The organism is Halopiger djelfimassiliensis (genome assembly GCF_000455365.1).
GTDB lineage: Archaea > Halobacteriota > Halobacteria > Halobacteriales > Natrialbaceae > Halopiger_B > Halopiger_B djelfimassiliensis.
The window spans coordinates 313,132-414,185 of record NZ_HG315684.1 but is presented as its reverse complement, the minus strand read 5'-3'; the positions used below and the strand labels follow the sequence as shown (position 1 = coordinate 414,185).

General features: G+C 64.5%; 95 protein-coding genes, 2 tRNA genes and 3 pseudogenes (1 of these 100 running past the window's edge). 49 read left to right on the top strand and 51 right to left on the bottom strand.

The annotated features are described in order from the left end of the window. Positions 1-460 precede the first annotated feature (460 nt). Together TX80_RS02050 and TX80_RS02045 are read right to left on the bottom strand one after the other, a co-directional pair. On the bottom strand, positions 461-1,441 hold the full coding sequence (locus tag TX80_RS02050; protein ID WP_081661461.1) for an alanine--tRNA ligase-related protein: 981 nt from the start codon (positions 1,439-1,441) through the stop codon (positions 461-463). Between the two features lie 97 nt (positions 1,442-1,538). Continuing rightward, positions 1,539-2,072, bottom strand: coding sequence for a helix-turn-helix domain-containing protein (locus tag TX80_RS02045; RefSeq protein ID WP_049922157.1), 534 nt, complete (start codon positions 2,070-2,072; stop codon positions 1,539-1,541). A gap of 137 nt (positions 2,073-2,209) precedes the next feature. Here TX80_RS02045 and TX80_RS02040 point away from each other — a divergent pair. Beyond that, a tRNA-Leu gene (locus TX80_RS02040) sits at positions 2,210-2,294 on the top strand. A 206-nt stretch (positions 2,295-2,500) separates the two neighbouring features. Continuing rightward, on the top strand, positions 2,501-3,064 hold the full coding sequence (locus TX80_RS02035) for a DUF420 domain-containing protein (protein WP_049921208.1): 564 nt from the start codon (positions 2,501-2,503) through the stop codon (positions 3,062-3,064). A 29-nt stretch (positions 3,065-3,093) separates the two neighbouring features. Here the strand turns inward: TX80_RS02035 and TX80_RS19255 are convergent, their stop codons facing one another. The 3 genes from TX80_RS19255 to TX80_RS02025 form a co-directional block, all read right to left on the bottom strand. Beyond that, on the bottom strand, positions 3,094-3,237 hold the full coding sequence (locus TX80_RS19255; protein ID WP_195893014.1) for a hypothetical protein: 144 nt from the start codon (positions 3,235-3,237) through the stop codon (positions 3,094-3,096). A gap of 98 nt (positions 3,238-3,335) precedes the next feature. Then, positions 3,336-4,808 (bottom strand): amidophosphoribosyltransferase, encoded by a 1,473-nt coding sequence (gene purF, locus TX80_RS02030; protein WP_049921207.1) that lies wholly within the window; start codon positions 4,806-4,808, stop codon positions 3,336-3,338. A gap of 296 nt (positions 4,809-5,104) precedes the next feature. Continuing rightward, on the bottom strand, positions 5,105-5,695 hold the full coding sequence (locus TX80_RS02025) for a protoglobin domain-containing protein (RefSeq protein WP_049921206.1): 591 nt from the start codon (positions 5,693-5,695) through the stop codon (positions 5,105-5,107). 176 nt (positions 5,696-5,871) lie between these two features. Between TX80_RS02025 and TX80_RS02020 the strand changes: the two genes are divergently transcribed. Continuing rightward, positions 5,872-7,641 carry a MutS-related protein gene (locus TX80_RS02020; RefSeq protein WP_049921205.1) on the top strand — a complete coding sequence of 590 codons (1,770 nt, stop codon included), beginning with the start codon at positions 5,872-5,874 and terminating at the stop codon, positions 7,639-7,641. Positions 7,642-7,662: 21 nt separating this feature from the next. Here TX80_RS02020 and TX80_RS02015 read toward each other — a convergent pair whose 3' ends face one another. After that, a complete protein-coding gene (locus TX80_RS02015; protein ID WP_049921204.1) occupies positions 7,663-8,190 on the bottom strand; it encodes a DUF6735 family protein in 528 nt (175 codons plus the stop codon). A gap of 139 nt (positions 8,191-8,329) precedes the next feature. Between TX80_RS02015 and TX80_RS02010 the strand changes: the two genes are divergently transcribed. After that, positions 8,330-8,989, top strand: coding sequence for an HAD family hydrolase (locus TX80_RS02010; RefSeq protein WP_049921203.1), 660 nt, complete (start codon positions 8,330-8,332; stop codon positions 8,987-8,989). Here TX80_RS02010 and TX80_RS02005 read toward each other — a convergent pair. Further along, positions 8,947-9,423: an SRPBCC domain-containing protein gene (locus tag TX80_RS02005; RefSeq protein WP_049921202.1), complete on the bottom strand. Its 477-nt coding sequence runs from the start codon at positions 9,421-9,423 to the stop codon at positions 8,947-8,949. The genes TX80_RS02010 and TX80_RS02005 overlap by 43 nt on opposite strands. A gap of 113 nt (positions 9,424-9,536) precedes the next feature. Beyond that, positions 9,537-10,193, bottom strand: a complete 657-nt coding sequence (dps, locus tag TX80_RS02000) for a DNA protection during starvation protein (protein WP_049921201.1) — start codon at positions 10,191-10,193, stop codon at positions 9,537-9,539. A 153-nt stretch (positions 10,194-10,346) separates the two neighbouring features. Here dps and TX80_RS01995 point away from each other — a divergent pair, with 153 nt between their 5' ends. After that, complete coding sequence (locus TX80_RS01995; protein WP_049921200.1) at positions 10,347-11,615, top strand: DUF7405 family protein; 1,269 nt, start codon at positions 10,347-10,349, stop codon at positions 11,613-11,615. A 21-nt stretch (positions 11,616-11,636) separates the two neighbouring features. Here TX80_RS01995 and TX80_RS01990 read toward each other — a convergent pair whose 3' ends face one another. Both TX80_RS01990 and TX80_RS01985 read right to left on the bottom strand, forming a co-directional pair. Continuing rightward, positions 11,637-12,077 (bottom strand): hypothetical protein, encoded by a 441-nt coding sequence (locus TX80_RS01990; protein WP_049921199.1) that lies wholly within the window; start codon positions 12,075-12,077, stop codon positions 11,637-11,639. Positions 12,078-12,085: 8 nt separating this feature from the next. Further along, positions 12,086-12,460: a 2Fe-2S iron-sulfur cluster-binding protein gene (locus TX80_RS01985; protein ID WP_049921198.1), complete on the bottom strand. Its 375-nt coding sequence runs from the start codon at positions 12,458-12,460 to the stop codon at positions 12,086-12,088. Here TX80_RS01985 and TX80_RS01980 point away from each other — a divergent pair. Beyond that, the gene (locus TX80_RS01980; protein WP_081661388.1) at positions 12,385-13,287 is read left to right on the top strand and encodes an AAA domain-containing protein; all 903 of its coding nucleotides are present in this window, start codon (positions 12,385-12,387) and stop codon (positions 13,285-13,287) included. The two genes, TX80_RS01985 and TX80_RS01980, sit on opposite strands and share 76 nt — an antisense overlap. Positions 13,288-13,332: 45 nt before the next feature. Here TX80_RS01980 and TX80_RS01975 read toward each other — a convergent pair whose 3' ends face one another. Next, entirely contained in the window at positions 13,333-13,632 is a 300-nt protein-coding gene (locus tag TX80_RS01975; RefSeq protein ID WP_049921196.1) for a hypothetical protein, read from the bottom strand. A 124-nt stretch (positions 13,633-13,756) separates the two neighbouring features. Between TX80_RS01975 and TX80_RS01970 the strand changes: the two genes are divergently transcribed. The 3 genes from TX80_RS01970 to TX80_RS01960 all read left to right on the top strand — a co-directional run bounded on the left by TX80_RS01970 (position 13,757) and on the right by TX80_RS01960 (position 15,762). Then, positions 13,757-14,557: an NAD-dependent epimerase/dehydratase family protein gene (locus TX80_RS01970; protein WP_049921195.1), complete on the top strand. Its 801-nt coding sequence runs from the start codon at positions 13,757-13,759 to the stop codon at positions 14,555-14,557. A 59-nt stretch (positions 14,558-14,616) separates the two neighbouring features. Continuing rightward, the gene (locus tag TX80_RS01965) at positions 14,617-14,913 is read left to right on the top strand and encodes a DUF7535 family protein (RefSeq protein ID WP_049921194.1); all 297 of its coding nucleotides are present in this window, start codon (positions 14,617-14,619) and stop codon (positions 14,911-14,913) included. A 102-nt stretch (positions 14,914-15,015) separates the two neighbouring features. Next, complete coding sequence (locus TX80_RS01960; RefSeq protein WP_154658553.1) at positions 15,016-15,762, top strand: MBL fold metallo-hydrolase; 747 nt, start codon at positions 15,016-15,018, stop codon at positions 15,760-15,762. A gap of 11 nt (positions 15,763-15,773) precedes the next feature. On the opposite strand, the gene TX80_RS01955 is transcribed toward TX80_RS01960, so the two are convergent. Then, positions 15,774-16,781: a glutathione S-transferase family protein gene (locus TX80_RS01955; protein ID WP_049921192.1), complete on the bottom strand. Its 1,008-nt coding sequence runs from the start codon at positions 16,779-16,781 to the stop codon at positions 15,774-15,776. Positions 16,782-16,961: 180 nt separating this feature from the next. Between TX80_RS01955 and TX80_RS01950 the strand changes: the two genes are divergently transcribed. The 3 genes from TX80_RS01950 (at position 16,962) to TX80_RS01940 (ending at position 19,939) form a co-directional block, all read left to right on the top strand. Beyond that, the gene (locus TX80_RS01950) at positions 16,962-18,533 is read left to right on the top strand and encodes a Na+/H+ antiporter NhaC family protein (protein ID WP_049922156.1); all 1,572 of its coding nucleotides are present in this window, start codon (positions 16,962-16,964) and stop codon (positions 18,531-18,533) included. After that, a complete protein-coding gene (locus tag TX80_RS01945; RefSeq protein WP_049921191.1) occupies positions 18,530-18,805 on the top strand; it encodes a DUF7513 family protein in 276 nt (91 codons plus the stop codon). The genes TX80_RS01950 and TX80_RS01945 overlap by 4 nt, the downstream gene beginning before the upstream one ends. A gap of 108 nt (positions 18,806-18,913) precedes the next feature. After that, the gene (locus tag TX80_RS01940) at positions 18,914-19,939 is read left to right on the top strand and encodes a DNA methyltransferase (RefSeq protein ID WP_049921190.1); all 1,026 of its coding nucleotides are present in this window, start codon (positions 18,914-18,916) and stop codon (positions 19,937-19,939) included. A gap of 164 nt (positions 19,940-20,103) precedes the next feature. On the opposite strand, the gene TX80_RS01935 is transcribed toward TX80_RS01940, so the two are convergent. Continuing rightward, positions 20,104-20,766: a potassium channel family protein gene (locus tag TX80_RS01935; RefSeq protein ID WP_049921189.1), complete on the bottom strand. Its 663-nt coding sequence runs from the start codon at positions 20,764-20,766 to the stop codon at positions 20,104-20,106. A 162-nt stretch (positions 20,767-20,928) separates the two neighbouring features. Here TX80_RS01935 and TX80_RS01930 point away from each other — a divergent pair, with 162 nt between their 5' ends. Together TX80_RS01930 and TX80_RS01925 are read left to right on the top strand one after the other, a co-directional pair. Next, positions 20,929-22,392, top strand: coding sequence for an NCS2 family permease (locus TX80_RS01930; RefSeq protein WP_049921188.1), 1,464 nt, complete (start codon positions 20,929-20,931; stop codon positions 22,390-22,392). Between the two features lie 87 nt (positions 22,393-22,479). Then, positions 22,480-22,725, top strand: a complete 246-nt coding sequence (locus TX80_RS01925; RefSeq protein ID WP_049921187.1) for a glutaredoxin family protein — start codon at positions 22,480-22,482, stop codon at positions 22,723-22,725. Between the two features lie 63 nt (positions 22,726-22,788). Here TX80_RS01925 and TX80_RS01920 read toward each other — a convergent pair whose 3' ends face one another. Further along, positions 22,789-23,760 carry a transcriptional regulator gene (locus TX80_RS01920; protein WP_049921186.1) on the bottom strand — a complete coding sequence of 324 codons (972 nt, stop codon included), beginning with the start codon at positions 23,758-23,760 and terminating at the stop codon, positions 22,789-22,791. A 166-nt stretch (positions 23,761-23,926) separates the two neighbouring features. On the opposite strand from TX80_RS01920, the gene TX80_RS01915 reads away from it, so the two are divergent. Further along, positions 23,927-25,243 (top strand): tRNA(Ile)(2)-agmatinylcytidine synthase, encoded by a 1,317-nt coding sequence (locus tag TX80_RS01915; protein WP_049921185.1) that lies wholly within the window; start codon positions 23,927-23,929, stop codon positions 25,241-25,243. A gap of 42 nt (positions 25,244-25,285) precedes the next feature. Here TX80_RS01915 and TX80_RS01910 read toward each other — a convergent pair whose 3' ends face one another. Next, a complete protein-coding gene (locus tag TX80_RS01910) occupies positions 25,286-25,489 on the bottom strand; it encodes a VNG_1110C family protein (protein WP_049922155.1) in 204 nt (67 codons plus the stop codon). A 219-nt stretch (positions 25,490-25,708) separates the two neighbouring features. On the opposite strand from TX80_RS01910, the gene TX80_RS01905 reads away from it, so the two are divergent. The 3 genes from TX80_RS01905 (at position 25,709) to TX80_RS01895 (ending at position 29,489) form a co-directional block, all read left to right on the top strand. Beyond that, a complete protein-coding gene (locus TX80_RS01905) occupies positions 25,709-26,821 on the top strand; it encodes an OBG GTPase family GTP-binding protein (RefSeq protein ID WP_049921184.1) in 1,113 nt (370 codons plus the stop codon). A gap of 113 nt (positions 26,822-26,934) precedes the next feature. Beyond that, entirely contained in the window at positions 26,935-28,653 is a 1,719-nt protein-coding gene (locus TX80_RS01900) for a Na+/H+ antiporter NhaC family protein (protein ID WP_049921183.1), read from the top strand. Positions 28,654-28,700: 47 nt separating this feature from the next. Further along, the gene (locus tag TX80_RS01895; protein ID WP_049921182.1) at positions 28,701-29,489 is read left to right on the top strand and encodes a VOC family protein; all 789 of its coding nucleotides are present in this window, start codon (positions 28,701-28,703) and stop codon (positions 29,487-29,489) included. 75 nt (positions 29,490-29,564) lie between these two features. Here the strand turns inward: TX80_RS01895 and TX80_RS01890 are convergent, their stop codons facing one another. Further along, the gene (locus TX80_RS01890) at positions 29,565-32,174 is read right to left on the bottom strand and encodes an efflux RND transporter permease subunit (RefSeq protein ID WP_049921181.1); all 2,610 of its coding nucleotides are present in this window, start codon (positions 32,172-32,174) and stop codon (positions 29,565-29,567) included. A gap of 9 nt (positions 32,175-32,183) precedes the next feature. After that, a complete protein-coding gene (locus TX80_RS01885) occupies positions 32,184-33,773 on the bottom strand; it encodes a COG1361 S-layer family protein (protein ID WP_154658552.1) in 1,590 nt (529 codons plus the stop codon). A 303-nt stretch (positions 33,774-34,076) separates the two neighbouring features. On the opposite strand from TX80_RS01885, the gene TX80_RS01880 reads away from it, so the two are divergent. From TX80_RS01880 to TX80_RS01870, 3 genes are all read left to right on the top strand, one after another. Beyond that, a complete protein-coding gene (locus TX80_RS01880; protein ID WP_049921180.1) occupies positions 34,077-34,679 on the top strand; it encodes a TetR/AcrR family transcriptional regulator in 603 nt (200 codons plus the stop codon). 603 nt (positions 34,680-35,282) lie between these two features. Continuing rightward, positions 35,283-37,838, top strand: coding sequence for a BGTF surface domain-containing protein (locus TX80_RS01875; protein WP_195893041.1), 2,556 nt, complete (start codon positions 35,283-35,285; stop codon positions 37,836-37,838). Positions 37,839-38,407: 569 nt separating this feature from the next. Next, positions 38,408-40,813, top strand: a complete 2,406-nt coding sequence (locus tag TX80_RS01870) for a BGTF surface domain-containing protein (RefSeq protein WP_154658551.1) — start codon at positions 38,408-38,410, stop codon at positions 40,811-40,813. Between the two features lie 60 nt (positions 40,814-40,873). Here TX80_RS01870 and TX80_RS01865 read toward each other — a convergent pair whose 3' ends face one another. Further along, entirely contained in the window at positions 40,874-42,247 is a 1,374-nt protein-coding gene (locus tag TX80_RS01865) for an FAD-dependent oxidoreductase (RefSeq protein WP_049921177.1), read from the bottom strand. A gap of 146 nt (positions 42,248-42,393) precedes the next feature. On the opposite strand from TX80_RS01865, the gene TX80_RS01860 reads away from it, so the two are divergent. Beyond that, a complete protein-coding gene (locus TX80_RS01860) occupies positions 42,394-42,681 on the top strand; it encodes a DUF357 domain-containing protein (protein ID WP_049921176.1) in 288 nt (95 codons plus the stop codon). A 741-nt stretch (positions 42,682-43,422) separates the two neighbouring features. Here TX80_RS01860 and TX80_RS01855 read toward each other — a convergent pair. The 3 genes from TX80_RS01855 to TX80_RS01845 form a co-directional block, all read right to left on the bottom strand. Then, positions 43,423-43,710: an amphi-Trp domain-containing protein gene (locus TX80_RS01855; protein ID WP_049921175.1), complete on the bottom strand. Its 288-nt coding sequence runs from the start codon at positions 43,708-43,710 to the stop codon at positions 43,423-43,425. Positions 43,711-43,803: 93 nt separating this feature from the next. Next, a complete protein-coding gene (locus tag TX80_RS01850) occupies positions 43,804-44,541 on the bottom strand; it encodes a fumarylacetoacetate hydrolase family protein (RefSeq protein ID WP_049921174.1) in 738 nt (245 codons plus the stop codon). 71 nt (positions 44,542-44,612) lie between these two features. Beyond that, a complete protein-coding gene (locus tag TX80_RS01845) occupies positions 44,613-45,461 on the bottom strand; it encodes a sugar phosphate isomerase/epimerase family protein (protein WP_049921173.1) in 849 nt (282 codons plus the stop codon). A gap of 335 nt (positions 45,462-45,796) precedes the next feature. On the opposite strand from TX80_RS01845, the gene TX80_RS01840 reads away from it, so the two are divergent. After that, positions 45,797-47,971: a PQQ-dependent sugar dehydrogenase gene (locus TX80_RS01840; RefSeq protein ID WP_049921172.1), complete on the top strand. Its 2,175-nt coding sequence runs from the start codon at positions 45,797-45,799 to the stop codon at positions 47,969-47,971. Positions 47,972-48,007: 36 nt separating this feature from the next. Here TX80_RS01840 and TX80_RS01835 read toward each other — a convergent pair whose 3' ends face one another. From TX80_RS01835 to TX80_RS01825, 3 genes are read right to left on the bottom strand one after another with little or no spacing between them, the layout of a single operon-like run. After that, a complete protein-coding gene (locus tag TX80_RS01835; protein ID WP_230198660.1) occupies positions 48,008-48,994 on the bottom strand; it encodes a UbiA family prenyltransferase in 987 nt (328 codons plus the stop codon). A 1-nt stretch (position 48,995) separates the two neighbouring features. Next, complete coding sequence (locus TX80_RS01830) at positions 48,996-49,826, bottom strand: sugar phosphate isomerase/epimerase family protein (RefSeq protein WP_049921171.1); 831 nt, start codon at positions 49,824-49,826, stop codon at positions 48,996-48,998. A 3-nt stretch (positions 49,827-49,829) separates the two neighbouring features. Then, positions 49,830-50,630: a TatD family hydrolase gene (locus tag TX80_RS01825; RefSeq protein WP_049921170.1), complete on the bottom strand. Its 801-nt coding sequence runs from the start codon at positions 50,628-50,630 to the stop codon at positions 49,830-49,832. 286 nt (positions 50,631-50,916) lie between these two features. Between TX80_RS01825 and TX80_RS01820 the strand changes: the two genes are divergently transcribed. From TX80_RS01820 to TX80_RS01790, 7 genes and pseudogenes are all read left to right on the top strand, one after another. Next, positions 50,917-52,137, top strand: coding sequence for an inositol-3-phosphate synthase (locus TX80_RS01820; protein ID WP_049921169.1), 1,221 nt, complete (start codon positions 50,917-50,919; stop codon positions 52,135-52,137). Positions 52,138-52,156: 19 nt separating this feature from the next. Further along, positions 52,157-53,551 carry an alkaline phosphatase family protein gene (locus TX80_RS01815; RefSeq protein WP_049921168.1) on the top strand — a complete coding sequence of 465 codons (1,395 nt, stop codon included), beginning with the start codon at positions 52,157-52,159 and terminating at the stop codon, positions 53,549-53,551. A 132-nt stretch (positions 53,552-53,683) separates the two neighbouring features. Continuing rightward, positions 53,684-53,758 (top strand) — tRNA-Glu (locus TX80_RS01810). 234 nt (positions 53,759-53,992) lie between these two features. Next, positions 53,993-54,240, top strand: a pseudogene (locus TX80_RS01805) (ACR3 family arsenite efflux transporter); the annotation flags it as partial. 781 nt (positions 54,241-55,021) lie between these two features. Then, positions 55,022-56,278 carry an NRAMP family divalent metal transporter gene (locus TX80_RS01800; protein WP_049921166.1) on the top strand — a complete coding sequence of 419 codons (1,257 nt, stop codon included), beginning with the start codon at positions 55,022-55,024 and terminating at the stop codon, positions 56,276-56,278. A gap of 404 nt (positions 56,279-56,682) precedes the next feature. Next, positions 56,683-57,618 carry a hypothetical protein gene (locus tag TX80_RS01795; protein WP_049921165.1) on the top strand — a complete coding sequence of 312 codons (936 nt, stop codon included), beginning with the start codon at positions 56,683-56,685 and terminating at the stop codon, positions 57,616-57,618. Then, positions 57,618-59,573 (top strand): outer membrane protein assembly factor BamB family protein, encoded by a 1,956-nt coding sequence (locus TX80_RS01790; protein WP_049921164.1) that lies wholly within the window; start codon positions 57,618-57,620, stop codon positions 59,571-59,573. The genes TX80_RS01795 and TX80_RS01790 overlap by 1 nt, the downstream gene beginning before the upstream one ends. Positions 59,574-59,615: 42 nt before the next feature. On the opposite strand, the gene TX80_RS01785 is transcribed toward TX80_RS01790, so the two are convergent. Then, positions 59,616-61,487: a PQQ-dependent sugar dehydrogenase gene (locus TX80_RS01785; RefSeq protein WP_049921163.1), complete on the bottom strand. Its 1,872-nt coding sequence runs from the start codon at positions 61,485-61,487 to the stop codon at positions 59,616-59,618. A 257-nt stretch (positions 61,488-61,744) separates the two neighbouring features. After that, on the bottom strand, positions 61,745-62,062 hold the full coding sequence (locus TX80_RS01780) for a hypothetical protein (protein WP_049921162.1): 318 nt from the start codon (positions 62,060-62,062) through the stop codon (positions 61,745-61,747). Positions 62,063-62,218: 156 nt separating this feature from the next. On the opposite strand from TX80_RS01780, the gene TX80_RS01775 reads away from it, so the two are divergent. Both TX80_RS01775 and TX80_RS01770 read left to right on the top strand, forming a co-directional pair. Continuing rightward, a complete protein-coding gene (locus TX80_RS01775) occupies positions 62,219-62,446 on the top strand; it encodes a DUF5795 family protein (RefSeq protein ID WP_049921161.1) in 228 nt (75 codons plus the stop codon). 91 nt (positions 62,447-62,537) lie between these two features. Beyond that, complete coding sequence (locus TX80_RS01770) at positions 62,538-63,371, top strand: SDR family oxidoreductase (RefSeq protein ID WP_049921160.1); 834 nt, start codon at positions 62,538-62,540, stop codon at positions 63,369-63,371. Between the two features lie 55 nt (positions 63,372-63,426). On the opposite strand, the gene TX80_RS01765 is transcribed toward TX80_RS01770, so the two are convergent. Beyond that, complete coding sequence (locus TX80_RS01765) at positions 63,427-64,299, bottom strand: UbiA family prenyltransferase (protein WP_049921159.1); 873 nt, start codon at positions 64,297-64,299, stop codon at positions 63,427-63,429. A gap of 253 nt (positions 64,300-64,552) precedes the next feature. On the opposite strand from TX80_RS01765, the gene sucC reads away from it, so the two are divergent. Next, complete coding sequence (sucC, locus tag TX80_RS01760; protein WP_049921158.1) at positions 64,553-65,704, top strand: ADP-forming succinate--CoA ligase subunit beta; 1,152 nt, start codon at positions 64,553-64,555, stop codon at positions 65,702-65,704. Further along, the gene (sucD, locus tag TX80_RS01755) at positions 65,701-66,573 is read left to right on the top strand and encodes a succinate--CoA ligase subunit alpha (protein WP_049921157.1); all 873 of its coding nucleotides are present in this window, start codon (positions 65,701-65,703) and stop codon (positions 66,571-66,573) included. Before sucC ends, sucD begins: the two co-directional genes overlap by 4 nt. A gap of 89 nt (positions 66,574-66,662) precedes the next feature. Here sucD and TX80_RS01750 read toward each other — a convergent pair whose 3' ends face one another. After that, a complete protein-coding gene (locus tag TX80_RS01750) occupies positions 66,663-66,950 on the bottom strand; it encodes a hypothetical protein (protein ID WP_049921156.1) in 288 nt (95 codons plus the stop codon). Positions 66,951-67,106: 156 nt separating this feature from the next. On the opposite strand from TX80_RS01750, the gene TX80_RS19250 reads away from it, so the two are divergent. Then, a complete protein-coding gene (locus TX80_RS19250) occupies positions 67,107-67,262 on the top strand; it encodes a hypothetical protein (RefSeq protein ID WP_195893013.1) in 156 nt (51 codons plus the stop codon). 155 nt (positions 67,263-67,417) lie between these two features. Here the strand turns inward: TX80_RS19250 and TX80_RS20070 are convergent. The 3 genes and pseudogenes from TX80_RS20070 to TX80_RS01740 all read right to left on the bottom strand — a co-directional run. After that, a pseudogene (locus TX80_RS20070) lies at positions 67,418-67,630 on the bottom strand (thioredoxin family protein); the annotation flags it as partial. A gap of 37 nt (positions 67,631-67,667) precedes the next feature. Further along, positions 67,668-68,807 carry a hypothetical protein gene (locus TX80_RS01745; protein ID WP_049921155.1) on the bottom strand — a complete coding sequence of 380 codons (1,140 nt, stop codon included), beginning with the start codon at positions 68,805-68,807 and terminating at the stop codon, positions 67,668-67,670. Between the two features lie 206 nt (positions 68,808-69,013). Next, positions 69,014-69,913, bottom strand: coding sequence for a haloalkane dehalogenase (locus TX80_RS01740; protein WP_049921154.1), 900 nt, complete (start codon positions 69,911-69,913; stop codon positions 69,014-69,016). Between the two features lie 668 nt (positions 69,914-70,581). Between TX80_RS01740 and bioB the strand changes: the two genes are divergently transcribed. The 4 genes from bioB to bioD all read left to right on the top strand — a co-directional run bounded on the left by bioB (position 70,582) and on the right by bioD (position 74,878). Continuing rightward, positions 70,582-71,685 carry a biotin synthase BioB gene (bioB, locus tag TX80_RS01730; RefSeq protein ID WP_049921152.1) on the top strand — a complete coding sequence of 368 codons (1,104 nt, stop codon included), beginning with the start codon at positions 70,582-70,584 and terminating at the stop codon, positions 71,683-71,685. Positions 71,686-71,729: 44 nt separating this feature from the next. Then, the gene (locus TX80_RS01725; RefSeq protein WP_049921151.1) at positions 71,730-72,782 is read left to right on the top strand and encodes a hypothetical protein; all 1,053 of its coding nucleotides are present in this window, start codon (positions 71,730-71,732) and stop codon (positions 72,780-72,782) included. Positions 72,783-72,971: 189 nt separating this feature from the next. Next, entirely contained in the window at positions 72,972-74,186 is a 1,215-nt protein-coding gene (locus tag TX80_RS01720) for an aminotransferase class I/II-fold pyridoxal phosphate-dependent enzyme (RefSeq protein WP_049921150.1), read from the top strand. After that, the gene (gene bioD, locus TX80_RS01715) at positions 74,183-74,878 is read left to right on the top strand and encodes a dethiobiotin synthase (RefSeq protein WP_049921149.1); all 696 of its coding nucleotides are present in this window, start codon (positions 74,183-74,185) and stop codon (positions 74,876-74,878) included. Before TX80_RS01720 ends, bioD begins: the two co-directional genes overlap by 4 nt. Before the next feature lie 17 nt (positions 74,879-74,895). Here the strand turns inward: bioD and TX80_RS01710 are convergent, their stop codons facing one another. From TX80_RS01710 to TX80_RS18835, 5 genes are all read right to left on the bottom strand, one after another. After that, complete coding sequence (locus TX80_RS01710) at positions 74,896-75,108, bottom strand: hypothetical protein (protein ID WP_049921148.1); 213 nt, start codon at positions 75,106-75,108, stop codon at positions 74,896-74,898. Positions 75,109-75,236: 128 nt separating this feature from the next. Then, positions 75,237-76,727, bottom strand: a complete 1,491-nt coding sequence (locus TX80_RS01705; protein WP_049921147.1) for a replication factor C large subunit — start codon at positions 76,725-76,727, stop codon at positions 75,237-75,239. A 43-nt stretch (positions 76,728-76,770) separates the two neighbouring features. After that, positions 76,771-77,142, bottom strand: a complete 372-nt coding sequence (locus TX80_RS01700; RefSeq protein ID WP_049921146.1) for a PIN domain-containing protein — start codon at positions 77,140-77,142, stop codon at positions 76,771-76,773. Beyond that, complete coding sequence (locus TX80_RS01695; RefSeq protein ID WP_049921145.1) at positions 77,143-77,373, bottom strand: AbrB/MazE/SpoVT family DNA-binding domain-containing protein; 231 nt, start codon at positions 77,371-77,373, stop codon at positions 77,143-77,145. A 553-nt stretch (positions 77,374-77,926) separates the two neighbouring features. Continuing rightward, positions 77,927-78,292 carry a hypothetical protein gene (locus TX80_RS18835; protein ID WP_154658550.1) on the bottom strand — a complete coding sequence of 122 codons (366 nt, stop codon included), beginning with the start codon at positions 78,290-78,292 and terminating at the stop codon, positions 77,927-77,929. Positions 78,293-79,293: 1,001 nt separating this feature from the next. On the opposite strand from TX80_RS18835, the gene TX80_RS01690 reads away from it, so the two are divergent. After that, positions 79,294-80,703: a sodium:solute symporter family protein gene (locus TX80_RS01690; RefSeq protein WP_049921144.1), complete on the top strand. Its 1,410-nt coding sequence runs from the start codon at positions 79,294-79,296 to the stop codon at positions 80,701-80,703. Positions 80,704-80,767: 64 nt separating this feature from the next. On the opposite strand, the gene TX80_RS01685 is transcribed toward TX80_RS01690, so the two are convergent. Next, positions 80,768-82,129, bottom strand: coding sequence for a hemolysin family protein (locus TX80_RS01685; RefSeq protein WP_049921143.1), 1,362 nt, complete (start codon positions 82,127-82,129; stop codon positions 80,768-80,770). Between the two features lie 204 nt (positions 82,130-82,333). On the opposite strand from TX80_RS01685, the pseudogene TX80_RS19630 reads away from it, so the two are divergent. Next, positions 82,334-82,501: pseudogene (locus tag TX80_RS19630) on the top strand (zinc ribbon domain-containing protein); the annotation flags it as partial. A gap of 45 nt (positions 82,502-82,546) precedes the next feature. Here TX80_RS19630 and TX80_RS01680 read toward each other — a convergent pair. Next, positions 82,547-82,819 carry a DUF7521 family protein gene (locus TX80_RS01680; protein ID WP_049921142.1) on the bottom strand — a complete coding sequence of 91 codons (273 nt, stop codon included), beginning with the start codon at positions 82,817-82,819 and terminating at the stop codon, positions 82,547-82,549. Positions 82,820-82,892: 73 nt separating this feature from the next. After that, positions 82,893-83,243, bottom strand: coding sequence for an ArsR/SmtB family transcription factor (locus tag TX80_RS01675; protein ID WP_049921141.1), 351 nt, complete (start codon positions 83,241-83,243; stop codon positions 82,893-82,895). A gap of 244 nt (positions 83,244-83,487) precedes the next feature. On the opposite strand from TX80_RS01675, the gene TX80_RS18405 reads away from it, so the two are divergent. Then, the gene (locus TX80_RS18405; protein ID WP_081661382.1) at positions 83,488-83,688 is read left to right on the top strand and encodes a DUF7835 family putative zinc beta-ribbon protein; all 201 of its coding nucleotides are present in this window, start codon (positions 83,488-83,490) and stop codon (positions 83,686-83,688) included. Between the two features lie 51 nt (positions 83,689-83,739). Here the strand turns inward: TX80_RS18405 and TX80_RS01670 are convergent, their stop codons facing one another. Then, the gene (locus tag TX80_RS01670; protein ID WP_049921140.1) at positions 83,740-84,396 is read right to left on the bottom strand and encodes a metal-dependent hydrolase; all 657 of its coding nucleotides are present in this window, start codon (positions 84,394-84,396) and stop codon (positions 83,740-83,742) included. 116 nt (positions 84,397-84,512) lie between these two features. Here TX80_RS01670 and TX80_RS01665 point away from each other — a divergent pair, with 116 nt between their 5' ends. Next, complete coding sequence (locus TX80_RS01665) at positions 84,513-85,223, top strand: helix-turn-helix domain-containing protein (RefSeq protein WP_049921139.1); 711 nt, start codon at positions 84,513-84,515, stop codon at positions 85,221-85,223. A gap of 17 nt (positions 85,224-85,240) precedes the next feature. Beyond that, entirely contained in the window at positions 85,241-85,429 is a 189-nt protein-coding gene (locus TX80_RS01660) for a hypothetical protein (protein ID WP_049921138.1), read from the top strand. A 28-nt stretch (positions 85,430-85,457) separates the two neighbouring features. On the opposite strand, the gene gcvH is transcribed toward TX80_RS01660, so the two are convergent. From gcvH to TX80_RS01640, 4 genes are all read right to left on the bottom strand, one after another. After that, positions 85,458-85,841, bottom strand: coding sequence for a glycine cleavage system protein GcvH (gene gcvH / locus TX80_RS01655; protein ID WP_049921137.1), 384 nt, complete (start codon positions 85,839-85,841; stop codon positions 85,458-85,460). 2 nt (positions 85,842-85,843) lie between these two features. Then, complete coding sequence (gene gcvT / locus TX80_RS01650) at positions 85,844-86,941, bottom strand: glycine cleavage system aminomethyltransferase GcvT (protein WP_049921136.1); 1,098 nt, start codon at positions 86,939-86,941, stop codon at positions 85,844-85,846. 103 nt (positions 86,942-87,044) lie between these two features. After that, complete coding sequence (locus TX80_RS01645) at positions 87,045-88,646, bottom strand: S8 family peptidase (protein WP_049921135.1); 1,602 nt, start codon at positions 88,644-88,646, stop codon at positions 87,045-87,047. A gap of 402 nt (positions 88,647-89,048) precedes the next feature. Further along, a complete protein-coding gene (locus TX80_RS01640; RefSeq protein ID WP_049921134.1) occupies positions 89,049-91,022 on the bottom strand; it encodes a S8 family serine peptidase in 1,974 nt (657 codons plus the stop codon). 264 nt (positions 91,023-91,286) lie between these two features. Here TX80_RS01640 and TX80_RS01635 point away from each other — a divergent pair, with 264 nt between their 5' ends. Together TX80_RS01635 and TX80_RS01630 are read left to right on the top strand one after the other, a co-directional pair. Further along, positions 91,287-91,748: an NYN domain-containing protein gene (locus TX80_RS01635; protein WP_049921133.1), complete on the top strand. Its 462-nt coding sequence runs from the start codon at positions 91,287-91,289 to the stop codon at positions 91,746-91,748. Positions 91,749-91,805: 57 nt separating this feature from the next. Beyond that, complete coding sequence (locus TX80_RS01630) at positions 91,806-92,594, top strand: alpha/beta fold hydrolase (RefSeq protein WP_081661381.1); 789 nt, start codon at positions 91,806-91,808, stop codon at positions 92,592-92,594. Here the strand turns inward: TX80_RS01630 and panB are convergent. Further along, positions 92,588-93,400, bottom strand: coding sequence for a 3-methyl-2-oxobutanoate hydroxymethyltransferase (panB, locus tag TX80_RS01625; RefSeq protein ID WP_049921131.1), 813 nt, complete (start codon positions 93,398-93,400; stop codon positions 92,588-92,590). The genes TX80_RS01630 and panB overlap by 7 nt on opposite strands. A 101-nt stretch (positions 93,401-93,501) precedes the next feature. Here panB and TX80_RS01620 point away from each other — a divergent pair, with 101 nt between their 5' ends. Further along, a complete protein-coding gene (locus tag TX80_RS01620) occupies positions 93,502-93,735 on the top strand; it encodes a DUF5822 domain-containing protein (RefSeq protein WP_049921130.1) in 234 nt (77 codons plus the stop codon). A gap of 2 nt (positions 93,736-93,737) precedes the next feature. Here TX80_RS01620 and TX80_RS01615 read toward each other — a convergent pair whose 3' ends face one another. Continuing rightward, positions 93,738-94,277 carry an HAD family hydrolase gene (locus tag TX80_RS01615; protein WP_049921129.1) on the bottom strand — a complete coding sequence of 180 codons (540 nt, stop codon included), beginning with the start codon at positions 94,275-94,277 and terminating at the stop codon, positions 93,738-93,740. A 43-nt stretch (positions 94,278-94,320) separates the two neighbouring features. Then, complete coding sequence (locus TX80_RS01610; RefSeq protein ID WP_195893012.1) at positions 94,321-94,947, bottom strand: TetR/AcrR family transcriptional regulator; 627 nt, start codon at positions 94,945-94,947, stop codon at positions 94,321-94,323. A 174-nt stretch (positions 94,948-95,121) separates the two neighbouring features. Between TX80_RS01610 and nrfD the strand changes: the two genes are divergently transcribed. Continuing rightward, a complete protein-coding gene (gene nrfD / locus TX80_RS01605) occupies positions 95,122-96,441 on the top strand; it encodes an NrfD/PsrC family molybdoenzyme membrane anchor subunit (RefSeq protein ID WP_049921127.1) in 1,320 nt (439 codons plus the stop codon). Between the two features lie 191 nt (positions 96,442-96,632). Here nrfD and TX80_RS01600 read toward each other — a convergent pair whose 3' ends face one another. Both TX80_RS01600 and TX80_RS01595 read right to left on the bottom strand, forming a co-directional pair. Next, complete coding sequence (locus TX80_RS01600; protein WP_049921126.1) at positions 96,633-97,310, bottom strand: helix-turn-helix domain-containing protein; 678 nt, start codon at positions 97,308-97,310, stop codon at positions 96,633-96,635. Positions 97,311-97,636: 326 nt separating this feature from the next. Next, positions 97,637-98,905 carry an HAD family hydrolase gene (locus TX80_RS01595; protein WP_049921125.1) on the bottom strand — a complete coding sequence of 423 codons (1,269 nt, stop codon included), beginning with the start codon at positions 98,903-98,905 and terminating at the stop codon, positions 97,637-97,639. 208 nt (positions 98,906-99,113) lie between these two features. Between TX80_RS01595 and gfcR the strand changes: the two genes are divergently transcribed. After that, a complete protein-coding gene (gfcR, locus tag TX80_RS01590) occupies positions 99,114-99,767 on the top strand; it encodes a transcriptional regulator GfcR (RefSeq protein ID WP_049921124.1) in 654 nt (217 codons plus the stop codon). Positions 99,768-99,803: 36 nt separating this feature from the next. Here gfcR and TX80_RS01585 read toward each other — a convergent pair whose 3' ends face one another. Together TX80_RS01585 and TX80_RS01580 are read right to left on the bottom strand one after the other, a co-directional pair. Beyond that, on the bottom strand, positions 99,804-100,886 hold the full coding sequence (locus tag TX80_RS01585) for a glutamate--cysteine ligase (protein ID WP_049921123.1): 1,083 nt from the start codon (positions 100,884-100,886) through the stop codon (positions 99,804-99,806). A gap of 114 nt (positions 100,887-101,000) precedes the next feature. Then, positions 101,001-101,054: the 3' end of an outer membrane protein assembly factor BamB family protein gene (locus TX80_RS01580; protein WP_049921122.1), read on the bottom strand. It continues 1,158 nt past the right edge of the window; the window shows 54 of its 1,212 coding nt (coding positions 1,159-1,212); the start codon falls outside the window, past its right edge — the gene reads right to left on this strand; it ends in the stop codon at positions 101,001-101,003.

Sequence of the window (101,054 nt, the reverse complement as noted above, 5' to 3'; positions counted from 1 at the left end):
CGAAGCTTCGAGTAATCGACACCCATATCATCGCGTTCACGTACACGGGAGTAATAGGTTTCACCCGGAGAGGGCCGGCGACGCAAACGCCACAACGGCGTGTCGGGAAACGTACTGTGAGGTGCCGTCGATATCGATCGGGAATGGAGTGAAAAGATTAAGTAGTTTCCAACAGATATTACCGGATGCTGTCGGGGTCATGCCTACACCGTGCGTTTCCGCACGTCCGGTCGCGACAGCACTACGAGGCCGGTCCGCCTCACTCGAGTGGCCCACGAACGGCTTCGAGTGAGGCGTCGAATCCACCTCCCTGTGCCAGACGCTCCGAGCCACCGCCACCACCACCGAAACGCAGTCGTCAACTCGTCGGGCACGTCGGTCGCGGCGTGGGACCCGTCGGGTTGACAACTGCGTCCGTGGCATCCGCTTTTCCGACGACGTTTTCGCCTCGAGTCGCCGACTAGTCCCCGAGCGTCTCGCGGTCGCTACTGCAGCGATCGAGTGCACCGGGAACGTCCGAGACGGTCGTCTCGAGGGATCGTTTGGCCGCGAAGGCGGCCCGTTTTTCGGCGGTCCGGCGATCGATCGCGCGCGGGCCGACGGCGAACTCGATCCGCGTCACCCCTTCCCCGGGGTTCGACCGGCCGAGCACGGTTACTGGACCGATCTCTCGAGTGTTCCGGACGTGGGTCCCGCTGCAGGCGGCGACATCCCACGGGGTATCGGAATCGCCGGCGTTCGACCGCGTTCTCGAACCCGCGCTCGAGCCCGTTTTCGTCCCTTCGTTCGTGATTCTGGTGACTGTGCCGCCGGTGGTCGTGATCGGATCGTCGCTCACGCCGGTTGCGTCGTTTTCGCCACCGATTCTGACGACCCGAACCCGCCCGCTCCGAACCGCCCTGTCGCTCGTTGCCTCGTTGAACGCGATGTCGTCGCGCCCGCGCGCGTCCGACAGTTGCATCTCCTCCCACGAGACGGGGCGGGACTCCCAGACGACCCGGTTGATCCGTTTTTCGAGTTCGAACAGCGTCTCGTCGTCGATCTCCGTGCTCGTCTCGAGATCGATCCGGATTCGATCCTCGTCGATATCGAAGCCGGCGTACTCGAGATCCTCGAGCAACCGCCTTGCAGCCCCGTAGAGCGCGTGGCTCGCGGTGTGGGCTCGCATACAGTACATTCGAAACGACCAGTCGACCGAACACAGCACGCGGTGGCCGACGCCGAACGACGGCTCCTCGTCGAGGACGTGGACCGGTTGGCCGTCGACGAGCTGGACGTCGGCGACGTCGGCGTCACCGATCGTGCCCCGGTCGGCCGGCTGGCCGCCGCTTTCCCCGTAGAAGTAGCTGCGCTCGAGCCAGACACGACGGCCGTCGACGGCCGTCACTTCCGTCTCGAACCGCGTCGTGTACGGCTCCGCTGCTGCCCGTTGCCCGCTCATCGGTTCCACTGGGTCGCCCGGTACTAAAAGTCTGCTCGCCGATTTCGCGGACCGGACTCGCCTGCGGTCGAATCAGCGGAGCTGAGTTCTCGGGACGCTACTCCGAGAGCGTCACGTCGAGTCGCTCCTCGAGGGCCTCGATCAGGCCGCCGCCGACCCCCGCTTGCGTCGCCCGTCCCTGCTCGACCGCGAGGAGCGCTTTCTCCTGCGTGCCGAGTTCCTCGGCGAGTTCCTCCCGCTGGAGGCCCGCTTCCCGCCGGGCTTCGACCAGTTTGTCGCCGTAGTCCGAAACGAGGTACGGCAACGGATCGTCGTCGTAGTTCGTTCCCTCTTTCTCCCAGTGTTCGGAGTCGCCGTCCCAGACCGGGTTCGCTTTCGCGACGTTCTGGGCGGCCTTTTGCTTGCGGCTCGGTTCGTCGCTGGAGCCGGAGCCCGAACCGGAGTTGCCGCTCGAGTCTCGAGACCCGCCACCGCCGGATTTTCGGGTGTCGTCGTGGGGCGCACAGTCCGGACAGACCTCGAGTTCGGCTCCGGCGACCGAGGCGAGCCGGAGCGAGTCGCTTTCGGCACCACAGAGTTCACAGTTCGTTCCGCCGCCGCCGGCGGACGAACCCGTCGAGTACTTGGCCATGTTATACTTTGGCAACTGCTGCATTTCAACGCTCCGCTCCGGTTGGTTCCGTGTGACCCCAGCCCAGACGCAATCACAAAGGGAAGGGCTTTTATAACCACACTGGGTACGATTGAGTGCAGAGAAAGAGAACGCGAGCGTGGGTAGCCAAGCCAGGCCAACGGCGCAGCGTTGAGGGCGCTGTCCCGTAGGGGTCCGCCGGTTCGAATCCGGTCCCACGCATCGCACCGCGGACATCGTCCGCATTGAACGATGCAGGTGATTCCCTCGAAGGGACATCACCCACGCACAATCCTTCAGGAACCAACGTCGAACAGCGACGGCTGTTCGACAATCGGCTCCATACTAAGCACACGGCTCGAGTGCCGACCGTCGTCACGTAATCACGGACAGTAACCACTTTCCGCTCGTGGCCGAACGAACAGTATATGGAGTACGTTCCTCGAGACCGTGTTCGGTCTCTCACTGCCGTCCTGAGCGTCGTCTCGCTCGCGGTGGTCTTCGCCGCTGCGGGCGGGCGAATCCCCCAGTCGACGGTGCCGACCGCACCGCAGTGGTTCCTCGACGCGATTCCACACGTCAACGTCGCCATTAGTGCGGCGGCGATCGGAACGATCACGGTCGGCTGGCGGGCCATTCGGCGGGGAGCAGTCGACAGACACCGGGCCGCGATGCTCGCTTCCTTCGGGCTGTTCGCGACCTTTCTCGGGCTGTATCTCTATCGCCTCGTCGCAACCGGCGGCCCGCAGCCGTTTCCGGGTCCAGACGCGGTCTATCAGTTCGTGTATCTCCCGATCCTCGCGATCCATATCTTCCTCGCGATCGCCTGTATTCCGCTGCTCTACTACGCGCTCTTGCTCGCGTTCGCGTATCCGGTCGCGGACCTGCGTCGGACGAGCCACGCTCGCTTCGGTCGACTCGCCGCGACGCTGTGGCTGATCTCGTTTTCGCTCGGGATCGTCGTCTACGCGTTGTTGCACGTCGTCTACTGAGCGAGGAACCGGGAACCCAGCGAGACGGTTCAGACGACTAACTCCCGGAAGAAATCGCTGAACAGAACCAGCAAGAACGCCGCGAGAATAATGAGGAGCAGGAACGTAAAGAAGATGATCACCGCTTGTCGCCCGGTTAGCGATTCCCCCTCGAGCAGTTCGTCGAGTTCCATAGCTATGGATTTCTCGCCGGGGACGTAAAGACGTGCGCAATATTCCGGCGCGTGGGAAGTCCCAATTTACGGCCCTGCGGACTGTCGCCGAGCCCGGGTCAGTCGTCTGCGTGTAGCGGTCGATCGTCGAGGTCGGGACGGGCCACGTCGCGGTCGGTGTCCTCGCCGTCGATGTCGTAGGGGTACTCGCCCGTCACGCAGCCGAGACAGAGATCGATCCGGTCCTTGCCGAGAACCGCGGCGACGGCATCAGTCGAGAGGTACGCGAGGCTGTCGGCGTCGATGGCCTCGCGGATCTCCTCGACGGTTTTGTCCGCGGCGATCAACTCCTCGCGGGTGGCCATATCGATCCCCATGTAGCAGGGAGCGACGATTTCGGGCGCGCCGATGCGCATGTGGACCTCCTCGGCACCGCAGTCCTTGAGGAGTTGGACCAGCTGCGTGGAGGTCGTTCCGCGGACGATCGAGTCGTCGATGAGGGTGACGGTCTTGCCCTCGACGGTCGATTTGATCGGGTTGAGCTTCAGGCGAACCGCACGCTCGCGTTCGTCCTGTGTCGGCATGATGAACGTCCGACCGACGTACCGGTTTTTCATCAACCCCTCGGCGAACTCGACGCCGTCGTCGTTTTCGTCCCGGGACGTGCCGTCGGCCGTCGTCTCGCTTGCCGCGTCGGCATACCCCGACGCGAACGCTCGGCCGGAGTCCGGGACGGGCATCACGACGTCGGTCTCGACGCCGCTTTCCTCCCAGAGCTTTCGCCCCAGACTTCGGCGGGCCTCGTAGACGAGCGTGTCGTCGATGATACTGTCCGGACGGGCGAAGTACACGTGCTCGAAGAAACAGTGGGCCGTGTGCTCGTCGTCGACGAGCTGGTAGGAGTCGAACCCCTCGCCGTCGGCCTGCAGGACGACCAACTCGCCGGGTCGGACGTCCCGGACGAGGTCACCGTCCAGCGTGTCGATCGCCGCCGACTCCGAGGCCAGCATGTATCCGTCCTCGAGCGTTCCGATACAGAGCGGCCGATTCCCCTGCGGATCGCGGACCCCCAGAACGGTATCGTCGTGGCTGATCGTCAACGAGTACGACCCGTGGATGCGTTCCATCGTCCGTTTGACGGCGCGGACGAGGTCCTCCTCGAGCAGGTTGCGGGCGAGGTCGTGGGCGATAACCTCGGTGTCGCCGTCGCTTGTGAACGCGTGGCCGGCGGCCGCGAGTTCGTCGCGGATCTCGTCGGCGTTGACGAGGTTGCCGTTGTGGGACAGCCCCAGCGAGCCGCTTTTGAACGAGACGGAAAAGGGTTGGGCACAGCAGGAGTCGACCGACCCGGCCGTCGGATACCGGACGTGGCCGATCCCGGCCGCCCCGTTGAGCATGTCGAGGTCGTCCTCCTCGAAGACGTCTCCCACGAGCCCCATCTCGACGTGACTGTGCTGCTGGAATCCGTCGTGAGTAACGATACCCGCGGATTCCTGCCCGCGGTGTTGAAGCGCATACAGCGCGTAGTACAACGGCCGTGCCGCATCTCGACCGTCGAGTGAGACGCCGACGACGCCGCACTTTTCGGTCATCCCTGTTCGCCGGGGAGTCTCGCCCCGCCCATCAGTCATGGTCGTCCGTAGGGCACCGAGTCGATAAAAATCCCCGTGTTTGTGCTCCCTATTCAGTCTTCTATGGGACGAGTTATCCACAATTATGGATACATCTGCCTGCCCGGTTCGGACGTCGGCCGTCTTGCGACTCGAGCGACCGCCCGACGACACTCCAGCGACGAGCGGGGTGATTCGACCGTCGGTTCCTCCCGCGACGGCCCACGAACGTGTACATGCCGCCGCGACGATCGATTCCGCTACGTCGCTGCCGACGGTTACCAGTCGTCGCCGGCGTACGGAGAGGTCCAGATGGCGACCTGCAGGGTCACCGCCTTGAACCACGCGTGATACATGTTCTCAACCGTTTCGCGGTCGTGATCGCCGGTCTCGAGGAAGTCTCGGATCGTCGCCGTGATCGGATAGATGAAGGCGATCAGGTATCGCTGGTGGATGAGTTCGACCGAGTCGACGTCGTCCGTTTCGTTCTTTGCGCTCCGGTGGTGTCGGCGGCCGATCTCGAACTGGTAATTCAGCCACGCCTCGTCGTACGGCGTATCGCAGGTGTCCCTGATCCACTGGCCGAAGCGGGCGCGAACGCGGTCGAGGTACTCCTCGATCGGTTCGCCCGTCTCGGCGTCGGCGAAGTACTCGAGAAGGAAGTCGTGATCGCCGACGAACCCGTACCACAGGTCCAGAATCTCGTCGATCTGTGGCTCGAGCACGTCGCCGGCCTGCCGCAGGTACTCCTCGTCTTCGTCCGAAAACATGACCGAGCGTTTGAGTCGCTCGAACTCCGCCATCTCGATCGGCGCTTCCGGAACGTGCTCGTCACCCAGGGCATAGCCCGGAATCTGCTGGTCTGCCATAGCTGGTCCCGATCGATCCCACACCAATAGTGATGATAAATGGTGGTGGAACCGCTCGCGTTTCGAATGCGTTCGCCGTCGTCGAGCGGCCGGGACGGGCCGTTGTTTCGACCCGTACGCCGGGACCGCCGGCCTATGGCACAGTGTTCAAGAGTATCGACTCGAACCCCTTGGGTATGCGACTCGAGGAGTACTGGGGCGTCGGGCCGAAGACGCGGGAAACGCTGGTCGAAGAACTGGGTCGGGAACGGGCCGTAACGGCCATCGAGAGCGGCGACGTGCGCGCGCTCTCGGACGCCGGCCTCGCCCGCGGGCGGGCGACGCGGATCCTCCGTCGAGCGACCGGCGGCGACGGGATGGCGGTGTTGGCGACCGGTGACGCCCGATCGGCGTACAAGGACCTGCTCGATCTGGCGGTCGAGCACGCGGTGACACAGCGGGCGGCCGACCGGATCAGGGTGCTTACGCCGCTTTGCTCCCGCGAGGCGATGACCGACCGACTCGACGACGTCCTCGCGGCCAGAGACGCTTGGGCGGCGCTGCCGGCGGCCGATCGCGAGGCGGTTCTCGACGCCTACGAGCGCTACGACGAACGCGACGGCAGCGAACGCGCCGCGGTCGAAGCCGCACTCGCCTTGCTCGAGGCCGGCGTCGACACCGGCCCGTTCGCTGCGATCGCCGATCTCGATCGCGAGACGCTCGAGGCGGCCGCCGGAGCGCTCGCGGCCCTCGACGGCGGGCGCGTCGCCGCGGGGACCGACGAGGAACTCGATCGGCTTCGGGACGCCCTCGGTGCGATCGAGGACATGGACGCGAACGCCCTCGAGTTGATCGAGGAGTTGCGATCGGACGGCGTCCGCGACGTCGGACAGTTCCGGGACGCCTTCGAGGATCGCCTCCTGACCGAGACGAGCGTCACGATCGAGCAGGTTCGGGACGCGATGCCGACCGACGCGACCGACGCGACGGACTTCGTCGGTAGCACCCTGCGGACGCTCCGCAGCGATCTCACCGCCGCGATCGACGACCGCGAGGAAACCGTCGCGGCCGATCTCGAGGGGACCCTCGAAGCGGCCCGTGACTCCGTCGATCGGGCCGTCGAGGCGGTCGACGACATCGCGTTGCACCTCTCGCTGGCCCGGTTCGCGCTGGCGTACGACTGTACGCGTCCGACGTTTCTCGACGGTGACGACGCCGCCGTCGCCGTCGTCGGTGCCCGAAACCTCACGCTCGCCGCACGCGGCGACGAGTCCGTCCAGCCGGTCACCTACGCGCTCGGCGAGCACGCCCTCGAAGACGGCCCCGTCGGCGTCGATTCCGCCCCCGGTGAGGAGCGGATCGCGGTGCTCACCGGAGCGAACAGCGGCGGGAAGACGACCTTACTCGAGACGCTCTGTCAGGTCGTCCTGCTGGCGATGATGGGCCTTCCGGTCCCCGCCGAACGGGCAGCGGTGACGCCGGTCGATTCGCTCGTCTTCCACCGCCGGCACGCGAGTTTCAACGCCGGCGTCCTCGAGTCGACGCTACGTTCGATCGTCCCGCCGCTGTCCGCGGGCGGACGGACGCTGATGCTCGTCGACGAGTTCGAAGCGATCACGGAGCCGGGAAGCGCCGCGGACCTGTTGCACGGACTGGTGACCCTCTCGGTCGACCGGGACGCGCTGGGCGTGTTCGTCACCCATCTCGCGGACGACCTCGAACCGTTGCCGCCGGAAGCGCGCGTCGACGGCATCTTCGCTGAGGGGCTGAACCCGGACCTCGAGTTGCTCGTCGACTATCAGCCCCGGTTCGACACGGTCGGGCGCTCGACGCCGGAGTTCATCGTCTCGCGGCTGGTCGCTAACGCCGACGACCGGGGCGAGCGGGCGGGGTTCGAGACGCTCGCGGAGGCGGTCGGAAACGACGTCGTCCAGCGGACGCTCGCCGACGCGCGCTGGAGCGAATGACCCCGGGACGACCGGTGTGGGCTACGGTCCCGCGCCCGCCGAACCGACGCCGCCATCGGTAACCCCGCGGTAGGCGTAACAGTGGCCGTTCTGGTCCCGACAGAGCCGCGCTTCGAGGTACGACTGTGCCGCCCGCCGCGAGAGCGCGCCCATCTCGATGACGTCGGCAAGCGCCGTCTTGGTCGCGCGAAACCACGTTCGAACCCGTCGGTCGTCGGCGGCGTCCTCGACGGCGACGGTCGCCCCTCGAGCGCCGCCGCGGCCGTCGCCCCACTCCGGCCAACAGACCCGATACGCGTCGACGGCGTATCCCGCGCCGGGCGCGACGAGATACAGCGTCTCGTGGATGCGGGGATCGAGGTGTTCCGTGAGGATCCTGTCACGGGCGATCGAATCCGCGAGCAGGTCGGCTTCCACGGCTCCGTCAGCGAGTGGCGTCTCGGCCGTGATCGCGCCGACGAGCGCGAGGTTCCGGCCGCCCCAGTGACTGTACCGCAGGCCGTAGAGACGATCCGGTCGCCGGTAGGCGACGAGCGCTCTATGGCCCATCGTTTCCCTCGTTTCGAACGCTCGAGTCGCGATCGATGCCGGTGTCCGAACGCATCGCCGACTCTGGCCGCTTCCAGGTATTTGAATCTCCGGACATAACACCGAAAACCCCTCGCGCCCTAACCGTTACCGACGCCGAATGGGAACGGAATACGACGCAGTCCTCTTCGACAACGACGGCGTACTGACGACGCCAACGGATCGCGACGTGCTTGTCGAGGCCATCCACGAGGCCTTCGAGTCAGTCGGCGCAACCGATCCGACCGACGACCACGTCGAGACGCTTCTCGGTCCGGACGTCTCGTCGCTTCGCCGCGTGGCGCGCGAACACGACGTCGAACCCCGAGATCTGTGGGCTGCCCGGGAACGTGCCGCGGTCGAGGCCCAGCTCGCCGAGATCGAAGCCGGCCGGAAACGCTGTTACGAGGACGTGACCTGTCTCGAGGGACTCGAGCGGCCCGCAGGAATCGTCAGCAACAACCAACACGAGACCATCGAGAACATCGTCGACCACTTCGCGTTCGACTCGTTCGAGGTCTGGTACGGCCGCGAACCGACGATCGACGGCATCGACCGCAAGAAACCGCGGCCGTACTACCTCGAGCGGGCGATCGACGATCTGGGTGCGGATCGGCCGTTGTACGTCGGCGACAGCCGCGTCGACGTTCAGGCAGCCGACGCGCTCGGGATCGACGCGGCGTTTCTCAGGCGAGACCACCGGCGGGGATACGCCCTCTCCGGAACGGCCGAGCCGACCTACGAGATCGAATCGCTCGAGGCCCTCCCGGAACTCCTGTAGCTAGCCCGGCGCTCGGCCCGCTCTTTGACGGCGTCGTTCATCGCTTCGAACCCGCGTTCGATCCGGTCGTGATCGAGCAACAGCGGAACGAGCGCGCCGCGGAACGTCTCCCGGTGGAGTAACCGGGTCCGCTCGCCGCCGTCGATCGAATCGAGGTGGAGTTCGTGGTAGCCGTCGAACGCGAACGGAACGAGCAGACGGCCGACCCAGGCGATGCGGCGGTGCTCCTCGACGGCGACCAGTTCGGGAGCGAACGTCGTACTGCGATCGTCCGGCGGTTCGATCGTGACCTGGAGCCGCTCGCCTTTGATCGGAACCCCTTCGATCGCCCGGATGAAGGGGTTCCACTCCGGATAGCTGTCGAACTCGAGGAGGACGTCCCAGACGACCTCGGGCGGGGCGTCGATCTCTTCGAAGACCTCGACTAGTTCCATGTTATCTAGTGACGTTCCCGGAGCGTATGCCTGTACCGGTGGTCGGACTCGACGGCAAACGCTCGTCACGCCGGTTTCGAACCGCAGTAAGGACGGCTGGCAACTCGGTATCGCTACGCGCTGTCGTTGAACCGACGGTTCGTCGAGTACGGCGCGTCGCCGGGCTCGCCCCGGATGAAATGGCCGGCAGGATTGATCTCGCCGTCCCGTTCCATCGAGAGCAGTTCAACGAACCACGCTTCGTGTTCGATCTCCTCCTGCAGGATCCGCTGGGCCATATCGAAGGTTCGCGGATCGGCGTCGCGGGTCATGTCACAGATCTCCGACCAGGTCCGGATCGCACAGCGTTCGGCCTCGAGTAACACCTCGAGGATCGCTTCGGCGGAGAGTTCGTCGAGGTCGGGGCCTTCCGTCTCGTACGGGACCGGAAGTTCGGCGTCGGGACAGGACGCCCGATCGGCGAACTCGCGGATGTCGTTGGGCAGCGAACCGCCGAGTTCGTAGACGCGCGGGGCGACGAGTTCGAAGTGTGCGCGGTCCTCTAGGCGCGCGTCCTCGGTGATCTCCTTGTAATCCTCGTGGCCGGCGAGGTGCATTCGCAGGTTCGTGTAGTAGTAGTACGTGGTAAACTCCGCCCCGATCGCGTCGATCAGTTTCTCGCGGAGTTCTTCGGGTTCGATCCCGCGCTCGCGGAGTACCGCCATTCCGACGCGTTCGCTGGTGTCTCCGGGATCGACGTTCCCTGACGCGTGTGGTTTCTCGTCGGACATCGCACCCATGAACTGCCATAAGTCGCCACTTAGACGTTTGCCTGTTCACAAATACATGCATAAAGTGGTTTGAATGTACGGAAATACTGGTAGTGGGTTCGAGAAGTCGACGGGACCGCAATCCCCTTTGTCGCTCGTGCCCCAGCATCGAGTATGTCCGGACCGGATCGCGGCTATTCACGCCGAGCCTTCGTTCGCAGCGCCGTCGCCGTCGGCGGCGCGGCCGGACTCGCCGCCTGTCTCGGATACGGCAGCGAGGACCCCGCGGAGATTCCACAGGCCGACCGTGACCCCGCAGACCTCCCCGAACGCCAGCACGCCTGGAACGAATTCCTCGGTACCGACGACCACGGGAACGTCGTGCCGCCGGAACACCACGTCATGCTCGGCCTGAACTACGTCGGCGACGGTCCCCACGATGCCGACGACGAACGCGCTCAACTCGAGGACGCGTTCACGACGCTCGAGCGGGCCTTCCGCCGCGGGAACGAAGGCCTCGTGTTCACCGTCGGCTACAGTCCCGCGTACTTCGATCGGTTCGACGACGACCCCGACGGCCTCGAGTTGCCCGATCCCGAACCGCTCACGGCGATCGAAGATCCGGAGTTCGACGAGTACGACGCGCTCGTCCACCTCGCAAGCGACCACGGCCACGCCGTCTTGAGCGCAGAGCAGGCGCTTCTCGGCGAACAAGAGACGGTAAACGACCGCTCCGTCGAGGGGACGCTCGAGGGAATCTTCGAACTCGCGGATCGCCGCCCCGGCTTCATCGGCGACGGGCTTCCGGCGGACGAACAGGCGGGCGTCAGCGGCATTCCGGATTCCGAACCGGTCCCCGAGGACGCGCCGCTGTTTATGGGCTTTAAATCCGGCTTTCGGCACAATCAGGCCCCCGAAGATCGGGTGACGATCGACGACGGGCCGTTCGCCGGCGGGACGACGACCCACCTGTCGCGGCTTCGTCTGCACCTTCGACAGTGGTACGAACAGGACAGCCGCACACAGCGGGTCAGCAAGATGTTCAGCCCGGCCCACGCCGACGACGATCGAATCGAAGGGGCCGGCCACAACCTCGGGGACGCGAGCGGCGTCGAAACGGCCACCGATCCCGAATCCGACGCCAGATCGAGGGGAGTGGTCGGCCACGCCCAGAAGGCCGCCCGTGCACGCGAGGACGGAACGCCGGTCATCCTCCGTCGGGACTTCAACTCGACGAAGGACGACGAAGCGGCCCTCGAGTTCCTCTCCCACCAGCGGACGATCGCGGACTTCGTGCGGACTCGCGACGCGATGACCGGAACCGACCTCGACGTGCCCAGAGCAAACAGCGGCATCCTCCAGTATCTCACGGTCAGGCGGCGCGGAAACTACCTCGTTCCGCCGCGACGGCATCGGTCGCTCCCGACGCCGAGCCCCGAGTAAGCGGCGAATCGGGCCGTCCGACTACTCCATTGGCGGACGGGTCGTCTCCGCCCGTGAAGCCACCTCGTCGAACAGCGCGGCCGCGTCCTCGGTGAGCGGGTACGCGTCGTGATAAGGGTCGATCTCGCGCTCGAGCCCCGAAACCGATCGAATCGCGTCCGCGATCCGCTCGTAGTTCTCGTCGACGACGTCCTGTACGAGCACGGGCATCCCCGCCCGATCGCACAGTTCCCGTGCCGCCGCCCGTCCGGCCCAGATCGTCTCCGCGTCGCCGTCGACGAAAAAGAGCGCGAACGGGGTCGATCCGAACTGCGCCTCGAGAAACGCCTGTGCGGCCGGGTCGTCCCACGGAACGACGCCGACGGCCTCGAGTTGCCGAACCGCGGTCGAGGCGGCCGAGCAAAACTGGCAGTCGCCGTCGTAGAGCAGGAGTCCGGTGAACGTCCTGTCAGTATCACTCATGGTCGATATCACCCGAACTTCGACCGTCCCGGCGGCCTGTCGTGGTCGGCACGGTGGCGGAGCATCTCGTCGTACCGTTCGACCTCGAGCACCAGATCGGAACGGGGCTGGGCGACGCAGGTGAGGACGAACCCCTCGGCCTCGTCCTCGGGGTAGTACCGTTTCGCGTGACGCTGGTCGACCTCCCCCGCGAGGAGTTTCGCCGCGCAGGTGACACACCACCCCTGCTGGCAGTCCGCCGAGAGCCAGATCCCCGCCGACCGGGCGGCGGCGAGGACGAACTCGTCCTCTCGGACCTCGATGGTGTGTGACTCCCCCGCGGCCTCGAGGTCGGCGTCCTCGGGAACGCGAAGTTCGACGTTCCAGATCGTCGGGTCCGTCACACACGACGGTACCGTCGGCACGACCGAAAAAGCTCTGCGAGCAAGCGTCCCGTGCGGGGGACCACCGACAGCTGCCGCCGACAATCAGGAGCCGGGAGGCCGAACGCGAGGGACTCGACGAAACGCTGTTCGAGCGACTGGCACGCGGGGACGACGGTGACGATCCGATTCGGTCGCTGCTGACGACCCAGTTCCGGATGCACGAACGGATTCAGGAGTTCTCGAGCGAACGGTTCTACGACGGGATCCTCGAACCCCACCCGTCCGTTCGAGAGCACACGCTCGCGGGCCTGCTCGAGCACGGCGACGATGTCGCGGATGACCACCCTGCACTCGAGCCCGGCGACCCGCTCGTGTTCGTCGATACGAGCGACGCCAATGCGTCCGAACGCAGCCGCGAAGGGTCGCCGTCCACGGAGAACCCCTCCGAGGCCGACCGCGTGGCCGCGTACGCCGACCGGCTGCTCGAGGCGGGGATCGATCCCGCCGCCCTCGCGGTGATCTCGCCGTACGCCGATCAGGTCTCACGGATCGAGGCCGAACTCGCCGACCGCGGGATCGACGACGACGCCCTCGAGATCGACACCGTCGACGGCTTTCAGGGTCGCGAGAAGGCGGTCGTGATCGTCTCGCTGGTCCGGAGCAACGATCGCCGCGAGGTCGGCTTCCTCGACGATCCCCGGCGGTTCAACGTGGCGCTGACCCGCGCCCGCCGGAAGGCGATCGTCGTCGGCGATAGCGACACCGTGACCGCGGCCGATGTATTCGCCGACTTCCTCGCGTACGCTCGCGAGCGCGGTACCGTCGTCGACGCGACGGCAGGATAACGCTGCGAGTCGGCGGCGTCCCGCCGCGACCGCCACCGACGGACGCTACGGCTCGGCGGGGCCGGCCCGGCGGTTCGGCTGGACGACGTACTCGACGAGGAACGTCTCGTCGCCGTCGTATTCGATCTCCTCGACGGCGACGGCCGCGCTGTCGACGCCGTATTCGGTCAGTTCGTAGATCAGGTCTTCGAAGTAGTCGTAGTCACAGCACATCCGGCAGAACGGCCCTTCGAACCGCACGGCGAACGCGTCGGCCGTCGAATCGACCAGCTCTGCCGTCGCCATCGGGCTGTGATACTCGTTGTACGCCCCGATCGCGGCCTCGAGGACGGCCGGCGAAACCATACGCGTACGACGACGTAGGCACGGCACACGCAAAAGCCTGCGCCGGGGACGATATTCGGTTCTCGAGCGTCGCCCCGGAACCCGCCGGCCCGACCTATTTTTGATCGGTCGACGTCGATCCCCTATGTCCGACATCGCGATCACCGGCGCATCAGGGTCCGTCGGCAGGGAAGCGATCGAAGCGTTTCCGGACGACGATCTCACGCTCTTTTCACACAGCGAAACCGAGGATCTGGATACCACACCCCTCGAGATCGCCCGGTACGAGGAGTTCGCCGACGCCCTCGAGGGGCAGGACGTGTTGATCCACCTCGCGGCCAACCCCGATCCGCGGGCCGAGTGGGACGCGGTCCGCGAGCCGAACGTCGACGGCGTCTACAACGCCTTCGAGGCTGCCGCCGAGAACGACCTCGAGCGCGTCGTCTTCGCGAGTTCGAACCACGCGGTCAACATGGGCAACGTCGTCTCGGAGGTCCGCCCGGAGTCGACGATCGGTTCGCCGGACGTGGTTCGGCCGGACGAGCCGCCGAACCCGGACACCTATTACGGCGTCACGAAGGTCTTCGGCGAGGCGATGGGGTCGTACTACGCGAAACGCCACGGGTTCGACGTCGTCTCCCTGCGGATCGGCTGGCTGCTCACCCGCGACGAACTCCGCAACGAGTGTGCCGACCGCGACGCCGCGGGCGAGCGGTTCGCCCGCGCGATGTGGCTCAGCCCCGAGGACTGTCGGCGCGCCATCGAGGCCGCCGCGACGACTTCCCTCGAGTCCAATCCGACGGTCGCACACGCCATCTCGGATAACTCGGAGCGGTTTCTCTCGCTGTCGGAGACGATGCTCGAACTCGGTTACCGTCCGCAGGACGACGCCGCGGTCGTACTGGACGACGACTCGGCCGACCGCGACGGACTCGAGACGCCCTGACGGAAAACCGAGGCCACGGGATCGAAAGACCGAATATCCGATCGTTCGTAGCCATTCGTATGTCGACCAAGGTGTCCGAATCGACGGGCTACGTCCCGAACGTGCAGATGTCGCTGTTCGGGTACGTTATGGCGGCGATCCTCGTGATCATTATGCTGCCCGTCCTGCCGATTATCGTCGTGGCATGGGTGTTCTGGCGCGCGTTCGTGGCGGAGGAACCCCCCGAAGCCCGCTACGAAACGTGGCGCAACGAGATGAAACGGTCGCGGCCGATGACGACCGACGAACCGGACGCCGTCGACGAGTCCGAGTCGGACGCCGAACCGGCTGCCGAGGAATCCCCGTCCCCGAACTGAGCCGAGCGGCCTCTTCTCACCGTTTTCCGAGTCGTGTCGGCCGGACGCCACGGTGTCGGCGATGCAAACGCTTTTCTGCTGACCGAACGTTCGTTCGATACGATGAATGACACGACAGCAGGGACGGCAGTCGCGGACGGCGTGTATCGGTGCGGAAGCGACCGCGTGAACTGGTATCTGATCGATGCGGACGACGGACTCGTCGTCGTGGATACGGGGTTTCCGTCACACTGGAACCAGCTGCTCGAACTGCTCGAGTCCCTGGAGTACGACGTGACGGACGTCGATGCCTGCTTGCTGACACACGCACATCCGGACCACGCGGGCTTTGCCGACAGACTCCGCACGGAAGCCGATGTCCCGGTGTGGCTGCACGAAGCGGACGCCGAGCACGCGCGCGGCGAGGGGGACCTTGCGGTCGCGCAGGCGGTGGCTCGTCTCTGGCGGCCCGAACTGTTCCGGTACTTCCTCGAGTTCGCCCGCTCGGGCGGGTTCTCGGTGCCGCCGCTGACGACGTTTCGATCGATCGACGGCCGGGAGACGCTCGACGTTCCGGGGTCGCCGCGGGTGATTCACGTCCCCGGCCACACCGAGGGACACGTCGCGTTTTACTTCCCCGATCACGAGGTCCTCGTCTGTGGCGACGAGATCGTCACGGTCGATTTCGTGGCCGGACGCGGCCACCGCCCGCAACTCCTGGCGGCGTGGTTCAACGCGGACCACGAGCAAGCCGACGACTCGCTCGCGCGACTCGAGCCGATCGGCGAGGTTCTGTTGTTGCCGGGACACGGCGATCCGTGGCGCGGCCGAACCGAGACGGCCGTCGACCTCGCTCGACGCCGCGAGTGACGAACGGGCCGTTACCGCTCCGCGCCGGCCGAGACGAGATCCGACGGCGGCCCGCCGGGGAGGGCGTCCCGATCGTGGGGGGCATCGAACTCGAGATCCGGGCCGCGGGCGACGATCCGATGGGGGTTGACGTCCGGATGGGTCGTGTAGTAGTGTTCCTTGATGTGGTCCATGCGCACGGTATCTGCGACGCCGGGGGTCCGGTAGAGGTCGCGCAGGTACGGCCAGAGATTGTCGTACTCCCGGATGTACTGGACGTTACACATGAAGTGCGTGTGGTAGACGGTATCGAACCGAACCAGCGTGGTGAACATCGCGACATCGGCTTCGGTGAGCCGATCGCCGGCGAGGTACCGCCGGTCGGCGAGTACCTCGTCCCAGCGGTCGAGCGCCGAGAACAGGTCGTCGATCGCCTCGTCGTAGGGTTCCTGTTCCGTCGCGAAGCCCGCCCGGTAGACGCCGTTGTTGATCGGTTCGTAGATCCCGTCGATAATCCGGTCGACGTCCTCCCGATACCCCTCGGGGTAGAGGTCGACGTCCCGTCGGGCGTACTCGTCGAACTCGGTGTCGAGCATCCGCATGATCTCCGCGGACTCGTTGTTGACGATCGTGTCCGTCTCGGTATCCCAGAGCACCGGGACCGTCACGCGACAGGTGGCGTCCGGGTCCGCACGGACGTAGAGCTCCCGCAGGTAGTCGGCATCGTGGACGCGATCGCGCGTACAGCCGTCCTTTTCGGGTGAGAACTGCCAGCCGTCCTCGTCGCGGTACGGATCGACCACCGAGACCGTGATCGCGTCCTCGAGTCCCTTCAACGCCCGCATCACCAGCGTCCGATGTGCCCAGGGACAGGCGTACGAGACGTAGAGGTGGTACCGGCCGGCTTCCGGCTGGAACGCGGCATCGGGATCGTCGCGGATCCAGTCGCGAAAGGTGGTTTCCTGGCGTTCGAACGAGCCGTCGTCTCCGGCCGTCTCGTAGGCGTCGGTCCGCCAGTCGCCATCGACGAGTTGGTTCATACCCCGGCTACGAACTGGAGGGGCAAAGGATCCCGCTAACACTCGTGTCACTGCGCCACGAGCGGCTCGCTTGTGGTTGCCAATTCTACATTATTTATGTGGTATGATACCACTGTGCTCTCAGGATCGTCTCGGTAAGATTTATCGCCGGGCGTTGGAATAGTGGTGACGTGTATCAAGATGAATGATAACAGCGATGATTCTCCCGGTTCCGATCCGGCTGAATCATTTGCCCAGGGAACTGGTGATGACGGGCCACGAATAACGTTTTACGGGGGGCGGGGGATGAGTGCACTCCCGATCGCGTTTTTCATCTGTTGGGCGATCGTCCAGACCGCCCTCTGGCGGATCTCCGATACGGGGGGGTTGATCGTCGGCCTCCTGATCGGGCTGATCGTCGGGATGTTCTTCGTCCGCGGGAGCTGGAAAACGTACGCGAACACGATCTTCGAGGGGATGACCCAACCCGTCGCGGTGACGGCGATCGTCGCGTGGATCTGGGCCGGGATGTTCGCCGAACTGCTTCAGGACGGCGGCTTCGTCGACGGACTGGTCTGGTTCGCCGACATCGCGGGCATCGGGGCAACGCTGTTCCCGGCAGCCACGTTCGTCCTCGCGGCGCTGTTTACGACCGGCATCGGGACGGGATACGGCGCGACGATCGCGTTCGTTACCCTGTTTTTCCCGGCCGGGATACTGCTCGGTGCGAACCCGATTCTGCTGTTCGGCGCGATCCTCTCGGGTGCGATCTTCGGCGACAACCTCGCGCCCGTCAGCGACACGACGATCGTCAGCGCCGTCACGCAGGACTCCGACATCGGTGGCGTCGTCGCCTCGCGGTTCAAGTACGTGATCATCGCCGCGATCGTGGCACTGGCCGGCTACGTCGTCGCTGGGCAGTTCATGGGCGGTCTCGAGATCGGCGGGAACGCCCGGCAGCTCCTGGTCGCAGAGAGCGAACCCGTCGGACTCATCCACCTCGTCTCGATGGGCGTCGTGATCGGCGCGGCGGTCGCCGGCCGCCACATCGTCGAGGCGATCTCGTGGGGGATCGTCTTCGCGATCGTCTTCAACCTCTCGCTGGGACTGATGGACGTCGACGGCATCGTCTCGTTCAACGCGCCCGCGGACGCGCCGGTGGCCGAACCGCTCGAGTTTCTGCCGATTCTGACGATCGTGGAGGACGCCGATGCGGTCGGCGTCGGCGGGAGCCTGATAAACGGCGCGGCCGGCTTCTTCGAGCTGGCGATTCTCGTCTTGCTGATTATCGCCGCGGCCCAGATCATGATCCGCGGCGGGGCGTTCCAGGCGATCCTCGACTGGTCTATCAGTCACCTCGCGACGAACGTCCGCAACGCCGAGCTCACCATGGTCGGCTCCGCAGCGCTGATCAACGCCGTCATCACGATCAACACGGCTGCAGAGGTCGCGATCGGACCCTACATCTCCAAGATCGGCGAGCGGTTCAACCTGAACGGCTACCGTCGAGCGAACATCCTCGACGGACAGACCGCCGCGATGGGCTATATCTTCCCGTGGTCCGGCGGCGTCCTCGCCGGCTATACGGCGATGCAGGAGCTCCCCGGTGAGTACGAGTGGTTCGAGACGGGCATGCTCGTCACGCCGATCGACGTCGTCCCGTTCGTGTTCCAGGGCTGGCTGCTGGTGGCCGTCTTCGTCGTGGCGGCCCTGACCGGATTCGGCCGCGAGTACATTATCGACCGCGAAAGCGAGGAGGTGGCACGACTATGAGTTTCCTGCAAAAGTACCTCAAAGGATGGACGTTCCGGAGTTCCAGCCCGTCGCTCAACGTGGGCGACGAACTCGAGATCTTCATCGCCGAGTCCAACGGCAGCGACGTAGGATACGCCTACATCGGTGATACCGAACTGACCGTCGACGGTGCCGGACCGGGGACCGTCGAGAAACGGGTGCAGGTTCGGATCACCGAGTTCGACGAAACGACCGCGACCGGTCGTGGCGAGTTCGTCGAAGTCGTCGGAGAAAGCTCCTACACGGACTGACGCCGCTCGGCGTCTGCGGTCTTTCCTTCTCGGTCCCGCCCGACCGGCGGGTTCGACGGCTCGAGGAGCACGTATTTACGTCCGCCGCGAGAGCCACTCGAATAGAACATGGCTGACGGGGACAGGCACCGCCAGAGCCGGCTGTTCACGGACGAGGACGGCGAGTTCGACGCCGAGCGCGCGCGAGACGAATCGCTGCCGGTCGAGGACGGCTCCCTGATCGACACCGACGACCTCGCCGACCATCAGCGCTACGTCGAGGGCCGTGGCATCTACGACGAGCGCAACCGGGTCAACGACCTCACGGGCAAGGAGTGGAAGTACGCGACGAAGTCGGTGATCGCCGAGGGGTACCCGCCGGACCTCCAGCACGACCTGCGAAGCGAACACGGCGGGCAAAAGCCCCCGCGGCTCTGTGCCGAGCTTATCGACCGGTTCAGCAAGGCCGGCGACACCGTCCTCGATCCGTTCGCCGGCGTCGGCGGGACGCTGCTTGGCGCGAGCCTCTGTGAGCACGAGCGGACCGGGCTCCGCGAGGCGATCGGGTTCGAACGCAACGAACGGTGGGTCGACATCTACGAGACGGTCCTCGAACGGGAAAACGACGAGCGCCGGGACCGCGGCGAACCGCCCCTGAAACCACAGGACATGCGCCACGGCGACTGCGCCGACCTGATCGAGGCGGTACCCGACGACTCCGTCGACCTCCTGCTGACTGACGTCCCCTACTGGCACATGGACGAACTCGAGCAGACGCGAAACGAGCGCGCGACCCGGGAGAGCAAGCTCGGTTCGTTCGACGGTGCCGACCGGACCGACGGCGACGCCCCGGCGCTTTCGAAAGCCGAGTGGCTCGCGGACATGGCCGAGAAGTTCGACCGGTTCGCCGATGCGATCTCCCCGGCGGGCCACCTCGTCGTTTTCATCGGCGACATGTACCGTGACCAGTCCTACGAGTTCCTCTCGGCCGACCTCGCGCGAGCGATCGAATCGACCGCGCCGGTGACCCTCGCCGCGAACCTGATCTGGTACGATCCGACGAAGGATCTGCACGTGTACGGCTACCCGTTCTCGTTCGTTCCCTCGATGGTCCACCAGAACGTGCTCGTCTTCCGGCTCGAGACGGATCGCTGACCCCGTCTGACCATCGTCATCCGGTCGTCTGACGCGGTTTTATGGCCTCTCGGCGAGAGCTATCGATCGGGCGCGCACTGTACGGCAACCCATCCCCATTCACACTCCCTCCCATCCCAACTCACCGTCCGCGCGCCTCCGCTCCCAACTTCTTGTGCCGACCGTCAGGCAGTCGACGGCGACAGCAGCTTACGGACCATCGGCGTCGCGTCGGTCTCGGCGATGACCGCGACCTCGTCGCCGGCCTCGAGTTCCGTTCCGGGCAGCGGCAGCGTTAGTGATTCGCGGACGCGGCCGTGGGCGTAGATGCGAGCACTCTCGGGCAGGTCGAGTTCGCTTATTCGTTTGCCGACGGCCGGAGAGCCGTCCTGTACCTCGAGAACGGTCAGTTGCAGGTTCGACGCGATGTCGGCAACGACGTTGAAATCGCCCCCGAGCATGGCGGTCTTCGCGCCGGCGGCACCCAATCGTTCGGGATAGATGATCTCGTCGACGTCTTCGGCGTACTTCTCGTAGATGTCCTCGCGGTAGTCTTCGTCGATCCGAAGGACCGTTCGGCAGCCGTGGTGGTCGCCGACCATACAGGCCGCGAAGTTAGCGTTGAGGTTGGGCGTGAACGCACCGATCGCGTCTGCGGTCTCGATCCCTGCATCGACGAGGACCGCTTCGTCCGCTCCGTCGCCCTGTGTCGTTTCGAACCCCTGATCGCCGGCGCGCTGGATTCGGTCGGGGTCGTTATCGACGACGACGACCTCGTGGCCTTCTTCGGCGAGGATGCGCGCCGTTCGCGATCCAACCCGGCCGTATCCCACGATGACGAACATCATGGGGATTGTGTACACGCTCCGCGGTCAAATACGTTGGCTCGCGTTCGAGGGTCGTATTCATCGACGCTCATGGCGGAAGAATATTCACAAACATGTATAGATATTCGCCATCTCAGACGGGAACACTTAACTGAACGCTGTTGGTATGCTCGACCGTCCAACATGGGGGCGATCGAACGACTCGCGGCGTACTTCGAGTTCGACGAGCACGGGACGGATTTCACGACCGAACTGATCGCGGGAATTACGACGTTTCTGGCGATGTCGTACATCATCGTGGTCAATCCGACGGTTCTTCTGCCGGCGATCATGGGGTTCAACGAGGCCGGGGAGCAAAACCAACAGACGACGATCGACGGGACCGTCTACGACGCGGGCGAGGTGTTCCAGATGCTCGCGATCGCGACGATCCTCGCGTCGATCGTCGCGATTGCGGTGATGGCCCTGTACGCAAAGCGGCCGTTCGGACTGGCACCCGGGATGGGGCTGAACGCCTTCTTCGCGTTTACCGTCGTTCTCGGCATGGGGATTCCGTGGCAGACCGCGCTCGCGGCCGTCTTCGTCGAGGGCGTCGTGTTCATCGCGATTACGGTCGTGGGTGCCAGGGAGTACATCATCAGTCTGTTTCCCGAACCGGTCAAGTTCTCCGTCGGAGCCGGGATCGGCGTCTTCCTCCTGTTTATCGGACTCCAGGAGATGGAGGTCGTCGTCGCTGATCCCGAAACGATGGTCGCACTCGGGGACCTCGCACAGAACCCGGCCGCGATCCTCGGAGTGTGCGGACTGTTCCTGACGTTTGTCCTCTGGGCTCGAGACGTTCGCGGCGCGATCATCGCGGGTATCCTCGGCACCACCGTCGCCGGCTGGACGCTCCTGTACGCCGGCGTTGCGAGCGCGTCGCAACTGGCACCTGAGGCGTTGCTCGATCAGGAAACCGGGACGGTTACGTTCGCGACCGTCACCTCGCCGCAGTACGACATCTCGCCGCTGGTGGGCGCGTTCGTCGAGGGACTTCGCGACGTCGATCCGGCGACGTTTACCCTCGTGGTGTTTACGTTTTTCTTCGTCGACTTCTTCGATACCGCCGGAACGCTCATCGGCGTCTCCCAGTTCGGCGGCTTCCTCGACGAGGAGGGTGACCTCCCCGAGATGGAGAAACCGTTGCTGGCCGACGCGGTCGGGACGACCGTCGGCGCGATGATCGGGACCTCGACCGTGACGACCTACATCGAGTCCTCCACCGGAATCGAGGAAGGTGGCCGAACCGGGTTCACCGCGCTCGTCGTCGGGCTGTTGTTCGTCCTCTCGCTGGTCGCGGTGCCGATCGTCGCCGCGATTCCGGCCTACGCCTCGTTTATCGCCCTCGTGGTCGTCGGGATCATCATGCTCCAGGGCGTCCTCGATATCGACTGGCAGGACCCGGCCTGGGCGGTCTCGGGTGGGTTGACGATCACGATCATGCCCCTGACCTACTCGATCGCCAACGGGCTGGCGGCGGGTATCATCGCGTATCCGCTCATCAAAACCGCGATGGGCGAGTACGACGACGTCCACGCCGGCCAGTGGGGAATCGCCGTCGCCCTCGTGGCGTACTTCTACGTGGCCACGAGCGGCATGCTCGGCTAGCCGGCGGACGTCCCCGGTTCGTCCGCGATGTCGGCAATCCGGCGGTCGACCGGTGGTCTCTTAGGCATCAGCCGACTACCGCGGAGCATGGCTGCGATCACCATGTACGAACTCCCCGGCTGTCCCTACTGTGCGAAAGTTCGCTCGAAACTCGAGGAACTCGACCTCGAGTACGACGTGATCGAAGTACCCCGGTCACACGACGACCGGACCGAAGTCGAGAAGGTAAGCGGTCAGACCGGCGTCCCGGTCATCATCGACGAGGAACACGGCGTCGAAGGGATGCACGAAAGCGACGATATCGTCGACTACCTCGAAGAAACCTACGCCTGAGACGTCGTCAGGGGTTTCGCGACGACATCAGCGAACCCGATCAACCGCACGGGACGGCCGGTTTCAGGCGGCTTCCTCGTGTTCCGCGCGTTCGCGGATGACCTTGCGGAGTTCCGCCGCGTCTCGCAGTTCCTCGAGCTCCTCGCGTTCGACGAGGGCGGTTCCGTCGACCGACTCCCGTTTTGCCCGATCGACGACGTAGACCGAGCGCGTGTGGGTGACGTGTCCGATCGAACTCATGATCCGCGCGCGCTTTTCGGCGGCTTTCGTAAACTCGGAGTGGCCGGTCAGAACGACGTCGTCGTCGTCCTCGTCCGCGTCGCGGCTGACCGCCTTGAACGGCGACCGGAGCGTCGGATGCACCTGATAGCCGGCGCGCGTGAGGACGGCGACGACCTGTTCGTCGTCCGGATCGGCCTCGGGATCGTCCGGCGTCGAGTCGGTCTCGTGGACCTCGTCGGCTCCATCGAGCACGTCGACCGGGCTGGTCAACGGCGCATCGAAGAGATCCTCGAGCGCCATCGCGACCTCGACGGAGGCGTTCATCCCGTCCTCGTACTTCGAGACGGTACGGCGGGAGACGCCGAGTTCGCTCGCCAACTGGCCGAGACTCCAGTCGCGGTCCTCGCGTTCGTCGGCGAGCAAGTCGCCGTCGATGTTGACGTAGAGTCCGCCGGGTGCGGCGTAGATCAGCGGCGGGACATCCTCGATGAACAGGTTGTACGCGGTATCGGGACTGAGGACGGGGACGCCGTGTCGGAAGTAGACAACGTCCGGTTTGAGGTCCTCGTCGCGACTGCGCAGGCCGATCACGAGCGGTGTCGCCTGCAGGTAGGTCCCCAGCCGACGCATCTCGTGGCCGGTCGCCTCGTTGAACGCGTCGATGTTCCCGAGGATCTTGACGAGAATCAGATCATCGCCACGGCGGGCAGCGACGTCGAAACTCTTCGGGCGGATTGCACACCGGTCGCTTACCACGAATCCCGCGTCCTCTAACATCGCGGTTACATTACCGACCAGTGCGGAGCGGGACATACGGGGTTGTAAGCTATTCCTCATATATGAGTGTTTCCCCGAGATATCCGCATGCTGTGGCGCGATTCGCGGCTGTAGCAACAGTATACTTATATACTTGTTTCGGTCGTCCGTAATAACGGGCCGACCCGAAAGTGGTTACTCGCTCGCGGCGCAATCCCTGGCGATGACCGTCGTCGGGATCGACGATACGGACTCCCGGGAACGGGGGATGTGTACGACCTACGTCGCCACACGAGTCGCCGAGCAACTGCGCCGCCGTGGGGCCGCGGTCTCGCGTCTCCTTCTCGTCCGGCTCAATCCCGCCGTCGAGTACAAGACTCGCGGCAACGCCGCGCTCGCGATCCATACCGACTGCGATCCCGACCGCGCGTTCGCGCTCGCCCGCGAGTGTCTCGAGTCGTTTGCCGAAACCGCCGACGAGCGGACGAATCCGGGACTGGTCGTGGCCGATCACGACCTCGAGTCCGGTTCCGAACGGGGTGGCGACGCGATTCCTGAAGGGGTCGCTGCGTTCACCCGGACGGCGATCCGCGACCACCTCGAGCCCGGGGACGCCAAAACGCTGCTCGATCGTCACGAGTATCGGACGTGGCATGCCGGCAACGGCCGCGGACGGATCGGCGCGCTGGCCGCGGTCGGAAGCTGGCGAGCGCTCGCGGGGTGGACCTACGAGTTCATCTCCTACCGCGAGCCGGACCGGTGGGGGACGCCTCGCGAGATCGATCACGAGAGCGTCTTCGCCGCGGCGGATCGCGGCTATCCGGCGGTCTGGGACACGGTCGACCGCGGCGAAGGCGAGACCGTCTGCGTCCCCCACACGCCGGGACCGATCTTACACGGGATTCGCGGCGACGACCCGGAGGCTGTCCGGGCGGTCGCCGCTCGGATCGACGGCGAACCGGTCGCCGCAAGGCAACTGTTCGTGACCAATCAGGGGACGGACGTCCACCTCCGGGACGGTTCGATCGAGGCCGTTCGCGACGGCCGCGCGTATCGACTGACGGGACGAGTCGCCAGCGCTCCCGAAACCCGTCGGGGCGGACACGTGTTCTTCGATCTCGAGGCGGACCGCTCCGCCGACGGCGAGGACGATCCGCCGCGCCTCGAGTGTGCCGCCTTTGAACCGACGAAACGGTTTCGTGATCGCGTCAGAGCGCTTCGGGTCGGCGACCGCATCACTGCCTGCGGGGAGGTCGCCCGCGGAACGGTGAAACTCGAGAAGTTCGCCGTCCGGGACCTCGTCCGGACCGAACGGGTGACGCCGACCTGTCCGGAGTGTGGACGGACGATGGAAAGTGCCGGCCGAAATCAGGGGTATCGTTGCCGCGACTGCGAGACGAGCCGGGAGGCGAAAGTACAACGACCGCTGGAGCGGGACCTCGAGCCCGGCTGGTACGAGGTTCCGCCGTGTGCGCGTCGCCACATCGCGAAGCCGCTCGTCCGCGGCGGGTTCGACGCGCCGGTCCATCCCGAGCGGTAGCCCACGGTCGGCTCGGTATCGGTCGCGAACCTCCCTCCGCCGTCACTGCACGTGGACGCCGCGGCGTGCGAGGAACTCGCTCGCTTCCTTGATCTCGACGGGGCTGCCGATGATCCGGTAGTGGCTTTCGCCTTCCGGGAAGACGGTGACGGCGAACTCGTCGTCGAGCTGCGGCTCGAGGCCCTCGAGAACCTCCTGTGGGAGGACGATCTGCGTACTATCACGCAGCCGCGACGGATCTGGCATCGTCACTGGCTGGGTTCATCCGCTCGTCGTTTATGTGTGTCGAAGTTCCGTTGGTATTGGTAATGGTTCGTTCGCGGGGTGACCGGATTCGGTCTCCGTTCGCCCGGCGGTCGGCCGATCCACGCGGACGACCCGGCCGACGCGGCGGTTTCGGGGCGGTAACGGCGGGCAGTCCGCATGGAAAGTGTTTTTCCGGCACGACCGGTTTGATACAGACAAATGGGGCTCGAGGAGGAGATCGAGGAGATCGAAGAAGAAATCGCCAACACGCCCTACAACAAGTCGACGGAGGCCCACATCGGCCGGCTGAAGTCCAAGCTCGCGGAGAAAAAGGAGAAACTCGAGAAACAGCAGTCCGGCTCGGGCGGTGGCGGCGGCTACGCCGTCGAGAAACACGGCGACGCGACCGTCGCACTGGTGGGGTTTCCCAGCGTCGGGAAGTCCTCGCTGTTGAACTCGCTGACTAACGCCGAAAGCGAGACGGGATCCTACGAGTTCACGACGCTGGACGTCAACCCCGGCATGCTCCATCACCGCGGAGCGAACATCCAGATGCTCGACGTACCCGGGCTGATCGAGGGTGCGGCGGCCGGACGCGGTGACGGCCAGCAGGTGTTGGCGGTCGTTCGCAACGCCGACCTGATCGTGTTCGTGCTCTCGGTCTTCGAGATCGAGCAGTACGACCGGCTTCAGGAGGAGCTGTACGACATCAACATCCGCGTCGACCAGACTCCCCCGCGGGTTACCGTCCGCCCGAAGCACAAAGACGGGATCAAGATCACCTCGAGCACCGAGCAGGCCCTCGACGAGGAGACGATCAAGGACGTCCTCCGGGAGCACGGCTACGTCAACGCCGACCTGAATCTCCAGGAGACCGTGACGATCGATCGGCTGATCGACGGCCTGATGGAAAACCGCGAGTACATCCCCTCGATCACCTGCGTCAACAAGGCCGATCTCATCGAGCCGTCCTACAAGGAAACCGTCGACGAACAGCTGCGCGACCGCGACCTCGACCCCGAGGACGTCACGTTCATCAGCGCCGAGAAGGAGAAGGGACTCGAGGCGCTCAAGGACCGTATCTGGGAGAATCTGGGGCTGATCCGGGTCTACATGGACAAACCCGGTCGCGGCATCGACTGGGAGGAGCCGCTGGTCATCGAGGAGGGAACCACCGTCGGCGAAGCCATCGAAAAGCTCGGCGGCGAGATGGAAGAACGGTTCCGGTTCGCCCGCGTCAGCGGCCCCAGCGCGACCCACGACGAACAGCAGGTCGGCCGGGACCACGTGCTCGAGGACGAAGACGTTCTCAAGCTGATTCTCCGTCGATAGCGTCGCTTGCGCCCGCTATCTATAATTTTACACCATTGGAATAAGCTAGTAAAACAGTATACTTGTTGGACGGTAATAGTTAACACTATGCATATGACGCGTGAGTAGCCGATATGTCCGAGTTCGGGGCCCTTTCGCTCGTACCGCCACTGCTCGCGATAGCGCTCGCGATCGTGACGCGTCGGCCGATCCTGTCGCTGTTTATCGGAATCTGGTCGGGCGGTGTCATTGCGACCGGGAGCATCGGTATCGCGCGGACCTTCGAGTGGATCGCCGAATCGATCGCGGACGTGTTCCACGCACAGATCCTGATTTTCACCCTGTTGCTCGGATCGGGCGTCGCGCTGATCTGGCGACTCGGCGGGGCGACCGCCGTCCGAAACTGGGCGATCAACCGGCTCGAGACCCCGCGAAACACGGGTATCGCGACGTGGATGCTCGGCAACCTCATGTTCTTTGATGACTACGCGAACACGGCCATCGTCGGCAGTACGATGCGTGAGATTTCCGACCAGATGCGGATCTCCCGCGAGAAACTCTCCTACATCGTCGACTCGACGGCCGCGCCCGTGGCGACGATCGCCCTCTCGAGTTGGGTGGCGTTTCAGCTGTCGATGATCGAGGAGGGGTACGGCGCGCTCGAGGACGCGGACAACGGCGTCTCGGCGGCTGACACGCCGGGTGCGTTCGAGACGTTCGTCGGTTCGATTCCGTTCAACACGTATGCGTTGCTTGCGATCCTGATGGTGGGCATTATCGTCGTCAGCCAGCGGGACTACGGCGAGATGCTCGACGCCGAACACCGCGCCTGGCAAACGGGCAAGGTCAACCGCGACGAGGCGCAACCGCTGCAGGAAGTCGAGAAGGATCTGGGTGCGCCGATCGAGGATCGACCGATGCTGCGGACCTTTTTCCTCCCGATCGTCGTGTTGATCGCCGTGACGCTTGCCGGCGCGTTCTGGACCGGCTACCAGTCGTGGCTCTCGGATCAGGTCGAAGCGGGCGAACCGACCTCGCTTGGGGCAGCCGTCGGCGAGTCGGGCGTGGTTCAGGTGCTCGTCGACGTCGTCGGTGCCGGCGACTTCGCGGCGGCGCTTGTCTGGGGCTCGTTCGCGATGGTCCTGACCGCGATCGTCATCGGGTTGGCCTACGACCTCTTCGATCTCGGAGCCAGCGTCGAAACGGTGCTCGAGGGGTTCAACCTCATGCTGACCGCGGTGACGGTCCTCGTACTCGCCTGGTCGATCAGCGCGGTCGCCGACGACCTCGGGACCGGGGACTACGTGGCAGGTGCGGCGGAAGGAGTCGTCTCGCCCGCCGTGTTGCCCATCGTCGTCCTGCTGGTCGCCGCGTTCGTTGCGTTCACCATGGGATCGTCGTGGGCGACGATGGGGATCGTCACGCCGATCGCCATCCCCGTCGCCTACGACCTGACCGGCGGGTTCGAACTGATGCCGGTGATGGTCGGCGCGGTGTTTTCGGGTGCGATCTTCGGCGACCACACGTCGCCGATCTCCGACACGTCCGTGCTCTCCTCGACGTTTACCGGCGCTGACCTCATCGATCACATCCGGACGCAACTGTACTACGCCGGGACCGTCATGTTCGTCGTCATCGTCTGCTATGCCCTCTATGGCTTTCTGGGCGTCCCGCCGATCCTCTTTCTCCCGCTGGGGGTCGTCCTGTTGATCGGACTCGTCTACGGACTCTCCGAATTCGACGCCGCCAGGAAAGGCGTCGCTCCGAAGGCGTCCTCCGTCGAGGTCGACCTCGGCGATCGAGAGCCGGACACGGGACCGGATACCGGGCCTGCCCCGGAAGACGTCGACTGAATCGCGGCTTCGTCATCCTTTTGCTCGCCGCGACGGACCACTCGCCTATGGACGGAACGCTCGACCACACGATGATTCGCGTCGCCGATCTCGAGGAATCCCTCGACTGGTACCGGACCCACCTCGACTACGAGGAGAAAGACCGCCACGAGGGCGACGGGTTTACCATCGTCTATCTCGGCCCGGAGGAGATGCACGAGGACGGGGCGATGCTCGAGATCACCCATAACGAAGGCGAAACGCCCGAACTGGGTGACGCCTGGGGCCACATCGCGGTCCGCGTTCCAGAGGGCGAACTCGAGGACTACTACCAGCAACTGATGGACGAGGGCGTCGAGGACTACCGCGATCCCGAATCCTGTGGCGGCCGCTACGCGTTCGTCAAGGATCCCGACGGTCACGAGATCGAAATCGTCCAGCGGGAATCGGGCGCGCTGTGGTCGCTCGATCACACCATGATCCGGGTCGAGGACGCCGACGAGGCGCTTGGCTTCTGGACCCGCAAGTTCGAGTACGAACAGACCCGTCGCTGGGAAGCCGACACCTTCGCGAACTACTTCGTCGAACCCCGGGACGCTCCCGAGGAGGCGATGTCGGTCGAACTCACCTACAACTACGACGGCCGTACCTACGACATGGGCGACGCTTGGGGGCACCTCTGTGTCCGCGTCGACGACCTTCAGGAGGACTGGGACCGACTCATGGAGCGGGAAGCACCCGACTACCGCGACCCCAAGAGCAACGACAACATGTACGCGTTCACGGAAGACCAGGACGGCCACGAGATCGAACTGCTCGAGCGCGACCCCGACGCGGAGTCGCTGTTCCCCTTCTAGTATCGAGCGCCCGATCGGCATCTCGACCGCGTTTTCGGTGGAATCGACCGCTCGAACAGTCGGTCGAAGCGTCGATCAGTTCCAGGACAGTCCCTCGCCCGCACGGTCGAGGCGATCCCAGACGACGATCGTCGACGGCAACACGAGCAGGGACGTGAGCCAGGCGTAGAAGACGCCCAGTGCGAGCAGCAGTCCGAACTCCATGATCAGCGGAATCAGCGCGAGGTACAACACGCCCAGCCCACAGACCGTCGTGAGCATGCTGCCGGTCAACGCGCCGCCGGTACCGCGGACGGTCACGAGCAACGCCTCGTAGACGTCCTTGTCGCCCTCGTACTCGTCGACGAACCGGTGCATGAAATGCACCGTGTAGTCGACGCCGAGGCCGATCGAGACCGAGAGGATCGGCGCGTTGATCGGGCTGAGCGGGACGTCGAAGTACCGCATCGACGCCGCCAGCAACGCGACGGACAACAGCACCGGCACGAGGTTGAGAACGCCGTATATCGCCCGTCCCTCGAGCCACCAGTACGCGAAGACGAGAAAGATCGTGGTGAGGATGAAGGCGGCGAACAGGCTGGTGATCGCCGAGTCGCTGATCTCGTCGATCACGGACTGGAAGATGACGAGTTGGCCGGTCGCGGTCGCGTCCAACCGGAGGTCCGACGCGAGGGTTCTGGCGGCGGCGACGGCTTCGTCCTGTTCGGCGTCGACGTCGACCTCGACGTCGATGCGGGTCGCGGTCCGATCCGTCGTCATCCGCTCGGCGGCCTCGTCGCCGACCTCGGAGTCGAACAGGTCGTCGTAGACCGCCTCGACGTTCCGATCCGGGACGTCGTCGCCGTTTGAGTCGTACCGCTGGACGGTGCCGGCGAACTCGGGATCGGATTCGGCCCCCGACTCGATCACGTCAAGGATCGAATCGGCGTCGGCCTGCCGCCCGTCGGTCTTGAAGGCGTCCGGCGGATCCTCGAGCGATCGGTCGATCTCCTGGAGGGCATCGTCCGCCCGGAGGTCCCTGTCGTCGACGTAGACCGTCACCGTTCCCTGAAAGCCCTGATCGAAGTCCTCCTCCATGTAGTCGAGAAACTGCATGAACGTGTACTCACCCGGCTGGAACGGGCCGGGGAGGGCTTCGTACTGCTCGATCCGGTCCTCGTCGGGGAAGAACGCTTCGTCGTCGAACTCGGTGTCGACGCCGGTGCCGTACGCCGCCGTGCCGGCTCCGAGCACGAGCATCGAAACGAGAAAGATCACGGGGGCAACGCGTGCGATCCCGACGCCGATGGGGAGCACACGGCCCAGCATGGAGTCCTCGCTTCCGATCGGATCCGTCCCGAACTGCGGGAAGCGCGTCCCCTCTCGAAGCCGATCGAGGCCGACCTTCCCCGCGGGCAGAAAGACCCCGAAGATGAGGAACGTAAAGACGATGCCGGCGGAGGCGACGATCCCGAAGTCGCGGGTCAACTCGCTCAGGAGGTTCGCCGCGAAGCCGAAGACGGTCGTCCCGGTGACGATCAACAGGGCGGTCGTGAGCTGTCGGGACGTGATCCCCATCGCCTCGCCGATCGGGACCTCCTTGGCCCGTTCCTCGCGATAGCGGTTGATGATGTGAATGCCGAAGTCGATCCCGACGGCGAGCAACAGCGGGAAGACGGTGATCAACGAGTCCGAGAACGGAATGTTCGCGAATCCCATGAAGCCGAACGTCCAGATCATCGTCATCACGAGCGCGACGAGCCCGAGTCCGAGGTCGATCGGATCACGGTAGGCAACGAGCAGGAAAAACAGGATGAGAACCATCGCCGCCGGGAAGACGACGGTCGCCGTATCCCCCAGCAATTGGAGCTGCTGTTGCTGGACGAGCGCCTGACCGAAGATGATGACGTTGTCGTTCGCCTCGAAGCCCTCGACGTCGTCCGCGACGTCTTGGGTGTCGAGCTGAAGCTGTGCGAGGGCAGGATCGTCCATGTTCGGCGGGACGTCGTACGTGATGGCGATCTGGGCGACGTCCGCCGACGCCGACTCCCGGGTGAAGTCGGTACTCACCGGCAGTCCGGCCGCTTCGTCGGCGTCGGCGATGGCGGCTTCAAGCTGTCGCGGCGAGGCCCGTTCGACTGCCCGGTACTGTTCCTCGGCGGTTTCGGCCTCCGGATCGAGTTGCATCGCGATCAGCGACGCCGGACTCGTCGAGGAGTTGACCCGGAGTTCGTCGTTAGTCTCGATTCGATCCTGGAACTCGAGCATCCGCAGCAGGTTCTGCTTCGAGAGGACGTTGCGCTCGTCTTCGACGAACAGCTGAGCGACGTCGCTGCCGCTTTCGCGGCCGTTCGCCCGAAAGTCCTCCTGCATCTCTTCGAAGGCCTCCTGTGCCTCGGTTCCCTCGGTGAACTGGTCGGAGCCGGCCTCCTGTCCGCTGCCACCGAGCGCCGCGCCGCCCAGAAACACGGCCGTCAACAGGAGGAATACGACGACGACGGTCCACGGGCGATTCGTGATCAGCGGATTGACGCGGCGAGTAAACGGGTCGTCACCGTCATCGGCCCCGTCGCCGCCACCTCCCAGCAGACGGCCGATGCGACTGCGTTCGAACCGTCCGTCGCCGTCGTCTTCGCTCGAGCGATCGGTTCCGTCGCTCGAGTCCCCATCGCCGTCTCGCTCGTCGGTGTGGTCGAGGTCGGTCATCGGTCGTGATTACCGTCGTCGCCACCAGAGTCCGACACAGAGGCCGGCGATCGAGAGGACGGCCATCCCGCGGACGAGCAGTCCCACGAAGCCGATCCCACCCTCGTCCTCGACGGCTTCGACGTCGACCGGGAACTGGTAGTGGTCCGAGACGATCGTCTCCCCGCGGTCGGTCTCGTACTGGAAGTCGAGTTCGACCGGATGCGTCTTCGCGGGCGCGCTGCTCGCTGCGGCGACGCCGAACGAAATTTCGGCGGATTCGCCCGGCTCGAGTTCCGGGACGAACGCCTCGTCGTCGGTCGCACTGAGCGGGTCGTCGGTGTAGATCCGCACGTCGACGTTCGAGAGCGTCTCCGGTCGCTCGTTCGTGATCTCGATGACGAGATCGTTCGTCTCGCCCTGTCGAAGCGTCGTCTCGACGCCCTCGAGCGAGAACTCGTCTTCCTGGGGATCGACGACGACGCGTTCGGTGATCGGGCCGTCCTCGAGCGTCGAGCGGTCTCCGGCGGTGTACTCGACGGTAAATCGAAGCTGTCGCGGTCCCGGATCGGCCTGCCCGCTGACGTCCATCGGATAGCTAAACGACGTGGTTTCGCCCGGCTCGAGTTCCGGGAGCGCATAGCGGGTGTCCTCGACGAACAGCGAGTCGCTCATCGGTTCGACGATCAGGACGGCGTCGTCGACCGTCCGCGGCCCGTCGTTCGTGAGTTCGCCGGTCACCTCGCCGTCGTAGCCGACCGAGAGGGTGTCCTCGAGACCGGTAATCGAAAACGTTTGCTCGGCCGCGGGGGAGAGGCGTGCTGTCTCCGGACCCGCCTTGCGCTCGATGCCGGCGCTGTTCTGGTAGGTCACGGCGACCTCGATCGGTTTGTGTCCCTGGCTGACCGTCTCGGCGATGTCGACGTCGACGGTGACGTTCCGGGAGTCACGGGGTTCGAGATCGCCGAGGACCTCCTCTGCGGTCCCGCTGTCGACGGTCACTCCCCCGATGCCGGAAATCGTCGCGCGGGCCTGGCGCGCCGTCTCGGATCCGACGTTCGTTATCTCGAGCGTCGCCGGGCCGTCCGCTCCGGGCTCGACGTCGCTCGTCACGTCCGTGATATCGAACCGGGCCTCCTCGGGGACGACGACGGTGACGTCGTGGGTTTCGCTTTCGGTCAACCGCTGGGAGTGGCCGGACCGTTCGGAGTGGCTGTTGGTGTAGGCGTACCGGACACGGACGGTGACGTCGTACTCACCGGGGTCGATGTCCTCGGGCACTTCGATCCGCTGTGTCGCCGTGGTGATCTGGCCGTCGGCGATCTGTCCGAGCGCCTGCTCGCCGGATTTCGGCTCGAACGGGCCGGCGTCCTCGAGTTCGACGCTCACGCCCCGGGCCGTCCGCACCTCGTGACCGGCCCCGGACAGGAGTTCAGCGTCGTTTTGAAGCTGTAACTCGAGGGTCGCTTCGCTCCCGGCGGCCACCTCGTTTTCCGGGAGGTAGACGGTGATGTTCGGTTCGCCTCGATCGAGTGCGGCCACGCTTGCCGGCACTCCCGTTCCGGCGACCACGAGCAACAGGACGACGAGGCCGGCGGACAGTCGTCGACTCGAGATCACGGATCCCACCCCGCTGGTGCGAGACCGCTGGATTTGGGGCGTCTGCTATCCCCGAATCGAACGTTGGTACCGTCGAAAAACCGGGTTGCTCCGGTATCGTTCATTGCCCAGTAATTTCAGCATCGGAACATATACCTTTTGATTGATCGTTCAATCAAACGGCTTATGGAGGCGGGTCCCAACCGAGAAGGCAATGGCGCTTTCCCTGTACTGTCTCGACGACGTCGGTAAGCGAGTCCACCCGGCGACGTTTCGCGTCGACGAATCGGCGATCGATCGCGAACGGACGTCGGAGACCACCAGATGACAGTCCCCTACTTCGAGGACCCGGAAACCACGCGTGAGGAAATCCTGGCGGCAGCCTACCGGGCGCTTCGGACACACGGATACGCGGACCTCACGATCCAGAAGATCGGCGACGAACTCGAGAAGAGTCCCTCGCTCGTCTATCACCACTACGAGAACAAAGACGACCTGCTGGTCGCCTGTCTCGAGTTCATGCTCGAGCAGTTCGAGTCGGAGATGACGACCGACGGGATCGACGATCCGCGCCGATCGCTCGAAGCGTTTCTGGAAGGGGCCGTGCCGGTCGAAGAGGATCCCGACCGAACGGAGTTTGCACGCGCGTTGCTTGAGTTGCGCGTCCAGGCAGGCTTCGATCCGAGCTACCGGGAACACTTCGTCCGGAGCGATCAACTGTTTCAGGACCGGATCGCGGCGATTATTCGTGCTGGAATCGCGGAAGACGTCTTTCAGGAGTGTGATGCCGAGCAAGTCGCAGCGACGCTCTTTACGCTTCTTACCGGCGGGTTCGTCCGTCAGGCGACGACCGATCACGGGGAGTGGGCACTGGCAGTTCGCGCCGAGATCGACGAGTATCTCCAAGAACGGGTCTATCGCTCGTAGTACTGGTCGGTGTCGCTGGCGGGAGCGTCCCAAACGTGCCGGAGCAATCGGCTCCTTCCCGAGAGCGTCCCCGGCACGACACAGTGACACGCACGTGGGTTTTCACCCACAGCTACTGCTGACAGCCAGCAGCACTTTAATTGTTACCAACAGGATCGCAGCGTCGGGATCGAACGCAACCGACGGACGGAGAACCAACCCGTGGCGGGTCTCGAATTGGTACCGCTTTCGCTCGCAGCACTGGAGCATCATAGACATATTGCTATCCATACATCATATACATAAAAATATAGATCATTTCTTGAACTAGTATGTATTATATTAGAAACAAACTATTACATAGAGTCTAGAAAGTACTCTATTAGAGTATTTTAGCGGCAGTAATGGGGTATTGGAAACCAAGTTCCGACAGTAATATAATATTACTATACATATCTCAAGTCCTATATGTATTACAGAAAGCTTATTACGGGTCTGTTGAAAGAGGCTGACACCCCTTCCCGGGAGCTGAAATCCAGTGCCCTCCGTTCGGGGGTTCGGTACTGGAGACCCACCCCCGGTGAATCGCTCGCTACCAAGCGAAATACGAGCTTACAACAACACATGACACGCAATACTACACCCACTCTTCGCGACAAGGGACGTGCCCTGTTCCTGACCGTGATGATGGTCCTTTCCGTCGTCGCTATGTCCGCAGCCTTTGCGGGCGCGGCAACGGCGGAATCTAGTATCGAATACTCACCGAGTTTCGCCTACCAGGGCGAAACGGTCAACGCATCCCCTGGTGCTGAGATCACCGACGCCGACTCCGAGAACTACCAGGTCCGGATGGTGACCTCGACGTCCGACGGTAACGTTACCGACAGCACGCACGTCGAAGACCTCACCGCAGACGACCTGACCGACGATAACAACGGCTTCCTGATCTCCACCAGCGGCTTCGACGAAGGCGATTACTTCGTCCGCGGTGGCGACTTCGATTACAACCCGTCCGTCGAGGACACCTTCGAAGTCGGTGTGCAGACGCTCACCGCCGAGTTCGCCGAGGACTCGGTCAACAACGAAGGGAACACGGAAGTCGATCTCGAGGTCGACTCCAACCGCGGCACCTACACGCTGAACGTGAGTGCTGACGGCGACCTCGAGTACGACGAACTCTGGAGTATCTTCACCGACGAAGCGCTCCCCGAGGACCGGACGAACCTGAGCGACCAGCACGTGGTCGAAGCTGACAACCTCGGCGCTGCCGCCGACGGTGCTGGCGAGTTCAACGCCAAGCTCTACCACGCGGACGAGGACGACGCCGACACGAAGATCGTGCTCGTCGGCGTCACTGACATCGAGACGGCCCTCGACTTCGAGGACATCGACGAAGGCGAGTACACCCTCGACTTCGAAACGATTGACACGGACGCCGAAGCGACCGCGAACATCGAAGTCGCTGAACTCGACGTCAGCGGCTCCTTCTCCGAAGGCGTCTACACGCAGACCGCCGGTGACTACCTCGAGGTCAACCTCGAGATGGAGGACACGAGCGAGGCGTACATCCAGTTCGGTGACGAAGACTCCGGCTTCGTCGACGTGCTCCACGTCGAAGACGGCAACGACGACGACGAAGTGAACTTCTGGATCAACACCCGCACCCTCGGCGACCGCGACTACGCGAACAGCGCCGAGGACGTGTACCACTCCGACGAGGACGACGTCGCAAGCATCGTCCACAACTCGCTCAACGCGGACGCCGTCCGATTCGAAAACGAGGACGGCGAACTGCTCGCCGGTGCCGGGACCGACTTCGGGGACTACCTCGAAGAGCTCGGCCTGATCAACAACGCGGGCAACTGGCAGGACGGAACCAGCGACGAGGAGTTCCAGCTCGTCCGTCCGCTGCAGCCGACTGACTACACGATGACCGCCGACGCGGACGGGACGTTCGTCGTCAACGCCGACGGCGAATCCGAAGCCGCAAACGAGATCGACCAGGCGACGATCGATCTGGTCGAACCCGAACTCGGCGCCATCGAAACCCACGTCGCTCCGTCGGATCCTGCCGACGAAGACGACCTTGCAGAGCTCCTCGGTGACGAGGTTACGCTGACCGAGCGCACCGACATCGCCGAAGGCGACCGCCTGGTCATCGAGGCCGAGGCGAGCGGCTTCATCGGCGCACTCGGTGCCGCCTCCGGCGACGGCGTCGACATCCTCGAAGACGGTGTCAAAGCCAGCGCCCTCGATACGCTCGTGAACAGCAACTCGTGGGAAAGCGAAGGGATCAACTTCGAGGTCGCGGCCGACGACGCAGTCGGCAACCAGGACCCGACGACACTCGATCTGGCAGGCGCTGACGCGGGCGATGTCTACGTCTTCGTCGACAACGACGAGGGCGCACTCTACGTGGTCGTCGACACCAGCTCGACCAGTGCCTGGGACGGAAGCCTCGAAACCGGTACCGAGTTCACTGCCGACCTCGAATACGAAACCGACGACAGTGAACGCTACCACTTCGACAGTAGCGAAGGCGCTGACGGTGCGGCCTACCCGTACTTCGGCGCTGACTCGACCGAGTCCATCGCGACGGACTTCACCATCGTCGAACCCGAAGTGACGTTCGACAACCTCAACGAGAACGACGAACTCGTCGTCGTTGCCTCCGAAGAGGCCGAAGTCGCCGGGATGACTAACGTCGCACCCGGTACGGACAGCAGCGTCCGCATGGCCTCCGACAGCGGCGTCTCGCCGTCCTTCTTCGACACCCACGAGGACGTCGAGATCGAAAGCGACGGCTCCTGGTCGCTGACCGCAGACTACAGTGACCAGTCCGAAGGTGACACTGCTGAGACGACCTTCCGTGCTCTCAGTAGCGGCATCGACTCCATCGACACCGTCTTCACCGAAGAGGTCGCCGAGAACGGCGACGAGAACGGTGAGGAGAACGGCGTCGAGAACGGTGAGGAGAACGGTGCCGAGAACGGCGACGAGAACGGTGCCGAGAACGGCGACGAAAACGGCGACGAAAACGGCGACGAAAACGGTGCCGAGAACGGCGACGAAAACGGCGGCGAAGACGAAGGCGACGACGGAACGCCCGGCTTCGGCGTCGCTGTCGCGCTCGTTGCACTCCTCGCAGCTGCCATGCTGGCACTGCGCCGTCAGGAGTAACCGGTAACCGCTCGACCCGACCACTTCGATTTTCATTATTTGACGTACCCATCCAGCGACGCTATCAGTCGTTTTAGTAATCGCGGACGGCATCGCTCGTTGATCCCGAAGCGACACGGACGGCGTCCTGAACGAGCGATACTGGTTCGATCACCTGTCTGGGTCCGGGTTCTTTCGGATCTCGTCCAGCGAGTCCCCGAGACGAACGGACGGCCTCGCGATATTCACATTCCGGTGATAGTTGTCTCAGAAAGCTTATTACGGGCCTGTTGGAAAGGATCGATAACCCTCGCGGGGGGCAGGCCGACGGACGAGTCTCGATCAGGACTGGCGCTTGCTCCTTGCACTCGGAGCCGACCGATCCAGAATACGGGAATTACTATCGTATGAGACAGAACACTGCTGCCAAGAATCGCACGCGGGGACGACCATTGTTCCTGACTGCGATACTGCTACTCTCCCTCGTCGTCGTGTCCGTCCCGATCGTGGACACAGCGGCGGCGGCTGATCACGAGATAACGTACGACCCCGACTCGGTGGTCTATCGGGGGCAACCCGTTACCGCGACCTTGGACGATACCGATAGTACAGCGGGAGAGACGCTCGAACTCCGCGCTGTCGACTCCTACAGTGGCTCCGGTATCGAGTCCAGTACGTTCCTCGAGGAGGTCGTCGTCGAAACGGACGGGGACGACCTCGTCGCTACGTTCGCTACCGACGACCTCGAGCCGGGTAGCTACTTCCTTCGAGGGGACGGTATTCCGGAAACCCGACAGAACTCCTTCGAAGTGTCCGAACAGACCCTCGACGTCGAACTCGACAGGGAAGTGACCGTCGACGGGCCGCCGTCGACGACGGAACTCGATATCGAGTCGAACCGCGACGTCTACAGTTTGAACGTCACTGCCGGCGGCGACCTCGACGCCGAGACGCTGTTTGCGATCTTCGTCGATGTCGACGACGTCGACCCGGCCGTTATCGACGCCATCGCCGCCGACGACGCCTACCCCGATGCCAAAGCTATCGACTCCACGGACGTCTTCGAGTATCTCAGAGAGAACGGCCACGCCGTCGAAGACGGCCACCTCGACGCTGCAACGTCCCCGTGGGATACGCACGGCGCGTTCGACGTCGCGATTTACGACGACGAACAGACAGGAGCCGACGAGAAGATCGTTCTCGTCGACAGCATGGATCCTGCGGGCGAAATCGACTTCGCCGGAGTCGACGAGGACGAGTACGACATCGCCTTCGAATCGGTCGATTCGTCGGCGACGGCCTCGAAGACGGTGACTGCAAGCGAGTATGCCGTCGACGCGTCGTTCGACGCGGGAGTCTATACCGAATCCGCCGGCGACATCGTCGAAGTGACCGTCGAACTCGAGGAGACCGATCACGCGTACGTTCAGTTCGGTGACGAAGACGCCCCCTTCGTCGATGTCCTCTATATCGAGGACGACGACGGAAGCGGCGACGTCACCTTCATGATCAACACCCGACTCGCCGGCACCGGTCACGACGCGGCCTACGCCGCCACCGACGACGTCGTCGAGAGTATGACCAGCAGCTACGACGGGCCGACCGGCAACTTCCCCACGGAACTCCGGACGGTCCGATTCTCCGATGCGGACGCGTTCGTCAACGACGGCTGGGCCGGCTTCGACTGGTACGTCAGCGAACTCGGGATCACCGACGGCGATCCGCTCGGCCAACTCGATCGACCGCTGCAACCGACCGAGTATCCGATTGCGGTCACCAGTTCCCCCGAGTTCAGCGTCAGCGAGACCGACGAGTCGGAGCTCGAGGGCGAACTCGCAAGAGCAACGATCGCGCTTCACGAACCGGAACTCGATTCGATACGGACCTTCGTCGCCCCCGCCGGTGATGCCGACGCGGACGATCCCGAAGCGCTCCGGGAGGCCGGCTCTCTCTCCGAACGGACGGAGATCGCGATCGATGATCGACTGATTATCGACGCCGAGGCGACCGGGCTCCACGGGGCGCTCATGGCGGCGTCCGTCCGCGAGTCCGGCACGGGCTGGGACGGACTCGAGGACGGCTACGGGAGCGAGGACCTCCACGAACTTATCGACGGGATGACCGGGGAGGGGATCGACTTCGAGGTCGTCGCCGAGTCCGGCGTCGGCAATCAGGATCCCGTTACGCTGGACCTCGCAAACGCCGCCGATGAGGACGTCTTCGTCTTCCCCGATACCGACGACGGCGGGCTCTATATCGTCGTCGACACCGGCTCCAACAGCGCCTGGGACGGCACGCCAACCCCCGACGACGACTTCACCGTCGAACTGGCATACGAGACCCACGAGGACGAACGCTACTCCCTCGCTGCTGACGGCGCGAAAGGGTCCGGTGACCCCGCATACCCCTACTTCGGACCCGGATCGGACCGGGCGGTTACGACCGCTATGACGCTCGTCGAACCCGCAGTCGAATTCGATAACCGGGACGCCAGCGGAACCGTCCGTCTCGAGGCCGACGAGCAGGTAGCGATCACCGGTGAGACTACCGTCGCACCCGGCTCGGATGTCTCGATTCGGGTCACGAGCGTCGGTGAGGCCGCGAGTTTCCGGACGTCGCCAACCGTCGAAATCGATGCCTCCGGGCGGTTCTCCACGTCGGAGCCGGTCGATTTCAGCGCCCTGCAGGCCGGGGATCACGCGGACCTCGAGTACCGCGTCGATGGGCACACGATAACCACGGTGACCGGAACGTTCGTCGAAGCCGTCGACGCCGATGACGACGCAAGCGACCGTGGTGGTGACGCCACAAACAACAGCACGCCGGAACACGCCGACGACGGTACTGATGCGGACGAACTGGAGAACAGCACTAAACCCGACGAAACGGACGAAACCGACGGGTCACCCAGCTCGGACGACGGGACGCCCGGGTTCGGGATCGGTATTGCGTTGGGTTCGCTGCTGGCCGTCGCGTTGCTTGCACGCCGGCGATAACTCGACTGCGCTTCTCGTCCTCGAGTCGACCGTTAGCAACCGGGGAGTACCGGATGCCGTTCAGTCGTCGGCCGCGGCTGCTTCCGCTTCGCCGGCCGACTGTGCGCGCTCGAGGTCTTCGAGGTATTCGTCGGCGTCGAGTGCGGCTTTCGAACCCATGCCCGCCGCGGTAACCGCTTGCTGGTAGTGGTAGTCGACGACGTCACCGGCTCCGAAGATGCCGGGAACATCGGTTTCGGTCTGCCCGCCGCCAGCACCGCCCATGGTTCGGAGGTAGCCCTCGTCGTCCATCTTCACGCCGGTTCCCTCGAGATACTCGGTGTTGGGCGTGTGGCCGATGGCGAGGAAGACGGCACCGACGTCGAAGTCGAACTCCTCGGTTTCGGGGTCGTCGAGCCGGTCCGTTGGGTGGCCCTTCTCGTTACGCACGAGAGTGACGTGATCGACACCCGCCTCCTGAGAGCCGTGGACCTCGACGAGTTCCGTGTTTTTCATGATCTCGATGTCGCCGTCTTCGACCTTCTCTTCGACGCGGTCGATCCAGTAGTCCTCGGCGCGGAACTCCTCGCGCCGGTGGGCGATGTAGACGGTATCTGCGAACTTCGTGAGGAACGTGGCCTCCTCCATGGCGGCGTCGCCGCCGCCGACGACGAGCATGTCCTCGCCGCGGAAGAACGCGCCGTCGCAGGTCGCACAGGTCGAGAGGCCGTATCCCATGAGTTCGTCTTCCCCGGGGATGCCGAGCGTCCGGGCGCTGGCACCCGAGGCGGCGATGAGCGCATCGGCCGTGTAGACGTCGCCGTTTGTCAGTTCGACGCGGAACGGCCGGGTGTCGTCAGTACCGGCCCCCGGCCCGTTTTCGAGCAGCGGTGACCCCTGTTCGAGGCGTTCGACGGAGTCGATGATGCCGTTTTTCAGGTCGGCCCCGAACTGCTTGGCCTGTTCTTTCATGTTGTTTACCAGCTCCGGCCCGCCGATTCCCTCCGGGAAGCCCGGATAGTTCGCCACGTCGGTCGTCAAGGTTAGCTGGCCGCCGGGTTCGTCGCCCTCGATGACCAGCGGATCGTTGTTCGCACGGCCCGCGTAGATGGCAGCCGTGAGTCCGGCGATGCCGGTCCCCGCGATGATCAGTTTGCGGTGTTCGACGACTTCGTCCTCCGTGTCGTCCGCGATACCGAGTTTTGCATCGAGTTCGCCGGTTTCCTCGAGCGCGCTAGTGTCGTCCCAGCCGCCGATGAGTTCGTCGTCGATGAACACCTCGGGGGCGGTCTTGCGGCCGTCGGCGCGTTCGATCATCTCCTCGAACCGCTCCTCGTCGCCGGTAACGTTGTACTCCACGTAGTCGATGTCCTTGCTGTCGAAGAGGTCTTTGGCCTTCTCACAGTAGGGACAGTCCGCCTTCGTATAAATCTCGACGCGTGGCTGGTCGCTCATGTCCCCGTATAGGGAAACGGCGTGTATACGACTTGCGTTCCCTGCAGAATCGTATTTGGTCACCGAGAGGTGGTGCCGTCGCTCGTCGGCTCGACAGTCCCATCGGTGTCGACGGGTTTACGGCCGCAAGTCTCGACAGCACCGGTATGGCCGCCGATCTCGAGGAGAAAACGGACCGCTACGGGGAACTGCTCGCGGAAGCGCTCGAGGCGGCGACGGTCGCGCCGCCGGCGGGGACGCCGATGGCCGACGCCGCCGCGGAGTGTTACGAGATGGCCGCGTCGTATCTCGAGGACGGGAGACACTTCCGCGAGAACGACGATCCGGTCAACGCACTGGCGTCGTTTTCCTACGGCCACGCATGGCTCGACGCGGGCGCGCGCGTAGGATTGTTCGACGTGCCGACGGAAGGACATCTCTTCACCGTCGAGTGACTCGCTTCGCTGCCGGCGGTCCCGGGCCCACACGGTACAGTTCGTCTCGGCTCATCGGAACTCCGATCGCTGGACGAGCAATCGGCCGGCTGTCGGATGCTGGCTGCAGCCGTTCGGACGCTATCGCAAGCGGAACCGTGATCGGTATCCGTCCGAACAGCCGAATATCGGGATCCCACCACCGTTCACGGATAATTAGTATGGGATTGAATCACAATAGATTAGTCTCGAGGAACCGATCGACCAGCCACAGTGATCGGAGCCACGTTTTCGGCCTGCTTGACGGACATCTGTCGAGGGAGGAACAGTCGGTAGAGAGAACGGCTAACTGACGGGATACCCATCCGCCGACGTTCACGGAAACGGAACGTTCGTGTCGCCAATCAGCAAGCGATGGTTTTCACGGGCGATAGAGTCATCGCGGGTCCGGTCGATGAAATCGGTCTCGAGCGACGGCAACCGGTTCCGGATCCACGCCGCCATCGGGATGGAGGTGCCGCCAGCTATCGAGCGGTTCAGCTTTCGTAGCCTGTTTGTCGTGCCTGCGTTCGACTCATCGAGAACACGATCGTTCCGAGGTTGTGTGCCTCGCCGATGGCTACGGCTCTCTGACCACCGGATAGCGTCGTCCTCTCGGTCGACTCCACGGTGGTTCGGGACGTTCACTGAACCCCTCTGCATAGCCGTTGAGAGCGGGCGGGGAGAATCGTGAGATAACCGTCCAGCGGGCGCGTTATTTGCTCACTCGATTTCTAGCCGGCCGCTCCCGCCGTCTCCCGTACCGTCGTCCTCGTCCCACTCGAGTTCGAACTCGATACTCAATTCGCCGGCCCCGTCCACCGGCCCCTCGCGTTCGGCTTTGACCTCGAACGTCGGGCGGGCAGGGGGCTCCATCGTCACGGACTCGGAACCGGATTTGAGCGTGACCGCATCTCCGCGTTCGAGCTTCTCGGCGACAGTGCGAAGGTACGATGCGATTTCTTCTCGAGTCTGGTCGCTCTCCGATTCGAACAGGACTTCTTCGGGCATACGGAGACGATACGCCGCCTGCACCGATAAGTGCATCCTCGCAACGTCCCTATTGAAAAAGCTACCACTGGACGAGGAGCTCAACGGGACCTCTTATGGCATTCGAACGGTGTGCTCGAGCGTGCCGACCCCTTCGACCTCGATCTCGACTCGATCGCCGTCCGAGAGCGGCCCGACGCCCTCGGGCGTTCCGGTGGCGATGACGTCGCCGGGCTCGAGCGTGAGATAGGTGGTGATCTCGGCGATCAGTTCGGGGATCGAGAAAATGAGCTGGTTCCGGGAGCCGTCCTGTCTGCGATCGCCGTTGACCCGCGAGCGGACCGACGCGTCGGCGGGGACCTCCGCGGGCGTGGCGAGAACGGGACCGATGGGCGCGGCACCGTCGAAGGCTTTCCCGCGGACCCAGTTCTGTTCCTGTCGCTGGTCGTCGCGGTTGGACAGGTCGTTGACGCAGGTGAACCCTTCGACGACGTCCATCGCCTCGGCTTCGGGGACGTGGCGACACTGCGTCCCGATGACGACGCCGAGTTCGGCCTCGTAGTCGATCCGCTCTTTGCCGGCAGGGGCGGTGACGGTGTCGCCGTGGGCCGCGACGGCGTTTGGCGGCTTCAGAAACAGCAACGGCCGGTCCGGAACGTCCGAATCCATCTCGTCGGCGTGATCGGCGTAGTTGCGCCCGATACAGACGATCTTCGAGGGCTCGCACGGCGGGAGGACGTCGATCGCCTCGTCCTCGAGGCTGTAACTCTCGTTCCCGAAGCGGACGTCTCCGTTCTCGAACTCGCCGCGGCGAACCGCACCGGCCGGATCGCGGAAGCGAACGTATTTCATGGGAGAGGGGTCGTCTCCGGAGGGGAAAAACGTTGAGATGGCGGCGGCGTTCGTTGGCTCCGAACCCTCGTTCAGACGTACGCCGCGAGTTCGTCGTAGGCCGTCCGCGCTGCCCGATCCGGTTCGTCCGGATAGGTGTACAACTCGAGGGTCGCGAACCCGTCGTAGCCGATGTCGTCGAGCGCGTCGAAGATCGCCCTGAAATCGAGGTCGCCCTCGCCGGGGATCCGGTGGTAGTGTTTCCCGCGGCGACCGCCGACGATGTCCTCGAGGTGGACGCCGGTGATCGAACCGGCGCTGCAACGGATGCTCGTCGCCACGTCCTCGCCGTAGACGGCCGCGTGGCCGACGTCGAGGTTTACGCCGAGCGCGTCCCGATCGATCTCGTCGATCACCGCGAGAACCTCGTCGGTGTTTTCGACCAGCAGTTCGGGCTCGAACTCGATCCCGACGTCGATCCCGCGGGGTGTGGCGTAGTCGAGAATTTCGTGGAGTGAGTCGTGGAGATACCGGCGGGCGTCACCGGGCGGCGTTCCCGGAAGCGGTCGGCCGCTGGCGAGACAGACCGCCGGCGCGTCGACGGTCTCGGCGAGATCGATCGCCGACTTCGTGTACTCGATCCGCCACTCGCGGGCGTCGTCGTCGGCCCGGATGACGCTCGGCTCGAAAAACGCCGACGGCGGCGCGTCGTCGTAGTACCCCATCGCCGTGTTGGCGTTGATATTCGACACCTCGAGGCCGGTCTCTTCGAGGGTCTCACAAAGCGCGGCCCGATCCGCATCGTCGAACTCGGGGAAGTACGCGTGGGGGCTGTCACCCAGCAGTTCGACGCCGGCGTAACCGTGATCCCCGATTCGGGACACCGCCTCCGGAAGCGAGTGGCGCGTGTACGCGTTCGTCGAGAAGGCGAGGTCGACCATGGCGTGCGTACACCGACCCGCCACTAAGCGGTTTGCCACGGTCGCGGTCGTCCTCGTCAGTGGGACGGTCGGACGCCGTCCTCGACTCGAGATGGGGTCTCGGTGACGCCACGTCCCTAACCAAGCGTTGGCGGCTGAAACGGACGACAAGGGATCGATTCCTCTCGGAACGGTTCTTTCGATTTAATACCGCGATGGATGGAACCGGGATAGGGCGAGTCACGCGGACGCGCCGTGGATCCGGGCTGGCCGATGAGAGCGCGAGCGTCTCGAAAGATCCGAGCGGTCCCGCGACCGGACGGCGTGTTCGCTCGAGCATCGTCCGAGCGATATCAATGAATCCGACCAACGAACCCGAACTCGACGCGGCGACGTCCCGTATCGGAGCACGATCACGACGGGCGATCCTGCAGGCACTCGCGACATCGGGGGTTGTGGCCGCGCTCGGCGGCGTAAGCGCACAGGAGGACGAAACGGCCGAGAACGGGGACGGTATCCCCGTCGCCGGCGACTTTCCCGAAGGCGAGACGGTCGGCCTGCAGCGGGTCGCGGCGAACCTTCCCGCACCGACCGACCTCGAGTTCGTCGAACTCGACGGCGAGGTACGTCACTTCCTCGCCACGCAGACCGGCCAGATATACGTCACGAACCTCGCTGACGGGGCGGCCGACGGCGAGACCGACGCCTCTACGGACCCGGCGGAAGACGCCGACGAAGAAACACCCTCCGACCGAGACGACGGTCCCTCCGAGTTCGTCTTCAACGGGGTCGTTCCCGGCTGGCTCGGGCTGGAACCGGACGAGATCGACGGGCGGGAGAACCCGACGCTCGAGTTGACCGCGGGCGAAACCTATCGGTTCACCTGGGAGAACGGCGACGGACAGCCACACAACGTCGTCATCCTCGACGAGACGGATTCCATTGTCGAGCGAACGGAGATCGTCCGGGAACTGGGCGAAACCCAGACCCTCGAGTTCGAAGCGACCGAGGAGATGGACCGATACGTCTGCGAGGTTCATCCGGGCACCATGTCGGGTCGAATTCAGGTCACGGACCCCGACGACGAGCCGGCGCAACCGGACGACGAGGTCGACGAGGATGTCCTGACGCCCGACGGAATGGAGCTGTTTCTCGATATCGAGGATCGGCTCGTCAGCCTCGGGATCGGCGAACTCGGCGGCTACGACGAACGCGGCCTGCTCGGGCTTGCGTTCCACCCCGACTTCGCGGAAAACGGCCGGTTTTTCGTCCGGTACAGCGCCCCGGAACGGGAAGGGCTCGGGTACGATCACACCGACGTCCTCGCGGAGTTTCGGGTCGACGACGACCTGACCGCCGACCCCGACTCCGAGCGGACCGTCATGGAAGTACAGCAACCACAGGACAACCACAACGGCGGTCGGATCGCCTTCGGTCCGGACGGCTACCTCTACACGTCACTCGGGGACGGCGGCAACGTCCACGACATCGGGATCGGTCACGGTGACGACTGGTACGACGACAACGAAGGTGGCAACGGACAGAACACGAGTGATACCCTGTTGGGCGGGATTCACCGCATCGACGTCGACAGCGAGGACGACGCGGCGTTCGGCGAGTACGGAATCCCCGACGACAATCCGCTCGTCGACTCGGCGGCCGATCTCGACGAATACTACGCGTGGGGCTTTCGCAACCCGTGGGGTATGTCCATCGACGACGACGGGCAACTGTTCGTCGCCGACGCCGGCCAGCATCGCGTCGAGTCCGTCTACGCCGTCGAGGAAGGGGGCAACTACAGCTGGAACGTCAAGGAGGGGTCGTTCTGTTTCAGCCCCGCTTCCCCGCTCGAGCCGCCGGAAACGTGTCCCGATCAGGTCGGCGAAGGAGCCGGCGAGGCAAGAGCCGGCGAACCGCTCCGGGACCCGATCGCCGAGTACCAACACACGCGGATCTCCGAGGCGTTCATCGACAGCTCGGTCGTCACCGGCGGTCACCGTTACGCGGGAGACGCGATACCCGAACTCGAGGGCGCGTTCGTGTTCGGTAACTGGAGCAGTCAGGGCGTCGCCGAGGCCGACGGCGAGGTGCTCACGGCCGTCGAACCCGAGACCGGCGATGCGGGCGGGAACGACGACCTCGTCGGTGTCGACGAGCGCTGGTCGCTCGCGGAACTGCAGTTCGAGGGGGCCGCCGGCGAATCGCTCAACCGGTACGTCTACTCGGTCGAGCGCGACGAAGCGGGCGAACTGTACGTTCTCGCGAACACCGACTTCCGGCCCGAACCCGAAACGGGAGAGGTCTACAGGATCGTCCCCGCCGAGGACGGCGAGGAGATCCCCGAACCCGAGGCCCCACACGTCATCGGCGACGGGGACCGTGGCGAAGCGCCGGACGAAGAGTCCCCAGAGGAGGAACGACCGGACGATCGCGACGATGACGACGAGGCGTTTCCTCAGGACGAGGACAACGGAAACGCCACAACGGACGGCGGCGACGGCGAGAACGCGACCGATCCCGTCGACGGCTGAGTTCGAACCGCGTTCGAGCGCGGCGGCCCCGTCCCACTATGTCACGTCGGCGACTCGCGAGAGGGCAACCGCCGGCCCGAGGAAGACGCCTGCGGCGATCCCCCAGCCGACCCCGGCCGCCGCGGCGAAGGCCGCATCGAGCAGGACGAGTCCGAGGACGCAGGCTCCGACCGCCGGGCCGATGGTGTCCGGCGTCGGATCGGCGTACGCATCCCGGAGCGGACGGCCGATCCACCAGCAGAACGCGCCCGCAAACCCGACGGCTACCGCGGTCTCGAAGCCGGACGGACCGACGACGGCGAGATACCAGCCGAAGCCGAGCACCGCCGTGGCCGCGCCCGCGGCGGCGACGGCGACGGCGGTTCGGGTGCCGCCCGCCGTCTCTCGATCGGCCATGAACGTGACGGCAGCGACGTAGCCGACGACGAGGGCCGGAACGGCAAGCGCCACTGGCTGTGACTCGAGGACGGCGACGGCGCTGTCGCCGACGGCAGTCGTTCCCAACACGACGTTCAGTCCCCGGGTCGCCCCCATCGCGAGGAAGCCGGCCGCGGTCCCCTTGAGGAGGCCGTCGTATGCGACGATAGCGACCGCAAGCAGGCCGGCGACGACGCCGCCCGGACGGCCGACACCGCCGAACGCGGCGACGACGGCCACGAGCAACAGGCCGAACCCGAGCCCGAACGCGGTTCGTCTGGGAACCCGGCCCGACGGAACGGGGCGGTCGGGGCGTTCGCGGGCATCGACGGGTGCATCGAACGCGTCGTTGAGCGTCGTTCCGCCGGCGTACAGCAGAACCGAGACGACCGCGAGACCGCCGATAGAAGCGATCGACGGCCGGCCGCCGGCGGCCGCGACCAGCGCCGCCCCGAGGATCACGTCCGGCGGGGCGGTAACGAGGTTCGGAAGGCGGACCAGTTCCGCGTACGCGAGGAGCCGCCGCTTGCGGCCGTCCGTCGCGATCCCGTTCGAACCGATCCCGGTGCCGCGGTCGGCGTCCTCGTTTCCGCGACCGTCGGCCACCCTACGCCCACCCGTGCTCCTCGAGATACGCCATCGCCTCGCGGGCCGTCTCGACGGGCGTTTCCTCGTAGGGATAAAGCTCGACCGTGACGAACCCGTCGTAGCCGCGGTCCTCGAGCGCGCCGAGGAAGGCGTCGACGTCCATTGCACCCTCGCCGAGCTGAGTGTGTTCGTGGGACCGATCCGCGGGGATGTCTTCGAGGTGGTAGTGGTTCGTATACTCCCACAGCTGGTCGACGAGTTCGGCCGGCTCCTCGCCGACGCAGTAGAAGTGCCCTGCGTCGAAGTTACATCCCACGCGCACCGCATCGATCCGCTCGAGCAGGTCGCGGAACTCGTCGCTGGTCTCGATCAACAGGTCCGGTTCGGGTTCGACGAGCACGTCGACGCCGACGATGGCGGCCCGCTCGGCGACCTCCTCGAGTCCCTCGACGAACGTCTCCATCGCCCACTCGCGGGACTTCTCGTCGGGCACCGGTCCGCCCGGTTCGATCGAAATATGCGGGATATCGAGGTCGGCCGCCGTCTCGAGCGCCGCGAGCGTGTAATCGATCCGACGGCGGCGATAATCCGCGTCCGGTTCGATAAACGACGGGTGATGGAAGTCCTCGATCGCCGTGAGCATGAACGCGTTGCCGTTGCTGACGGCGACGTCGTGGGTATCGAGGGCGTCCGCAACGCGATCGACCGCCGCGGCGGTCGCGGTCGGCGGGTACAGGTGGGGGTCATCGAGCAGGAGCTCGACGCCGTCGTAGCCCGCGTTCGCGATCGATTCGATCGCGTCCTCGAGCCGATACTCCCGGAAGGCGTTGGTGGAGAACCCGAACTGCATGCCTCAGGGCTCGTAATCGAAGTTCGGCGACTGGTCGAAGAACTCGTAGGGGTTCTCGAAGACGACCGTGCGGACGTCCTCGCGATCCCAGCCGCGATCGAGCATCATGTCGCGGGCTTTCGGGACCGCAAGCGGGTCCGACGGATCCCAGTCGGCGGCGCTGTTGAAGATCATCCTGTCGGTCCCGTACTCCTCGAGCAACTCGATCGCGGATTGGGCCTCGATCTTGCCGGGGTAGAGCGTAAAGCCGATCCAGCAGTCCGTCCGCGTCGAGATGTCGATCGTGTTCTCGGTGTTGTGGTCGATGACGATCCGTTCCTGTGTGACGCCCATCTCCTCGATGATGTCGACGATCAGTTCGGTCCCCTCGGGTTTGTCCGTGTGTGGCGTATGGACGATCACGGGCACCTCCCGATCCTCAGCGATCTCGAGCTGTTCGCGAAACGCCCATTCCTCGTCGTCGGTCATCCCGTCGAAGCCGATCTCGCCGACGCCGACGACGGGGTCGCGATCGAGGTACTCGGGAACGCGGTCGACGACCGTCTCGGCCATCTCGCGGTAGTTTGCCTCCTTCGGTTCGAGGCCGATCGTGACGTAGTGGTCCATTCCGGCCGCACGCTCGGCGCGATCGGTCTCGTGGTCGATGATCTGCTCGAAGTAATCGAAGAACGATCCCGCGTGGCGTTTGTCCTGGCCGCTCCAGAACGCGGGTTCGATACAACACTCGATGCCCGCCCGCCGCGCCCGCTCGTAGTCGTCGGCGGAGCGCGAGACCATATGCATGTGCGGATCGATGATTCGCATAACCGCTGTACAACGGGTGGCTGACTTGGGGATGCCGTTCGTTCGATCGGAAACCCCCGATTGTGAGCCGACGGCGACCCGACACCGGACGCAGAACCCGTGATTACCCGCTCACAACCGGGCTTTACCCTCGCTACGGCGGTCATAACAAAACCCGTCCGGTCCCGAGTGGACTCGGAATGAAAGGTCTCGAGCGACCGTCGGCGGCATCGCGTTCGAGTTCGTCTCCCCTCGAGCCGAGCGGTATCGAGGGGGCACGTTCGTCGACACGGGAACGGAAGCGACAATGAGCACGGAGACACCAACGGGCGCGGCTACCGACGACCGAACGGGCGTCTGGCTGATCGGCGCGCGCGGAAACGTCGCAACCCTCTCGATCGTCGGCGCTCGCGCCATCGCCGACGGACAGGCGGGAACCGCCGGGATGGTCACGGAACGCGACCCCGTCTCGCAGCTCGCATTGCCGCCCGTCGAGGGATTCGTCTTCGGCGGCCACGACATCACGACGGAGTCGCTCGTCGATCGGGCCGAGCGCCAGCACGAACGGAACGGCGTCCCGGACGGAGAGACGCTCGCGGCCGTCCGCGACGACCTCGCGGCGATCGACGAGCGGATCGAGGTCGGCACGGCGATCAACTGCGGTGCCGCCGTCGGCGACGAGAGCGATCAGTTGGATCCCTCCCTGTCGATCCGGGACGTCGTCGGTCAGATCCGCGACGACTACGGGACGTTCCGCGAGCGACACGACCTCGACCGGCTCGTGGTCGTCAACGTCGCCTCGACGGAACCGGAACTCGAGACGCCCGAGGCCTACGCGACACGCGACACGCTCGAGGACGCCATCGACGGGAACGACCGGGAGCTGCCGGCGAGCGTCTGTTATGCGTACGCAGCGCTCGTCGACGGCCATCCCTACATCAATTTCACCCCGAGCGCGGGCAACGCCCCCGGCGGCCTGCGGGAACTGGCCGCCGAGAACGGCGTTCCACACATGGGGCGGGACGCAAAGACCGGAGAGACGCTCGTCAAATCGGCGCTCGCGCCGATGTTCGCCGGTCGCAACCTGGGTGTGTTAAGCTGGGAGGGCCACAACATCCTCGGCAATCAGGACGGACTCGTGCTCGAGGACGAGGCGAACGCGGCGGGGAAGCTCTCGAGCAAGGGGGACGTCCTCGAGGCGATCCTGCCGGACATCGGCCACAACCGGGTTCGGATCGACTACACGCCGTCGCTTGCGGACTGGAAGACGGCGTGGGATTACATCCACTTCGAGGGGTTTCTCGGAACGGAAATGACGATGCAGTTCACCTGGGAGGGGTCGGACTCGGCGCTCGCCGCCCCGCTGGTGTTGGATCTGGTTCGGTTGATCGCCCACGCGGACGACCACGGCGAAGGCGGGCTTCAGCCCCACCTCGCGTCGTTTTTCAAGGCCCCGCTCGGTGTCGACGAACACGATTTCTCCCGGCAACTGCATCGGCTATACGAGTACGCCACCCGCCACAGCTAACCGCCTATCGACGATTCACATGACAGCGTTTACCGCCCCGGAGACGGCCCGCATCGAAACTGCTGACCGCGTGATCGTCCTCGACGTCGTCGGCTTGCAGCGGGATCATCTGGATACCGATCGGACGCCGAGACTTCGCTCGCTCGTCGGCGACGAACGCGTGACCGACCTCCGGCCGCCGTTTCCCGCGGTGACGGTGCCCGTCCAGACGACGCTGGCGAGCGGTCGGGAACCGAGCGAACACGGCGACGTCTCGAGCGGCGAGTACGACCGCGAGCAGGACAGTGCCGCGTTCTGGGAGCGCGACCGCGGGAACCGCACCCGTCTCTGGGAAGCGGCCAGCGAGGACGCCGGACTCACGACCGGTGCCCTGTTCTTCCAGCACCTGATCGGCACGAGCGCCGACGTCGCGGTTACGCCCTCGCCGATCGAGGACGAGCACAACGAGATCCTCGAGATGAACTGCTGGACGAACCCCGACGGGTTCTACGACGACCTCCGGAAGACCCACGGCCACTTTCCGTTGCACAGCTACTGGGGACCCGGCGCGAGCGCGGAGAGTTCCGAGTGGATTCTCACGGCCGCGCGCGAGACGGTCGAGCGGTTCGACCCCGACCTGCTGTGGGTGTACGTTCCGCATCTGGACTACGTCGGCCAGAGCGACGGCCCGAGTTCGGACGCGTTCGACGCGGAACTCGAGGCCGTCGACGACCTGCTCGGTGACTTTCTCTCGTTCCTGTCGACGACCGACCGCTGGGACGGAACCGCCGTCGCCCTCCTCAGCGAGTACGGCTTTCACGACGTGGATCGGCCGGTGTTTCCCAACCGCGCGCTCCGCGAGGCCGGCCTGCTCGAGACGGACGCCGACGGCGACGTCGACCTGCCGCGATCGGACGCGTTCGCCATGGTGGATCATCAGATCGCCCACGTCTACGCCGACGAGGGCGCGCTCGCGGAGGCCCGCGCCGCCATCGACGGGCTCGGGGGCATCGACGCGGTGCTCGAGGGGGCGGACGCGGCCGCGCGCGGGGTCGATCACCCGAACGCGGGCGACCTCGTCCTCGTCGCGGATCGGAACGCGTGGTTCCAGTACTACTGGTGGTCGGATCGCGCGGACGCGCCGCCGTACGCGACGGCGATGGACATTCACGCAAAACCCGGGTTCGACCCCTGTGAGCTGTTTTTCGGCGACGATGGACTGGTGTCGCTCGACCCGACGAACGTCAGTGGCTCCCACGGTCGCGTCGACGAGTCGGCCGACGGCTGTTTCGGGCTCGGCGGTCCGGCGGCACCCGACGTCGAGTTGGCCAAGCCGCTCGATGCGACGGCCGTCACGCCGGCGCTCGTGACGTTGCTCGGCCTCGAGGACGACCTCTCGCTCCCGCTTTCGGCGGCGGCCGAACGGAGCGAGTGAATCCGTCGGCGGCGTCTCGAGTCCCGACGAAGCCGGGAGGACGTGACGCTGAGCTGAGTACGTGACCACATGGCACTACGGACTCGGAACGGAACGCTTTTTACTAGGCCTCGGCAAGCAATGAGTGCGCACGCTCCGTTGGTGTAGTCCGGCCAATCATTTCGGCCTTTCGAGCCGATGACCTGGGTTCAAATCCCAGACGGAGCACTACAGCGAACGCAGTGAGCGAAGCGCGCACGGATGGGATTTGAAACACGGAAATCCGAGCGAAGCGAGAATTTGCATCGGGTTCAAATCCCAGACGGAGCATTCTTCTGAACGAGTTTTACGAGTGAGCGAAGCGTACACGGATGGGATTTGGATCGGAGAACCGCGAGCGAAGCGGGCGTTTCGCGTGGTTCGACTCCTGTCGGGGCAGTTTTCGGTGACCGATGTTCGCGAGCAGAACCCACGGTCTCGGCGGCGCTCGGGTTCACGGCGGCCTCGAATACCTTCGGGCTGGCGATCGCCGTCTCGGTTGCGGTGTTCGGCGTCGCGTTCGCGATCGTGGTCGGCCCGCTCATCGAATCCCGGTCTCGCTCGCACTCGTCTACGTCGTGCTGTACTTCCAGCGTGCGTTCGATCGGGACGTGCCCGAGACGGGACGGATCGGCGATCCGACCGGAACAACCGTCTCGGAAGCCGGTTGACCGACGCGACACTGGTACATGAGCGACACACCTACGCGGATCGCGTTACAGCCCTGTTCGACGAACTGTCGGTTACCGGTGTACGTTGATCGAAGGGGTGTGCCGGCCGAGACCGAGACGTTTCACCGCGGTTCCTTCTCGAGCCGTCGAGAAATCGGCTTCGACGGCGATCCCCTCGTTTGAGTCGCCTCCCGATCACGATCACCGAAGCGTAACGGAACCGGGCCTTTCGGGCCGATGAGCGACGTTCGAATCCCGGACGGAGCAGCCGGACAGCGCCATCGCTACACGGGGTTCACGATTTTTCGAAACGGACCGACGTCCCGTCAACGGTAACAGAAGTGCAGATCACATCATATTTTTGATGGGTGTTGTAAGTGGGTCTCCGTCGGTACGGGCCCAGATGAGTCCGATGAGGTGTTGAAACACTATCAGTGAAGTATGTAATGTTCCTGCATGGATTCTGTTGCCGGAAATTGATAGACTGCTTTCACACTCCGGCCTCGGACTCTCCCCGTTACGGACGCCAAAATGCGTGAGGCGAATCAGTCACCGACCGAAGCGGGCGGTATCCCCGTCGAGAATGATAGCGTTCGTCTCGGGGGTTCGTACACATGAAACGTAACAGCGTATCCGGTCATCCGAACACGACAGTATCGAGGACTCTCCCCTTTCGTTCACGGCAGGTCGATCCGTCGATCGATCGAGGGTCCACCGTATTCGAGTGGGGGGGACTCACCATCGAGAGCAGTGTCGGACTCACTCTGCGGGGTGATCGCGGATGAGCGAAAAACCAGCATCGGCTTCGGAACTGGTCAAAACGGTTCCCGGCGGTGAGACGATCCACGGTGCGCTTTACAGATACGGGTTGGGTATCCTGTTCGCCGCGAACGTCTTCGGCGCGGGATCAGTGTATATCCTCGCCGACACGGGGGCGAACTTCGCGTTCTCGCTCCTGTGGGTCCTCCCGCTCGCGTTCCTCATCGATATCGCGCTCCACGACATGAGCGCCCGCCTCGCGGTCGCTGACGAGCCACTCGCGGAGTATCTCGTCGATACGCTCCCGATCGGTGGCACGACGCTCGTCGTGTCGATTTCACTGCTGTCGGCGCTGTGGGCCGTCTCGAACTACGCGGTCGCGGGAGCGGCGCTGGCGTGGCTCCTGCCGGGACTCGACAACGTGGTCGTCGGCATCGTTCTCGCCGGCGGCGGCGGCGTCGCGATCGTTCAGCTCAAAGTCTACGATCGCGTCGAAGCGGCGATCGCAGCCGCCGTGTTCGCCGTGTTCGGCTCGTACGGGTTGCTCCTCGTCGGGCTAGACGTGCCGTGGCAATCGGTCGCCGCCGGACTGCAACCGGCGATCCAAAACGAGATCGGCTATCTCACCGCGGTCATCGCCCTGCTGGGGACGACCGTCTACTGGCCGAACTTCTTCATCCAGTCGAGCATCAAGCCGACCAAGGAGTGGACCGACATCTGGCGGTACAGGCGGGACAACGCCTTCGGTATCGCCACGACGCTCACTATCGGTAGTTTCGTGATGATCGTCTCCGCCGTTACCCTCTCGGAAGGCGAGATGACGCTGACAGGTCCCGGAGAACCGCTTGCGGCGATTCTCGGCGAATACGCACTGATCGTGTTCGTCCTCGCGGCGTTTCTGGCGAGCATTACGTCGGCGACCGGGACGCTGTTCGGGGCCGGGTTCATGATTCCACAGTCGATCGGCCAGCCGACGGTCTTCGGCGATCGCGGGTTCAGACGGACGGTCATCGCCCTTATCGTCCTCTCGGCGATCGTTGCCCTTCCGTTGCTCGTCTCTACGGGCTTCGGTCCCGTCGAGATGGCGATCATCATGCCGGCCGTCAACGGTGCGATCGGACTGCCCGTGACCGTCTTCGCGCTCATCGGTGCCGTCAACACCTACGACGATGTCGAGTGGTACGAGAACGTGGGATTTCTCGCCGCCGGGTTCGTCCTGCTTGTCGGGAGCCTCCTTACGGTTCAGTCGCTCTACGAGACGATCGTGACCATCCTCTAACCGAGGACCGCCTCGAGAACGCCCCCTCGTTTCGAGGCCGACGACAAGCCGGGTTCGGTCCCGTTCGAACGACCGGCGGACACGGCTCGCCGGTGGGTATGAGGTTTTTCGGGTATTCTTGGATTCTTTTGAACACCCACCGACATAATTGGTGATGAACTATAGTAATTAGCTGTTTTTGGCGGAAACGCCCGCTCCCCGGCCCCTTTCGTGGGTCGGCACTGAACCGAGCGTCGGCCACGGCGTTTCGGATCGGCTCCGACCAATGCGTCGTTGTCGATTCCTAAATCATTTCCGCCCAATACTGAACAAGTATTTTGATATCCAGCTACGAATAAACAGATGACAACCGGCGAAACCGTGACAACGACTAATGAACGAGATATTGTCTGTTGTTATGTGCCATGGCATACGGTACCAATCCAGAGCGCAGGTATAGCTACGGTGAAGTAAGCGACCAGGATCGACGGGAGTTTCTGAAGGCACTCGGGATCATCGTGGGTGGCGGCGTTGCCGGTGCGACGCTCCGTGACCTCCGAAGCGAAGTCTCGAGCGGTGCCGCGGGCGGACTGGCGGAGATGGGGAAAGCGGTGCAGGACGGGCTTACAGGCACGCTCGACGCCACGCTGTTGAGCGAAGAGCTTACGGCACTGACCGAATCCTTCGACCGCTTGCCCGAGATCGCCGCGATGGGCGTCCCGGACGCGGGGGCCAGCGCGTACCAATCGCTGACCGGCCCCGCCTGGACGATCAACGACCACCTGTCCGAGGTCGGCTTCTTCGCGAGCGCGGAGGAGAACCTGCCGGCGTTTACGCCGGAACACATCGAGGAGACGACGCGACAGCTCCTGCACATCGACTCGCTTCCGGCGACGCTCTCGGAGGTCGGCTTTGCGGAACAGGAGCAGACGGCGCTCGTCGTCAACATCGTCAACGTACGCGAGCAACTGTCGTGGTGGATGGCGACGCCGGACTATCCGCCGGCGGACGCCGTCGACGACGGCGTCGTCCACGAGTACGTCGCGCCGTTGCACCAGCGCGCGGCGGAGGGGGCGCTCCTGTGGATCGACGGGCTCGATCACTTCCTCTGGCAAAACGACGTGTTGCTCACCGAGGAGATGATCGATAACGGACTCTGGGACGTCAAGTCGATGCTCGGCGGCTACTACCTGCTGGGCTCGGCCGCACACGATCTCGCGACCAGTGAGATCACCGACGAGCACCTCTCGGCGCTGACGAGCGGCAGCACCGCGATCATGATCATCGGACAGGAGTTCCTCCGCAACGACGTGATCCAAATTACCGACGACATGCGCGCTCCCCTGGAGGTGAGCCGCTAATGACCTACGAAACCCCCGAAACGGAGCACATCGCTCTCCCGGACGACGCACCGTGGCACGAAAAACCGGGCGAATCCCACGTCGCACAGGGCAATACCGACGCGATTCCGGAAGTCGACGTCACGGAGGAGGACCTCCGGCAGACGAAAGAGGAGGAGACCAACTGGCTGCTTTTCGGCGGTGCCTACGAGAACCAGCGCTACACCACGGCCGAACACATCACACCCGAGACCCTCGAGGAGATCGAACTCGAGTGGCGGATCGATCTGGCTCCGCCGCAGGTCCTCGAGGAGAACCCGAGCCACGAGTTTCAGGGGTCGCCACTGGTCGTCCACGGCGATCCGCCGATCATGTACACGACGGTCGGTGCCGACCAGCTCTACGCGCTGAACGCACGGACCGGCGAGAAGCTCTGGGAACACTTCTACGAACCGGCCGTCGGCTACTCGGAGGACGCGCCGCCGGCCGAGCGTGGTCCGGCCGTCCTCGGCGATACCGTCTACAAGAGCACGCTCGATCTGGGCGTCATCGCGATCGATCGCTACACCGGCGAGGAGGAGTGGTACTTCAACGGGGCCGCGGCCTATCGCGGCGAAGTCGCCGACGACCTCATGCACGAGGAACTCCAGTGGGAACGCGAGCGGGGGTCGACCTCCTCGTTCCCGCCGCTGATCTACGACGGAACGCTGATGAAAGGCAGCTTCGGCGGCGAGTTCGGCGTCAGTGGCTTCTTCGACGCGATCGATCTCGAGGGCAACCCCCAGTGGCGGTTCAACATGACGCCCACCCACGAGTGGGTCGGCGAATCCTGGCGACACGGCGGCGGCACCGCGTGGCCGTCGGGCGCGATCGAACCCGAGGAGGGAACGGTCGTCGTCCCGTGTGCCAACCCCGGCCCGTGGTACGGCACCGTTCGCCCCGGGTTCAACCCCTTCACGTGCGGTAAGGTCGGGATCGACATCGAGACGGGCGAGTACGAGTGGCACTATCAGGACATCCCCCACGACTGGTGGGATTACGACTCCTCGCCGCCGCCGCTGGTCTTCGAAGAGGAACACGACGGCGAGCCGACGAAGTTCGCCGCGTGGCCCTCCAAGACCGGCTGGGTCTTTACGGTCAACATGGAGACCGGACAGCTCCACCAGCGCAGCGAGGAGTACGTCCAGCACGTGAACACGTTCACGCTGCCGCCGTACGAGGACCTCGAGAACGCCCCGTGGATGATGCCACACCTCTCCGGCGGAACCAATCCACAACCCAGTTCGTACGACCCCAACACGCGGACGATGGTCGTGAAAGGGACCAACACGCCGATGGCGCTGTCGTGGTACGAAACCGAATACGAGGCCGGCGAACGGTACATGGGGATGGACATCGCCACCGCCGAACCGCCCGAGGAGGCCGAGGAGCCGGACGATCCGACCCTCGACGCCGAGGAGGTCGCCGAGGAGGAAGACCCCCACCTCGAGGCGGAGGTCGACGAGGGAGAAGAACCGGAGGGCGAAGACGTCGAGGAGGCACGGGACGGAGACACGGAGGGCGCGGCGGACGAAGACGAGGACGAGGGACCCGTCGTCGGCGAGGGACGACCCAACTACCCCCGGGAGTGGAACGGCGCGACCGGCGTGATCGCCGGCATCGATCCCTACTCCGGCGACGTGAAGTGGCAGGAGTGGTACGACTGGACCAACTACGCTCCCCGTGGCGGGTCGTTCACGACGCCGACCGGACTCGTCTTTGCGGGGACGCCAAACGGCCTGATGGTCGCCTACGACGTCGAGACGGGCGACCGACTCGCCGAGTACGAGGTGGCCGACCACGGGGTCGACGGCGCGCCGATTACCTGGGTCGATCCCCACGAAGAGAAACAGTACATCGCGATGCCGGCCGGCGGCGGCCACCACACCGACGTCGAACTGGGAACCACGCTCGCCGTCTACTCGCTCGAGATCTGACGGCGTTCCCCGTTTTTCGAAGCGTCGGTCGCCCCGGGGCGATCAGTGTTCGTACCGCTCCTGCGGGACGATCCGGTGGACGGATCCGTCGCCGTCGGTGACGGACGGCGTCGTCGAGGTGAGAACGTAGAGTTCGCCGTCGGCGTCCCGGCCGAATCCGTATACGAGCCGGTTGAGGTCGCCGTCCCGGACGATGTCGTCGGTGTCGTCGTCCTCGCCGACGGCTTCGACGGTCAGTTCCTCGATCGGCCACAGCCCGTCGTCGGGCTGCGGAGCTTCGTCGTCTTCCTCCGGCGGGTCGATGAAGAAGTCGTCTTCCTCCGCGTCGTCCTCGGCTTCGATCGCAGCGTTCTCGTCCATCCACTCCGTCGGCGGGCGCGCGAGGAGCAACCGTCCGGGCCCGTCGCCGTTCCGGCTCCAGTCCCCGAAGACGTACGTTCCCGTGAGGTCGCCGATCTCGTCGCTCTCGTACACGTAGCCCCCGACCACGGCCGTCCCGAACGGCTCGCGATCGATCTCCTGCGGATACTCGATCACCGGGTCCAACAGCGGTTCGCCGCCGCGAACCGAGTCGGGGGTCTCCTGCGGACACTCCTCTGGCGGCTCCGTCGGGGAGTCCGTGCTGAAACAGTGGGTCCCTTCCTTGACGTTCCAGGCGTAGTTTCCGCCCTGTTCGACGTGGTTGACGCTCTCGAACAGTTCCTGTCCGACATCGGACGCCAGAAGCGCGCCCGCTTCGGTGAAGCTCATCCCCCACGGGTTGCGCATCCCCCACGCGTAGTATTCGTCGAGGTGATCCTCCTCGTCGACGAGGGGGTTATCGTCCGGAACGCCGTAGGCGCGGTCGTCCGACTCGGTATCGACGTCGAGCCGGAGCATGCCGCCCAGCAGGTTCTCCTCGGTATCCTGTCCGTTCCCGCCCTCGTTTTCGTCGTACCAGTCCTCGACGTGGCCGTCGCCCACGTCGTTTGCGCCGCCGCCGTCGCCGGTGGCGACGTAGAGGTAGCCGTCCGGCCCGAACGCGATCGGCCCGGCATTGTGGTTGAACTGTGGCTCCGGAACCTCGAGGATCGTCCGCTCGGAGTCCGGGTCGGCGGCCTCGCCGTCGTCCGTCGCCTGGAATTCCGCGAGGACGAACGTGTGATCGTACTCCTCTGGCGTTCCCTCCCGCGGCGGCGCGCTGTAGCGGACGAAGAACCGCCCGTTCTCCGCGAAGTCGGGATGGAACGCGAGGCCGAGCAATCCACGTTCGTCGAACTCCTCCCGAAGGTCGACGAGGCGGTCCGAGACGTCGAGAAACGGTTCCTCCTCGAGGCCGTCTTCGCCGTGGACGTATATCCCGCCCGTCTGATCGACGATAAAGCGCCGGTCGCGCTCCTCGTCGGCGATCTTGAACTCGACGGGCGCGGTCAATCCTTCGGCGACGGTCTCGAGGCCGACGGTCGGTCCCTCGCCGACGAGGTCTGTCTGTGTCTCGTCCCCGTCGCCCTCGGCGACGAGTTCGATCTCGCCGTTCATCGAGGAGCGATGCGGCCCACAGAAGTATTCGACCATTCCCTCCTCGGCGGTGAACTCGACGGTCTGTGTCTCCCCCGAGGTGGAGACGATCTCGCTCTCGACGAATCGCTCGTCGTTCTCGTCGACGATGACGAAGTTGTGTGGTGCCCCGTCCAGATTCTCCCAGACGAGCGTGTACTCCTCGCCCGCGACCAACTCGAGGGTCGGGTTCCGTTCGTCCGCGATCTCGTCGGGCGCGACCCCGACCCAGTTGCTCACCCGTCCGCCGAGCTCGATATCCGCGTCCGGTTCGTCCTCCTGTGCCGTCGCAGTCGCGCCCAGCCCCGCGATGGACGTCGCCGCAGCCGATTGCAAAACGATGCGTCTCGATACCGGAATACGTTCACTGTCGCGCATTGTGTACCCCTACTGACAGCGGTCGGAACGCCACGTCTCGGCGTCTCCCCGTCCGGTCATAAACCGCCGCCATCGTTGCTCCGCTAACCTCGACTTGTCCGATCGGCGATGGAACAAGGCGGATTTGTCGGTCGGTAATACGTTCTTTCCCGCCGATTCGGCCGCGTCGTTCGAGCGGGAGGCTCGAACCGGTATCGGCCCACCGACGGATCGTCGACGACGTCCGTGATCTCCAGTGGACCGGCGGAGGCGTCGTATCAGTGATCGATCCCCGGCCGCTGGAAGGTGGTCTCGTCGGTCGTTGGATCCGCAAGCGCCGCCTCGATCTCGGCGGCCGCCAGAATTTCGTTTCGGTCCGGTTCGTCGTCCCGCCTGAAGTAGTAGGTGTCCGCACAGCCCGCGACCATCTCGGAGAGCGGTCGCTCGTCCTCGTGAACGACGGAGACGAGGTCGCCCGTCACCGCAATCAGGACCGCGTCCGACGGTTTGTGGAGGGCGTCTCGAAGCCGTTCGACGGTGCAGTCTTCGGGCAGTTGCAGGTGCACACCGTCGACGGTCACCCATCGTGTCTCCATACACCGGCGTTGGCGCGTCGTCCCCTATACCGTTGTGCCCGCAGCTACAGGCCGCTTACTCCTGAACCGGTTCCCCGGAGTCGGAGCCGGCCGTCACGGCCAGCTCACCGAGGGAGCACTGAAAACGCTTAGGGGGTCGCGCCCGGTAGCTCGAGTGTGAGCGAGAATCGCGTCGTTCAGGGGCGAATGGTTACGGCCGAAGCGCTCGCGGAACTGATCGAGGGCGAATCGGTGATGGAAGCCGAATCGATCGAGGAAGCCGACAGGGAGTGTCCCGACTGCGGGGGCAACGTTCTTGAAGTCGGCTACATGCCGTCGGTCACCGAGTTCGTGACGGGCCGGAAGTGCCAGGACTGTGACTGGAGCGAGACCGACCGGGACTGATCGGGAACGGTCGCGTTTCGGCACCCGGAGCCGCTCGAGTGCCGACAGTTGCGCGTCGAAGGATTATCCAGTTGACGCGTGAACTGTGGCTATGCGTTCGCCGACGGTCCTGATCACGGGCTGTGCTTCGGGTATCGGAACCGAAACCGCCCGCGCGTTCGACGAGCGCGGTTGGACGGTGTACGCAACCGACCCGGATCGCGACGATCTCGAGGCACTCGCCGAACTGGGCTGTGAAACCGCCACGCTCGACGTCACCGACGCCGAGCAGGTCGACACTGTCGTCGAGCGAATCGACGACGAGACCGGGCGGCTCGACTGTCTGGTCAACAACGCCGGGTACGGACAGATCGGCCCCGTAGAGGAGGTTCCGACTGAGGCCGTCGAACGGCAGTTCGACGTCAACACCTTCGGCCAACACCGACTCATCAGGGCGGCGTTGCCGATCATGCGCCGCCAGGGACACGGCCGGATCGTCAACATCTCGAGCGTCTACGGCCGGACGTTCTTTCCCGGACAGGGCGCGTACACGGCGTCGAAGTGGGCCATCGAGGGGCTGAGCGACGCGTTGCGCGTGGAGGTGTCGGACCACGGCATCGACGTCGTCCTGATCGAACCCGGTCCCGTCGAGACGAACTTCGGGAACCGGGCACTCGCCGAGACGGACCGACTCGAGGAGACGGGTGCCTACGACTGGTTCTACCGGCTCTTCGACGAGGACCGGTACGATCGACGGTTCCTCGACAAGGCGGTCGGCTACATCCAGCCCGAGCGGGTCGCGGACGTCATCGTCGACGCAGTTCACGCGAAAAACCCTGACGCGCGCTATGTCGTCGGGCCGTGGAAGTACCAGCTGTGGCTTGGCAGCCTCGTCCCGACGGCTGTTCGGGACCGGCTTTTCGAGACCGTCAAACGATTGCCCTAACCTGCCGGCGGCGGCCGGCTTCCGTGGGCCGTCCGCGGGGCCGATCGCCGCTCGGTTACCAGACCGCGACCTCGAGTGCGACCACGAGCGCGGCGAGAAAGACGTGTTCCCCGTCGACGATGAACCCGTAGAACAGCGGGCCGCGGTCGGGTGTCGCGAAGGGGATGTAAGCGCCGACGTATCCGTTCATCGCGAGCACGACGAGGAAGTCGACAGAGACGACGCCGGTCCGGACGAGCGCGACGACGGCCGCGGCGACGACGACGTTCGCCGCCTGCGAGAGGAGCCGCGTCCACCGCAGACCGAGCGTGTTCGGGACCGTAGCGATTCCTTCCTCCCGGTCGCCTTCGATATCCTTGACGTCGAAGATCACCGCGGCGATGGTGATCATGGCGGTGACGTAGCCGGCCAGAAACAGCACCTCTATCGTCCAAAGCTGCTGGTAGTAGTAGCCGACGCCAAGCGGAAGCAGCCCCCACGCGGCCCCGACGACGAGGTTTTTCACGAGAAAGACGCGCTTGAGACCGCCCGTCGAGTACAGAAGGGCGACGACCAGCGGCAGTACCAGATACCCGGCTCCCGGGACGCCGAGTGCGACCGCGAGCGCGATCGAACCGAGATACAGGACGACGCCGGCCGCCAGCCAGAGTCGGCCGTACCGCCGCGTAAACGCCGCCCGCCGTGGAACGTTTCGCTCGTCCTCCTCGATGTCGGTAAACCGGTTGACGGTGTAGACGAACATCGTGACCGCGAAGACGATGAAAAACGGCAGCGGATCGAGTGGCAGTCCCGCCAGGACGACCGTCGTGACGACGACGCTCACCGTCGCCAGCGAGATAAAGAGGTTGCTATGGACGAGAAACCTGAGCGCGCCGGTGACAGACGACAGCCACCGTCGTGGCCGGTGTGTCGCGGTCGGGTTCGTCACGTCGATTCGGCAACCCCCCTAGAAAGGGATTGGCCGGGAGACGTTTCAATGCTGGGTCGCGGGGACGAATGCCGCCGTTTTCGACACGAGGGCGGCGATGTCGAACCGGTAGCCGGGATCTCACGCGAAAGCGGACGGGAGCGAAACGATGGCCGACTTCGGATTCTCTGGAGTCGATAGTCGTCGATGGATTCCCGCCGCGAGTGGAATCTAACAGGATTTAAGCAAGGTCGGGACGCCCGTTCGAATGGGCATGAAACTGCACGAGTACCAGGCGAAGCAGGTCTTCGCCGACGCCGGCATTCCGACGCCGGAATCGACACTCGCCTCCGACGTCGACGGTGTCGTCACCGCGGCCGAGGAGATCGGGTATCCAGTCGCAGTCAAAGCACAGGTACAGGTCGGCGGCCGGGGAAAAGCCGGCGGGATCGAACTCGTCGAAAACGAGGACGAGGCCCGCGAGGCCGCGGACTCGATCCTCGGGATGGACCTCAAAGGCTACCACGTCGACCGCGTCCTCGTCGAGGAGGCGGTCGATTTCACGAACGAACTCTACGTCGGGATCACGATGGACCGCGGCGAGGGCAAACCCGTCGCCATGGTCTCGACCAAAGGCGGCGTCAACATCGAGGAGGTCGCCGCGGAGGACCCCGACGCGATCGCCCGCGAACACGTCGATCCGTCCTTCGGAATGCATCCCTATCAGGCCCGCAAAGCCGTCTACGACGCCGGCGTCGATCAGGCCGTCGCGCGTGACGTCTCGAACGTTCTCATGACGCTGTACGATCTCTGGGAGAGCCGCGACGGCTCCGACGCCGAGATCAACCCGCTGATGGTCACAAGCGACGACGAGGTCATCGCGGCCGACGCCGTGATGAACATCGACGAGGACGCGCTGTTTCGCCAGCCCGAACTCGCCGAGATGGAAGACGAGGCGGCCGGCGGCGACGAACTCGAGCAAAAGGCCGACGAGTACGACTTCGACTACGTCCGGCTGTCCGGCAACGTCGGGATCATCGGCAACGGTGCCGGCCTCGTCATGACGACGCTCGATCTGGTCGACCACTACGGCGGCCAGCCCGCCAACTTCCTCGACGTCGGCGGCGGTGCCAAGGCCCAGCGCATCGCGAACGCGCTCGATATGGTCTTCTCGGACGACAACGTCGACAGCGTCGTCTTCAACATCTTCGGCGGGATCACCCGCGGCGACGAGGTCGCCCGGGGGATCAACGAAGCGCTCGAGCAGTTCGACGAAATCCCCAAGCCGGTCGTCGTCCGACTGGCCGGGACGAACTGGGAGGAAGGCATGGAGATTCTCAACGAGGACCTCGTGACGGTCGAACAGACCTTAGAGGACGCGGTCCAGCGTGCCGTCGAGTACGCTGGGGAGGTGAACGAACAATGAGCGTACTAGTCGACGACGACACGCGCGTCGTGGTACAGGGCATCACCGGCGGGGAAGGGAAGTTCCACGCCAAGCAGATGATGGAGTACGGCACCAACGTCGTTGCCGGCGCGGTCCCCGGCAAGGGCGGTCAGGAAGTCGAGGGCGTCCCCGTCTACGATACGGTCCACGAAGCGGTCGACGAAGAGAACGCCGACACCTCGGTCATCTTCGTCCCGCCGGCCTTTGCCGGCGACGCGATCTTCGAATCGCTCGACTCGGATCTCGACCTCGCGGTCGCGATCACGGAGGGCATCCCGACGCAGGACATGGCCCGGGTCAACAAGCGCCTCTCGGAGACCGACACGCGACTCATCGGGCCGAACTGTCCCGGCCTCATCACGCCGGGAGAGGCCAAACTCGGCATTCTCCCCGGCAACATCTTCGCCGAGGGGAACGTCGGTCTCGTCTCGCGATCCGGTACCCTGACCTACCAGGTCGTCGACAGCCTGACCAACCGCGGCATCGGCCAGACCACCGCCATCGGCATCGGCGGCGACCCGATCATCGGCACCGACTTCGTCGACGCGCTCGAGCTGTTCGAGAACGACCCCGAGACCGACGCGATCGTCATGTGCGGTGAGATCGGCGGCGAAGACGAAGAGGAAGCCGCCGCATACATCGACGAGCACGTCGACACGCCCGTCGCCGGCTTCATCGCCGGCCGTACGGCCCCGCCGGGAAAACGCATGGGCCACGCCGGCGCGATCGTCTCCGGCTCGGGCACCGGCACCGCAGAGAGCAAGATTTCGGCGCTCAACGACGCCGGCGTCCCCGTCGGCGATACGCCCGAAGAGGTCGCGGACCACATCGAGGAGTTCCTCGCCTGAGACCCGGGACGACTGCGGTCCCGTTCCCTGCTCGCCACCCGAGGGGCGATCGATTCCGGCGCTTCGATGTCGTTACCTGTGGGAGGACGTCAATCGGCTCGTTCCCACCGTCCGATCGTCAGGACGACGACGAACGCGAGCGCGATGACGCCGAGCAGTAACCAGTCGATGAGCGTCGTGCTTCCGTACGGCGACGACGGCGTCAACACTCGGGTAAGTTGAATCAACGCGACGACGAACAGCGCGAGCCCGAACACCGAGGAGATTGCGATCCACGCTCCGTTTCGAAGCGCCTCAGCCGTTTCCCGGGCGTCCGCGTCGCTTTGCTCCGTCGGTTCTTCCGGCGGGTCCGGCTCGGTTCGATAGGTGTGCCCCATGTTCGCATGGCCTCGTCGCAGTGACAAAGCTATGACTGGTGATAACCCTAGAACTCAACCGTTCGCAGTTACGCCCCTGACTCGCCACGGTCGTGCTCGGGCGGCCGTCGATACCCGGCACAACAACCATGGGTGAGCTGCCCGTGATCGTTCCCCGTGCCGGTACACATCGAGTGTGACGCCTGTGGCGACGCACACACGATCCCCGACCGTGCGAGCGATCCCGAAGCCGCCGGAACCGTCTGCCCGAACTGCGGTGCGCGGCCCTTCACCGTCGCCCGCAACGGCCTCGAGTGGCACCCCGAGCCGTAACCGGTCGTGCTCGGGCCGACGGACGGTGGGACGTCGATCCCGCGCGGCGGTCGATCGCCTGCCGGAGAGTCGGTTCGTCTTACAACCCGTCCGTCGTCCTGCTGTGTGAGCCCCGACTGGGCGGCGGTGTCGGTTTTTCCCGATCGCTGACGAAACTCGCCAGCGAGGTCGTCGAGAAGCGGTGCGAGCATCCGACACGGGCCACACCAGTCGGCTGAGAAGCGATCAGCACGAGGTGATGAGCCGCGGGACGATCGGCGTGAATCGGGTCGTCGGGCGTGTCCACACCGGCACTGTCCTGCTCCGCGGCGTTTTCGTTCGTGGATTCGCTCGAGTTCCGACTCGATGTCGGAACCCGTCTCGGGCACGGTTTCGTCCGTATCGGACGGCGTCGGCGAACCGTCCCTAGAAGAGCCCCGTGAGCTTCGATCGAAGGCGACCGACGACTCCGTCCGGGTCGTCGCTGTCGTCGATCGGGCCGTCGTTGTCGGGGGTAGCCGCCGTGTCGATCGTCTCCGGGGCTCGGCCGTCCGTCCGACCGTCGTCCGCGCTGCTCTCCTCGTCGGCGGGACCGTCGGCTCGGCTCTTGTCGGCGGAGTCGGCCGCTATCGCTTCGAACACGTCGGCGTCGGCAGCGCCGCCGATCGGGCCTGTTTCCCCGGACAGCGGTACGCCGGCGGAACTGTCCGCTCGTTCCGCCGCGGATTCGGCGTCGCCGTCGGGGCCGCTGTCGGTTTCGCTCGAGGCAGGGTCGTCGGACCGTGGGGACGAACCGTCGCTCGCGTTCGAAGCTCCGGACTCGACGTCGGCGGCGTCGGGTTCGACTCCCGGCGTCCCTCCGAGGGAATCGGGGTCCGCCTCGTCCTCGATCTGCGGCTCGGCCCCGGTCTCTTCCCCGTCGTCGGTCTCTGTCGTGTCTGCGACGAGTTTGACCTGTGGCTCGTCGTCTTCGGGTTCCGTCTCGTCCTCGAGTTCGACGGTCGCCCGGTCGTCCGTCTCCGTGCCGGCGGGCTCGTCCCGCTCGGTTTCGGTGGCCGCCTGCTCGCGGTCGCTCCCGGCGGTGTCGCGTTCGAAACTCTCGGATTCCGCTTCGCCGTCGGAATCGGTTGCCGTCGAGTCGTCGGGATCGATCCAGAGGAACTCCTGTTCCTTTCGCCGGCCGGTAAGCAGGAGTTCCTCGAGTTCGTCCTCGTCGACGAGCAGATCGTCGTCGACCGGCGATTCGTGCTCCGGGTCCGGTTCGTCCGCGCTCGCGATGATGTCCTCGGGACTGTCCTCCGAGAGGAGCTCGTCAGTTGCGGTGTCGTCGACGTCGTCTTTGAGTTGGCCGAAGACGGCTGCCGCCGTCTGATCCTCGATATCGTCCGCATCCGACGGCGTCTCGCTGGACTCGGTCCGGCCGTCGTCCCGTTCGCATTGTGCTTCCCGGTCGATCGCCTCCCCCCGGGGCGATTCCTCCGCCAGCTCATCGAACAGTTCGTCGACACTCGAACCGACATCGACCCCGCCCTCACCCGATTCGCTCCCGATCGTACTATCGGTCATGCATTCACGATACTCAATTAGCTAATAATACGTAATCAACGTTCGGAATTTTTCCATCAGCGACTGATGAGAGAAGTGATATATTAGTGTAATGGCCGACGATCGGCTTCGGGTGACCGATCGGTCAGTGTTCGCTCGCCGTGAGACGACGGCGTTCGAGAAGTAGGACGCGGAAACACTGCGAGAGGCGTTTCCGGCGCGCCGAGTCAGGTGCGATCGACGAAGTCGACGATGTGCTCGGCGATCTCCTCGCCGGCGTCTTCCTGAAGGAAGTGTGCAGCCTCGTCGATCCAGACGTCCGGCTGTTCGCTCGCGGTCGGAATGTGGTTACGGAGGGGATCTCGAGTATCGGCCGTAATCGGGTCGTGCTTTGCGAAGAGGACGAACGCAGGGTTTTCCCACTCGGCGAGGCGCTCCCGCGCGTCGGCGAACAGTTCCGCGCCGGGGTCGTCGGGCGACTGCGGGACGAGGTCGGGAAACGTTCGGACACCGGCCATGTACCGCTCGTCGGGAAACGGTGCGCGGTAGGCGTCGACCACGTCCGCCGGGAGATCGCGGTAACAGCCGTTTTGGACGATCTCGCCGATATCGAGGTCCTCGGCGGTTGCGATCACGTCCGCGAACGCGTGCCAGGTCTCGGCCATCTCCTGTGTGCCGTCCGGAAGCCCGGTGTTCATCGGAACCAGTCGGGCGAACCGCTCGGGCTGGCTGGCCGCCAGCGGGAGTCCCAACAGTCCGCCCCAGTCCTGGCACACGAGCGTGATGTTCGTCAACTCGAGGGCCTCGACGAACGTTCGCACGGCGTCGTAGTGCATCTCAACGGTGTACTCGTCTCGGTCCTCGTATCGGTCGGAACGGCCACAGCCGATCAGATCGGGGACGACGACGCGGCCGCGTTCGGCCAGGATAGGCATCATTTTTCGATAGAGGAACGACCACGAGGGCTCGCCGTGTAGACAGAGAAACGTCTCCTCGTCTCCGCTTTCGTCCGCACTGCCGCCGGTTTCGACGTACGCCATCTCCAGTCCGCCGACGTCGACGTACTGGGGTTCGTAGTCGAAGTTCGGGACGTCCTCGAATCGCTCCGCCGGGGGACTGATGACCATGAACGTTGACACCACACACCTCTATTCAAGCGTTACGGAACGGGAATAAACGTCCCGATCGTTGCCGCTGTCGGAGGGAACCACACCGCGGCCGATGGATGTTCTGGCGGCGGCCCCGAAAACTCATGGAGACGCCGCGATATCTAGGCACAGTCGCGATCACGACAAGATACTTACCAGTTCGGCGAACAGGTGATCGTCTGCCCCGCCCGACCCGTCGCGTTCTCCTCGCTACCGTCGGTGGGATCGCGACCGCCGGGTGTCTCGATTCGACGTCCGATCCGTCGACGGACGACACCGACGATACGGCCGACTCGACGAGACTCGAGACCTACGAACTCGGTAGAACGGACGACGATGTCGACGCCACACCGGTGATCACCGAAACGCTTCTGCGGACCGATCACCGCCGGGCCTCATCGCACTCGCGCGCGAGCACGACGCCGATCGGGTTCGATTGGAGGAGTACGGCCCCACGTACTTGGATCTCGGCGATCGCACGGACCGCCACTACGTGTACGACGGCGACACCGACGCGATTTCGAGGCCTGACCCCGGGGACGATACTGACTCCTGACCACCTCGATCCCGTACCCGCCGACACCGCCGCGTCGCAACCGTCGTGACGATCCACAATCATTATAGTCTCGTTAACCGATGTCGAAACTGTGGTTTACGAGATAGGAAACGAGACGGTCGACGACGCACTCGAGCGGGTGCTTGCCGGCGAGCGACTCGATCGGACCGACGGGCTGGCGTTGATGGCCCAGCCGGTCGAGTCGCTCGCGGAAGCCGGCGCGGCCGTTCGGGATCACTTCGGCGATGGGACGGTCGACGCCTGCTCGATCGTCAACGCGAAGGCGGGCAACTGCGCCGAGGACTGTGGGTTCTGTGCGCAGTCGGTACACTTCGATACCGGCATCGATACCTACGGCTTTCTCGGCCCCGAGAAGGTCCTCGAAGCCGCGAAGCGCGCCGAACGCGACGGCGCACAGCGGTTCGGCATCGTCGTCGCGGAGAAGGGCGTCTCGAAGGAACACCGCCCCGAGGAGTGGGCGGAGGTCATCGAGGCGATCCGCCTCGTCCGCGACGAGTGCGATCTCGAGATCGACGCCTCGCTGGGCATTCTGACCGAAGCGGAAGCCGAAATCCTCGCGGCGGAGGGGATCAACCACTACAATCACAACATCGAGACGTCCCCGCGGTACTTCCCCGAAGTCGTCGACACGCACGACTTCGAGGATCGGGTTCGGACCCTCGAGGTGGCCAAGGCGGCCGGGATGGACCTCTGTGCGGGCGTCATCCTCGGGATGGGCGAGACTCCAACCGACCGGGTCGAGGCCGCAATCGCGTTGCAAGAGATCGGCATCTCCTCGCTGCCGGTGAACGTGTTGAACCCGGTACCGGGGACGCCGATGGCCGAGCGAGGCGTCGACATCACGACCGAGGAGATCGTCAAGACGGTCGCGGTGTACAAACTGCTCCATCCCCGTTCGCGGGTTCGACTCACCGGCGGCCGCGAGGCGAACCTCGCGCCCGAGGAACAACACCTTCCCCTCGAGGCCGGTGCCGACGGCCTGCTCACGGGCGATTACCTCACCACGGAGGGGCAGTCGCCCGGTGACGACATCGAGATCATCGAACGCGCGGGCCTCGAGCCGAACCGGGAGACCAACGACTTCGATCCGGAGGCGGTCAAGGCTCGCCACGGCGCGTCGACGGGATCGACCACCGAGACGGCAAAGACCGGCACCGAACCGGGCGACGATTGACGTATCGATTGCGAACCGACGACGACAACCGACGATCACCAGACATGGACGACGTTACGTTTGCAGTACTCGGAACCGGAGGTATCGGCCGACGAGCGCTCGAGGTCAGCCAGCACAAGGACGCGCTTACGCCCGTCGCGGCGTGTGACCGCCACGGCGTCGCCGTCGACTTCGACGGCCTCGACGTCGAGGAACTGCTGGCCGCGACGGAGGGGAACATCGACAACGAAGTGGCCACGGACGGCGGCGCGACGGCTGCCGGCGGCGGCGTCAAACAGCACGGCGAGAACCGAGGCGTCGTCGCCTCCGAGCAGGCGCGAACGAGCGAGGACCCCATTCAGGAGATCATCGACCGCGGTGACGGGATCGACGCCGTCCTGCTCGCGTTGCCGAACTACGAACACGACTTCATCCCGCGGACCGCCGACCGCTTCGTCGAGGGCGGCTACTCGGGAGTGATGATCGACGTACTCAAACGCTCGCGCGTGATCGACATGCTCGACGAACGCGCCGATGCGTTCGACGACGCCGGCATCACCTTCATCTGTGGCGCGGGCGCAACGCCGGGGCTGCTCACCGGCGCAGCGGCGCTGGCCGCCCAGTCGTTCGTCGAGATCGAGGCCGTCGACATCTGGTGGGGCGTCGGTCTCAAGTCCGGCTACGAGGACAACCGCGGCACCGTCCGCGAGGACATCGCCCACCTGCCCGACTACGACATCGAAACCGCACGCGAGCTTTCGGACGAAGAGATCGAGGCGATCATCGACGACCACGACGGCGTCATCGAGTTCGAGGACATGGAACACGCCGACGACGTCCTGTTAGAGCGCGCCGGGATCTGCGACGCCGAGGACGTCGAGGTCGGCGGAATCCTCGACGTGCGCAGCGACGAGAAGCCCACGACGACCACGGTGCGGGTCACGGGTCGGACCTTCGACGGCGAGACAGCGACGAACACGTTCCAACTCGGCGACGAGACGAGTATGGAGGCAAACGTCAACGGCCCGGCGCTTGGCTACCTGAAAGCCGGCGTCCGGCGGAACCGTGCCGGCGAATACGGCGTTTTCGGGCCGGCGGAACTGATGCCCGGTTTCTGAGAGCGACGCCACCGCGGCTCGAGGCGGTTTCGGGCCCGGGCGATCGGACGACGTGCAGGACGATACTGGCCCCGTCCGGACACGAGACGACCACGGACGGCAGCGGCTGCTGTGGCCGTCCACCGGCGGCTGATCCGTCCTGATCGGAACCGTGAAAGTGAAACCACGGCAACGACACCCTTTACTTCAATGGAAGACCGCGGGTTCGACCTCGGGGCCCGGCTCGGGACGCTCGAGGAGAACGAACTGAAACGATCGCTCTCGCCCGTCGACCGGGTCGCGGAGCGAGGATATTTTGCGGCTCCCTCGGGCGGTGACCTCCCGGTGCTCGAATCCGACGAGGTGCTGGTGTTTGCCTCGAACAACTACCTGGGGTTGACCGCCGATCAGCGCGTCCAGAACGCGGCCCGACAGGCCGCCGCGACCGTCGGAACGGGCGCGGGTGCGAGCCGGCTGGTCACCGGGGACACGCTGGCCCATCGGGACCTCGAGCGACTGCTGGCCGAGACCAAAGGGACCGAGCGAGCCCTGACGTTTTCTTCGGGCTACGCCGCGAACGTCGGGACGATCGCTGCGCTCGAGCCGGACGTCGTCTTCTCGGACGAACTGAACCACGCGAGCATCGTCGACGGCTGTCGGCTCTCGGGTGCCGAAATCGTCGTATACGATCACTGCGACGCGGCGAGCCTGCGGTCGAAGCTGGAAACGCGAGCCGCCCGGTCGGATTCGACCGACGAGGACGAGTCGTGGCTGCTCGTCACGGACTCGGTGTTCAGCATGGACGGGACGGTCGCGCCCCTCGGCGCTATCTGCGATGCCGCCGAGGAGTTCGGCGCGTGGGTGATGGTCGACGAAGCCCACGCGACTGGCCTCTACGCTACCGGCGGCGGCGTCGTTCAGGCGGAGGGACTCGAGGATCGGATCCACGTCCAGATGGGGACGCTCTCGAAGGCGCTTGCGAGTCAGGGCGGCTACGTCGCCGGTAGCGCCGCGTTGGTCGAGTGTCTGGTCAACGACGCGCGGTCGTTCGTCTTCTCGACGGGGCTGACGCCGCCGGCGGCCGCGGCCGCCAGCGAAGCGCTGCATCTCGCCCGGCACAGCGATGCCCGCGAACGGCTCTGGGAGAACGTCGCCCACCTCCGGGACGGACTCGAATCGCTTGGATTCGAAATCGCCGGGGAGTCACAGATCCTCCCCGTCCTCGTCGGGGACCGACGTGATGCCCTCGCACTCGCCGACGGGCTTCGGGACCGAGGCGTCATCGCGCCGGCGATCAGACCGCCGACGGTACCGGAGGGAACCAGTCGAATCCGGGTCGCCCCGATGGCGACCCACGAACAGGACGACATCGTCGCCTGTCTCGAGGCGTTTCAGGCCGCGGGCGAGGAGGTCGGACTCCTATGACCGCCGAAACGCGACCGATCGCCGTCGTCGGGACCGGAACCGGCGTCGGCAAGACCGTCGTCACGGCCGGGCTTACCCGTTGGCTCCGCTCGGCGGGACACGACGCGCGAGCGATCAAACCCGCCCAGACCGGCTGGCCGCCGGACGACGACGCTGGATTCGTCGCCGAAGCCTGTGCCGATCCCGACGCCGCGGTCTGTCCAAGATACCTCGAGCCCGCACTCGCGCCACGCGTTGCCGCCGAGGAGGCCGACGAGAAGCTCACCTACGAGTCGATCCTGACGGCCTGCAAGCGCGAACTCGAGCGAACCACCGTTCCGCTGGTCGAGGGGATCGGCGGGCTTCGGGTCCCGCTGGCCGGCGACCGCGAGGTGATCGACCTCGTCGCCGATCTCGAGGCGACGGCGGTCGTGGTCACGCTCTCGGGGCTGGGAACGCTCAACCACACCGCGCTGTCGATCGACGCGCTCGAGCGCCGCGGCGTCGACGTCCTCGGCGTCGTCTGTAACGAGTACGAGGGGAAGACGGTCGCCGAACGGACGAACCCGGCCGAACTCGAACGGATGACCGGCTATCCCATCGAGACAGTGCCGCGGCTCGAGGGCGAAGCGCCGCCTGAACTCGCCGACGGAGTGGCGGACGCTCTCTCCGCGGCGTTTCTGGAGCAGTTGCCGGTCGGAACCGAGCGCTGACCGGACCGCTTCGAGAATCAGTCCGCGGACGGCGTCGGTGGGCCTCCGTTGACGGCCGCAGCATCGCCGTCTACGGACGGCTCGGGGACGTCCTCCAGCGTCTCGACGAAGGAGGCGACGATCTCCGACTTCCGGTGTTCGACCTCGAGGTGGACCCGGAGGTCGATCCGTTCGTCGTATGTGTCCGTACAGAGCGGACAGTCGTGGTGGTCGGTCGGTGGCCCGTTCATCGGTGTCCACTGTCGACGTTCACCGACGTAATACTGTCGATCGTTCTACAACTAGATATGTTCGTGTTGAGAGGCGTATTCGGGCCGGGCGCGGGTCGGGACGCCACGCGGGAGCGAGCCGAAAACACCTACAGGAAGTCGTTGAGTCCGGACTGGTCGTCGTCCGGCTGTTGGGTCTCGGCGCTCGAGTCCGATTCCGTCGTTTCCGCGTTCGATTCGTCGCTCGAGGCCGTGAGCGTCTGCTGGTCACGGTCGTCGGAATCGGCGGATTCCCCCTCGTCGGCGGCCGTTTCCGAACCCGCGTCGTCGGGGGCGAAAAACGCTGTCCCCGAGTGCTCGACGGTTTCCTCGGTCCGCAGGTCCTCGGCGTCCTCGACGATCGACTGGACCTTGTTCGTGGTTTTGCCGCTGCCGGTGACGAACGAGACGTCGGCCTCGTCGAGTTCGTAGGCGGCGGCCATGCTGACGGTAAGCTCCCGGTTCTTGCAGTGGTGGGTCATCGCCGAGAGGTACGGGAGGATTTCCCGGCGTGCGGTTGCGACGCTCGTCCCTTCGCGTTCGGCGATGCGTTCCGCGATCCCGTCCCGGGTGTTTCGCGTCCCTTTCGTGCGGCCGAGCTTCGACCAGTAACTCGGGGGACCGTAGCGGGTCCAGCCGCCCTTGTCTTCGCGGCGGGAGGCGGCGACGCCGGCGGTCATGTTGTCCGTCGCGTACCGCCAGTAGGAGTAGTTCTGGGTCGAGCGCACCCGCCCGAGCCACCGGTCGGCGTTCGAGAGGAACTCGTAGGCGTCGGCCAGTTCCGCCCCCTCGTAATCCTTCGGGACGTTGTCCTCGATCCAGTTGAGCAGGTCGTCCGGGTTCTCGTCGACGTCGTAGGACGCCCGCAGCGCCCCTTCGGCGTCCGTCTCCTTGATGAGCGTATCGAGGTAGTCGAAGATCCCTTCGGTGGTGTCGCGCTCGCTCGTGACCACGTCCTCGACGGTCAGGCGCTCGGTTTCCTCGGCGACGGCCTGCAGGTCGTTGACCGCCGACCGCAGGTCGCCGCTCGTCGCCTCCGCGATCTTCTCGAGGGCTTCCTCCTCGAACTCGATGTCCTCACGGCGGCAGATGTCCCGCAGGACGGGGACGATCGAGCGCTTCGAGACGTCGCGGAACTCGATGGTCTCGCAGGCGTTGCGCAGCGACTGGCTCATGTCGTAGAACTCGTTTGCCACGAGGACGATCGGCTGGTTGGCGTCCTTGACGACGCGGGTGACCTCTCGGGAACCGCCGTAGTCGGCGTTGCCGTGGAAGTTGTCCGCCTCGTCCATGATGACGAGCCGACGGCCCGCTTCGCCGCCGGTGAGCGTGCCGCTTTTCGAGGCCTCGCCGGCGATGCGTTCGATGACGTCGGCCCCGCGGTTGTCGCTTGCGTTGAGTTCCATCACTGGCCAGCCCATGTCGTTGGCAAGCGCGTGGGCGGCGGAGGTCTTCCCGATGCCGGGGCTGCCGTGGACGATCACCGCGTCCCGGTGGTCGTCCCACGTCTCCGCCCACTCCTGCAACTGGTCGCGGGCCTTGTTGTTTCCGCGTACCTCCGACAGCGTCGTCGGGCGGTACTTCTCGGTCCAGTCGCTCATTGGGACGTGATTGGTGCGAGCCGCGTTTAGTGGTTGCGGAGCGTCACTCGTCGACCGTTTTCAGGTCGAGACGGGAGGCTACTCCATCGTACGTATCGTCGCTCGAGACGATGGTATCGCCGTTAGATTCGACGAGGTGAAGTGCGTCGAACGGGGTGAATCCGCGGTCTTCCACGTACGTCGCCGCCGTCACGACCGTCTCCACGTCACCGCGTACCTCGACGAGGTTGGCGGCGTTCGAAACGACGCGTTCGGTATCACGTTCCTCCCGGTAGGCGACCATCAGGAGTTCGATGAGCGTGAACTGGGACGTCCACAACTCGTCACGGTGTTCCCGGTATACCGTTTCAGCAGCATCCCCAAGCCAGTCCTCGTCCTTGATGAGCGCGAGGAGAAAATCCGTCTCCGCATACATCTATCGTCCGGCCTCGTCGATGGCGTCGTCACGGGCCTTCTCGCGAAGTTCGTCGGCCGACTTATCGACGTCCGCGAATTCGTCCCTGAGTGCCTCGAGCGGGTTGTCGGCGACCGGAACCAGTTTGACCCCGTCGGGAAGCTGAACGACGTGATATCGGTCCCCGTATCGCTCTCGGACCTCCTTCGGGAGCGTGAGACGACCGCGGTCGTCGAGCGCTACGTCTGACATACCTCGGTGTACGGTGGGCAAAGGTAAAAACGTTCCCCGATATATGGAAGCTACCCATTCCGTGTTCACTTGTCGGAGTTCGTCTCTGCATTCACGAACGACCAACGACGCATATTCGACGTTCTCAGTACATCGAAGCTACATCGTATTTTCCCGACTTCTCGGTCCAGTCGCTCATTGGGACGTGGTTGGAGTGAGTCGCGCTTAGTGGATGCGGAGCGTCACTCGTGGTCGAGGGTCTTCAGGCTGAGACGGATGGACCATCCACGTCCGACCCGTCGCTCGAGACGACCGTCCCGCCAATGATGGCGGTACCGTAGCGACACCGATGACTCCGTCACTATGTCCATCGACCAGAGTGGGCGTTCGTGGCGACTCGTTCAAGATCACCACCGATCGGGAGGTAGCTACCGGAGTACGTTGAACGGAACCGAGACGTACGTCCTCGTTTCGAATTGCCGATGATTGAACGAAGCAACCCCGTCGCCGAGGGGCCGCCCTCGACGTTCGAGTGTCCCCGTGACTGGTCTTGAAGCTAAATCTCGGGAATCCTTCAGTCTTTGTGCTTCTTCCGACTGGATGTCTTGCCTTTCGGTTTCAGTCTATCGCCAATCGTTCTACTCTTTGCCGCTCCCTGTTGGGCGTTCTTATTGGATTGATCGAGCTCTGAGGAAATCCGAGAATCGATTTTCATCTCGCCGTCTCCCTTTCCAACCTCGGGTCCGGTAACGGGGCCGTCTCCAGGTTCCGTAACAGGCTCTCCTTCGGGTGGTCCGGGCTCTTCTGGTTCCGTAACAGGCTCTCCTTCGGGTTCTTCTGGTTCTTCGGGTTCTTCGGGTTCTTCGGGTTCTTCTGGTTCTTCGGGTTCTTCGGGTTCTTCGGGTTCTTCTGGTTCTTCTGGTTCTTCTGGTTCAGTCACCATTTCCCTTACACAAAAGACGATGTGACTGATTGCAGGCTGTGGTGAACCGGGTATCGGTTCGCTGAACGTTCCGGTGAGCGGAGCGGGGCTGGTGTCCGTAGCGGTTTGTCCACCACCGAACACACAGATGCTTATCACCTCCCAAGACCCTCTGACGGCGTAATCGACTTCGATCGGCTCACACTCTTCACCGGGTTTATTCCGATAGTCGAGAATTTCGACGACGTTTTGCCCCTGATCCGGTGTCGGATCGAAGGAACAGGGTTCGTCGTCGGGCCTGAATTCGTATTTGCCGAACGCGTCTGCCTCGTCGGGACAGGTACACGGCGTTCCCGGTAACTCCTGTTGAGCCGCTACGGTCTCCGTTCCGAGAGCCCCAATGAATCCTGCGGTTCCGATACCCCGTAACAGCGTTCTTCGGTTGAGGATCGGTTCTTCGGTTGAGGATCGGTTCTTCGGTTGAGGATCGGTTCTTCGGTTGAGGATCGGTTCTTCGGTTGAGGATCGGTTCTTCAGTTGAGGATCGGTTCTTCGGCTGAATCGTGCGATTCGGTATGTCGTCGCTCATAGCTATGGTACTGGGTGTCGTGGATGTCGGCCGCTACGGTCGATTTCTCGAGGCGGATTCGTGAAGCGGCCAGTGAGAGCGTATTCCTTCGACCGGATAAATTCCAAGTAACATTCGGTAGATATTTCCGAAGTTACGATCGGTTATGGCTCTCCAGAATTCTCTAAGTAGGATATTCAATCGCAATTGTCGGCGGGACACCTGAAGACTGATTACAGTACCGAACGAAACGTCTCCCTACACCGACTCAAACCGCTGTTTCACCGTTTGGTATCCTCGTTCGGTGGCGTTTCCGGTGGATGTTTCCCATGACGTCCAGCCACAGCGTCACGGATGGCTGTAGTTCCACGGCCCGAAATTCGATCGGCCGTTCGTTACCGACGCGGCGTATTCTGCAGGAATTAAATAGGAGGTTTGGTATGCACGCAGTATGGCAGTCGAATCGGATATTACACTCCTGTATATCGTCGCCGGCTATCTCGTCGTCATGCTCGGCGTCGGCGTGTGGGCGTACGGAAAAACGAACACCGCCGAGGACTTCATGGTCGCCGGCCGAAGCCTCGGAACGGTCGTCATCGCCGGCACGTTGCTGGCGACCTGGATGGGATCGGGATCGGTTACGGGCGGAAGCAACTCGATCGCGTACGACCACGGCCTGTGGCCCGCGATGCTCCTCGGCACCGGGTCGCTGATCGGGATCGGGATCCTGAAGGCGCTTGCCCCCCGGATCAGACGGTTCGAGAAGCTGACCATTCCAGAGATGATCGAGGCCGAACTCGGCAAGGAGGGACGGATCATCAGCTTGCTCGTGATCGCGTTCGCGTACATCGGCATCGTTTCCTACCAGTTTACCGGATTCGGCTTCATCCTCAACGTCACGACGGGGGTTTCGGTCACCCAGGGAACGGTCATCGGCACCGTGCTCATCATCGCCCTCGCGGCGACGGGCGGGCTCATGTCCGTCGCCTACACCGACGCGATCAGCGCGTTCCTGATGCTTTTCGGCCTGCTCCTCGCGCTCCCGTTCGTCATCTCCGGTGCCGGCGGGTGGGAAAGCGTCACGGCGAACGTGCCCGCGACGCACTTCGACGCGCTCGGGGACCTCTCGTTCCTCGAGTTTTTCGCCCTCTGGGCACCGCCGCTGCTGTTGATCCTTGCGGACCAGAACATGTACCAGCGCATCATCGCCGGCGAGACCGACGAAGGGACCAATCGGGGGCTGATCGCCTGGTTCGTCGGCGTCATCGCGACGACGACGCTCATTCCCCTGATCGCCCTCGCCTCGCGCTCGATGTTCCCCGACCTCGAGCCGGGGATGGCGCTGATCGCGACGACGACCTACGTTCCGACCTGGGTCGGCGGAATTCTGCTCGCCGCCGCGTCGGCGTTTATCATTACGACGGGGAGTTCGTACCTCCTGTCGGCCTGTACCAACATCTCACAGGATCTCTATAAGGGATTCATCAATCCCGAGGCGTCCGATACGCAGGTGTTCTTGCTCACGCGGATCTGCGTGGTCGTCTTCGGGGCGTTCGCGTTCGTGCTCGGCCAGTACTTCCCGACGATCCTCGAAGTGCAGATGTACTCGTACACGGCCTACGGAGCCGCGATCACCCCCGCACTGTTGGCGATTTTCCTGATGCGCGGCCGGCTCACCAAGGCCGGTGGCCTCGCCGGAATGATCGTCGGCGCGATTCTCGCGATCACGTGGGACACCGCGCTCAACAGCCCCTACGGACTCGATGCGGTGATCGTCGCCGCGCCGGTCGCGGCGCTGCTTATCCTCGTCGTCAGCGCACTGACGACCGGCGATTCGGAGCCGTCCCCGGCGCGAGCCTGACCGTCGGTGACCGGATCGGCACTGTCCGGCGGCCGACGAGAACCGGGCCGGTTCGACACCGGGATCACTCGAGCGATTCGTCGGTCGCCGGTGTATGCTTCTCGACGATCACGCTCGAGATTCGTGTTCCTTCCACCTCCTCGACGGTTACCTCGTAGCCGTCGGTCGCGATCGTATCGCCGACCTCGGGGGCGCGACCGAGGCGGCTCAACACCAGTCCGCCGACGGTATCGAACGCGTCGCTTTCGAACGCGGTATCGAGGACCTCGTTGGCGTCCGCGAGCGAGACGCCGCCGTCCATGGCATAGCGGCCGTCGGGGAGTTCGTCGATCGAGGGTTCCATCGCGGCGACATCGAACTCGTCGCGGATCTCGCCGACGACCACCTCGATGACGTCCTCGATCGTCAAGATTCCCTCGAAAGCCCCCCACTCGTCGATGACGACGGCCAGTTGGACGTTCCGACGGCGGAACTCCGCGAGGATCTCGTCGATGCGGCGGGTTTCGGGGACGACGAGGGCCGCTCGAGCGAGGTCGCGGGCGGTCGGCTCCGCGGTCGCTGGGCCGGCGGCCCCGTCGTCGGTCGTCGATTCGATGGCCTGAAGCACGTCTTTCGCGTGGACGAACCCGACGACGGGCTCGTCGGCGTCCTCGTCGACGACGGGAAATCGGGTGTAGCTCCCGCCTGCGGCGACCTCTCGCAGTTCCGAGAGCGGCATGTCGGCGTCGACGGTGACGATGTCCGGTCGGGGCACCATTACCTCGCGGGCGACGGTGTCCCCGAGGTCGAACACCGCTTCGATCATCTCGACTTCGTCCGCGTCGACGACGCCCTGTTCGCCGGACTGCGAGACGATGCGCAGGATCTCCTCCTCGCTGTGGCTCTCGTCGCGTTCCGACGCGGGCGAGACCCCGACGAGTCGGGTAAAGAAGTTCGCCGTCCCGTTGAACACGACGATACCGGGGATAAAGAGATAGTAGAAGAACTTCATCGGCGGCGCGACGAGCAGGGAAATCCGTTCGGCCTCCGCGATGGCCAGCGTTTTCGGCGCGAGTTCCCCGAACACGACGTGCAAGAACGTGATGACGCTGAACCCGATCGCGATGGCGACGATGTGGATCGACCCGGCCGGCAACACCGATCCCAACAGGGGTTCGATGAGCGAGGCGATGGCCGGTTCGCCGACCCAGCCAAGCCCCAGCGAGGAAATCGTGATGCCGAGCTGGGTGACGGCGAGGTAATCGTCGAGGTTGTCGGCGACCTCCTTGACGAGTCCGGCCCTCGATCGGCCTTCCTCGACGAGCGTTTCGATCCGGCTCGAGCGAATCCGAACGAACGCAAACTCGGCCGCGACGAAGAACCCGTTCAGAAAGACCAGCAGGAGAGCAAAGAGGAGTCGCCCGAGCGAGAACGCGACGTCTACCATCGGTACCCTCGCGGTGGGCTCGGCTGTCGTCCGTTCATCCGCGACGCCGCGATACCGTCGCCGGACGCGACGGCGGCTCGATCGCGGCGTGCTATCGTCCCGTCGGGGTTCCAGTCCCTGTCATCTAGGACGGCGTGTCCCGGCCGGTTCCACGAATCACCGAACATACGTGACGTTGGACGATGAGTCACAAAACCGTGGCGCAACGCCGACGTGAACGGTGATGAGAACATCCGACAGACGGTACTCCCGAATCTCGCCTGTGATGGGGGAGAGAGGGATAACGGCTGGATGGCACAGCCAGCGGTGTGCCTGTTCGACAAATCCACGGGCAGAGTACGCCCACAAGAACAGGTGTCCCGCGAACCATAATATCCCAACGCTTGGGAAACCGCGCCGTGAACGGCGCGGAGGGTGTCATCTGTAAAGCGAGGCGTAGAGCATTCCGAACCCGATGATAAACGGAATCGTTTCGACGATGTAGAACTCGGTCGATACCCCCTGAATCTGGGAGTTGATCGTCGTGAGCCCGATCCCCATACTGAGAAACGCGAACCCGATAAAGGCAGATTCGAGCCGTTTCGACTGTCGTTTCTGATAGGACTGGAAGCTGATAAGCGTCAGCCCGAGTGCGAGCGCGAAGACGATCATCCGCATCATCATCAACACGACGTCCGCGACGACGCTCATCTGTCACCACTCCCGGCTGGTAGAACGCACATCGTTTCGTGAGTAGCGTCTTCTCGGGCCATAAATCCGCGGATTACTCCACACCGAGTTCGTCCCAGAGTCGAGAGAAGCGGTCCGGAAGGTTCTCTTCCCGGAAGATACGGATGTCGTACTCGTCGTCCTCGAGCGAGATAACGGTGCTGTTGAAGTTGCAGGTATATTCCTTGTAGTGGTTGCCGTCGTCGGCGACGAGGGTTCGATGCTTGATGAGGTCGTTCTCCTCGAGAACGTCGAGACGGCGATAGATCGTCGGCTGAGAGAGGTCCAGACGCTCGGCCAACTCCTTCGCCGAGCCGGGTTCGCGGCTGATCGAAGCGAGGACGGTCCGCGCGTGCTCGTCCCCGATCGTATTGAGGATCTCTTCGATGGAGGACTCGTTATCCATGTGTAATTGCTACAGAGACTCACAGCAAAAGGTTTTCCGGGTTTTCGAGAATACATTTACTTCTTACATTTTCGGCGGGTCGGCGTTTTTGGATCCGGAAGGATGCGAGGAGCAAACACGTATCAAACGGCAATAACGTATATAACACCGGCGTTTTCACGCAGCGAGAACGCCTATATATACCTCTTCTCGGTCCTCGAAGCCACTGTCGATAATATATCATGTATTGGTGTGATGGAGTGGTATGGCAACCACAGATGGTGTATCAAACGGGATGACCGAACCGTGTGACGTGTGCGGAACCGACACGCTGCACGAAGTGTCAGTGCAGCTTATAACCGAAGGCGGCGACGGAGAGACCGCCCGATACTCGCGGGAGCCCTACCGAGTACGGGAGTGTCAACGGTGTGGGAACCGTGAGAGCAAGCGGATGAACAACGCCTGAACCGGCAGCCGCCTCGTCCGGCTTCTCTCTGGGTGGTGGTAGCGCTGCGATCTACGCCGTTTTCTCGGACCGTCTCGTTTCGACCAGTCGAAAGAGGACCGTCGCGAATCCGACGACGGTGAGGACGAACCGTTCCCCGGTCGCCGCGATCGGGAAGATCCGCTCGACGTCCGTCGGCGGGTCGTCCCGGGTCGGGTCGAACCCCGTGGAGTAGTGGGTATTCTCGGTGGTTCCGCGCGCCGTCGACTCGGCGACGCCCGTGCCCGAGTCGAACTCGACGAACGTCTGGACGAGGCCCCGCTGGTCGGTGACCAGAAGCCGCCCCGAGAGGTCGTAAAACCGGTCGTGGAGCGGCCAGAAAAGGTTGACGCCGTTGAAGAACGCATCAAGCAGGATGTGCGCGAACAACACGGCGACGAGGGACACCCACGCAACCCGATAGCCGTACCGTCCCCATCGATCGAGAACGACCGACTCCTCACGAACGGCGACGTCCCACACCAGCAGTGCCCCGGGAACGAGCACGATCCAGACGTTGTGCAGCGCCGCGCGATGGGTTCCGGGTACGTAGATGCCGATCAACGTATCGAGATCGATCAACGCGGTCGTCACGAGGACGACGAGGATCGCGTGTGCATCGAACCGATCGCCGAGCAGGGCAACGCCCAGCAGGCCGGCGAAGGCGACGTGAACGACTGTCGAAGGCATCGTTCGTCGTCTCGAACCGGGAGCGCTTCATCGTTGTCCTCGCCTGCCACCCGGGCGTCGCTTCGGCCGCCGGTCGTCTCCGGTAGCTACTTGAGTCGACCGGGCAACCGACGCATATGGGCGGACGCGGGCCGAAACGCGAACTCGCGGAGAAGATCGCCGGGGAGATCACGCTGAGTGACGACCCCGGTGCCACGTTGCGCAAGTGGCGAACCGACTTCGACATCTCACAGACCGATCTCGCGGCCGAACTCGACGTTTCCTCGTCGGTTATCTCCGACTACGAGAGCGGTCGCCGGGAAAGCCCCGGTATCGGCGTCGTCAGCCGACTCGTCGAGGGGCTGATCGGGATCGACGAACGCCGCGGCGGCGATCGAATCCGTCAGTACGGCCGCGTGCTCTCGGCGGGGTTCGACAGCGACGTCGTCTACGACCTTCGCGAGTACGCGTCCTCGATCCCGCTCTCGCAGTTGTACGCGGAGATCGATGCGACCGAAATCGCACCGGGCAGTACCGACCGGATCAGCGGGCACACCGTCATCGACAGCATCGAGGCGATCACTCGCCTCTCCAGCGAGGAGTTCTTTCGGCTCTACGGTCGGAGTACGAACCGCGTGCTGGTGTTTACGGGAGTCACGCGCGGAGAGTCGCCGCTTGTCGCCCTGCGTGTCGTGAATCCGACGCCGAACGCCGTCATCCTTCACGGGATCAACGAGGACGAGCTGTGGGACCACGCCGGCGATCTAGCCCGTATCGACGGCTACTCGCTTGCAGTGACGGACGCGCCGCTTGAGGAGATGTTAGATCTCCTCGTGAGCCTCGAGTAACCGCTTCGACGGGGACGATGGATCGGACCGAACGCGGAACGGTCGGACTGGTCGTCGGCTACGCCGCGACGCTGTCGCTGGTCGCCGTCGTCGACGAGTCGGCGCTCTGGCTGGCGTGGGCGGTCACGATGACCGTCCTCGCCGGGGCGGCGCTGGTACGATTCAACCGATCGAAAACGAGGAAAAGCGACCGACCCGGCGAGTGATCGACTCCCCGGGAGACGGACGCCCCTCTCAGACGACCTGCGATTCGTACTCGTCGGCGGTAAGCAGATCCTCGAGTTCGTCGGGGTCGTCGGGGTCGATCTCGAGCATCCAGCCGTCGCCGAAGGGGTCGTCGTTGACGAGTTCGGGTGCATCGAACAGGGCTTCGTTGACCGCGACGACGTCACCGCTGACCGGCGCGTAGAGATCGGAGACGGCCTTGATCGATTCGATAACGCCGAACTCCTCCTCCTTGGTGACGTCGTCGCCCTCGTCGGGAAGTTCGACGAAGACCACGTCGCCGAGTTCGTCCTGTGCGAAGTCGGAGATGCCGACGCGGACGACGCCGTCGGTCTCGAGTGCCCACTCGTGTGATTCCATGTACTGCCTGTCGTCGGGAATGTCGAAGCTCATGATTATACAGTGTCGATGAACGGTGTGGTTTCAACTCTTGCCTTTTTCGACTGGCCGCGAACGACGACCTGCAGCGTCGTCCCGGGTTCGGCGTACTCGATCGGGACGTAGCCGAGGCCGATCGGCTGTTCGACGGTCGGACTCATCGTTCCGCTCGTAACGGTGCCGACGACCCGACCGTCAGTGTTCGTGATGTCGTAGCCGTGACGGGGAACGCCCCGGTCGATCAGCCGGAAGCCGACGAGCTTCTCCTCGACGCCGGCCTCGTTGACGCGTGCCAGCGCGTCCCGCCCGACGAAGTCGGTATCCAGCGCGACCGTAAATCCGATCCCGGCCTCGTATGGAGTACGGGGGTTGGATTCGGCGTCGAAGTCCTGCCCGGACAGCAGGAGGCCGGCCTCGATCCGGAGGGTATCTCGAGCCCCGAGTCCACACGGCTGGCAGTCGAAGCAAGACCAGATCTCCGCAGCCTCGCTCCAGGGGACGATCAGTTCGAATCCGTCCTCGCCGGTGTACCCCGTCCGGGCGGTCCAGCACTCGACGCCCTCGATCGTCGCGTACGTCGCCTCGAATCGGTTCAGTTCCGCGACCGACTCGGTCGTGACGTCGTCGACGAGCTCGGTCGCGTTCGGTCCTTGAACGGCGAACATCGCGTACTCGTCGGTCCGGTTGTCGACGGTCGCCTCGAGCTCCCACTCGTTGCGGTGCGTGAGCCACCGCTCGTGGGTCGCCTCGTCCGTGCCGGCGTTTGGCACGAAGAGGTAGGTCGGATCGCCGTCCTCGTCGGGCAGCCGATAGATCACGGTATCGTCGATGATGATCCCGTCCTCGTCGGTGATCGTGGCGTACTGGGAGTCGCCGACCTCGAGTCGAGTCACGTCGTTCGAGGTGAGTCGCTGCATCAACGTCGTCGCGTCCGGCCCGGTGACGTGAATCTCGCCCATGTGGGAGACGTCGAAGATGCCGACGTCCTCCCGAACGGCCTCGTGTTCCGTCCGGATCGAATCGAACTCGACCGGCATGTCCCAGCCGCCAAACTCCGTAAACTTCGCTCCGCGATCGTCGTGAAGCCCACGCAACGGCGGCGTTTGAAGCGGCATACTCGAGGTGACACTCCGGGGATAGTAATGTCTTTTCGTCGGCTAATTGCTAGGGGCCTGAAAAAATCGTCGGTGTGTCGGGAATCTCCGGAGCGACCGGTCGTTACTTGCCGAGTTCCTCGATGGTCAGCTCGTAGGAACCGCTGCCGTTGTACTGGTTGACGAGGATGCCCAGTTCCTCGTCGCCCGAGAGGTCGACGGTAACCTCCTCGTTCGAGCCGGCCTCGTAGGAGCCTTCGTCGTAGTCCGACGTGGTCGGCGTCCGCCCGTCGAGGGTCAGATAGAGGTCGAAGTCGGCGTCGGACGGCCCGTCCAGCGTCACGGTCGCGCTACACGGATTCGTCGTCGTAAGTCGATAGTTGTACGTGTCGCTTGGGTTGCCCCACCAGCCGCCGCTCAGTTCGCCAGAAGCGGTTTCGGTGTTGGTCTCGTCACCGCAGTCCCCATTTCCCGGGTCGTCCCCGCCACCTTCGCCGGGGTCTGTGTTGACGGCCTGGCCGGCGTCGACGCGGCCGTAGCCCTGTTTGTCCTCCGAGAGCCCGATGTCGACGGCGGTCTCCTGGAGGTGTTGACGGAGTTCGTCGTTCGAGAGGTTCGAATGGGCCGAGAGCGTAAGCCCTGCGACGCCGGCGACGACCGGCGACGCCATCGACGTTCCGTCGAAGCTGTCGTAGTCGTCCCACGGGATCGACGAGAGCACGTCGCCACCGGGAGCGGCGAGTTCGATCTCCGGCCCGTAGTTCGAGAAGTTCGAGAGCGTTTCGCCCTCGTCGAGCGAGGAGACAGCCACGACGGTGTCGTAAGCTGCGGGATAGGAGACGCTACTTCCGTAGTCGTTCCCGGCTGCCGCAACCAGCAGCGAGCCCTGGTTGTACGCGTACTCACAGGCGCTGGCCATCGTCTCAGTGTAGCCGCCCCCGCCGAGGGACATGTTGATAATGTCGGCTCCCTGATCGGCCGACCACTGGATCGCGTCGGCGATGTCCGACAGCGAGCCACCGCCGCCGTCGCCCAGCGCGCGGGCGGACAGCAGCGAACAGTTGCTGATACCGGCGTGTCCCGTTCCGTTGTCCGTCGCACCCGCTGCGATGCCGGCGACGTGTGTCCCGTGGTTTTCGTTCTGGCTTGCCGGATACGGATCGCCGTCGTTGTCGACGAAGTCGTACCCCCCGTTGGAGACGCTGCCGTCCATGTTCGCCTGCAGGTTCTCGTGGTCGTACTGGACGCCCTGGTCGACGATCGAAATCGTCACGTCGGAATCACCAAACGTCGTCTCCCAGGCTTCCGGCGCGTTCACCTGCTGTGGGGCGTACTGCTGGTCGAATCCCGGATCGTTCGGGACGGCCAGCGCTTCGAAGGTGACGTTGTCTTCGGCGTATTCGATGTCGTCCTCCTGAAGGACGTTCTGCTTGAAGTTCTTCTTCGACTGGATCGACGCCCGTTCGGGGAACTCAACCGCGACGTAGCCGAGTTTCTCGTTCCGGTGGACGATCTCCGCGTCGCTGGGAAGCTTCGACTGGACCGTCGCTTCGCTGGTCGATACGGTGTCGGACGACGTACCGATCAGGATTTCGTTCTTCTTCGGGCCGGGCTCTCGGCCCGGAGTCGCGCTCGTGACGCCACCGAGCCCGAGAAGGGCACCGAAGGCACCCACTGATTTCAGAACTGATCGACGGCCGATGTCCGGATTGACATCTCGTGCCATGATACGGATCAAAAATGATGTAGACAGATTAAAAAAGTTATTAAACGTCGTAAAATTTAACGTCTGTAACTCATTATAGCGAGATACAAACGATAGAAACCTTGTGAGTCATAGTCATTGGAAATTATTTATGACTAATTATTCTTTATACCTAATATAAACACCCATATAATTTATCCAATAATATCGGGGCCCGTCTTCGATATACTCGAATGAGGGCTATCTTCGGGATAAAGCGAGTAATACGGATGTTTTCGACCGCCGGCCTCATTGCGGACGGTGATAGCCGTTTCGAACCGGGATTCCTCAAACTTCGGCTCGAGTTAGAACGGTCTCCGAGACCGACGGCGATCGATTACCCGCAGTCACGGAGTCCGTCCCAGTGTTCGATCCCGACGCGATTCACGCGCCGCGTTCTTCGATCGTCAGGGTGTAACTGCCGCTGCCGTCGGTTGCGTACACGAGTATCCGGACCGTCTCGTCGCCCGAGAGCGACACCGTAACCGATTCGTCGCTGCCGTTCCCCGCCGAGGAGGCGTCGAAGTTCTGCCGCGTGGGCCGACTCCCGTCGAGGGTCACGTAGAGATCGAAGTCGGCGTTTGACGGTCCGTCCAACGTGACGGTCGTACTACACGGATCCGCCGTCCGCAGCGAGTAGCGCCACCTGTCGGTTCCGCTCCACCAGCGACTGCGAAGGGAACTCTCGACCTCTGCGGACTTGGTTTCCGCGCCACAGCCGTGGTCGTCGTCCTCGTCCTCGTCGGCGTTCCCGCCGGTCGCCTCGATGACCGCTGCGGGGGACATCTCCTCGCCGTCGAGCTCGACCCACGTCACGTCGGGTTTGTCGATTTCGATCGACGTGACGGCTCCGTCGACGCGGTACGCATCGCCGTGGCCGACACCGGTCACGCCGCTTGCGTGCCACGTCCCGTCGTTTTCCTCGATCGAGTCCCCGTGGTAGGTCCCGCCTTTGATCTCGTTTCCGGAGGGGCTGTCGTAGGGCGCATCCGTAAACTCGACCGGACCGTCGGCGGTAAACTCGTAGCTCGCCCAGCTGGCCTCGGGTTCGGTCACGAACGCGAGGAGATGACCCTCAGTGTCGTCGGTTCCCTGCTCGTCGTCCGGCTCCTCGTCGGTCTCGTCGCCTCGATCGTAGCCGTCCGGGACGGTATTCACCGCGGCGTCGGCGTCGACGCGACCGTGGCCCTGTGCGTACGACGAGAGCCCGACGTCCGTCGCCGTCTGCTGCAGATGGTCGCGCAACTCCTCGGGCGAAAGCTCGGGATAGGCCGACAACACCAGTCCGGCGACGCCGGAGACGACCGGCGATGCGATCGAGGTTCCCGACGCCCGCGAATACCCGTCGTTCAACGTCGTCGTAACGACTCGACTCCCGGGCGCTGCGAGGTCGATCTCCGGACCCCGGTTCGAGAACGACGCGAGGCTGTCGCTCGAGGTAAGCGCCGAGACCGCGACGACGGGGTCGTAGGCGGCGGGGTAGGAGACGCTACCCCCGTCGTTCCCCGCGGCCCCGACGACCAGACATCCCTGATCGACGGCGTACTGGCAGGCGTTGGCCAGCGTTTGCCAGTGGCTCGAACTGCCAAGCGAGAGGTTGATGACGTCGACGCCCTGATCGGCCGACCACTGGACCGCGTCGGCGACGTCCGACAGCGACCCGCTGCCGCTTTCGTCTAACGCACGCGCGCTCACGAACGAACAGTTACTGATGCCGGCGTGTCCCGTCCCGTTGTCGGTCCCGCCGACGGCGACGCCGGCGACCTGTGTCCCGTGAGTTTCGTTGCTGTCGACCGGATACGGATCGCTTCCGCCGCCGACGAATACCTCTCCGACGCGCCTGTCGAGGTTCTCCTCGAGGTTCTCGTGGTCGTACTGGATGCCCTGGTCGACGATCGAGATCGTTACGTCGGAATCGCCGAGGGTCGTCCCCCAGGCCCCCTCGCAGTTGACCTGCTGTGGGGCGTGTTGGTACTGGTAGTATGGGTCGTTCGGCGTCGCGAACGACTCGATCGTCGCGTTTTCCTCGACGTATTCGATCGCGTCCACGTTCTCGAGCGCCTTTTTGACCTGTTCTCTCGCCTCGTCCGGCGTCTGTGCGGGGAACTCGATGGCGACGTATCGGATGGTTTCGTTCGAGTGAACGATCTCCGCGTTTCCGGAGAGTGCCGACCGAACCGTCCGTTCCGCGTCGGGAACCGTGGGCGAGACGCCGACGAGGAGTTCCGATTTCTTCGGACCCGGATCGCGGCCGGGCGTTGCGCTTGTGATACCGGTCGAACCGACGAGTGCGCCGAACGCGCCGGTCGCCTTGAGCACTGATCGCCGATTCCGCTTCGGGGAGCCATTTGGTGGCATACGGTGACAGTCACGTTATCCTGAAATTATTAAAATCTTCGCCAACTTTGAGTTATTTATTTGGACATATTTTCGAATTTCTAGTGTAATTCACAACACTATTCGAATATAAACCGCGAACAAGTGCAGGTGGCGATTTACCAGGGGAGTGACCTTGCGATAAACACACACACCGTTTTCGCAAGACGGCGTCGGGGTGTCCGAACCGGGTGGGATCGAGTCCGTTTCGCTACACCTATTTCGGGGCCTCGGCTATCGGTCCGTATGTTCGATCGCGTTCGTGCCCGTCTCGCCGCCGATACCGAGTCCACCGAGTCGACCGTGGGTCTGTTCGTCGACGGGCCGAACGTCTTCCGGGAGGAGTTCGACGTCGACCTCGACGACCTGCGCGACGCGGCGCGGGATCTCGGCCGCGTCGGCGTCATTCGTCTCTACCTCGACGAGCACGCCACGCCCGGGCTGATTCAGGCGGCCGAAGCCCGGGGGTTCGAAGTGATCGTCACGAGCGGCGACGTCGACGTGAAACTCGCCGTCGATGCGACCGCCCTGTCCGGCGACGGCACTATCGATCGTCTCGCCATCGCCTCGCGGGATACGGATTTCAAACCCGTCCTCGAGTACGCGGGGACCGTCGGCGTCGAGACGGTCGCCATCGCCCCCGGGTCGTACGGCCGGTCCGACGCCCTCCGAAACGCGGCCGACGACGCGGTGACGCTCGGCACCTGAGGACCTCGTCGTCGGTCGGGTCGTGTCTTTATACCGATTCCGGCCGTTCGAACGGGTATGGAGACGGTAGCCCACCACGGCCGACACACGGCCTACGACGTCGTCGACCGCGGCGGTGACGGCCCGCCGATCTGTTTCGTCCACGGAAGCGGCGGCTCCCGCGAGGTCTGGCGCTCCCAGCACCGCCTCGCCGACCGCAATCCCGTCGTCACCGTCGATCTCAGCGGCCACGGCGACTCCGAGGACGTCACCGCCAGCGCGGGCTATACCGCGCTATCGGCCTACGCCGACGACGTCTTGGCGGTCGCTGACGCCACCGACGCCCGGGTCCTGGCCGGCAACTCGCTCGGTGGGGCGGTCGTCCTACACGTCCTCCTCGAGCGCGCGTTCGATCCGGACGCGGTCGTCCTGACCGGGACCGGTGCGCGCCTCGGCGTGCTCGAGGATCTGCTGACGTGGTTCGAGACGGACTTCGACCGGGCCATCGAGTTCCTGCACGGTCCGGATCGGCTCTTTCACGACCCGGAGCCGGCGCTCGTGGAACGTTCGAAGTCGTCGATGAAAGCGTGCGGACGAGCCGTCACCGCCCGCGATTTCCGGACCTGTCACGAGTTCGATGTTCGCGGCCGGGTCGGCGAGATAGCCGTGCCAACCCTCGCGGCGTACGGAGAACACGACCAGTTGACGCCGCCGTGGTTCCACGAGTACCTCGCCGAGGAGATCGAGCCGGCCTGGCTCGCCGGTATCGAGGACGCGGCACACCTCGCGATGCTCGAGCAATCGTCCCGGTTCAACGACGCAGTGGTGGACTTTCTCGAGACGGTCGGCGAGGACGACCGTCAGTAGACGTCTTCGAGGTCGCTTTCCTCGTGGCTGTGTTCGTCGGCGGGGAACGTCTCCGATTCGACGGCCGAGACGTAGTCCGCGACGGCCGCTTCCATCTCCTCGCGAACGTCGCCGAACTGCTTCGAGAACGACGGCGACCACTCGCTTAAGCCGACCGCGTCGTCGATCACGAGCACCTGTCCGTCACAGTCCGGTCCGGCACCGATCCCGATCGTCGGGATATCGAGGGCGTCGGTAACCTCGGCCGCGAGGTTCGACGGCACGTGCTCTAACACGAGCGAAAACGCACCCGCCTCCTCGTGGGCGCGGGCGAGTTCGAGGATGCGTTCGGCGGCGTCCCGGTCGGTCCCCTGTCGCGGATAGCCGCCGTACTGGTTGACGTGTTGGGGGGTCAATCCGAGGTGGGCCATCACGGGAATCCCGAGCTGGACCATCCGTTCGGTCAGCTCGACGGTGTGTGGTCCGCTCTCGAGTTTGACCGCGTGTGCCCCTTCTTCCTTGAGCATTCGGCCGGCGTTCTCGAGGCTGTCTTTCTCGTCGACGCCGAAGGAGAGAAACGGCATGTCGGCGACGACGAGGGCGTCCTCGGTCGCCCGCGAGACCGCGCCGACGTGGCGGGCCGTGTCGTCGACGGTTACCGGCAGCGTCGTCTCGTGACCGAGACTCGTGTTTCCGACGCTGTCCCCCACGAGAATCACGTCGACGCCCTGTTCGTCGACGATTTCGGCCGTCGGGGCGTCGTAGGCCGTCAACATCGTGATCGGCTCCGCACCCGCCTTTTCCTTGAGATCCCGGACCGTGGGCATACGTTCACCTTCGTTTCCACCGATTAACGTTCTTCGATTGACGAACTCCGCCGAACCGGTTACCCGCGGTGCTTAAGAGGGACCGGTCGGGAGTGTCAGGCGTGCCAGAACCCGTCGAAACGACCTCGCCCGACGGCGTCGATTACGGGTGGGTGATGCAGGTAACGTTCGTCGTGACGATCCTCGTCGGCGCGCCGGTCGTCGCCATGCTGTCCCTGACCACCGAACTGTCCACGTGGGGCGCTCGTGCCGAGTTCGCGGTCCGGATCGGAGCCGTCGTCTGGCTGCTCGTGTCGCTTTCGGTCTTCGCGTACGCGAAGCGCCGACAGGGCTGAGTTCACACGCCGGAGGGGCCATCGTCGACGTACTCGAAGGCCGTCCCCGCCCGCTGTGCCGTCAGTTCGTCGCGGGCCGAATCGCCGACGAAAACCGCACCGTCGGGCGGACAGCCCAGTTTACGAACGGCCTCGAGCAACGGCTCCGGGTCCGGCTTTCGCGTCGCGACCGTATCGCGTCCGACGACGACGTCGACCGCGTCCGCGAGGCCGTGTTCCGCAAGCGCCGTCCGACAGGCGGCCTCGCAGTTGAGCGAACAGACGCCGACGGGGACCGTCCGCTCGAGCAACTCCTCCGCGCGGGCCAGCCGCGGGGCCGTCAGGGCACCCTCGCGCTCGTGGGCGGCGACCGTCGACTCGACGTCTGCCGCCAGTTCCGGATCGCCCGCGCCGTCGAGCAGCTTCCAGAGGTCAGTGCTCGGCGGCTCGACGCCCGCGGACTCGTAGCGCTCGAGAACGTCGGCCGCGACGGCGTCCCAATCGACGTCGAGGTCGACCAGCGTTCCGTCCAGATCGTAGACGACGGCGTCGTACTCGGTCACGCCTCCCGGTAGGGACGGGGGGAGAATAGTGACTTCGGTCCGGCTATCGCTGCTCTAGCTCCTGCAGGTACACGTCGATTGCCGTTCGGACATCGGTCAGCCACGCGGCGTCCTGCTCGCACAGCCGAAGCATGAGCGCGCCTTCGAAAAGCAGGAACAGAAACCCCGCGACTGCATCGGGATCGGTTGCGCGAAGCGTGCCGTTCTCGATCCCGGCCTCGACGACCGTCGCGAACCGCTCGCGTATCGTCTCGTCGGTCCTGCTGACGTACTCCCGCATTTCCGGGTTTCGGACCGCCTGTCCGCGCATTTCGATGATCGTCGCGACGTAGCCCGGCGCGAACACGTCCTCGAAAGCGACGCCGTCCGCTGTTTCGCCCAGATAGACGAGATCCAGCAACCGATGGATGCTCTCCCAGACGTCGCCGTCGTGACCGACCAGCAGCCGGTCCATATACCAGGTAAGCAACTCCTCGGAGAACTGCAGCAGAAGGTGGTACTTGTCGTCGAAATGGTAGTAGATCGTCGACTTGCTCAGCGACGTACGGTCGGCGATACGCTGGATCGACGCCCCTGCGTAGCCGTGCTCCCGGAGGACGAGATACGTCGCCCGGAATATCTCCTCCCTGCTCGTCGTCGGCTCGTCGAACGGCTCGTCGGACACAGCCATGCTGACCGACTGTTCGGTCGGCCACGGTATAAAACCGATCGGAACGTTTAAGAGCTGACCGAATGTTCGTTCGGTCATGTACCGAACGTTCGTTCAGTCAGCGCGGCCGACGATCGTGACCGAACCGAGCCGACACCGGATGTCTCGAGCGAACCGCCGAGGGGAGGGGCGGCGATGAGCTCGAAGCGCCCGACCCGGGCGGACATCGTGCGCCCGATGCAACGGACGACCGGCGGCTACTATCTCGCGTTCGCCGTCGCTTCGGTCGCCGTTCTCGCGTGGCTGGTCGCCTGGGCCATCCAGCTTCGGTACGGTCTCGTCGTGACGGGGCTCGGGGACTGGGGCAGCGGCGGCGGCGTCACGTGGGGGCTGTACATCGGGGCGATGATCTGGTGGATCGGGATCGCCCACGGCGGGATCATCCTCTCTGCGGCCGTGCGGCTCTTGGGGATGAAAACGTACCAGCCGGTCGCCCGTCTCGCCGAACTGCTGACCCTCTCCGGACTGTCGGCGGCCGGGCTCTACGTCCTGTTACACATGGGCCGGCCCGACCGGATGGTCACGAGCATCGTCGGTCACTACCACATCATGGTCAACAACTCGCCGCTGGTGTGGGACATGACCGCCATCACGGCCTACTTCGTGTTGACGGCGACCTACCTCGCGCTGACGCTTCGGTACGACATCACGCGGCTACGGGATCGGCTCCCGAACGCCCTCGAGCCGGTATACGCGGCGTTGACGATCGGCTACACCGAACGGGAGGACGAAACCGTCGAGCGGATGGTGTGGTGGCTCGCGCTGGCGATCATCGTTATGGCCCCGCTGTTGCTTCACGGGGGCGTGATCCCGTGGCTGTTCGCAGTACTGCCCGGCATGCCCGGCTGGTTCAGCGCGATTCAGGGACCGCAGTTTCTCACCATCGCGCTCACCTCCGCGATCAGCGGCGTCCTCGTTCTCTCGTATGCCTTCCGCTGGGCGTACGACTGGGACCACATCATCACCGACGACGTTTTCCGCGGGCTGTTGCTGTGGCTCGGCCTGTTTTGTCTGCTGTTCCTGTGGCTGCAACTCCAGCAGAACATCGTCGGGTTGTTCAAAGCCCCCCTCGACGTCGCCCACGCGCAGGCAGGGACGTTCCATCACCCGATCTACCGGCTCGCGATGGGGCTGGTCTTCGCGACGCTGGTGTATATCTTCGCACAGGCGGTCCGCCCGGCGCTGTTCAGCAAAACGCGGGCCGTCGTCGCTGGGCTGGCGGTGCTCGTCGCGACGCTGCTCGAGAAAGTCCTGTTCGTCGTCGAGGGCTTTCTGCACCCGACGTTTACGGTCTATGCGGCCACGCCCGGCGAGTATTTCCCGAGCGCGATCGAGATAGCATCACTGACCGGAACGACCGCCATGGTCGCGTTGTTTTTCCTCGCCGTTGCGAAGGTGATCCCGGTCGTCGAACTCCACGCGATCGAGGAGTTGCGACGCGACGACCACGAGTAACCGGCGGACGCGGCACGGAGTCGCACCACGCCGGTGTCGCCCGAGCCGCCGCCGGGAAATCCAGCGCCTCGAGTCCTTGCGGCCACCGACCCCGCCGACCACAGGGGGTGTCTCGAGCGAAAAGCGAAACGCGCGTAACTGTCTCCGGACAGAACCGCGACGACGGCCACATCCGGCACCCTGTATGTCGACTATTCGGTCACCATCTCGCCCGTCGCTTCGTCGAGCTGCTCGCTCGCGAGCACGCGGTTTGCCCGCCGGAGCCGTTCGGACAGCGCCTGATGCGAGATGTCGAGTTCTCTGGCGAGTTCCTCGAGCGAGATCTCGCGGGGAACGTCGTAGTAGCCCTGCCGATAGGCCTCGGCGATCGCCTCCTTCTGAGCGTCGGTCAGTGCGGCCGTCGTCTCGAGGTCCTCGTCGCCGCCGGCCTCGACCATCCGCCTGACGTCGATACGGACGCCGCGGTCCTCGATCGCGGAGACGGCGTTCGAGAGTCCCTCACGGTCGGGAAAGAGCAACCGAAGCGTCCACTGGTCCTCGGCGACCTGTGCGTCGAGTACCGTGCCGCCGTGCCTGTAGATCGCACAGCAGACGGAGCTGACGTCCTCGCCGTACTCGAGCCGGTAGAACCACTCGCCGTCCCCCGTCTCTTCGAGCAACCGGTCGTACTCCTCGACGGTCGAGTCGGTTTCGAGCGCCCGCTCGAGGGCGTCGGGATCGACGTTCGAGAACCAGACCAGCGGCGTCGTTCGGACCGGCCCTTCGGCGACGACGCTTTCGACCCGCAGCTCCAGTTCCGGAAGCTGCTGGAACGTCTCCGCGAGCGCGAACTCGTCTGTCGATAGCGTGAGTTCGGCGATCGTCGTCATCGATCGATCACCCCGAAACGGCCCGAGTCCGGTTTGCAAGCGACACCACTGCCGTGGCGTACTGGTCGCCGTCCCGGTTGACACGCGCTGGCACCGGTGTCGGTCGACGGGACGGACCGACCAGTACGGTGGAGGGACTCGAATCGGATCATAATTGCCTCGTATGGAAGGGGAGCCGTCGGTGCTGCTCGATGACGGCTCCTCCCGTCCGGATCGCGTCGGGAGAACGAACGGGACGGATCCCGTTGATGGGCAGGCCTTTGTGTTCCAGCGTTTTAAGTGTGCCAGCGGTCGCTCGTGGCGATCGCGATACCGTGGCCGATCGATTACCCGAGACGCGCCAGACGGTTGAGCGCGTACACCGTCCGCAACACGTCGACGCTTTTGCCACGGTCGAAGACGAGTTCGTCCGTCTCGAGGACGTGCTCGAGGGTGTCCCGCGAGGCGTGTTCCGGTGCGGCCGCGATGCCGCTGTCGTGTTCCGCGACCCATCGCATGACCCGGAGGTCGCTCTTCGAGTCGCCCATCACGAGCGCGAACGGGTCGTCGACGCCGAGGACGTCGAGCGCGCGTTCGACGCCGACGACCTTGTTCAACTCGAGGCTTCCGATTTCGGCCGCGTCGGCCTCGTAGTAGGCGACGTCGATTCGCTCGAGGACGGCCGTGAGGGGGTCGGGAACGGCGTCGGAATCGAGGTCGGGATAGGCACCTTCGCCCTCGAGAACCGCCCGGATCTCCGGGTCCTGTGCCGCATAGAACGCGCGGGTCCAGTCGACGATCGCCTCGCCGTCGATCTCGGCACCGCCGTTACCGTCCGACTCGAGGGCCGTCCCGACGGCGTCGGCCAGCAGGTCGATCAGGTACACGAGCGCCTCGTCGATGACCTCGCGCGCCATCGACGATCCGGTCTCGTAGTTGGGTTTTATCGTGACGTTGAACTCGTTGCCCTGCAGGTGACAGCCCCGCCGGAGCGACTCGGGAGCCTCCGGAAGCACCCGCGAGCGCACGTCGTCGAAGACGTCCCGGATCTCCGCGTCGAGATCCTCGTAGAGCAGTTGTTTCGTCTCCGCGCCGTGACCCGGCGTGAACACGCCCGTACCGGCCTCGTAGACGATCGAGAGATCGCCGGAGTGGACGATCTCGCTACCCAGTCCCTGGATTGCAAACCCCTTGACGTTCTCGAGGGTCTGGCCCGTACAGATGACGATCGGAACGCCCGCCTCGTGAAACTCCGTCAGCACGTGCAGGGTATCCCGGGGGATCTCGTTGTCGGTACCGCCGGCCGACCGCAGCGTCTCGTCGACGTCGAGCACGAGCACGTTCACGGCCCGGCCGTACTTCGCCTCGAGATCCAGCGCCGTAAACGCCTGATCGCGGGTGGCCCGCGAGGCGACCTCGGCGAACGTCTCGCCGGCCGCGAAGTCGGCCCGGATCTCGTCCTTGCGCGACTCGAGTTCCTCGGTCGCCCCCTGCCAGTGTTCCAGAGCGACCCTCGAGTCGACGGCGGGGAACACGTCGACGAACTCCTGGTACTCCCGCAACGTCTCGGTATCGTACTCGTCGTAGAGCCGGTAGACGAGATCGTATCGTTCCATGTCACCTACAGGCAGGGGCAGCCGGATAACCGTTTTCGGTCGCGGCCGCTTTCGGACCGATCGATACTGATTTATCCGTTTACTCGCATTGGAAAGAGTTTTCATGTCCGGAACGGGAAGAGTGTCGTATGATCACATCCACCGAGAAGTATCGAACCGTTGTGGACGACGATACGCCTATAAAAACGGCGTCCGAACGCGGTAGCATATGAAAAACGTCGACGACCTGATCGAGAGCGCAGCGGAGCTTGCGGATCGGGGGCTTTCGAAGGGCGAGATCGCCGACGAGTTAAACGTCTCCCGGGAAACCGCGAGTTGGCTCGTCGAGCGCAGCGACGTGACGACCGCACCGTCCGGACAACCGAGCCAGCGCCGGGAGGAGGGAGCCGGCGGGCCACAGGACATCCACGTCGACTGGTCCGCGATCGGCCGGGACAGCAAACGGATGGGCCACGTCGCCACCGCGATGGCCGACTTGCTGGCCAAACACGGCGAAGACGTCGACCTGACGATCGGCATCGAGAAGGCAGGCGGCCCCATCGCAACGCTCGTCGCGCGTGAACTCAGCACGGATCTCGGCACCTACACGCCGGCGAAACACCAGTGGGAGGAAGGCGACATCGAGGACCTCGGCGGGACGTTCTCGCGGAACTTCGCCGGTATCCGCGACCGCGAATGCTACATCGTCGACGACACCATCACCAGCGGCACCACGATGCGGGAGACGATCGAGGCCATCCGCGCCGAGGGGGGTGAACCGCTTGCCTGCGTCGTCCTCGCGGACAAACAGGGCGTCGAGGAACTCGACGGCGTCCCCGTCTACTCGCTGTTGCAGGTTATCAGCGTCGGCAAGGACGACTGACGAGTTTCGCCGTCGCGAAACTCGATCCCGCGGTTCTCATTCGGTGCCGAGAAACAGCGACTCACAGAGGGCGTCGGGACCCTCGTCCTCGAGCAGGCGTCGCTGTTTGCTCGCCCCGCTTTCGCGTTCGTAGACGCGTTTGATCCCGTCGATCCCCAGCCGTTCGCACTCGCGGTCGACGAGTTCGCCGAGGTCGACCGTCCCCTCGAGATCCCGATCGATGAGTGCGGCGTCGTGACCGTGACGGATCGCTCGCCACTTGTTTTCGTCGAGCAGCTCCCGCCGGTGGCGGTAGCCGTCGGCTCCGTCCTCGTACTCCTCGGCCAGCGTTTCGACGAGGGCGTGGGCGTACTCGACGAAGGCGACGACGACGTCGGGATCGGCCTGTCCGTCCGGCGTTCTGAGTTCCACCGTTCCGTGGGCGGTGTGCGGGCGGACGTCGTACCAGAGTTCCCCGCGGTCGTTGATCGATCCGGTCTCGAGCATCCGGCGTTCGAACCGGTCGAACGCCTCGTAATCCTGAAAGTACGTCGGCATCCCCGTGTTGGGAAGCGCCTCGAAAATTTTCGCGCGCGCGGACTCGAGGCCGGTGTCGAACCCGTTCCAGTACGGCGAGTTCGCCGACAGCGCGAGCATGATCGGGACGTACCACCGCAGTTCGTTGGCGATCCAGACGGCCTTGTCGGGGTCGTCGACGCCGACGTGGACGTGGACGCCGGCGGTGGTGTTGCGATGCTGTGGATACTGGATTCGGTCGAGTTGCGACCGATATCTCGGCTTTTCGGCGTGCTCGAGTTCGCGCCACTTGGCAAGCGGGTGAAGACCCGCCGCGGCGATCCGGTAGCCGTGCTCGCGGGCGTGCTCGACGAGCGCACGACGGATCTCGAGCAACCTCTCGCGGGCGGCGTCGGGGTCCTCGATCAGCGGCGTCTGGCTCTCGATCACGAACTTGAACAGTTCGTGATCGAGTCGGTCCTCGAGAATCGCGGGCGGCTCGTGCTCGTAGACGAGTTCGTCGGTACCGCTCGTGGGCCGGCCGCGCTCGTCGACGATGAAATACTCCTCCTCGATCCCCAGCGTGCCCATACGCGTAAACGATTCCGGCGACCCGCGTTCCATCGTGGGTGCCTTTCGGCCCCGATAGTAAATACGGTTTGGAGTCGGCGCGTTCGGCCGCAACGTCGACGCCACGGGCCGATCCACACGTCACGCTCGAGGCAGCCGCTGGATGACCTACGCTTCCTCGAGGGCGTAGACGCTGTTGTCGCCGCTCCCGACGTAGACGAC

What these genes read in the sequence shown, in the direction of transcription:
- TX80_RS01660 (WP_049921138.1), top strand. Translation starts at nt 85,241, where the DNA reads ATGGATCGGACCGAACGCGGAACGGTCGGACTGGTCGTCGGCTACGCC.
- purF (WP_049921207.1), bottom strand. Translation starts at nt 4,808, where the DNA reads ATGACCGAAAAGTGCGGCGTCGTCGGCGTCTCACTCGACGGTCGAGAT.
- TX80_RS01790 (WP_049921164.1), top strand. Translation starts at nt 57,618, where the DNA reads ATGACCTACGAAACCCCCGAAACGGAGCACATCGCTCTCCCGGACGAC.
- TX80_RS01895 (WP_049921182.1), top strand. Translation starts at nt 28,701, where the DNA reads ATGGACGGAACGCTCGACCACACGATGATTCGCGTCGCCGATCTCGAG.
- nrfD (WP_049921127.1), top strand. Translation starts at nt 95,122, where the DNA reads ATGAGCTCGAAGCGCCCGACCCGGGCGGACATCGTGCGCCCGATGCAA.
- TX80_RS01975 (WP_049921196.1), bottom strand. Translation starts at nt 13,632, where the DNA reads ATGGTTTCGCCGGCCGTCCTCGAGGCCGCGATCGGGGCGTACAACGAG.
- TX80_RS01815 (WP_049921168.1), top strand. Translation starts at nt 52,157, where the DNA reads ATGACAGCGTTTACCGCCCCGGAGACGGCCCGCATCGAAACTGCTGAC.
- TX80_RS01825 (WP_049921170.1), bottom strand. Translation starts at nt 50,630, where the DNA reads ATGCGAATCATCGATCCGCACATGCATATGGTCTCGCGCTCCGCCGAC.
- TX80_RS01860 (WP_049921176.1), top strand. Translation starts at nt 42,394, where the DNA reads ATGGCCGCCGATCTCGAGGAGAAAACGGACCGCTACGGGGAACTGCTC.
- TX80_RS01795 (WP_049921165.1), top strand. Translation starts at nt 56,683, where the DNA reads ATGGCATACGGTACCAATCCAGAGCGCAGGTATAGCTACGGTGAAGTA.
- TX80_RS01640 (WP_049921134.1), bottom strand. Translation starts at nt 91,022, where the DNA reads ATGCCACCAAATGGCTCCCCGAAGCGGAATCGGCGATCAGTGCTCAAG.
- TX80_RS01855 (WP_049921175.1), bottom strand. Translation starts at nt 43,710, where the DNA reads ATGCCCGAAGAAGTCCTGTTCGAATCGGAGAGCGACCAGACTCGAGAA.
- TX80_RS01910 (WP_049922155.1), bottom strand. Translation starts at nt 25,489, where the DNA reads ATGCCAGATCCGTCGCGGCTGCGTGATAGTACGCAGATCGTCCTCCCA.
- TX80_RS01705 (WP_049921147.1), bottom strand. Translation starts at nt 76,727, where the DNA reads ATGAGCGACTGGACCGAGAAGTACCGCCCGACGACGCTGTCGGAGGTA.
- dps (WP_049921201.1), bottom strand. Translation starts at nt 10,193, where the DNA reads ATGTCCGACGAGAAACCACACGCGTCAGGGAACGTCGATCCCGGAGAC.
- TX80_RS02025 (WP_049921206.1), bottom strand. Translation starts at nt 5,695, where the DNA reads ATGGCAGACCAGCAGATTCCGGGCTATGCCCTGGGTGACGAGCACGTT.
- TX80_RS01670 (WP_049921140.1), bottom strand. Translation starts at nt 84,396, where the DNA reads ATGCCTTCGACAGTCGTTCACGTCGCCTTCGCCGGCCTGCTGGGCGTT.
- TX80_RS01710 (WP_049921148.1), bottom strand. Translation starts at nt 75,108, where the DNA reads ATGAACGGGCCACCGACCGACCACCACGACTGTCCGCTCTGTACGGAC.
- TX80_RS01850 (WP_049921174.1), bottom strand. Translation starts at nt 44,541, where the DNA reads ATGAAATACGTTCGCTTCCGCGATCCGGCCGGTGCGGTTCGCCGCGGC.
- TX80_RS01685 (WP_049921143.1), bottom strand. Translation starts at nt 82,129, where the DNA reads ATGGTAGACGTCGCGTTCTCGCTCGGGCGACTCCTCTTTGCTCTCCTG.
- TX80_RS01610 (WP_195893012.1), bottom strand. Translation starts at nt 94,947, where the DNA reads ATGGCTGTGTCCGACGAGCCGTTCGACGAGCCGACGACGAGCAGGGAG.
- TX80_RS01745 (WP_049921155.1), bottom strand. Translation starts at nt 68,807, where the DNA reads ATGACCGATAGTACGATCGGGAGCGAATCGGGTGAGGGCGGGGTCGAT.
- gfcR (WP_049921124.1), top strand. Translation starts at nt 99,114, where the DNA reads ATGAAAAACGTCGACGACCTGATCGAGAGCGCAGCGGAGCTTGCGGAT.
- TX80_RS01635 (WP_049921133.1), top strand. Translation starts at nt 91,287, where the DNA reads ATGTTCGATCGCGTTCGTGCCCGTCTCGCCGCCGATACCGAGTCCACC.
- TX80_RS01690 (WP_049921144.1), top strand. Translation starts at nt 79,294, where the DNA reads ATGGCAGTCGAATCGGATATTACACTCCTGTATATCGTCGCCGGCTAT.
- TX80_RS01955 (WP_049921192.1), bottom strand. Translation starts at nt 16,781, where the DNA reads ATGAACCAACTCGTCGATGGCGACTGGCGGACCGACGCCTACGAGACG.
- TX80_RS01965 (WP_049921194.1), top strand. Translation starts at nt 14,617, where the DNA reads ATGTCGACCAAGGTGTCCGAATCGACGGGCTACGTCCCGAACGTGCAG.
- TX80_RS01915 (WP_049921185.1), top strand. Translation starts at nt 23,927, where the DNA reads ATGACCGTCGTCGGGATCGACGATACGGACTCCCGGGAACGGGGGATG.
- TX80_RS01645 (WP_049921135.1), bottom strand. Translation starts at nt 88,646, where the DNA reads ATGGCACGAGATGTCAATCCGGACATCGGCCGTCGATCAGTTCTGAAA.
- TX80_RS01740 (WP_049921154.1), bottom strand. Translation starts at nt 69,913, where the DNA reads ATGGTCATCAGTCCCCCGGCGGAGCGATTCGAGGACGTCCCGAACTTC.
- TX80_RS19255 (WP_195893014.1), bottom strand. Translation starts at nt 3,237, where the DNA reads ATGGAACTCGACGAACTGCTCGAGGGGGAATCGCTAACCGGGCGACAA.
- TX80_RS01830 (WP_049921171.1), bottom strand. Translation starts at nt 49,826, where the DNA reads ATGCAGTTCGGGTTCTCCACCAACGCCTTCCGGGAGTATCGGCTCGAG.
- TX80_RS01770 (WP_049921160.1), top strand. Translation starts at nt 62,538, where the DNA reads ATGCGTTCGCCGACGGTCCTGATCACGGGCTGTGCTTCGGGTATCGGA.
- TX80_RS01875 (WP_195893041.1), top strand. Translation starts at nt 35,283, where the DNA reads ATGACACGCAATACTACACCCACTCTTCGCGACAAGGGACGTGCCCTG.
- TX80_RS02020 (WP_049921205.1), top strand. Translation starts at nt 5,872, where the DNA reads ATGCGACTCGAGGAGTACTGGGGCGTCGGGCCGAAGACGCGGGAAACG.
- TX80_RS01595 (WP_049921125.1), bottom strand. Translation starts at nt 98,905, where the DNA reads ATGGAACGATACGATCTCGTCTACCGGCTCTACGACGAGTACGATACC.
- TX80_RS01880 (WP_049921180.1), top strand. Translation starts at nt 34,077, where the DNA reads ATGACAGTCCCCTACTTCGAGGACCCGGAAACCACGCGTGAGGAAATC.
- TX80_RS01990 (WP_049921199.1), bottom strand. Translation starts at nt 12,077, where the DNA reads ATGAGTGATACTGACAGGACGTTCACCGGACTCCTGCTCTACGACGGC.
- TX80_RS02005 (WP_049921202.1), bottom strand. Translation starts at nt 9,423, where the DNA reads ATGGAACTAGTCGAGGTCTTCGAAGAGATCGACGCCCCGCCCGAGGTC.
- TX80_RS01700 (WP_049921146.1), bottom strand. Translation starts at nt 77,142, where the DNA reads ATGTATGCGGAGACGGATTTTCTCCTCGCGCTCATCAAGGACGAGGAC.
- TX80_RS01935 (WP_049921189.1), bottom strand. Translation starts at nt 20,766, where the DNA reads ATGATGTTCGTCATCGTGGGATACGGCCGGGTTGGATCGCGAACGGCG.
- TX80_RS01940 (WP_049921190.1), top strand. Translation starts at nt 18,914, where the DNA reads ATGGCTGACGGGGACAGGCACCGCCAGAGCCGGCTGTTCACGGACGAG.
- TX80_RS02050 (WP_081661461.1), bottom strand. Translation starts at nt 1,441, where the DNA reads ATGAGCGGGCAACGGGCAGCAGCGGAGCCGTACACGACGCGGTTCGAG.
- TX80_RS01945 (WP_049921191.1), top strand. Translation starts at nt 18,530, where the DNA reads ATGAGTTTCCTGCAAAAGTACCTCAAAGGATGGACGTTCCGGAGTTCC.
- panB (WP_049921131.1), bottom strand. Translation starts at nt 93,400, where the DNA reads ATGCCCACGGTCCGGGATCTCAAGGAAAAGGCGGGTGCGGAGCCGATC.
- TX80_RS01840 (WP_049921172.1), top strand. Translation starts at nt 45,797, where the DNA reads ATGAATCCGACCAACGAACCCGAACTCGACGCGGCGACGTCCCGTATC.
- TX80_RS01865 (WP_049921177.1), bottom strand. Translation starts at nt 42,247, where the DNA reads ATGAGCGACCAGCCACGCGTCGAGATTTATACGAAGGCGGACTGTCCC.
- TX80_RS02010 (WP_049921203.1), top strand. Translation starts at nt 8,330, where the DNA reads ATGGGAACGGAATACGACGCAGTCCTCTTCGACAACGACGGCGTACTG.
- gcvT (WP_049921136.1), bottom strand. Translation starts at nt 86,941, where the DNA reads ATGCCGCTTCAAACGCCGCCGTTGCGTGGGCTTCACGACGATCGCGGA.
- TX80_RS02045 (WP_049922157.1), bottom strand. Translation starts at nt 2,072, where the DNA reads ATGGCCAAGTACTCGACGGGTTCGTCCGCCGGCGGCGGCGGAACGAAC.
- TX80_RS01905 (WP_049921184.1), top strand. Translation starts at nt 25,709, where the DNA reads ATGGGGCTCGAGGAGGAGATCGAGGAGATCGAAGAAGAAATCGCCAAC.
- TX80_RS01695 (WP_049921145.1), bottom strand. Translation starts at nt 77,373, where the DNA reads ATGTCAGACGTAGCGCTCGACGACCGCGGTCGTCTCACGCTCCCGAAG.
- TX80_RS18405 (WP_081661382.1), top strand. Translation starts at nt 83,488, where the DNA reads ATGGCAACCACAGATGGTGTATCAAACGGGATGACCGAACCGTGTGAC.
- TX80_RS01780 (WP_049921162.1), bottom strand. Translation starts at nt 62,062, where the DNA reads ATGGAGACACGATGGGTGACCGTCGACGGTGTGCACCTGCAACTGCCC.
- TX80_RS01665 (WP_049921139.1), top strand. Translation starts at nt 84,513, where the DNA reads ATGGGCGGACGCGGGCCGAAACGCGAACTCGCGGAGAAGATCGCCGGG.
- TX80_RS01890 (WP_049921181.1), bottom strand. Translation starts at nt 32,174, where the DNA reads ATGACCGACCTCGACCACACCGACGAGCGAGACGGCGATGGGGACTCG.
- TX80_RS01680 (WP_049921142.1), bottom strand. Translation starts at nt 82,819, where the DNA reads ATGAGCGTCGTCGCGGACGTCGTGTTGATGATGATGCGGATGATCGTC.
- TX80_RS01630 (WP_081661381.1), top strand. Translation starts at nt 91,806, where the DNA reads ATGGAGACGGTAGCCCACCACGGCCGACACACGGCCTACGACGTCGTC.
- TX80_RS01925 (WP_049921187.1), top strand. Translation starts at nt 22,480, where the DNA reads ATGGCTGCGATCACCATGTACGAACTCCCCGGCTGTCCCTACTGTGCG.
- TX80_RS01720 (WP_049921150.1), top strand. Translation starts at nt 72,972, where the DNA reads ATGGAAGACCGCGGGTTCGACCTCGGGGCCCGGCTCGGGACGCTCGAG.
- TX80_RS01900 (WP_049921183.1), top strand. Translation starts at nt 26,935, where the DNA reads ATGTCCGAGTTCGGGGCCCTTTCGCTCGTACCGCCACTGCTCGCGATA.
- TX80_RS01845 (WP_049921173.1), bottom strand. Translation starts at nt 45,461, where the DNA reads ATGGTCGACCTCGCCTTCTCGACGAACGCGTACACGCGCCACTCGCTT.
- TX80_RS01995 (WP_049921200.1), top strand. Translation starts at nt 10,347, where the DNA reads ATGTCCGGACCGGATCGCGGCTATTCACGCCGAGCCTTCGTTCGCAGC.
- TX80_RS02035 (WP_049921208.1), top strand. Translation starts at nt 2,501, where the DNA reads ATGGAGTACGTTCCTCGAGACCGTGTTCGGTCTCTCACTGCCGTCCTG.
- sucC (WP_049921158.1), top strand. Translation starts at nt 64,553, where the DNA reads ATGAAACTGCACGAGTACCAGGCGAAGCAGGTCTTCGCCGACGCCGGC.
- TX80_RS01960 (WP_154658553.1), top strand. Translation starts at nt 15,016, where the DNA reads ATGAATGACACGACAGCAGGGACGGCAGTCGCGGACGGCGTGTATCGG.
- TX80_RS01950 (WP_049922156.1), top strand. Translation starts at nt 16,962, where the DNA reads ATGAATGATAACAGCGATGATTCTCCCGGTTCCGATCCGGCTGAATCA.
- TX80_RS01920 (WP_049921186.1), bottom strand. Translation starts at nt 23,760, where the DNA reads ATGTCCCGCTCCGCACTGGTCGGTAATGTAACCGCGATGTTAGAGGAC.
- bioD (WP_049921149.1), top strand. Translation starts at nt 74,183, where the DNA reads ATGACCGCCGAAACGCGACCGATCGCCGTCGTCGGGACCGGAACCGGC.
- sucD (WP_049921157.1), top strand. Translation starts at nt 65,701, where the DNA reads ATGAGCGTACTAGTCGACGACGACACGCGCGTCGTGGTACAGGGCATC.
- TX80_RS02015 (WP_049921204.1), bottom strand. Translation starts at nt 8,190, where the DNA reads ATGGGCCATAGAGCGCTCGTCGCCTACCGGCGACCGGATCGTCTCTAC.
- gcvH (WP_049921137.1), bottom strand. Translation starts at nt 85,841, where the DNA reads ATGAGCTTCGACATTCCCGACGACAGGCAGTACATGGAATCACACGAG.
- TX80_RS01970 (WP_049921195.1), top strand. Translation starts at nt 13,757, where the DNA reads ATGTCCGACATCGCGATCACCGGCGCATCAGGGTCCGTCGGCAGGGAA.
- TX80_RS01585 (WP_049921123.1), bottom strand. Translation starts at nt 100,886, where the DNA reads ATGGAACGCGGGTCGCCGGAATCGTTTACGCGTATGGGCACGCTGGGG.
- TX80_RS01725 (WP_049921151.1), top strand. Translation starts at nt 71,730, where the DNA reads ATGGACGACGTTACGTTTGCAGTACTCGGAACCGGAGGTATCGGCCGA.
- TX80_RS01930 (WP_049921188.1), top strand. Translation starts at nt 20,929, where the DNA reads ATGGGGGCGATCGAACGACTCGCGGCGTACTTCGAGTTCGACGAGCAC.
- TX80_RS01600 (WP_049921126.1), bottom strand. Translation starts at nt 97,310, where the DNA reads ATGACGACGATCGCCGAACTCACGCTATCGACAGACGAGTTCGCGCTC.
- TX80_RS01800 (WP_049921166.1), top strand. Translation starts at nt 55,022, where the DNA reads ATGAGCGAAAAACCAGCATCGGCTTCGGAACTGGTCAAAACGGTTCCC.
- TX80_RS01750 (WP_049921156.1), bottom strand. Translation starts at nt 66,950, where the DNA reads ATGGGGCACACCTATCGAACCGAGCCGGACCCGCCGGAAGAACCGACG.
- TX80_RS01785 (WP_049921163.1), bottom strand. Translation starts at nt 61,487, where the DNA reads ATGCGCGACAGTGAACGTATTCCGGTATCGAGACGCATCGTTTTGCAA.
- TX80_RS01820 (WP_049921169.1), top strand. Translation starts at nt 50,917, where the DNA reads ATGAGCACGGAGACACCAACGGGCGCGGCTACCGACGACCGAACGGGC.
- TX80_RS01675 (WP_049921141.1), bottom strand. Translation starts at nt 83,243, where the DNA reads ATGGATAACGAGTCCTCCATCGAAGAGATCCTCAATACGATCGGGGAC.